General features: G+C 69.1%; 121 protein-coding genes and 2 riboswitches (2 of these 123 only partly in view). Of the genes, 82 read left to right on the forward strand and 39 right to left on the reverse strand.

Features of this window, described 5'->3' with window-relative positions; translation table 11 throughout:
• Positions 1-480, reverse strand: partial view of a carboxymuconolactone decarboxylase family protein gene (locus FHR72_RS04355; protein ID WP_183466714.1) — the 5' portion only. The gene continues 63 nt to the left of window position 1, outside the view; 480 of the gene's 543 nt are visible here — the first part of the coding sequence; the start codon lies at positions 478-480; its stop codon lies beyond the left edge, outside the window.
• Positions 477-1916 (reverse strand): acetate metabolism transcriptional regulator RamB, encoded by a 1440-nt coding sequence (gene ramB, locus FHR72_RS04360; protein WP_183466715.1) that lies wholly within the window; start codon positions 1914-1916, stop codon positions 477-479. The genes FHR72_RS04355 and ramB overlap by 4 nt, the downstream gene beginning before the upstream one ends.
• 131 nt (positions 1917-2047) lie before the next feature.
• Between ramB and FHR72_RS04365 the strand changes: the two genes are divergently transcribed.
• The 3 genes from FHR72_RS04365 to FHR72_RS04375 all read left to right on the forward strand — a co-directional run bounded on the left by FHR72_RS04365 (position 2048) and on the right by FHR72_RS04375 (position 5407).
• Positions 2048-2824, forward strand: coding sequence for an acyl-[acyl-carrier-protein] thioesterase (locus FHR72_RS04365; RefSeq protein ID WP_183467225.1), 777 nt, complete (start codon positions 2048-2050; stop codon positions 2822-2824).
• A 273-nt stretch (positions 2825-3097) separates the two neighbouring features.
• On the forward strand, positions 3098-4390 hold the full coding sequence (gene aceA / locus FHR72_RS04370; protein ID WP_183466716.1) for an isocitrate lyase: 1293 nt from the start codon (positions 3098-3100) through the stop codon (positions 4388-4390).
• 162 nt (positions 4391-4552) lie between these two features.
• Positions 4553-5407 (forward strand): 3-hydroxybutyryl-CoA dehydrogenase, encoded by an 855-nt coding sequence (locus FHR72_RS04375; RefSeq protein ID WP_183466717.1) that lies wholly within the window; start codon positions 4553-4555, stop codon positions 5405-5407.
• Positions 5408-5510: 103 nt separating this feature from the next.
• On the opposite strand, the gene FHR72_RS04380 is transcribed toward FHR72_RS04375, so the two are convergent.
• Together FHR72_RS04380 and FHR72_RS04385 are read right to left on the reverse strand one after the other, a co-directional pair.
• Entirely contained in the window at positions 5511-6377 is an 867-nt protein-coding gene (locus FHR72_RS04380) for a polyphosphate kinase 2 family protein (RefSeq protein ID WP_183466718.1), read from the reverse strand.
• Positions 6378-6381: 4 nt separating this feature from the next.
• Positions 6382-7086, reverse strand: a complete 705-nt coding sequence (locus tag FHR72_RS04385) for a TetR/AcrR family transcriptional regulator (RefSeq protein ID WP_183466719.1) — start codon at positions 7084-7086, stop codon at positions 6382-6384.
• Between the two features lie 112 nt (positions 7087-7198).
• Here FHR72_RS04385 and FHR72_RS04390 point away from each other — a divergent pair, with 112 nt between their 5' ends.
• From FHR72_RS04390 to deoC, 6 genes are all read left to right on the forward strand, one after another.
• Positions 7199-8518 (forward strand): DUF445 domain-containing protein, encoded by a 1320-nt coding sequence (locus FHR72_RS04390; protein ID WP_183466720.1) that lies wholly within the window; start codon positions 7199-7201, stop codon positions 8516-8518.
• Between the two features lie 91 nt (positions 8519-8609).
• On the forward strand, positions 8610-9149 hold the full coding sequence (locus FHR72_RS04395) for a helix-turn-helix domain-containing protein (protein ID WP_183466721.1): 540 nt from the start codon (positions 8610-8612) through the stop codon (positions 9147-9149).
• Positions 9142-9831: a heparin-binding hemagglutinin gene (locus FHR72_RS04400; protein ID WP_183466722.1), complete on the forward strand. Its 690-nt coding sequence runs from the start codon at positions 9142-9144 to the stop codon at positions 9829-9831. The genes FHR72_RS04395 and FHR72_RS04400 overlap by 8 nt, the downstream gene beginning before the upstream one ends.
• A 95-nt stretch (positions 9832-9926) precedes the next feature.
• Positions 9927-10208, forward strand: a complete 282-nt coding sequence (locus FHR72_RS04405) for a DUF2516 family protein (protein WP_183466723.1) — start codon at positions 9927-9929, stop codon at positions 10206-10208.
• Positions 10208-10609 (forward strand): DUF2599 domain-containing protein, encoded by a 402-nt coding sequence (locus tag FHR72_RS04410; RefSeq protein WP_183466724.1) that lies wholly within the window; start codon positions 10208-10210, stop codon positions 10607-10609. The genes FHR72_RS04405 and FHR72_RS04410 overlap by 1 nt, the downstream gene beginning before the upstream one ends.
• The gene (gene deoC / locus FHR72_RS04415) at positions 10609-11283 is read left to right on the forward strand and encodes a deoxyribose-phosphate aldolase (RefSeq protein ID WP_183466725.1); all 675 of its coding nucleotides are present in this window, start codon (positions 10609-10611) and stop codon (positions 11281-11283) included. The genes FHR72_RS04410 and deoC overlap by 1 nt, the downstream gene beginning before the upstream one ends.
• Before the next feature lie 3 nt (positions 11284-11286).
• Here deoC and FHR72_RS04420 read toward each other — a convergent pair whose 3' ends face one another.
• Both FHR72_RS04420 and FHR72_RS04425 read right to left on the reverse strand, forming a co-directional pair.
• Positions 11287-12159 (reverse strand): LmeA family phospholipid-binding protein, encoded by an 873-nt coding sequence (locus FHR72_RS04420; RefSeq protein WP_183466726.1) that lies wholly within the window; start codon positions 12157-12159, stop codon positions 11287-11289.
• A gap of 58 nt (positions 12160-12217) precedes the next feature.
• A complete protein-coding gene (locus FHR72_RS04425; RefSeq protein ID WP_183466727.1) occupies positions 12218-13384 on the reverse strand; it encodes an agmatinase family protein in 1167 nt (388 codons plus the stop codon).
• Between the two features lie 11 nt (positions 13385-13395).
• Positions 13396-13463, reverse strand: a riboswitch (guanidine-III (ykkC-III) riboswitch).
• 121 nt (positions 13464-13584) lie between these two features.
• A riboswitch (guanidine-I (ykkC/yxkD leader) is annotated at positions 13585-13691 on the forward strand.
• 23 nt (positions 13692-13714) lie between these two features.
• On the opposite strand from FHR72_RS04425, the gene FHR72_RS04430 reads away from it, so the two are divergent.
• Complete coding sequence (locus FHR72_RS04430) at positions 13715-15238, forward strand: high affinity choline transporter 1 (protein ID WP_183466728.1); 1524 nt, start codon at positions 13715-13717, stop codon at positions 15236-15238.
• 9 nt (positions 15239-15247) lie between these two features.
• On the opposite strand, the gene FHR72_RS04435 is transcribed toward FHR72_RS04430, so the two are convergent.
• Both FHR72_RS04435 and FHR72_RS04440 read right to left on the reverse strand, forming a co-directional pair.
• Entirely contained in the window at positions 15248-16033 is a 786-nt protein-coding gene (locus tag FHR72_RS04435) for a class I SAM-dependent methyltransferase (RefSeq protein WP_183466729.1), read from the reverse strand.
• 21 nt (positions 16034-16054) lie between these two features.
• On the reverse strand, positions 16055-16576 hold the full coding sequence (locus FHR72_RS04440; protein ID WP_183466730.1) for a DUF2505 domain-containing protein: 522 nt from the start codon (positions 16574-16576) through the stop codon (positions 16055-16057).
• A 26-nt stretch (positions 16577-16602) separates the two neighbouring features.
• Between FHR72_RS04440 and FHR72_RS04445 the strand changes: the two genes are divergently transcribed.
• On the forward strand, positions 16603-17652 hold the full coding sequence (locus FHR72_RS04445; protein ID WP_183466731.1) for a UDP-N-acetylmuramate dehydrogenase: 1050 nt from the start codon (positions 16603-16605) through the stop codon (positions 17650-17652).
• Positions 17653-17667: 15 nt separating this feature from the next.
• Positions 17668-18966: a L,D-transpeptidase gene (locus tag FHR72_RS04450; RefSeq protein ID WP_183466732.1), complete on the forward strand. Its 1299-nt coding sequence runs from the start codon at positions 17668-17670 to the stop codon at positions 18964-18966.
• Between the two features lie 260 nt (positions 18967-19226).
• Here FHR72_RS04450 and FHR72_RS04455 read toward each other — a convergent pair whose 3' ends face one another.
• Positions 19227-19982 (reverse strand): SDR family oxidoreductase, encoded by a 756-nt coding sequence (locus FHR72_RS04455; protein ID WP_183466733.1) that lies wholly within the window; start codon positions 19980-19982, stop codon positions 19227-19229.
• A 191-nt stretch (positions 19983-20173) separates the two neighbouring features.
• On the opposite strand from FHR72_RS04455, the gene FHR72_RS04460 reads away from it, so the two are divergent.
• From FHR72_RS04460 to FHR72_RS04510, 11 genes are all read left to right on the forward strand, one after another.
• Complete coding sequence (locus tag FHR72_RS04460) at positions 20174-21511, forward strand: ROK family protein (RefSeq protein WP_183466734.1); 1338 nt, start codon at positions 20174-20176, stop codon at positions 21509-21511.
• 36 nt (positions 21512-21547) lie between these two features.
• Positions 21548-22876 carry a D-inositol-3-phosphate glycosyltransferase gene (gene mshA, locus FHR72_RS04465; RefSeq protein WP_183466735.1) on the forward strand — a complete coding sequence of 443 codons (1329 nt, stop codon included), beginning with the start codon at positions 21548-21550 and terminating at the stop codon, positions 22874-22876.
• A complete protein-coding gene (locus FHR72_RS04470; RefSeq protein ID WP_183466736.1) occupies positions 22873-23382 on the forward strand; it encodes a type III secretion system chaperone family protein in 510 nt (169 codons plus the stop codon). Before mshA ends, FHR72_RS04470 begins: the two co-directional genes overlap by 4 nt.
• A gap of 37 nt (positions 23383-23419) precedes the next feature.
• Entirely contained in the window at positions 23420-24172 is a 753-nt protein-coding gene (locus tag FHR72_RS04475) for a phosphoglyceromutase (protein ID WP_183466737.1), read from the forward strand.
• A gap of 140 nt (positions 24173-24312) precedes the next feature.
• Positions 24313-25530 carry a sensor histidine kinase gene (locus FHR72_RS04480; protein ID WP_311736053.1) on the forward strand — a complete coding sequence of 406 codons (1218 nt, stop codon included), beginning with the start codon at positions 24313-24315 and terminating at the stop codon, positions 25528-25530.
• A 7-nt stretch (positions 25531-25537) separates the two neighbouring features.
• Positions 25538-26224, forward strand: coding sequence for a two-component sensory transduction protein RegX (regX, locus tag FHR72_RS04485; RefSeq protein WP_183466738.1), 687 nt, complete (start codon positions 25538-25540; stop codon positions 26222-26224).
• Positions 26225-26777: 553 nt separating this feature from the next.
• Positions 26778-27698: a glycosyltransferase gene (locus tag FHR72_RS04490; protein ID WP_311736054.1), complete on the forward strand. Its 921-nt coding sequence runs from the start codon at positions 26778-26780 to the stop codon at positions 27696-27698.
• Positions 27699-29055: 1357 nt separating this feature from the next.
• Entirely contained in the window at positions 29056-30315 is a 1260-nt protein-coding gene (locus FHR72_RS04495) for a class I SAM-dependent methyltransferase (RefSeq protein WP_183467228.1), read from the forward strand.
• Entirely contained in the window at positions 30312-31112 is an 801-nt protein-coding gene (locus tag FHR72_RS04500; protein ID WP_183466739.1) for a glycosyltransferase family protein, read from the forward strand. The genes FHR72_RS04495 and FHR72_RS04500 overlap by 4 nt, the downstream gene beginning before the upstream one ends.
• Positions 31112-31768 carry a PIG-L deacetylase family protein gene (locus tag FHR72_RS04505; protein WP_183466740.1) on the forward strand — a complete coding sequence of 219 codons (657 nt, stop codon included), beginning with the start codon at positions 31112-31114 and terminating at the stop codon, positions 31766-31768. The genes FHR72_RS04500 and FHR72_RS04505 overlap by 1 nt, the downstream gene beginning before the upstream one ends.
• Positions 31765-32799, forward strand: coding sequence for an NAD-dependent epimerase/dehydratase family protein (locus FHR72_RS04510; protein ID WP_183466741.1), 1035 nt, complete (start codon positions 31765-31767; stop codon positions 32797-32799). Before FHR72_RS04505 ends, FHR72_RS04510 begins: the two co-directional genes overlap by 4 nt.
• Here FHR72_RS04510 and FHR72_RS04515 read toward each other — a convergent pair.
• A complete protein-coding gene (locus FHR72_RS04515; protein WP_183466742.1) occupies positions 32783-33370 on the reverse strand; it encodes a dTDP-4-dehydrorhamnose 3,5-epimerase family protein in 588 nt (195 codons plus the stop codon). The genes FHR72_RS04510 and FHR72_RS04515 overlap by 17 nt on opposite strands.
• 14 nt (positions 33371-33384) lie before the next feature.
• Between FHR72_RS04515 and FHR72_RS04520 the strand changes: the two genes are divergently transcribed.
• Positions 33385-35802 carry a glutamate-1-semialdehyde 2,1-aminomutase gene (locus FHR72_RS04520; protein ID WP_183466743.1) on the forward strand — a complete coding sequence of 806 codons (2418 nt, stop codon included), beginning with the start codon at positions 33385-33387 and terminating at the stop codon, positions 35800-35802.
• Between the two features lie 39 nt (positions 35803-35841).
• On the opposite strand, the gene FHR72_RS04525 is transcribed toward FHR72_RS04520, so the two are convergent.
• Together FHR72_RS04525 and FHR72_RS04530 are read right to left on the reverse strand one after the other, a co-directional pair.
• Positions 35842-36138, reverse strand: a complete 297-nt coding sequence (locus FHR72_RS04525; RefSeq protein WP_183466744.1) for a YciI family protein — start codon at positions 36136-36138, stop codon at positions 35842-35844.
• A complete protein-coding gene (locus FHR72_RS04530; RefSeq protein WP_183466745.1) occupies positions 36135-36938 on the reverse strand; it encodes a DUF3109 family protein in 804 nt (267 codons plus the stop codon). Before FHR72_RS04530 ends, FHR72_RS04525 begins: the two co-directional genes overlap by 4 nt.
• Positions 36939-36950: 12 nt before the next feature.
• Between FHR72_RS04530 and FHR72_RS04535 the strand changes: the two genes are divergently transcribed.
• From FHR72_RS04535 to FHR72_RS04575, 9 genes are all read left to right on the forward strand, one after another.
• A complete protein-coding gene (locus tag FHR72_RS04535; protein ID WP_183466746.1) occupies positions 36951-38000 on the forward strand; it encodes a Ppx/GppA family phosphatase in 1050 nt (349 codons plus the stop codon).
• A 27-nt stretch (positions 38001-38027) separates the two neighbouring features.
• Entirely contained in the window at positions 38028-39347 is a 1320-nt protein-coding gene (locus FHR72_RS04540) for an Rv0497 family membrane protein (protein ID WP_183466747.1), read from the forward strand.
• A gap of 22 nt (positions 39348-39369) precedes the next feature.
• The gene (locus tag FHR72_RS04545; protein WP_183466748.1) at positions 39370-40215 is read left to right on the forward strand and encodes a sugar phosphate isomerase/epimerase family protein; all 846 of its coding nucleotides are present in this window, start codon (positions 39370-39372) and stop codon (positions 40213-40215) included.
• 14 nt (positions 40216-40229) lie between these two features.
• The gene (locus FHR72_RS04550) at positions 40230-41066 is read left to right on the forward strand and encodes a thioesterase family protein (RefSeq protein WP_183466749.1); all 837 of its coding nucleotides are present in this window, start codon (positions 40230-40232) and stop codon (positions 41064-41066) included.
• Positions 41067-41117: 51 nt separating this feature from the next.
• Positions 41118-41990: a pyrroline-5-carboxylate reductase gene (proC, locus tag FHR72_RS04555; RefSeq protein ID WP_183466750.1), complete on the forward strand. Its 873-nt coding sequence runs from the start codon at positions 41118-41120 to the stop codon at positions 41988-41990.
• A gap of 139 nt (positions 41991-42129) precedes the next feature.
• Positions 42130-42402, forward strand: coding sequence for a helix-turn-helix domain-containing protein (locus FHR72_RS04560; protein WP_183466751.1), 273 nt, complete (start codon positions 42130-42132; stop codon positions 42400-42402).
• Between the two features lie 148 nt (positions 42403-42550).
• Positions 42551-42652, forward strand: coding sequence for a 30S ribosomal protein bS22 (locus FHR72_RS04565; protein WP_003402602.1), 102 nt, complete (start codon positions 42551-42553; stop codon positions 42650-42652).
• A 28-nt stretch (positions 42653-42680) separates the two neighbouring features.
• Entirely contained in the window at positions 42681-43781 is a 1101-nt protein-coding gene (locus FHR72_RS04570; RefSeq protein WP_183466752.1) for an SDR family oxidoreductase, read from the forward strand.
• Between the two features lie 50 nt (positions 43782-43831).
• Positions 43832-44902: a lysophospholipid acyltransferase family protein gene (locus tag FHR72_RS04575; RefSeq protein ID WP_183467229.1), complete on the forward strand. Its 1071-nt coding sequence runs from the start codon at positions 43832-43834 to the stop codon at positions 44900-44902.
• 14 nt (positions 44903-44916) lie between these two features.
• Here FHR72_RS04575 and FHR72_RS04580 read toward each other — a convergent pair whose 3' ends face one another.
• Complete coding sequence (locus FHR72_RS04580) at positions 44917-45450, reverse strand: FAS1-like dehydratase domain-containing protein (RefSeq protein WP_183466753.1); 534 nt, start codon at positions 45448-45450, stop codon at positions 44917-44919.
• A 67-nt stretch (positions 45451-45517) separates the two neighbouring features.
• Complete coding sequence (locus FHR72_RS04585; protein ID WP_183466754.1) at positions 45518-46447, reverse strand: HAD family hydrolase; 930 nt, start codon at positions 46445-46447, stop codon at positions 45518-45520.
• A 39-nt stretch (positions 46448-46486) separates the two neighbouring features.
• On the opposite strand from FHR72_RS04585, the gene FHR72_RS04590 reads away from it, so the two are divergent.
• From FHR72_RS04590 to FHR72_RS04690, 21 genes are all read left to right on the forward strand, one after another.
• Complete coding sequence (locus FHR72_RS04590; protein ID WP_183466755.1) at positions 46487-46741, forward strand: glutaredoxin family protein; 255 nt, start codon at positions 46487-46489, stop codon at positions 46739-46741.
• A 143-nt stretch (positions 46742-46884) separates the two neighbouring features.
• Positions 46885-48255 carry a glutamyl-tRNA reductase gene (locus tag FHR72_RS04595; protein WP_183466756.1) on the forward strand — a complete coding sequence of 457 codons (1371 nt, stop codon included), beginning with the start codon at positions 46885-46887 and terminating at the stop codon, positions 48253-48255.
• A 25-nt stretch (positions 48256-48280) separates the two neighbouring features.
• The gene (hemC, locus tag FHR72_RS04600; protein ID WP_183466757.1) at positions 48281-49216 is read left to right on the forward strand and encodes a hydroxymethylbilane synthase; all 936 of its coding nucleotides are present in this window, start codon (positions 48281-48283) and stop codon (positions 49214-49216) included.
• Positions 49213-50940: a bifunctional uroporphyrinogen-III C-methyltransferase/uroporphyrinogen-III synthase gene (locus FHR72_RS04605; protein WP_183466758.1), complete on the forward strand. Its 1728-nt coding sequence runs from the start codon at positions 49213-49215 to the stop codon at positions 50938-50940. The genes hemC and FHR72_RS04605 overlap by 4 nt, the downstream gene beginning before the upstream one ends.
• A gap of 14 nt (positions 50941-50954) precedes the next feature.
• The gene (gene hemB / locus FHR72_RS04610) at positions 50955-51935 is read left to right on the forward strand and encodes a porphobilinogen synthase (RefSeq protein ID WP_183466759.1); all 981 of its coding nucleotides are present in this window, start codon (positions 50955-50957) and stop codon (positions 51933-51935) included.
• Positions 51932-52345 (forward strand): hypothetical protein, encoded by a 414-nt coding sequence (locus FHR72_RS04615; RefSeq protein WP_183466760.1) that lies wholly within the window; start codon positions 51932-51934, stop codon positions 52343-52345. The genes hemB and FHR72_RS04615 overlap by 4 nt, the downstream gene beginning before the upstream one ends.
• Before the next feature lie 20 nt (positions 52346-52365).
• Entirely contained in the window at positions 52366-52812 is a 447-nt protein-coding gene (locus FHR72_RS04620) for a hypothetical protein (protein ID WP_183466761.1), read from the forward strand.
• Complete coding sequence (locus FHR72_RS04625) at positions 52809-53300, forward strand: transport-regulating membrane protein Mce1N (RefSeq protein WP_183466762.1); 492 nt, start codon at positions 52809-52811, stop codon at positions 53298-53300. Before FHR72_RS04620 ends, FHR72_RS04625 begins: the two co-directional genes overlap by 4 nt.
• Positions 53297-53539: a hypothetical protein gene (locus FHR72_RS04630; RefSeq protein ID WP_183466763.1), complete on the forward strand. Its 243-nt coding sequence runs from the start codon at positions 53297-53299 to the stop codon at positions 53537-53539. The genes FHR72_RS04625 and FHR72_RS04630 overlap by 4 nt, the downstream gene beginning before the upstream one ends.
• 150 nt (positions 53540-53689) lie before the next feature.
• A complete protein-coding gene (locus FHR72_RS04635) occupies positions 53690-54586 on the forward strand; it encodes an oxygenase MpaB family protein (protein ID WP_183466764.1) in 897 nt (298 codons plus the stop codon).
• Positions 54573-55166, forward strand: a complete 594-nt coding sequence (locus FHR72_RS04640) for a TetR/AcrR family transcriptional regulator (RefSeq protein WP_183466765.1) — start codon at positions 54573-54575, stop codon at positions 55164-55166. Before FHR72_RS04635 ends, FHR72_RS04640 begins: the two co-directional genes overlap by 14 nt.
• Before the next feature lie 42 nt (positions 55167-55208).
• Positions 55209-55544: a hypothetical protein gene (locus tag FHR72_RS04645; protein WP_183466766.1), complete on the forward strand. Its 336-nt coding sequence runs from the start codon at positions 55209-55211 to the stop codon at positions 55542-55544.
• A 49-nt stretch (positions 55545-55593) separates the two neighbouring features.
• Positions 55594-56088, forward strand: coding sequence for a pyridoxamine 5'-phosphate oxidase family protein (locus FHR72_RS04650; protein ID WP_183466767.1), 495 nt, complete (start codon positions 55594-55596; stop codon positions 56086-56088).
• Entirely contained in the window at positions 56078-57439 is a 1362-nt protein-coding gene (locus tag FHR72_RS04655) for a cytochrome P450 (protein WP_183466768.1), read from the forward strand. The genes FHR72_RS04650 and FHR72_RS04655 overlap by 11 nt, the downstream gene beginning before the upstream one ends.
• 67 nt (positions 57440-57506) lie before the next feature.
• Complete coding sequence (gene hemL, locus FHR72_RS04660; protein WP_183466769.1) at positions 57507-58808, forward strand: glutamate-1-semialdehyde 2,1-aminomutase; 1302 nt, start codon at positions 57507-57509, stop codon at positions 58806-58808.
• Positions 58805-59422, forward strand: a complete 618-nt coding sequence (locus tag FHR72_RS04665) for a histidine phosphatase family protein (protein ID WP_183466770.1) — start codon at positions 58805-58807, stop codon at positions 59420-59422. The genes hemL and FHR72_RS04665 overlap by 4 nt, the downstream gene beginning before the upstream one ends.
• 14 nt (positions 59423-59436) lie before the next feature.
• Entirely contained in the window at positions 59437-60021 is a 585-nt protein-coding gene (locus tag FHR72_RS04670) for a TlpA disulfide reductase family protein (protein ID WP_221193056.1), read from the forward strand.
• The gene (locus FHR72_RS04675) at positions 60018-60800 is read left to right on the forward strand and encodes a cytochrome c biogenesis CcdA family protein (RefSeq protein ID WP_183466772.1); all 783 of its coding nucleotides are present in this window, start codon (positions 60018-60020) and stop codon (positions 60798-60800) included. Before FHR72_RS04670 ends, FHR72_RS04675 begins: the two co-directional genes overlap by 4 nt.
• On the forward strand, positions 60800-62473 hold the full coding sequence (resB, locus tag FHR72_RS04680) for a cytochrome c biogenesis protein ResB (protein ID WP_183466773.1): 1674 nt from the start codon (positions 60800-60802) through the stop codon (positions 62471-62473). The genes FHR72_RS04675 and resB overlap by 1 nt, the downstream gene beginning before the upstream one ends.
• A 28-nt stretch (positions 62474-62501) precedes the next feature.
• Entirely contained in the window at positions 62502-63482 is a 981-nt protein-coding gene (gene ccsB, locus FHR72_RS04685) for a c-type cytochrome biogenesis protein CcsB (RefSeq protein WP_183466774.1), read from the forward strand.
• A 119-nt stretch (positions 63483-63601) separates the two neighbouring features.
• Positions 63602-64645 (forward strand): MinD/ParA family ATP-binding protein, encoded by a 1044-nt coding sequence (locus tag FHR72_RS04690; protein ID WP_183466775.1) that lies wholly within the window; start codon positions 63602-63604, stop codon positions 64643-64645.
• A 29-nt stretch (positions 64646-64674) separates the two neighbouring features.
• Here the strand turns inward: FHR72_RS04690 and FHR72_RS04695 are convergent, their stop codons facing one another.
• On the reverse strand, positions 64675-64839 hold the full coding sequence (locus FHR72_RS04695; RefSeq protein ID WP_183466776.1) for a hypothetical protein: 165 nt from the start codon (positions 64837-64839) through the stop codon (positions 64675-64677).
• A 49-nt stretch (positions 64840-64888) separates the two neighbouring features.
• Between FHR72_RS04695 and FHR72_RS04700 the strand changes: the two genes are divergently transcribed.
• Positions 64889-65233 (forward strand): DUF4229 domain-containing protein, encoded by a 345-nt coding sequence (locus FHR72_RS04700; protein WP_183466777.1) that lies wholly within the window; start codon positions 64889-64891, stop codon positions 65231-65233.
• Positions 65234-65410: 177 nt separating this feature from the next.
• Positions 65411-65722 carry an ester cyclase gene (locus tag FHR72_RS04705; protein ID WP_311736055.1) on the forward strand — a complete coding sequence of 104 codons (312 nt, stop codon included), beginning with the start codon at positions 65411-65413 and terminating at the stop codon, positions 65720-65722.
• Here the strand turns inward: FHR72_RS04705 and FHR72_RS04710 are convergent.
• From FHR72_RS04710 to FHR72_RS04735, 6 genes are read right to left on the reverse strand one after another with little or no spacing between them, the layout of a single operon-like run.
• The gene (locus tag FHR72_RS04710; RefSeq protein ID WP_183466779.1) at positions 65719-66429 is read right to left on the reverse strand and encodes a hypothetical protein; all 711 of its coding nucleotides are present in this window, start codon (positions 66427-66429) and stop codon (positions 65719-65721) included. The two genes, FHR72_RS04705 and FHR72_RS04710, sit on opposite strands and share 4 nt — an antisense overlap.
• On the reverse strand, positions 66426-67331 hold the full coding sequence (locus FHR72_RS04715; protein ID WP_183466780.1) for a vWA domain-containing protein: 906 nt from the start codon (positions 67329-67331) through the stop codon (positions 66426-66428). The genes FHR72_RS04710 and FHR72_RS04715 overlap by 4 nt, the downstream gene beginning before the upstream one ends.
• Positions 67328-68287: a vWA domain-containing protein gene (locus tag FHR72_RS04720; RefSeq protein WP_183466781.1), complete on the reverse strand. Its 960-nt coding sequence runs from the start codon at positions 68285-68287 to the stop codon at positions 67328-67330. The genes FHR72_RS04715 and FHR72_RS04720 overlap by 4 nt, the downstream gene beginning before the upstream one ends.
• A complete protein-coding gene (locus FHR72_RS04725; RefSeq protein ID WP_183466782.1) occupies positions 68278-68751 on the reverse strand; it encodes a hypothetical protein in 474 nt (157 codons plus the stop codon). The genes FHR72_RS04720 and FHR72_RS04725 overlap by 10 nt, the downstream gene beginning before the upstream one ends.
• A complete protein-coding gene (locus FHR72_RS04730; RefSeq protein WP_183466783.1) occupies positions 68741-69601 on the reverse strand; it encodes a DUF58 domain-containing protein in 861 nt (286 codons plus the stop codon). Before FHR72_RS04730 ends, FHR72_RS04725 begins: the two co-directional genes overlap by 11 nt.
• A 12-nt stretch (positions 69602-69613) precedes the next feature.
• Entirely contained in the window at positions 69614-70615 is a 1002-nt protein-coding gene (locus FHR72_RS04735) for an AAA family ATPase (protein ID WP_183466784.1), read from the reverse strand.
• An 87-nt stretch (positions 70616-70702) separates the two neighbouring features.
• Between FHR72_RS04735 and FHR72_RS04740 the strand changes: the two genes are divergently transcribed.
• A complete protein-coding gene (locus FHR72_RS04740; RefSeq protein WP_183466785.1) occupies positions 70703-70849 on the forward strand; it encodes a hypothetical protein in 147 nt (48 codons plus the stop codon).
• 119 nt (positions 70850-70968) lie between these two features.
• The gene (locus tag FHR72_RS04745; RefSeq protein ID WP_183466786.1) at positions 70969-71136 is read left to right on the forward strand and encodes a hypothetical protein; all 168 of its coding nucleotides are present in this window, start codon (positions 70969-70971) and stop codon (positions 71134-71136) included.
• Here FHR72_RS04745 and FHR72_RS04750 read toward each other — a convergent pair.
• Complete coding sequence (locus FHR72_RS04750; RefSeq protein ID WP_183466787.1) at positions 71133-72002, reverse strand: 1,4-dihydroxy-2-naphthoate polyprenyltransferase; 870 nt, start codon at positions 72000-72002, stop codon at positions 71133-71135. The two genes, FHR72_RS04745 and FHR72_RS04750, sit on opposite strands and share 4 nt — an antisense overlap.
• A gap of 42 nt (positions 72003-72044) precedes the next feature.
• On the opposite strand from FHR72_RS04750, the gene FHR72_RS04755 reads away from it, so the two are divergent.
• Positions 72045-72266 (forward strand): hypothetical protein, encoded by a 222-nt coding sequence (locus FHR72_RS04755; RefSeq protein ID WP_183466788.1) that lies wholly within the window; start codon positions 72045-72047, stop codon positions 72264-72266.
• On the opposite strand, the gene FHR72_RS04760 is transcribed toward FHR72_RS04755, so the two are convergent.
• A complete protein-coding gene (locus FHR72_RS04760; RefSeq protein WP_183466789.1) occupies positions 72263-75301 on the reverse strand; it encodes an arabinosyltransferase domain-containing protein in 3039 nt (1012 codons plus the stop codon). The two genes, FHR72_RS04755 and FHR72_RS04760, sit on opposite strands and share 4 nt — an antisense overlap.
• A gap of 67 nt (positions 75302-75368) precedes the next feature.
• Between FHR72_RS04760 and FHR72_RS04765 the strand changes: the two genes are divergently transcribed.
• From FHR72_RS04765 to FHR72_RS04775, 3 genes are read left to right on the forward strand one after another with little or no spacing between them, the layout of a single operon-like run.
• Complete coding sequence (locus FHR72_RS04765) at positions 75369-76145, forward strand: S-methyl-5'-thioadenosine phosphorylase (protein ID WP_183466790.1); 777 nt, start codon at positions 75369-75371, stop codon at positions 76143-76145.
• Entirely contained in the window at positions 76142-77188 is a 1047-nt protein-coding gene (locus FHR72_RS04770) for an NAD-dependent epimerase/dehydratase family protein (protein WP_183466791.1), read from the forward strand. The genes FHR72_RS04765 and FHR72_RS04770 overlap by 4 nt, the downstream gene beginning before the upstream one ends.
• A 25-nt stretch (positions 77189-77213) precedes the next feature.
• Entirely contained in the window at positions 77214-78344 is a 1131-nt protein-coding gene (locus tag FHR72_RS04775) for an NAD(P)H-dependent flavin oxidoreductase (protein ID WP_183466792.1), read from the forward strand.
• A gap of 193 nt (positions 78345-78537) precedes the next feature.
• Here FHR72_RS04775 and FHR72_RS04780 read toward each other — a convergent pair whose 3' ends face one another.
• Positions 78538-79563 (reverse strand): sensor histidine kinase, encoded by a 1026-nt coding sequence (locus FHR72_RS04780; RefSeq protein ID WP_183466793.1) that lies wholly within the window; start codon positions 79561-79563, stop codon positions 78538-78540.
• Positions 79550-80251, reverse strand: coding sequence for a response regulator transcription factor (locus FHR72_RS04785; RefSeq protein WP_183466794.1), 702 nt, complete (start codon positions 80249-80251; stop codon positions 79550-79552). The genes FHR72_RS04780 and FHR72_RS04785 overlap by 14 nt, the downstream gene beginning before the upstream one ends.
• 102 nt (positions 80252-80353) lie before the next feature.
• Between FHR72_RS04785 and FHR72_RS04790 the strand changes: the two genes are divergently transcribed.
• Genes FHR72_RS04790 through FHR72_RS04810 form a run of 5 tightly spaced genes read left to right on the forward strand, consistent with a single transcriptional unit; the run spans position 80354 to position 83868 of the window.
• The gene (locus FHR72_RS04790) at positions 80354-81010 is read left to right on the forward strand and encodes a glycosyltransferase family 2 protein (protein ID WP_183466795.1); all 657 of its coding nucleotides are present in this window, start codon (positions 80354-80356) and stop codon (positions 81008-81010) included.
• A complete protein-coding gene (locus tag FHR72_RS04795) occupies positions 81007-81681 on the forward strand; it encodes a TIGR04282 family arsenosugar biosynthesis glycosyltransferase (protein ID WP_183467230.1) in 675 nt (224 codons plus the stop codon). Before FHR72_RS04790 ends, FHR72_RS04795 begins: the two co-directional genes overlap by 4 nt.
• Positions 81681-82307 (forward strand): methyltransferase domain-containing protein, encoded by a 627-nt coding sequence (locus FHR72_RS04800; RefSeq protein WP_183466796.1) that lies wholly within the window; start codon positions 81681-81683, stop codon positions 82305-82307. Before FHR72_RS04795 ends, FHR72_RS04800 begins: the two co-directional genes overlap by 1 nt.
• Positions 82304-83410 (forward strand): molybdopterin-dependent oxidoreductase, encoded by a 1107-nt coding sequence (locus FHR72_RS04805; protein ID WP_183466797.1) that lies wholly within the window; start codon positions 82304-82306, stop codon positions 83408-83410. Before FHR72_RS04800 ends, FHR72_RS04805 begins: the two co-directional genes overlap by 4 nt.
• Positions 83411-83415: 5 nt before the next feature.
• Positions 83416-83868 carry a hypothetical protein gene (locus tag FHR72_RS04810; protein ID WP_221193138.1) on the forward strand — a complete coding sequence of 151 codons (453 nt, stop codon included), beginning with the start codon at positions 83416-83418 and terminating at the stop codon, positions 83866-83868.
• Here FHR72_RS04810 and FHR72_RS04815 read toward each other — a convergent pair.
• The 4 genes from FHR72_RS04815 to FHR72_RS04830 form a co-directional block, all read right to left on the reverse strand.
• On the reverse strand, positions 83794-85140 hold the full coding sequence (locus FHR72_RS04815; protein WP_183466799.1) for a hypothetical protein: 1347 nt from the start codon (positions 85138-85140) through the stop codon (positions 83794-83796). The genes FHR72_RS04810 and FHR72_RS04815 overlap by 75 nt on opposite strands.
• Before the next feature lie 166 nt (positions 85141-85306).
• Positions 85307-85921 (reverse strand): pyridoxamine 5'-phosphate oxidase family protein, encoded by a 615-nt coding sequence (locus FHR72_RS04820; protein ID WP_183466800.1) that lies wholly within the window; start codon positions 85919-85921, stop codon positions 85307-85309.
• Between the two features lie 42 nt (positions 85922-85963).
• Complete coding sequence (menE, locus tag FHR72_RS04825; protein ID WP_183466801.1) at positions 85964-87058, reverse strand: o-succinylbenzoate--CoA ligase; 1095 nt, start codon at positions 87056-87058, stop codon at positions 85964-85966.
• A gap of 50 nt (positions 87059-87108) precedes the next feature.
• Positions 87109-87432, reverse strand: coding sequence for a DUF3349 domain-containing protein (locus FHR72_RS04830; protein WP_183466802.1), 324 nt, complete (start codon positions 87430-87432; stop codon positions 87109-87111).
• A gap of 223 nt (positions 87433-87655) precedes the next feature.
• On the opposite strand from FHR72_RS04830, the gene FHR72_RS04835 reads away from it, so the two are divergent.
• The 3 genes from FHR72_RS04835 to FHR72_RS04845 are packed head-to-tail and all read left to right on the forward strand — an operon-like array spanning position 87656 to position 89523.
• Complete coding sequence (locus FHR72_RS04835; protein ID WP_183466803.1) at positions 87656-88903, forward strand: inorganic phosphate transporter; 1248 nt, start codon at positions 87656-87658, stop codon at positions 88901-88903.
• A 24-nt stretch (positions 88904-88927) separates the two neighbouring features.
• Entirely contained in the window at positions 88928-89215 is a 288-nt protein-coding gene (locus FHR72_RS04840; RefSeq protein ID WP_183466804.1) for a hypothetical protein, read from the forward strand.
• An 8-nt stretch (positions 89216-89223) separates the two neighbouring features.
• Positions 89224-89523 (forward strand): DUF3349 domain-containing protein, encoded by a 300-nt coding sequence (locus FHR72_RS04845; protein ID WP_183466805.1) that lies wholly within the window; start codon positions 89224-89226, stop codon positions 89521-89523.
• A 4-nt stretch (positions 89524-89527) separates the two neighbouring features.
• Here FHR72_RS04845 and FHR72_RS04850 read toward each other — a convergent pair whose 3' ends face one another.
• The 6 genes from FHR72_RS04850 to FHR72_RS04875 form a co-directional block, all read right to left on the reverse strand.
• Positions 89528-89914, reverse strand: a complete 387-nt coding sequence (locus FHR72_RS04850; RefSeq protein WP_183466806.1) for a VOC family protein — start codon at positions 89912-89914, stop codon at positions 89528-89530.
• Between the two features lie 22 nt (positions 89915-89936).
• Positions 89937-91469 (reverse strand): long-chain-fatty-acid--CoA ligase, encoded by a 1533-nt coding sequence (locus tag FHR72_RS04855; protein WP_260155864.1) that lies wholly within the window; start codon positions 91467-91469, stop codon positions 89937-89939.
• 9 nt (positions 91470-91478) lie between these two features.
• Positions 91479-92363, reverse strand: a complete 885-nt coding sequence (locus FHR72_RS04860; protein WP_183466807.1) for an SDR family oxidoreductase — start codon at positions 92361-92363, stop codon at positions 91479-91481.
• A 66-nt stretch (positions 92364-92429) separates the two neighbouring features.
• Complete coding sequence (locus FHR72_RS04865) at positions 92430-93341, reverse strand: 1,4-dihydroxy-2-naphthoyl-CoA synthase (protein ID WP_183466808.1); 912 nt, start codon at positions 93339-93341, stop codon at positions 92430-92432.
• Positions 93342-93344: 3 nt separating this feature from the next.
• On the reverse strand, positions 93345-93788 hold the full coding sequence (locus FHR72_RS04870; protein WP_183466809.1) for a nitroreductase family deazaflavin-dependent oxidoreductase: 444 nt from the start codon (positions 93786-93788) through the stop codon (positions 93345-93347).
• 9 nt (positions 93789-93797) lie between these two features.
• The gene (locus FHR72_RS04875) at positions 93798-94493 is read right to left on the reverse strand and encodes an HAD family hydrolase (RefSeq protein WP_311736056.1); all 696 of its coding nucleotides are present in this window, start codon (positions 94491-94493) and stop codon (positions 93798-93800) included.
• A gap of 113 nt (positions 94494-94606) precedes the next feature.
• Here FHR72_RS04875 and FHR72_RS04880 point away from each other — a divergent pair, with 113 nt between their 5' ends.
• The gene (locus tag FHR72_RS04880; RefSeq protein ID WP_183466811.1) at positions 94607-95371 is read left to right on the forward strand and encodes a PIG-L deacetylase family protein; all 765 of its coding nucleotides are present in this window, start codon (positions 94607-94609) and stop codon (positions 95369-95371) included.
• A 14-nt stretch (positions 95372-95385) separates the two neighbouring features.
• Here the strand turns inward: FHR72_RS04880 and FHR72_RS04885 are convergent, their stop codons facing one another.
• Both FHR72_RS04885 and FHR72_RS04890 read right to left on the reverse strand, forming a co-directional pair.
• Positions 95386-96645 (reverse strand): hypothetical protein, encoded by a 1260-nt coding sequence (locus FHR72_RS04885; RefSeq protein ID WP_183466812.1) that lies wholly within the window; start codon positions 96643-96645, stop codon positions 95386-95388.
• Positions 96646-96669: 24 nt separating this feature from the next.
• A complete protein-coding gene (locus FHR72_RS04890; protein ID WP_183466813.1) occupies positions 96670-97887 on the reverse strand; it encodes a CynX/NimT family MFS transporter in 1218 nt (405 codons plus the stop codon).
• A gap of 47 nt (positions 97888-97934) precedes the next feature.
• On the opposite strand from FHR72_RS04890, the gene FHR72_RS04895 reads away from it, so the two are divergent.
• Positions 97935-98603 carry a FadR/GntR family transcriptional regulator gene (locus FHR72_RS04895; protein WP_183466814.1) on the forward strand — a complete coding sequence of 223 codons (669 nt, stop codon included), beginning with the start codon at positions 97935-97937 and terminating at the stop codon, positions 98601-98603.
• Positions 98604-98656: 53 nt separating this feature from the next.
• On the opposite strand, the gene fadD8 is transcribed toward FHR72_RS04895, so the two are convergent.
• Together fadD8 and FHR72_RS04905 are read right to left on the reverse strand one after the other, a co-directional pair.
• Positions 98657-100300 (reverse strand): fatty-acid--CoA ligase FadD8, encoded by a 1644-nt coding sequence (gene fadD8 / locus FHR72_RS04900; protein WP_183466815.1) that lies wholly within the window; start codon positions 100298-100300, stop codon positions 98657-98659.
• Positions 100301-100366: 66 nt separating this feature from the next.
• Positions 100367-100735 (reverse strand): hypothetical protein, encoded by a 369-nt coding sequence (locus FHR72_RS04905; RefSeq protein WP_183466816.1) that lies wholly within the window; start codon positions 100733-100735, stop codon positions 100367-100369.
• 337 nt (positions 100736-101072) lie between these two features.
• Between FHR72_RS04905 and FHR72_RS04910 the strand changes: the two genes are divergently transcribed.
• The 10 genes from FHR72_RS04910 to FHR72_RS04955 all read left to right on the forward strand — a co-directional run.
• On the forward strand, positions 101073-102326 hold the full coding sequence (locus FHR72_RS04910) for a TetR/AcrR family transcriptional regulator (RefSeq protein ID WP_183466817.1): 1254 nt from the start codon (positions 101073-101075) through the stop codon (positions 102324-102326).
• A gap of 355 nt (positions 102327-102681) precedes the next feature.
• A complete protein-coding gene (locus tag FHR72_RS04915; protein WP_183466818.1) occupies positions 102682-103533 on the forward strand; it encodes an MlaE family ABC transporter permease in 852 nt (283 codons plus the stop codon).
• 2 nt (positions 103534-103535) lie between these two features.
• Positions 103536-104393, forward strand: a complete 858-nt coding sequence (locus FHR72_RS04920) for an MlaE family ABC transporter permease (protein ID WP_183466819.1) — start codon at positions 103536-103538, stop codon at positions 104391-104393.
• Entirely contained in the window at positions 104393-106009 is a 1617-nt protein-coding gene (locus FHR72_RS04925; RefSeq protein WP_183466820.1) for an MCE family protein, read from the forward strand. The genes FHR72_RS04920 and FHR72_RS04925 overlap by 1 nt, the downstream gene beginning before the upstream one ends.
• On the forward strand, positions 106006-107061 hold the full coding sequence (locus FHR72_RS04930) for an MlaD family protein (RefSeq protein WP_183466821.1): 1056 nt from the start codon (positions 106006-106008) through the stop codon (positions 107059-107061). The genes FHR72_RS04925 and FHR72_RS04930 overlap by 4 nt, the downstream gene beginning before the upstream one ends.
• A complete protein-coding gene (locus FHR72_RS04935) occupies positions 107054-108091 on the forward strand; it encodes an MCE family protein (RefSeq protein WP_183466822.1) in 1038 nt (345 codons plus the stop codon). The genes FHR72_RS04930 and FHR72_RS04935 overlap by 8 nt, the downstream gene beginning before the upstream one ends.
• Entirely contained in the window at positions 108088-109203 is a 1116-nt protein-coding gene (locus FHR72_RS04940; RefSeq protein WP_183466823.1) for an MCE family protein, read from the forward strand. Before FHR72_RS04935 ends, FHR72_RS04940 begins: the two co-directional genes overlap by 4 nt.
• Positions 109200-110450, forward strand: a complete 1251-nt coding sequence (locus FHR72_RS04945; protein ID WP_183466824.1) for an MlaD family protein — start codon at positions 109200-109202, stop codon at positions 110448-110450. Before FHR72_RS04940 ends, FHR72_RS04945 begins: the two co-directional genes overlap by 4 nt.
• Positions 110447-111697 carry an MlaD family protein gene (locus FHR72_RS04950; protein WP_183466825.1) on the forward strand — a complete coding sequence of 417 codons (1251 nt, stop codon included), beginning with the start codon at positions 110447-110449 and terminating at the stop codon, positions 111695-111697. The genes FHR72_RS04945 and FHR72_RS04950 overlap by 4 nt, the downstream gene beginning before the upstream one ends.
• Before the next feature lie 30 nt (positions 111698-111727).
• Positions 111728-112217: the 5' portion of an Rv1363c family protein gene (locus FHR72_RS04955; RefSeq protein WP_183466826.1), read on the forward strand. The gene runs 191 nt beyond the window's last position; only the first 490 of its 681 coding nucleotides appear in the window; it begins with the start codon at positions 111728-111730; its stop codon lies off the right edge, out of view.

A 112217-nucleotide genomic window follows, 5' to 3' on the forward strand; every position in this document is an offset into this window, starting at 1 on the left:
TGCTGCGAGCATGCAGAATTCGATGAGCTGCGGTTTGGTGAGGTGTCCGGCCAGCATCTGCCACGTCTCGGAGGAGACGCCGCGCGTGACGACGAACTCGTCGGTCGCGGTGATCAGGATGCGCTCTCTGTCGGTCAGGCCATCGGCGTCGGGCCCGGCGAAGATCCTGGACTGCGTCTCCGCGTCCAGGCCCCGGGACCGCGCCAGCCGTCGGTGCTGCTGCAGTTCGTATTCACAGCCCCGCAGGTAGCCAACCCGCAGGATGACCACCTCGGCGTCGCGCCGCGACAGCTTCCCGGCGTAGAGCAGGTACCCCGACAGTGGCAGCCAGACCAGGAACAGCCCGCGGTGCCTGCCGAGCACGTTCATCAGGCTGAACCGCGGGCGCCGGATGCCGCGCGCACCCACCTTCGCGATCGCCCAGTTCAGCGGGCCGAGCTCTTTGAAACCGCCGGGCGGGATGCGGGCAGGGGTCGTCATTGTTGCCTCACCAGGTATGGCGACACCGTCGAGCGGTGTTCGTCGATGTCGAGCGCGCGGCCCAGGGCGGGGAAAGCACGCTGGGGACAGTTGTCGCGTTCGCAGACGCGGCAGCCGGCGCCGATGGGCGTCGCCGGGACGTTGGGGTCACCCGTCACCAAGCCTTCCGAGTAGACGAGCCGCTGCGCGTGGCGCAGTTCGCAGCCGAGGCCGATCGCGAACGTCTTACCGGGCTGACCATAGCGCGCGGCGCGGCGCTCGACGGTCCGCGCCACCCACATGTAGGCGCGCCCGTCCGGCATCTCGGCGATCTGGACGAGGATCTTGCCCGGGTTGGCGAACGTCTCGTAGACGTTCCACAGCGGGCACGTGCCCCCGCTGGAGGAGAAGTGAAAGCCGGTGGCGGACTGCCGTTTCGACATGTTGCCGGCCCGGTCGACGCGGACGAACGAGAACGGCACGCCCCGCATCGAGGGCCGCTGCAATGTCGAAAGCCGGTGGCAGATGGTCTCGTAGCTGACCGAGTAGTACGCCGAGAGCCGCTCGACGTCGTAGCGGAACTTCTCCGCGACGTCGTGGAACTGCCCGTACGGCAGCACCGTCGCCGCGGCGAAGTAGTTGGCCAGGCCCATGCGGGCGAGCGTGCGGGATTCGTCGCTGGTGAACTTGCCGTCGGCGACCAGCTTGTCGATCAGCTCGCCGCATTCGAGGTAGGCGAGTTCGGCGGCCATCCGGAACACCCGCTGCCCGGCCGACAGATGGGCCCCCATCTCCAGCCGCTTCGTCGCCGGGTCGTAGCGGTGCAGCACGCCCTCGCCGAGATCCAGACCCCGGATGATCGTCACCCCGTGCACGAACCGCAGCCGGTCGGCGAGGTCGCCCGCCAGTTCACCGCGGTGGACCCGCATGTCGGCGGTCAGGTGCTCGGCGGCGGTGTCGAGATCGTGGAGATAGTTCTGCCGCTCGTAGAAGTAGTCGCGGACTTCCTCGTGCGGCATCGAGATGGATCCGGTGCCGGAGCCCGAGACGGAGCCGCTGCCGACGTGAAACCTGTCCTCGGTGGCTGCGGCCAGCTGCGTGGTCGTCAGCTGGTAGCGGCGGTGCAGGTTCACCATCGCCCGCGCCAACGCGGGATGCGCACCCACCATGTCGGCGACCTCCGCCGGGTCGATGTCGACATCGAGGTCGCGGTCCAGGATCACCTCCCGCAGCTCGGCGATCAGGCGGGTGTCGTCCTGGGAGGCGAAGAACGTCGCGTCCACCCCGAACACCTCGGTGATGCGCAGCAGCACGGCGACGGTCAGGGGCCGGACGTCGTGTTCGATCTGATTGAGGTAGCTGGGGGAGATCTCCAGCATCTGAGCCAACGCGGCCTGGCTGAACCCACGCTCGCTACGTAGCTGTCGGACGCGGGCGCCGACGAATGTTTTCGCCACGCAATCCAGCGTAGACCGCTTTTGTTAGCCCTGTTAACGCTGTACTTCGCAGTATTCGCACGTGGGGTGCTGTGGCAGGATCACACCTCGTGAGCACTCAGCGCCTGTCCGGCACGGGGTTGTCGAAGGTGATGATGCCCGTGCCCGATCCCCATCCCGACGTCTTCGACACGCAGTGGCCGCTTCGGGTCGCGGACGTGGACCGCGAGGGCAGGCTGAAGTTCGACGCCGCGACGCGCCACATCCAGGACGTCGGGACCGACCAGCTCCGCGAGATGGGCTACGAGGAGACCCATCCGCTGTGGATCGTGCGACGGACCATGATCGACATGATCGAGCCCATCGTGTTCAAGGACATGCTGCGGCTGCGCCGCTGGTGCTCGGGCACCTCGAACCGGTGGTGCGAGATGCGGGTGCGGATCGACGGTCGCAAAGGCGGCCTCGTGGAGTCCGAGGCGTTCTGGATCAACATCAACCGCGAGACGCAGGGGCCGGCGCGTATCTCCGATGACTTCATCGAGGGGCTGCGGCGCACCACGAGTGAGAGTCGGCTCCGGTGGAAGCCCTACCTGAAGCCGGGTGACCGCGAGACCGCCGAGCACGTCCGTGACTACCCCGTCCGCGTCAGCGACATCGACATCTTCGACCACATGAACAACTCCGTGTACTGGAGCGTCGTCGAGGACTACCTGGCCACGCAGCCGGACCTCATGAAGGCGCCCCTGCGGGTGACGATCGAACACGATCTGCCGGTGGCTCTCGGGGACAAGCTGGAGATCATCCGGCACGTCCACCCGGCGGGATCGACGGACAAGTTCGGCGAGGAGCTCGCCGACCGGACTGTTACAACGCTCACATATGCGGTCGGCGAGGAGACGAAAGCCGTCGCCGCGATCTTCCCGCTCTAGGTCGCTGATTCAAACAGTACGGGCGTACTGACCTGCGAATATTCGCTACTCGCCAGTAGCTTCTGAACCGTTTCAGTGATCCGGTGGCTTTGCAATGTTTGCAACTTGGTCCCGTTCGTTGGCGAAAATTGGCAAGCGAAAGTGGTGGACCTGCGCTTATGCGGTGATGCATCCTCGGATTAGCAGGTCGGTGAATGAGCCGCCGCGTTAACAACCGCTGAAGCTTCCACGCTGACAGCGCTTTGCAACACAACGAAGGAGCAGGTCCCCCTGATGACCAAGTCGACCGTTGGCACACCGAAGAGCCCGGAGCAGATCCAGCACGATTGGGACCACAACCCCCGCTGGAAAGGCATCACCCGCACCTACACCCCCAAGGACGTCGTCGCCCTGCAGGGCACCGTCGTCGAAGAGGCGACGCTGGCCCGCCGCGGCGCCGAGGTGCTGTGGGAGCAGCTGCACGACATGGACTTCGTCAACTCGCTCGGCGCGCTGACCGGCAACATGGCCGTGCAGCAGGTGCGCGCCGGCCTCAAGGCCATCTACCTGTCCGGGTGGCAGGTCGCCGGTGACGCGAACCTCTCCGGCCACACCTACCCGGACCAGAGCCTGTACCCGGCCAACTCGGTGCCGCAGGTCATCCGTCGCATCAACAACGCGCTGCTGCGCGCCGACGAGATCGCCAAGGTCGAAGGCGACACCTCGGTCGAGAACTGGCTGGCCCCGATCGTCGCCGACGGCGAGGCCGGCTTCGGTGGCGCGCTGAACGTCTACGAGCTGCAGAAGGCGATGATCGCCGCCGGTGTCGCCGGGTCGCACTGGGAGGACCAGCTGGCCTCGGAGAAGAAGTGCGGCCACCTCGGTGGCAAGGTGCTCATCCCGACCCAGCAGCACATCCGCACCCTGACCTCGGCCCGTCTCGCCGCCGACGTCGCCGACGTCCCGACCGTCGTCATCGCCCGTACCGATGCCGAGGCCGCGACGCTGATCACCTCGGATGTCGACGAGCGCGACCAGCCGTTCATCACCGGTGACCGCACCGCCGAAGGCTTCTACCGCGTCAAGAACGGCCTGGAGCCCTGCATCGCCCGCGCCAAGGCCTACGCGCCGTACTCCGACCTGATCTGGATGGAGACCGGCACCCCGGACCTCGAGCTCGCCAAGAAGTTCGCCGAGGGCGTCAAGAGCGAGTTCCCGGACCAGATGCTGGCCTACAACTGCTCGCCGTCGTTCAACTGGAAGCAGCACCTCGACGACGACACGATCGCGAAGTTCCAGCGCGAGCTGGGCGCGATGGGCTTCAAGTTCCAGTTCATCACCCTCGCCGGCTTCCACGCCCTCAACTACTCGATGTTCGATCTGGCCTACGGCTACGCCCGCAACCAGATGAGCGCCTACGTCGAGCTGCAGGAGCGCGAGTTCGCCGCCGAGGAGCGTGGCTACACCGCAACCAAGCACCAGCGCGAGGTCGGCGCCGGCTACTTCGACCGGATCGCCACCACTGTGGATCCCACCTCGTCGACCACCGCGCTCGCGGGCTCGACCGAAGAGGGCCAGTTCCATTAAGTCGCGTGACATGTGAGCCGCGTGGCACCGCGAGCGCGCGTGTCTGCACAGGCACACGCCGCCAGCCGCGTACGTAAGCGCGCGCTCGCACCAGCTTGACAGCGCAGACCCCGCCCACAAATCTTGGGCGGGGTCTGACGCATGTAAGGGAGACGAGAAGACGTGAGCATTGAACGCGTAGGTGTGGTCGGGGCCGGGCAGATGGGCTCGGGCATCGCGGAGGTGGCGGCCAAGGCCGGCGCGAACGTGGTGGTCTACGAACCGTCCCAGGAGTTCGTCGACGCCGGACGCGACCGGATCACCGCGTCGCTGGAGCGCGCGAAGGCCAAGGGCAAGCTGGCCGCCGACGACTTCGAGATCACGCTGGGGCGCCTGACGTTCACCACCGACATCACCGCCCTCGCGGACCGCCAGCTCGTCATCGAGGCGATCGTCGAGGACGAGGCCGTCAAGGCGAAGGTCTTCGCTCAGCTCGACGAGGTCGTCACCGATCCCGAAGCGGTGCTCGCGTCAAACACCTCGAGCATCCCGATCATGAAAATCGCTGCGGCGACGAAGAATCCGAGCCGCGTCCTCGGCCTGCACTTCTTCAACCCCGTGCCGGTGCTGCCCCTGGTCGAGCTGATCAACACGCTCGTCACCTCCGAGGAGGCCATCGCGCGCGTGGAGCAGTTCGCGGGTGAGGTGCTGGGCAAGAAGGTCGTGCGCTGCGGCGACCGCTCGGGCTTCATCGTCAACGCGCTGCTGGTGCCCTATCTGCTGTCGGCGATCCGGATGGCCGAAGCCGGTGTGGCCACGGTGGAGGACATCGACACGGCCGTCGTGGCGGGGTTGTCGCACCCGATGGGCCCGCTGCGGTTGTCCGACTTGATCGGCCTGGACACCATGAAGCTGATCGCCGACTCGATGTACGACGAGTACAAGGACCCGAACTTCGCCCCGCCGCCCCTGCTGCAGCGCATGGTCGAAGCGGGTCAGCTGGGCAAGAAGTCGGGTAAGGGCTTCTACACCTACTAGCGGATGCGTCGAGTGTGAGCCGCGTGTACGCGATCAGCGCGATATGCGTACGCAGGACCCACACTCGGCACGCAACGACGCGCACGGAGGCGCAAAGAGGGCGCTAGGCCGAGGCCAGTCGCTTCTTCTCGGCCTCGACGTCGAAGTCCGCCGGCGGCCACGACATGTTGAGCCCCTTGAGGGCCTCGATCAGTAGCTCGGTGACGGCCAGCCGGCTGTACCACTTCCGGTTGCACGGCACGATGTGCCACGGCGCGAAGTCGGTCGACGTGCGGTCCAGCATCGCCTGGTACGCCTCCTGATAGGCAGGCCATCTGAGGCGTTCGTCGATGTCTGCGGGGTTGTACTTCCAGTACTTGTCGGGGCGTTCGAGCCGCTCGGCCAGGCGCTTCTTCTGCTCGTCGAGCGAGACGAACATCGCCACTTTCACCAGAGTCGTTCCCGCGTCGACGAGTTCGCGTTCGAACGCGTTGATCTCGTCGTAGCGCGGTTCCCACACCTCGGGCGGCACCAGGTTGTGCACGCGGACGATCAGGACGTCCTCGTAGTGCGAGCGGTCGAAGACACCGATGTGACCGGCCGACGGCAACGCATTGCGCACCCGCCACAGGTAGTGGTGCTGGAGTTCCTCGGGGGTCGGCTTGCCGAAGCTGCGGTACTGCACGCCCTGCGGATTACAGCCTCCGACAACGTGTTTGACGATCCCGCCCTTGCCCGCGGTGTCCATGCCCTGCAGCACCAGCAGCAGTGAACGCGTGTCGCCGGAACGGCTGTTGGCGTAGAGCTTCTCCTGCAGTTCGGCGAACCGCACGTTGCGCTCTGCCTGCAGCGTGGGGGCGTCGGACTTGTCGCCGCGGAAACCGGGGGTGGCCTCGGCGTCGATGTCGGCGACCCTGTCGCCCGGCCTGAACCTCAGTTCGACATGCGGCTCGTGGCTCCACAGCGAGGGAAGGTCGTCCGGTTCGGTCATGGACCTAGTCAAGCAGTGGTTTGGGCAGGATCGGGGAAGGATGCGGACTCTCGCGGAACTTCTCCAGCGAACCGTTGACCTCCACGATTCCGCAGAGCGCACTCCACGACAGCATCGTCAGGTAGTCGATCAGCTCGTCGGAGGTCATCCGCGGGTTCGACATCCAGGAGTGCGTGGCCAGCTGAACCCCGCCGACGGTGTGGAACGCCCACGGCTCGGCGCCCGAGGCGTCCATGCCCACCGACAGCATCCGGCGGCGCAGCATGACCGCGAGCATGCGCGCGATGATGGCCTCGGAGTCCGCGACGGCCTTGCTCTTGCTCGCCGAGTTGCTCGCCATCACGAACCGGTAGGGCTCGGGTTCGTTGGCGACGGTCTCGACGTAGACGCGGATGACCTCGCGCGTCAGGTCGTAGCCGTCGAGGTTCGACGACAGCGCCGAGGCCATGTTCGGGATCAGGGTGGTCTGCGCGAACCGCATCATCACTGCGGTGGTGAGGTCGTTCTTGTCGACGAAGTAGCGGTAGAGCACCGTCTTGGACACACCGATCTCCGCGGCGATCTCGTCCATGCTGACGTTGCTTCCGAGCCGGCGGATGGCATCGAGGGTGCCGTCCACCAGCTCATTGCGGCGCTCGACCTTGTGCTGGTGCCAGCGCCGCTTGCGTCCATCAGTCTTCACCGCCACCGGCGGGGATTGTTGTGCCACAGTCGCGGAGATCCGTTCTTCAGTCCGTGTCGATAATACGGTGGCCTGCGCTGCAGCGGCGGTGCGGACGCCGCGACCGGGCGCATCCCCGTCGGTAGCGGATGATGGACGTGTGGCACACCGATCTGATGTCGTGACGCCCCGCGAGCGGCTCAGCTTTGCCGAGAAGCTCGCGGGCGTCGACTCCGCGGCCGACGCCGAACGGCGGCGCGCTCTCCGGCGGATGAAAACCGTCGCGCTGAGCTTCCTGCTCGGCGCGACGGTGATCTTCCTGCTCTGCACCTGGGCGCAGTCCCAGGGCGCCGCCCCGTGGGTCGGTTACCTCCGCGCCGCCGCTGAGGCCGGCATGGTCGGTGCGCTCGCCGACTGGTTCGCGGTCACGGCGCTGTTCAAGCACCCCCTGGGCATCCCGATCCCGCACACCGCCATCATCAAACGTAAGAAAGACCAGCTCGGTGAGGGTCTCGGCAGCTTCGTCCGGGAGAACTTCCTCTCCCCGGAGAACGTCGAGACGAAGTTGCGCGACGCCGACGTCGCCAGCCGCACCGGCAAGTGGCTCGCCGAGCCGGTCAACGCCGAGCGGGTGGCGGCCGAGGTGTCGACGGTGTTGCGCGTGCTGGTCGAGATGTTGCGCGACGACGACGTCCAGCAGGTCCTCGACCGGATGATCGTCAAGCGGGTCGCCGAACCGCAGTGGGGCCCGCCGATCGGGAGGGTTCTGACCTCCCTGTTGGACGAGGGACGCCAGGAGGCGCTCCTGCAGCTGCTGGCCGATCGTGCGTTCCAGTGGTCGCTGGACGCCAGCGAGATCATCGAACGGGTCATCGAGCGGGATTCGCCGCAGTGGTCGCCGCGCTGGGTCGATCACCTCGTGGGCGATCGCATCCACCGGGAGCTGATGGACTTCACCGACAAGGTGCGGCGCAACCCGGACCACGAATTGCGCCGGTCGGCGACCCGGTTCCTGTTCGAGTTCGCCGACGATCTGCAGAACGACGACGCGACCATCCAGAAGGCCGAGAACGTCAAGGAACAGATCATGGCCCGCGACGAGGTGACCCGCGCCGCCGAGACCGCGTGGGCCGCCGCCAAGCGGATCATCCTGGAGTCGGTGGACGACCCGTCCTCGACCCTGCGGGCCCGCATCGCCGACACCGTGGTGCGCATCGGTGAGTCGCTGCGCGACGACGCCGATCTGCGGCTCAAGGTGGACAACTGGATCGTGCGCGGTGCCCAGCACCTGGTCGCCGAGTATGGGGCGGAGATCACAACGATCATCACCGACACCATCGAGCGCTGGGACGCCGACGAGGCGAGCCGGCGCATCGAGTTGCATGTGGGCCGTGACCTGCAGTTCATCCGGATCAACGGCACGGTCGTCGGCTCGCTGGCGGGCCTGGTGATCTACACCGTGGCACAGCTACTGTTCTGACCTGCGCTAGCGGGGTGCTTGCAATAGTTAGCACTCCGTCGTACGGTGGTTTTGTCGGTACACGAACAACCACCGCAACGAGGGAGCAGTCATGCCACCGCCGCCGCAGGATGAGAATCTTGCCGCTGTCGTGTCCAGCGCTGCACAGGACATCGGTTCGTTCATCCGCTCTCAGCGCGAAGCCGCGCAGGTGTCGGTTCGACAACTGGCCGAGAAGGCGGGCGTCTCCAACCCGTACCTCAGCCAGATCGAGAGGGGTCTGCGGAAGCCATCCGCGGACGTGCTCAATCAGATCGCCAAAGCACTGCGGGTGTCCGCCGAGGTGCTCTACATCCAGGCAGGCATCCTCGAGCCCACCGAGGCCAGTGAGGTTCGCGACGCCATCGTCACCGACACGGCGATCACCGAGCGGCAGAAGCAGGTGCTGCTCGACATCTACACCTCGTTCTGTGCGCAAAACGAGGCCGCCTTGGCCGAGGCGAACCTCGCGCAGGACGTACCCGGTGCCAGTGTCAGCGACGCAGACGAGGAGCCCGCGACTGAAAACCACAAGAGTCCCCTCCAGATTTCCCGAACACCCCAATCCATCGCAGAACTGAATCCTGAAAAGGAAGGAAACAACCATGGCTGACAACAAGAACCAGCTCGACGTCGACGACCTGAAGGCCCCGCTGCTCGCCGCTGTGGGTGCTGCCGACCTGGCCCTCGAGCGCGTCAACGAGATCGTCGCGACGCTGCGTGAGCGTGCCGGCGATGCCCGCAGCGACGCCGAGACCCGCGTCGAAGAGAGCCGCGCCCGCGTCGCCCGGCTGCAGGAAGACCTGCCGAACCAGTTCGGTGACCTGCGCGACCGCCTGAGCTCCGAGGAACTGCGCAAGTTCGCCGAGGGCTACGCCGAGGCCGCCCAGACCACCTACACCAAGCTCATCGAGCGTGGCGAGGCCGCTCTGGAGCGTCTGCGCAGCCAGCCCGCTCTCGAAGAGGCCGCCAGCCGTGTCGAGGTGTACACCGACCAGGCCGTCGAGCTGACCCAGGAGGCGCTGGGCAACGTCGCCTCGCAGACCCGCGCGGTCGGCGAGCGTGCCGCCAAGCTGGTGGGTGTCGAGCTGCCCAAGCGGACCGAGCAGGCTGCCGCCCCGGTCAAGAAGGCCGCCGAGAAGGCTCCCGCCGAGAAGGCCCCGGCCAAGAAGGCCCCGGCCAAGAAGGCGCCCGCCAAGGCCACCGCCGCCACCCCGGCCAAGGCTGCGGCCAGCGCGCCGGCCAAGAAGGCCCCCGCCAAGAAGGCGCCGGCCAAGAAGGTCACCCAGAAGTAAGCAACGCGACATCACCTGCGACGCGGGTGAAAGTCGTCGCCACCGCGAGCGGTGAAGTTAGACCCTGGGGACGTAACCCGCATAGGCTGTCGAGCGTGGAGCTTGAAGGCCTGGTGGGTTACGTCCTCTTTGCGTTGCAGGTCGCCGTTCTGGTGGCGGCCGTGTACGCGTTCGTCCACGCCGCCATGCAGCGGCCCGATGCCTACACCGCTGCCGACAAGCTCACCAAGCCGGTCTGGCTGGTGATTCTCGGGGTCGGCGTGCTGCTGGCGCTCGTGCTGGGCATCACCGGTGTCGCCATCGCCGCCGTCGCGGCAGGCGTTTATCTCGTGGACGTCCGGCCCAAGATCCTTGAGATCCAAGGGAAGTCGCGCTAGTGCGCACCGTCGTCGCCGTCCTCGCCCTGGCCGGTGCGGTCGCGCTGGCGCCGCCTGCCGCGGCGAGCCCGTCCGGCCCGCCGTACGTCGACCACGTCGAATGGGCGAAGTGGGGCGATCTTTCGAGCCTGCGCGTCTACCCGACGGCATCGGCGCGTGCGTCCTCGGGCCACGCCGGCACCGAACCCCTCGCCGACGAAGCCTGGTCGGAGGTGCTTGCGTTGTCGCCGGACGCCGCGATCCCGGGCATGCGCGAGCAGTTCCTGTGCCACTGGAACTTCGCCGAATTCGTCGAGCCGGGCAAGGTCAGCTGGAACCTCGAGCCCTGGCGTCCCGAGGTCAGCTACGACGAAATGATCGCCGACGGCTGCAATCCGGGCGGAACCGAAGAGCCCTTCTGATGAGTTCCTACACACGAGCGCAGGTCGCCGCGCTCGTCGATCACACGCTGCTCAAACCCGAGGCCACCGAAGCCGACGTCGCCGCGTTGCTGAAGGAAGCCGCCGAGCTCGACGTCTTCGCGGTGTGTGTGTCGCCGACGATGGTCGCCGCGGCGGCCGCGCTGGACGAGACCCGGCGCACCATCGCCTCGGTCGTCGGATTCCCGTCGGGCAAGCATGTTTCGGCGATCAAGGCCCAGGAGGCCCGGCTTGCCGTGCACGCGGGTGCGACCGAGATCGACATGGTGATCGACGTCGGCGCGGCGCTGGCCGGTGCCCTGCACGTGGTTCGCGCGGACGTCGACGCGGTGCGTCAGGCTGCGCCGCAAGCGATCCTGAAGGTGATCGTCGAATCGGCGGCGCTGCTGCAGTGCGGCGGCGAGCCGATCCTGGTCGACGTCTGCCGGACCGCCGAGGAGGCGGGCGCGGACTTCGTCAAGACGTCCACCGGGTTCCACCCCAGCGGGGGAGCCTCGGTGCGGGCCGTCGAGGTGATGGCCGGCGCGGTCGGCGGCCGCCTCGGGGTGAAGGCCAGCGGCGGGATCCGTTCCGCCGCGGATGCCGCCGCGATGCTCGACGCGGGCGCCACCCGGTTGGGGCTGTCGGGCACCCGCGCCGTTCTCGACGGGTTCTGAGCTCTACAGTCCGCTGAAGCAGGGGTCCTGCTGCTGCTTCGGGATCGACGCGTTGCTGGTCGAGAACTGGCTCTTCACGCCGTCGTCGGTGACCTGGATGGAATCGGCGTGGATGTCCATCGGGTAGTTCTGGGTCAACTCCGCGGTGAACGCGTCCAGCGCGGGCTGCACCGCCTCGCGTGGGAGCGTGAAGCCCAGCCCCGTGACCTGTTCGACCTGCAGGGAGATGCCGCCGTCGACGACCTCGGGCCGGGCGGTGATGCTGCCCAGCGCGCCCTCCAGTTCGATCGTGCCGTCGGACGGGTTGGTGGTCACGCCCGTGACGAAGCTACCGACCAGCGGGATCGCGCCCTGGATCGTCTCCTTGATGCCGTCGGCGCTCCAGTCGATGTTGGCGACCAGCGAACCGATGGACCCGCTCGAGTCGGCGGAGTCCTCGAGGCGCACATCGCTGATGTCCAGGGTGACCTTCATGCCCTTGGCATCGCGGATCTGATTGCCCGCGGTCTCGATCGTGATGTTCGTGTAGTGGCCGGACACGTGCTGCAGAAGGAAGGGCGGCATCACGCCGAACGAGGCGGTGGCGTCGTCCTGCACCACGCACTCGACGGTGCCGGCGACCACGGTGTCGGCCCGGTTGCGCGCGTACAGCTCGCCTCCGAGCAGGCCCGCGAACACCAGGGCCAGCACGATGACCACGACCAGCACGATCGAGATCGGGTCGCTGAAGATCCGCTTCAGTTTCGCCGGCAACGACGAGCCCTCCTCAGGGTGCGCATCGGTCGCCTGGGGTGCAGACGAGTAGGCGGGGTCCTGCGGAAACTGTGGCGGCGGTGGCCCGGGCTGCTGCGGCGGACGGGACCAGGGATCAGTCACCCCAGCGATTCTGCCTTACCGGGGTGAGCCGACCCTGAGCGGTTGCGCCCGCGCACGGCTACGGACCCCACGCCGGCCGGTCGGCTTTGGCCGCCTTCTTGCCGAGCTTGCCGGAGCGCACCTGGGCGGCCAGGCTGTCGAGGATCACCCGCGAGCTCATCAATGCGGTCTGTTCGGCCCAGTCGTAGGGCGGTGAACATTCGACGACCTCGATGCCGGCCAGGCCGGGCTCGGACACCATCTTCACCAGGTTCAGCGCCTCGCGCGGGAGCAGTCCACCGGGCTCGGGCCAGCCGGTGCCCGGGACGAAGCCGGCGTCGATGACGTCGATGTCGAACGACAGATAGACCGCCTTGGCGCCCTTCCAGGCGACTTCGAGCGCGATCTCGGCGATCTTTTCGACGCCCACCCGCTCGACGTCGCCGACCGTGATGACCGTCGACTTTCGATCGCGGCCCACCTTCACGCCCTCCCGCGGGCTCTGCCAGCCCCCGATCCCGATCTGCACGAGGTTCGTGGCGGGTGCGTTCTTGATGTTGGTGGCGTGGAACCACGGCGTGGTGTGCATCCGCTCGTCGAGGTCGGTCTCCTGGGTGTCGACGTGACGGTCGAAATGGATGATGCCGATGTCGCCGTCCAGGTACGGCGCCAGCCCGCGGATCGTCGGGAACCCGATCGAATGGTCGCCACCGAGGACGATCGGCATGACGCCTTTCTGGGCGACGTGGCCCATCGCGGTGCTGATCTGGTCGAACGACTTCTCCAGGTTGCCCGGGATCGTGAACACGTCGCCGATGTCGACCATGTTGAGCTGCTCACGCAGATCCACGCCGGACTCGTAGTTGTAGGTGCCGAACAGGTTGGTCGACCGGCGGATGCCCTGCGGCCCGAACCGCGTGCCGGGCCGGTAGGTGGCGCCGGCGTCGAGGGGGACGCCGAAGATGGCGACCTCGGCGTCGTCGACCTCGTTCACGTCCTCGATGAACGGACACTTCAGGAACGTGCCACGCTCGCCGGCGAAGTGGGGCTTCTCGCCGCGCACGAATGTCGAGATGGTTCTGTCGTTGATCGTCGGGGCCGCTTCGAGCCCGTAGCTCAGGCCGCGGTCGATCTCCTCGCGCAGTCTGCGATCCCCGAGGCGCGCCTCGACCTGCTGGGCCCACGCGCCTTCGGCGTTGGGCAGCAACGGATCCGGGCGGTCGGGGAGATCAGATGGTTCGGACACGGGTTCTCCTCAACGCGCCGTCTTGTCGCTGACCGGGTACGGCACACCTCGTCCGGGGCGCCGGGTTGCCCGGCGCCTGTGGTCATTGTCAGCACGTTCGCGAATTCCTGTCCAACGCTGGAGGAAACGCAGCGTTTACCTGCGGCACGACACCACGAAACACTGTGGGCGTTTTCTGATCTGGACTCACGCAGACGAGTGTGGGGCGCGTCTAGGGTTCCGCCGGGTGACCGGGTCTGGTCCGAGAGACGCAGGCGGCAGGCGTAGACGCATGACCGTTCCACGGCGGGACAAAAACCCGGGAGACTCCACGTTCTAGGGAGACTCCTGATGATTCTTCTCGGTGTGGCGATCAGCATCGCCGTGGTCGTGGCGGTCGGTTTCGCGGTGTCCCGGCGGATCGAGGGCGACAGCTCGAACTTCCTTGTCGGCGGCCGGATGTTGCCGTTCTGGTTGGTCGGCGGGGCACTGATGGGCGCAGCGGTCGACACCAACGCCACGCTCGGGAACACCGACCTGGCCTTCGAATTCGGCTTCTGGGCGGGCGCGGCGCTACCCCTGGGCCTGGCACTGTGTCTGACGATCACCGGCATCTTCTTCGCCAAGCCGATGAACCGGATGGGGTTGACGTCGTTTCCCGACTACTACCGCCTGCGCTTCGGACGGTCCGTCGAAATCGGGGCCTCGGTGCTGCTCGCGGTGGCGTTCTGCATGCTGGTCGCGGGCAATCTCGTCGCCGGGGGCCTCCTGTTCAACTACTTCCTCGGCATGCCCTACTGGCTGGGTGTGTTGTTGATCGCCGGAATCGCCGTCGCCTACACCGGAACCGGTGGCCTCATCGCCGACGCGTACACCGCGATCATCCAGATGGCCCTCATCTTCGGCGGCGCGGTCGGCCTGTTCCTCTGGATGACGGCCACCCACGGTCTCGACATCGCCGAGGGCACAGGGCCACTCGCCCTGGGTCAGCTGTCCGATCCCGCGCAGGGGGCGGTCATCAACTGGGCCACACTGATCGCGCTGGGCATCGGCGACGTCGTCGCGATCGACTTCATGGCGCGTGTGTTCTCGGCGAAGTCGCCCGAGGCGGCGCGCAGGGCGTGCTTCACCGCGGCCGCGGGCACGGTCGCCATCTGTGTGCCGTTCGGCCTGGTCGTGCTGGCTGCGCATTCCTTCATGCCCGAAGAGCTCGACGGCCCGGTGCTTTTCGTGTTGCTCGACCAGTACGCCCCCGCGGGCCTGACCGTGCTGGTGCTCTGCGGCCTGGTGGGTGCGTCGATGTCGACCGCCAACGGCGCGATCCTGGCCATCTCGAATGTGTGTGTGCGCAACCTCGGTGGCGTCCGGCGCGTGCGGGCGCCGGGCCGGCGCGACCCGCTGCTGCGGGCCACCCGCATCGCGATGGTGCCGATGACGGTGTTCTCGATCCTGCTCGCGGTCTACGTGCAGCAGACGGGCATCCTGCTGACGCTGGCATTCGACCTGATGCTCGCGTGCCTGGCCGTCCCGTTCATCCTCGGGCTGATCTGGCGACGCGGCACGACGACGGCGGCGGTGGCGGCGATCTCGGTCGGATTCGTCGTGCGGATCGGCCTGTTCGTGATGACCCCCACGATGTTCGGCGTCGAGAACACGATCCTCTACATTCCCAACACCCTGATCGACGCGTCCTTCGACGGGTGGCCCACCTTCATCGCCTTCGCCGCGGGCCTGCTCACCTACGTGACCGTCGCGTTGACGACCAGGCCGGCGCACCTACGCGGTCTCGACATCCGGGTCGCCCAGGACGTCGACGACGCCCTCGACGGTCCCGACGCCTCCGAGAAGGAACCGGAATTGGCGAAGGCGACGTAGCGGGGGCCGTCACCCCACGGGCGCGACAGCCTCCCAGGGCACCGTCAGGATGCCGTCACGCAGACTGCGGCGTGGCGCGGTCACCGGGAATCCCTCGGCGACAAGCAGTTCCATCATGGCCCGCCAACGGATGCGGGGGCCGAACACCCCGTGGCCCGCCACGCTGGCCCAGGCGCGGTCGGCTGCGCGCAGCAAAGCGTGGATCGGCTGGCCCTCCACGTTGTGGTGGATCAACACCTTCGGCAGTCGTTCGGCGAGGTCGGACGGGCGCTCGATCGCGAACGGGTCGCAGGCCAGCGTCAGGCTCACCGGCGCCGTCGCATCGAGCAGCACCCAGCAGCACAACCGGCCCAACTCGTCACAGGTGCCGTCGACGACCAACCCGCCCGCCGACACCCCCCGCTGCATCGCGGTCCACGCATCCTGCACGGCTTCGACCGGGTACTGCCGCAGAACGTTGAACGCGCGCACCAGGACTGGCCGGTGGCCGGCGAGTTCGAAGCCGCCCAGCGCGAATTCGACGCCGGGCAGCGCCGCGGCCTGCCCGGCGCGCACGCGTTCCGGTTCGATCTCCAGGCCGACCACCCGCACGTCGCGGCGCACCTCGCGCAACCGCATCGCCAGCTCCAGGGTCGTGACCGGTTTCGCGCCGTAGCCCAGATCGACCACGAGGGGATCGTCGGAGGCCTGCAGCGCGGTCCGCACGCGCGAGGAGTGCACCAGCCATCGGTCGCTGCGCCGCAGACGGTTGTGGCCCGTGGTGCCCCGTGTCACCTGTCCGAGGGGGGCGCCCATGCGTCGATGGTAGAGACTGGATCAGCCGTTCTCAGTGATCCACACCGTGGTGAACTTCTGCTCGGCGATCATCAGATTCACCAGCTGGCTGCCGATGAAGTTCTCGATCTTGCCGCCCACCAGGGGTACCCGCACCTCCACGGTCGCGGTGAACGTCATCCGGGCGCCCATCGCACCCTGAGCGTCGGCCACCGACGACAGCACGGCCTCGCCGGTCAGCTGCGCGGGCGCCCCGGGGATCGACCCGCGCACCGTCGCGGTGGCGCGCCGGTTGGCCACCGGCGACCAGCTCTCCTCGCGGACGAAGTTCAGGTCGCCCCGGTGGAACTGCGTCACGACGGCGGGCAGGCGGTCGGCGCGCATCGTCTGCGTGGTCCTGACCCGGATGGCGCCGTCGTCGCCGACGTCCATCTCGTCGAGCGTCGCGTGGTCTGCTCCGGAGTCACCGAGGCGGACCAGCCAGTACTGCTCGTCGGCGAAGGCCCGGTGCACCTGCTCGACCGTGCCCCCGTACTCGGCGGCCATGTCGAATGAACGAGGCATAGCTGGCCACGCTACCGTTAGCCGCCGTGGGCACTTCGTTGTTGGGCGGCGTGCCGTTTGCCGAGAATGTGCCGCTGGCCCCGCTGACCACCCTGCGGGTCGGTCCGGTCGCGCGCCGCCTCGTCACCTGCGTCAGCACCGAACAGGTCATCGACGCTGTGCGCGCCGCCGGTGAGGACGCGCTCATCCTGGCAGGCGGCTCCAACGTGGTGCTCGCCGACGACCTGACCGGGCTGACCGTCGTGCGGCTGGCCAACACCGGGATCTCCGTCCAGGGCGACGTGCTGCGCGCCGAGGCCGGCGCGGTGTGGGACGACGTGGTGGCCGCGTCGCTCGACCACGGTCTCGGTGGCCTCGAATGTCTCTCCGGCATCCCGGGTTCGACCGGGGCCACGCCGGTGCAGAACGTCGGCGCCTACGGGGCCGAGGTCGCCGACACCCTCCGCCGTGTCCGCCTGCTGGATCGTCGCACCGGCGAGGACTCCTGGGTCACCCCGGATTTTCTCCGATTCGGCTACCGCACAAGCATTCTCAAGCACTCATCGGCCTGGGTGGTGCTCGAGGTCGAGTTCGGGCTGGACCCCGACGGGCGCAGCGCCCCGCTGCGCTACGGCGAGCTGACCGCGGCACTGGGGGCTGAGGCGGGGCAGCGCACCGACCCGGCCGCGGTGCGCGCGGCGGTGTTGGGGCTGCGGGCGCGCAAGGGCATGGTGCTCGACGAACCCGACCACGACACCTGGAGTGTGGGCTCGTTCTTCACCAACCCGGTGGTGTCGCAGGCCGAATTCGACCGGCTGGCGGCATCGGTGGACGGGACGGTCCCGAGCTACCCGGCCGAGGACGGGGTCAAGCTCGCCGCCGGCTGGCTGGTGGAACGGGCCGGATTCGGCAAGGGCTATCCGGATGACGAAGCGCCCGCGCGGCTGTCGACCAAACATGCGCTGGCCCTGACCAACCGCGGCAACGCCACGACGGCCGACCTGATCGCCCTGGCCAGGACGGTGCGCGACGGGGTCAGGGCCGCTTTCGGGATAGAGCTCACACCTGAGCCGGTTCTGATCGGCTGCAAACTCTAGGTACCGTGGGTTCACGTGAGCCCTGCTGATCCCCTGCCGTCGATCACGAGACGGCGTGCCCTCGCCGCGTTCGCCGTCGGCGTCGTCGCACCGGGGGCTCTGGCGGCCTGCATGTCGACCGACGGCAAGCCCGCAGGCGACGATGCCGCCGAGGACGCGCCCAAGGCGCCGACGGTCACCTACGAGCCCTCGGACGCGTCCACCGACGTCGTCCCCACCGGCGGTATCGCGGTCACGGTGCAGGACGGCTGGTTGCAGAAGGTCGCGCTGACCAACTCCGCAGGCAAGCCGGTGGCAGGCTCGCTGAACCGCGATCGCACGGAGTTCCGGATCACCGAGCCGCTGGGCTACGGCGCCACCTACACGTGGGCGGGGTCGGCCGTGGGGCAGGACGGCAAGTCCGTGCCCCTGTCCGGCTCGTTCTCCACCGTCACCCCCGCCACCGAGGTCAGCGGCACGTTCCAGCTGGCCGACGGCCAGACGGTCGGCGTCGCGGCCCCGATCATCCTGCAGTTCGACGCCGCGATCGCCGACGCCGACCGCGCCGAGGTGGAGAAGGCCGTCGCGGTCACCACGACACCCGAGGTCGAGGGCAGCTGGGCCTGGCTGCCCGACGAGGCGGGCGGCTCGCGCATGCACTGGCGGACCAAGGAGTACTACCCCACGGGCACCACGGTGCACGTCGACGCGAAGCTCTACGGCGTCCCCTTCGGCGGCGGAGCCTACGGGGCCGCCGATTCGACGCTCGACTTCTCCATCGGCCGCTTCCAGGTGGTCAAGGCCGAGGCGTCGAGCCACCGCATCCAGGTCGTCACCGACGCCGGGGTGATCATGGACTTCCCGTGCAGCTACGGCGAAGGTGACCTCGACCGCAACGTCACCCGCAGCGGCATCCACGTGGTCACCGAGAAGTACGAGGACTTCTACATGACCAACCCGGCCGCCGGCTACGCGAACGTCCGCGAGCGGTTCGCCGTCCGGATCTCCAACAACGGCGAGTTCATCCACGCCAACCCGGCCAGCTCGGGCGCCCAGGGCAACAGCAACGTCACCAACGGGTGCATCAACCTGTCGATCACCGACGCCGAGCAGTACTTCCGGACGGCGATGTACGGCGACCCGGTCGAGGTCACCGGCACCCGCATCGACCTGTCCTACGCCGACGGCGACATCTGGGACTGGGCGGTGCCGTGGGACGAATGGACGTCGATGTCGGCGTTGTCGGGGGAGTCCGGCCCCGGCGGGATCCCGAGCACCGCGCCGGCGACGCCGTCGGGCGCCCCGCAGCCCGTCGGCGACCGCCCGGGCGGCTGAGCCCGTCCGGGGCCGCGCCCCGGCCTACTCGTCGCCGGTCCAGAAGGCGTCCAGGACCATCGCCTCCAGGGTCAGGTCGGGGTCGATCGCCAGAACGGGCAGGGTGAGAGACATCATCGCAGTCCTCGCCTTCTGAAGTGCGCTCGTGTCGCGCGTGAGTGGACGCCTCCAGCCTCACGGGCGCACCGAAGAATTCCCTGGGGCTGATGCCAAGAAATTGACGGTGGATTCGCTGAAAGTTCGCTGAGAACCGCGGCGATCTAGGTGCGGTGGAAGCGCGATCCGCTGGCGCCGCTGACCTGATCCCGCGGACGCACCACGATCAGATCCAGGTCGACGTGGGCGGGACGGCTCGCCACGAACCCGATCACCTCGGCGATGTCCTCGGCGACCAGTGGGGTGACCCCCTGGTAGACCTTGTCGGCGCGTTCCTCGTCGCCGCCGAACCGGTTCAGCGAGAACTCGGTCTTGACCATGCCGGGCGCAACCTCGGTGAGCCGCACCGGTTTTCCGAGCAGCTCGCTGCGCAGGGTCCGGTGCAGCACCCCCTGGGCGTGCTTGGCGGCGGTGTAGCCGCCGCCGTTGTCGTAGATCTCCACCGCGGCGATCGAGGTCACCGTGACGATCAGCCCGTCGCCGGAGTCGATCAACTTGGGCAGCAGGGCGCGCGTGGCGTGCAGCGTGCCCAGCACATTCGCCTCCCACATCCACCGCCAGTGCTCGACGTCGGCCTCGGCGATCGACTCCAGCCCGCGGGCCCCGCCGGCGTTGTTGACGAGCACGTCCACCCGGTCGAGCCGGCCCGCCAGGGCCGCCACAGCGGTCGAGTCGGTGACGTCCGCCACAATCGCGGTGCCGTCGATCTCGGCGGCCAGCGCTGTGATGGGACCCTCGCGACGAGCCACGCAGATGACATGGAAACCCTGTGCGGCAAGGGTTCTCGCGGTCGCCTCGCCGATTCCGGCGCTGGCTCCGGTGACCACCGCGACCCGGCGGGCGTCTTGGGGCGTCGTCATGTACGCAACCTTAACCGCCGTGCTACGTTGTCGGCGTGTCCCGGAACGGTCTGGCAGCTCTGTCTGCCGCGCGGCGTGCGTGTTGTTGTTGCGCACCCCGCCGCGCCTGACTGCGCCCGGGACTGATCCAGTCCTGCTGAGTCGCCTGGTGTGGCCCCGACCCACCTGCCGACTCGACGAAGGACACTCCCGTGAGCAATTCCACCGCCACCCTCGCCCAGCGCCCCCGCACCGCGTCCGTCACGCGTGCCACCGCCGCCACGAAATCCGCGGGCGGCGGACGCTATCCGCAGGCCCTGCTGCACCAGATCGTGGCGCCCGCCCTGCACCTGCCTGAGGCCGCGGCGGCGCTCGTCTTCGCCGCGGCGCGCCAGCGCGGGCCGATCGCCCGCGACGTCATCGCGCAGGTCACCGGCCTGAGCATCGCGACGGTGAACCGCCAGGTCACCGCCCTGCTCGACGTCGGCCTGCTGCGCGAGCGCGCCGACCTCGCGGTGTCCGGGGCGATCGGCAGGCCGCGGGTGCCCGTCGAGGTCAACCACGAGCCGTTCCTGACGCTGGGTGTGCACATCGGCGCGCGCACCACCAGCATCGTGGCCGCCGACCTGTTCGGCCGCACGCTCGATGTCGTCGAGACCCCGACTCCCCGGGGCGGGCAGGCCGCGGCGCTGTCGGCCATCGCCGGGAGCGCCCGTCGCTACCTGAGCCGCTGGCATCGGCGCAGCCCGCTGTGGCTCGGCGTGGCCACCGGCGGCGTCGTCGACAGCGCCACCGGATACCTCGACCACCCGCGGCTCGGCTGGTCGGACGCGCCGGTCGGACCGGTCCTCGCCGAATCGCTGGGCCTGCCGGTCTCGGTCGCCTCGCACGTCGATGCCATGGCCGGCGCCGAACTTCTGCTCGGCGTGCGCCGCCAGCCGGTGAAGTCCGCCACCAGCCTGTACGTCTACGCCCGCGAGACCGTCGGCTACGCGCTGTCGATCGGCGGCCGGGTCCATTCCCCGACCAGCGGGCCCGGCACCATCGCCGCGCTGCCCGTCCGTTCCGAATTGCTCGGTAGCACAGGCCAACTGGAGTCGACCGTGAGCGACGAAGCAGTGCTCGCCGCCGCCCGCCGGGCGCGGATCGTGCCGGCCGACGGGCCGAGCTCGACCGTCACGGCCGTCCTGCGTGCCGCGCGGCAGGGCGACGAGCAGGCGGCCGCGCTGGTGGCCGAACGGGCACGCGTCCTCGGTGAGGCCGTCGCGCTGCTGCGCGACATGCTCAATCCGGACGACCTCATCGTCGGCGGGCAGGCGTTCACCGAGTATCCGGAGGGCATGCCGCTGGTGGAGTCCGCCTTCGCCGAGCGTTCGGTGCTCGGCCACCGCGACATCCGGGTGACGGCGTTCGGTAACCGCGTCCAGGAGGCCGGGGCCGGAGTCGTGTCCCTCGGCGGGTTGTACGCCGACCCCCTCGGCGCGATGCGCCGCACGCCGCACGCGCGGGGCGCCCACCTGACGCCGCGCAGGCCCGAAGTCAGCGCCTGAGTTCGGCCCACCGCGCAGCGGTGTAGACATGACGGTGTGCGTCTAGCAAGCGATGCGGCGGGTACGCCCTCCGGACTGCCCGTGCCGCGCCGGGTCGCGGTGCTGTCCGTGCACACCTCACCGCTGGCGCAGCCCGGCACCGGCGATGCCGGTGGCATGAACGTCTATGTGCTGCAGACGTCCTTGGAGCTGGCCCGTCGCGGTGTCGAGGTGGAGATTTTCACCCGGGCCACGTCGTCGTCGGATCAGCCCGTGGTCCCGGTGGCGCCCGGGGTCGTGGTGCGCAACGTGGTGGCCGGGCCGTTCGAGGGACTCGACAAGAACGACCTGCCCACACAGCTGTGCGCGTTCACGGCCGGGGTGTTGCGCGCCGAGGCGACCCACGAGCCGGGCTACTACGACATCGTCCACTCCCACTACTGGCTCTCCGGTCAGGTCGGCTGGCTGGCCGCCGACCGGTGGGCGGTGCCGCTGGTGCACACCGCGCACACGCTGGCCGCGGTGAAGAACGCCTCGCTGGCCGACGGAGACGCACCCGAGCCGCCTATGCGCTCGATCGGCGAGCAGCAGGTGGTCGACGCGGCCGACCGACTGATCGTCAACACCGATCATGAAGCGCAGCAACTGGTCTCGCTGCACCAGGCCGACCCGGCGCGCATCGACGTCGTGCACCCGGGTGTCGACCTCGCCACGTTCACCCCGGGAAGTCGCGATGCGGCCCGCGCCGCGCTGGGCCTGGACACCGACGCCCGGATCGTCGCCTTCGTCGGACGGATCCAGCCTCTCAAGGCTCCCGACGTGCTGCTGCGCGCGGCGGCCCTGCTGCCCGACGTGCGGGTCGTAGTGGCCGGCGGTCCGTCCGGGTCGGGTCTGGCCGCGCCGGACAACCTGGTGCGTCTGGCCGCAGATCTCGGCATCACCGACCGGGTGACGTTCCTGCCGCCCCAGTCCCGCGAGGACCTCGTGCGTGTCTACCGGGCTGCCGACATCGTGGCCGTGCCGAGCTACAACGAGTCCTTCGGCCTCGTGGCCGTCGAAGCGCAGGCCTGCGGAACGCCGGTCGTCGCCGCCGCGGTCGGCGGCTTGCCCGTCGCGGTCCGCGACGGGGTCACCGGGGCGCTGGTCGACGGACACGACCCCGGCACCTGGGCCGCAACGCTGAGCGAGGTCTTCACCGAGGGGCCCGCCTCCCTCCGCGAGGCCGCCGCCGCCCACGCGTCGACGTTCTCCTGGGCGCACACGGTCGACGCCCTGCTGGCCGGTTACGGCCGCGCCATCGCCGACCACCGCGCCGACCACCAGCGTCAGCTCTCCGCACGGCGGAGCAGCAGGCGGTTCTCCATGCGCAGAGGGGTCAGAGCATGAGCACGACCGGCGACGTCACAGCCGTCATCGAGAAGACGCTGCAGGAACAAGACCTGGAGTACACCCACCACGGGGGCGCCGCCGGCGGGCTGCCCGGGCTGGTCGTCGCACTGCCGGGGGAGCGGCGCCTCAAGACGAACACCATCCTGACCGTCGGGGAGCACTCCGTCCGGGTGGAGGCGTTCGTCTGCCGCAAGCCCGACGAGAACTTCGAGGGCGTCTACAAGTTCCTGCTGAAGCGCAACCGCCGGCTCTACGGGGTGGCCTACACACTCGACAACGTCGGCGACATCTACCTGGTCGGCCGGATGGCGCTGGCGTCGGTCTCCCCCGAGGAGGTGGACCGGATACTCGGACAGGTCCTCGAGGCCGTCGACGCTGACTTCAACACCCTGCTGGAGTTGGGTTTCCTGACCTCGATCCAGAAGGAATGGGAGTGGCGGGTGTCCCGGGGCGAATCGCTGCAGAACCTGCGCGCCTTCGAGCATCTGATCGACGACGACTGATCTTCGGCGAAAAGCCGGTCGTGAGAGGATTCCGGTCATGGCTGATACCGCGACGCTGATCCTTCTCCGCCACGGCGAGAGCGAGTGGAACGCGCTGAACCTGTTCACCGGGTGGGTGGACGTCGACCTGACCGACAAGGGCCGGGCCGAGGCCGCGCGCGCGGGTGAACTCATCGCCGAGCAGGACAAGCTCCCCGACGTGCTGTACACCTCGCTGCTGCGACGCGCCATCACCACCGCCAACGTCGCGCTCGACAAAGCCGACCGGCACTGGATCCCGGTGCACCGCGACTGGCGCCTCAACGAACGCCACTACGGTGCACTGCAGGGGCTGAACAAGGCCGAGACGAAGGCCAAGTACGGCGAAGAGCAGTTCATGGCGTGGCGCCGCAGCTACGACACCCCGCCGCCGCCGATCGAGCGCGGCACCGAGTTCAGCCAGGACGGCGATCCCCGCTACGCCGACGTCGACGGGGGAGCGCCCCTGACCGAATGCCTCAAGGACGTCGTCGAGAGATTCGTCCCGTACTTCACTGAGGTGATCGTCCCCGACCTGAAGGCGGGTAAGACCGTGCTCATCGCCGCGCACGGCAATTCGCTGCGCGCGCTCGTGAAGCATCTCGACGGGATGTCCGACGACGACGTCGTCGGGTTGAACATCCCGACCGGAATACCGCTGCGCTACGACCTGGACTCCGATCTACGGCCGACGGTGGCCGGTGGCAGCTACCTCGACCCCGACGCCGCGGCGGCCGGTGCGGCCGCGGTGGCCGCACAGGGAGCCAAGTAGCGCCGTCCGCGCCGCCCTCGGCAAACGGTGGGTGAACAGCGGGGGGCGGTGGCCCGAACATCCGTCTGTGGCGTTGTGACTTGTCCCGATTTGGCCGCTCGCTGCTGGGATGACGTTCACCCAATGCGTACGATTTGCGCGTGAGCGTCGGTTCGGCGCTGCTTCTCGCAGCGGTCGTGGCACTGCTCGCATTGTCGATCGGTGTCGCGTTCGGAGTGCGGGTATGGCCCCGTCTCAAGGCACGCCAGCAGCGGCGTCTGGCCGAGCAATCCGGCATCACCATCTCGCAGATGCTCGAGCGCATCGTCTCCCAGTCGCCCGTCGGCATCGTGGTCGTCGACAACTTCCGTGACGTCGTCTACACCAACGACCGCGCCGAGGAACTCGGTCTGGTGCGCGAGCGTCTGCTCGACGATCGCGCCTGGTCGGCGGCGGAACGCACGCTCGCCACCGGTGAGGCGCGGGGTTTCGATCTGTCCCCCCGCAAACGCACCCGGCCCGGCCGCTCCGGGCTGTCGGTGCGCGGCCACGTCCGGCTGCTCGCCGAGGAGGACCGCCGTTTCGCCGTCGTCTACGCCGACGATCAATCCGAACACGCCCGCATGGAGGCGACCCGGCGCGACTTCGTGGCCAACGTCAGCCATGAGTTGAAGACCCCGGTGGGCGCGCTCGGCGTCCTGGCCGAAGCGGTCCTGGCCTCGGGTGACGAACCGGAGACCGTGAAGCATTTCGCCGAGAAGATGGTCACCGAGTCCAATCGGCTGGCCGACATGGTGGGCGAGCTCATCGAGCTGTCCCGGTTGCAGGGCGGCGAGAGGCTGCCCGACCTCGACGACGTCGACGTCGACACCGTGGTCGCCGAAGCGCTGTCGCGCCACAAGGTGGCCGCCGACAACGCCGACATCGCGATCACCACCGATGCACCGACGGGCTACCGCGTCCACGGGGACCAGACGCTGCTGGTCACCGCGATCGCCAACCTGGTGTCGAACGCCATCGCGTACTCGCCGAACGGCTCGTCGGTCTCCATCAGCCGACGCCGGCGCGGCGAGAACATCGAGATCGCCGTAACCGACCGCGGCATCGGCATCGAGCCCGTCGACCAGGAGCGGGTGTTCGAGAGATTCTTCCGTGTCGACAAGGCACGGTCCCGGGCCACCGGCGGCACCGGACTGGGGCTGGCGATCGTCAAGCACGTCGCGGCCAACCACAACGGCTCGATCCGGTTGTGGAGTCAACCGGGGACGGGATCGACGTTCACCCTGTCCATCCCCGAGGCCATCCCTGCATCCCCACCCCTTCACCCCGACGGCGACGACGCCGACGGGACCGAGTTGCTCACCGACCGAGAGGACTGATTCATCGATGACCAGCGTGCTGATCGTGGAGGACGAGGAGTCCTTGGCCGATCCCCTGGCCTTCCTCCTCCGTAAAGAGGGCTTCGAAACCACTGTCGTGGCCGATGGGCCGTCCGCCCTGGCCGAGTTCGAACGGGCCGGCGCCGACATCGTGTTGCTGGACCTGATGCTGCCGGGAATGAGCGGTACCGACGTGTGCAAACAGTTGCGATCGCGGTCGAGCGTGCCCGTCATCATGGTGACCGCGCGCGACAGCGAGATCGACAAGGTGGTCGGGCTGGAACTCGGGGCCGACGACTACGTCACCAAGCCCTATTCGGCGCGCGAGCTGATCGCGCGGATCCGTGCCGTGCTGCGCCGCGGGGCCGACGCCGAGGATGCCGGCCTCGCTGACGGTGTCCTGGAGGCAGGTCCGGTGCGCATGGACGTCGAGCGCCATGTGGTGAGCGTGAACGGCCAGCCGGTCACGCTGCCGCTCAAGGAGTTCGACCTGCTCGAGTACTTGATGCGCAACAGTGGAAGGGTGCTCACCCGCGGACAGCTCATCGACCGGGTGTGGGGCGCCGACTATGTGGGCGACACGAAGACACTCGACGTCCACGTGAAGCGGCTCCGCAGCAAGATCGAATCCGATCCGGCCAACCCGGTGCACCTGGTGACCGTCCGGGGCCTGGGCTACAAGCTGGAGGGCTGAGGTCCGTCCAGGTCCGTCCAGGTCGGTCCAGGTTCGTCTGACCGCCCGATCCCCCGACATCCCGGCACGCGCGTCGTGCCGGGATGTTTTTGCCACATGCGTGCGCAACAAATGACCCGAAATGGTAATTAACTTTGCTGTCAGGGCACGAGCGATGGCAGATGCACACAAGGCCCATATCGCGCCACATGTGATATTGGTCACTTTGCGAGATCTGCAAATCGATGCGGATTCTTTGCTCACAGATTTGGAGCAGGCGGTTCACAGACAGTCGGTCGGCAGCTGTCTTCACCCGCAATAAAGCAGTTGAACAGGGATGAAGTCAATGCTGGCCCACGCAGGGGTCCCGAGGCCCAATTGACGGATGCTTCGATTAGCTGACCCAATAAATTCTCTGCGTGCAGGGGGTGTGGACCGGTGATAGCGTCCCGATCTGTAGCCCTCGGCGACTGGTCCGTGCAGTTTCAGCGAACTCATCGACGTTTGCGAATAACCCCCGGATCGAACCGACGCCACGGGCGCCGAAAACACCGTGCGGGGATGGGAGTCAGGCGTGACCGATTTGGCGACGTACGCGTCACCGGTGTCCCCGGCCACCGCACGCGACACCACCCGTACGACGGTGTCGGTGTGCATCCCCGCATATCAGGCCGAAGAGCATCTCCGGGCGACCATCAACAGCGTGCTGGCGCAGCAGTGCGCCGACGTCGAGGTGGTGGTCGTCGACAACCACAGCACCGACGGCACCGCGACGGTGCTGTCGCAGATCGACGATCCGAGGGTGCGGGTGGTGCGTAATCCGATCACCGTGTCCATGGTCGACAACTTCAACATCGCCGTCCGCGAGAGCCGGGGGGACTACGTCAAGCTGGTGTGCGCGGATGATCTGCTGACCCCGCAGTGCGTTCGCATCCAGTCCTCGGTACTCGACAAGTACCCGTCGGTGTCGCTGGTGTCGGCGCGCACCGACTTCGTCGACGACCGCGGCCGCATCATGCGGCCGGCCCGTGGCATCCGCGGAATCGTGGGCAAGAAGCCGTCGCAGGAGGTCGCGCGCCGGATCGTCCGCAGCGGGACCAACCCCATCGGGCCTCCGGTCGCCGCGATGTTCCGGCGTGCGGACTTCGAGCGCTGCGGCGGCTTCCGGGACGACAGCCTGTTCCTGATGGACCTCGACCTGTGGGTCCGGCTGCTGCAACGCGGCGAGTTCTACGGTCTGGCAACGGCATTGGCGAGTTTCCGCATCCGCAGCGATTCCAGTACCGCACTGACCTCGGCGCGGTCGCAACTGGCCCAGCAGCTGGCCTTCGCCCACGGGATCGCCTCGGACGCGCAGTGGTCGGTGAGCGCCGGCGACCAGCTGTGGGGCCGGGCCCGCACCTACGACATGCAGTTGCGTCGCACCGGTCTGTACCTGCTGGGCGCGCGGCGGGCCCACCGGCGCCGCGGCGGGGGCGGTTCCGATGCCGGCTGACCTTCTCGCGCCCGCGACGGCCGCTCCGGCCACCGCCGAACGCAACATGAACGTCAACGCGCTGGCCCTGGTCGCCTCGACCTTGACCACGGGAATCCTCGGCCTGGCCTTCTGGTCGGTCGCGGCCCGACTCTTCCCGGCAGCCGAAGTCGGTGTCGCCTCGGCGCTCATCACCTCCGCGGTGATGCTCTCGACGCTGTCGATCATCGGCATCGACGTGTTGTACGAACGCTTCCTGCCGCTGGCCGGCGTGCGGGCGACCCAACTGCTACGGCGGGGCTTTCTGCTCGTCGCCGGCGTCGCGCTGGCCGCGGGTGCACTGCTGGTGGCCTTCGGGCCGCGCGACGCGCTGTTCGACAGCGGCTGGGAGATGGTCGGTTACCCGATCCTGGTCGCGGTATTGGCGCTGTTCGCGTTGCAGGACAAGGCTGCCGCGGGCCTGGGTGTGGCGCGTTGGGCGGCACTGAAGAATCTGGTGCACGCGGCAGCGAAGCTCGCGGCCATCGTCGCGCTGGCGATGTGGAGCACCGCGCTGACCATCGTCGCAGCCTGGGCGCTCACGGCTCTCGTCGCCGGTGCGTGGGCCTTCGCGGCGCTGTACCGGCGCGCGGGAAGCCATCCCCGTTACCGGCGCGCCCCCGACCTGCCCGGCACCCGCGACCTGTGGTCCTACTTCGGCTCGTCGTTCGGTATCACGGCGCTGTGGTCCATCGGCCCGCTGGTGGCCCCGCTCATCGTGATCACGCAGGTCGATGCCGAGGCCAACGCGCACTTCGCGGTCGCATGGGCCATCGTCAGCGCGCTGCTGCTGGCCACCCACCTGATCACCAGTCCCTACGTCGCCGAGGTCGCCGCACACCCCGACCAGGTCCGCGCACTGTCGCGCCGGATGGCGGCCACCGTGGCGGTGTTCACCGTGGCGGCGTCTGCCGGGCTCGTGGTGTTCGGCCCGATGCTGCTGAGCATCGCGGGACCCGAGTACCGCGAGGAAGGACTGGGACTGCTGCATCTGGCGGCGGCCTTCCTTCCGCTCGCGGCGGTCTCCACGGTGTACGAGGCGTTCGCCCGGGTGCGTCGCCGGTTGCGGCTCTACCTTGTGCTGCAGGCGTTTTCGGCTGTCGTGGTCGTCACGGTGGCCTGGGCGACCACCGCCGACCTCGGACTGACCGGAATCGGCTGGGCCTATCTGTCGGCGCAGGCGGTGGAGGCCGCCGTCCTGATCGGCCCCGTCATGTCCTGGCTACGGCGTGGCGGACCGACGGCGCCCGAGGACGCCGCCCGGTTGCCGCTCGGTGAGACCGAGGCCCCTACCGAGCCGGACGCCGCGTCCCACGACCACCCGGCGGTTTCGACGGAGCTGCAGTGCCGGCTATGCGGGTCGTCGCGTCTTCGTAGCGTGGTCGACCTCGGAGCCACCCCGCCGTGCGAATCCTTCCTCACCGCAGCCGATCTCGACGCCCCGGAGCCGACCTATCCGCTGCATCTGCGCGTCTGCCAGGATTGCCTGCTGCTCCAGCTGCCGGCGCTGATCACCCCCGAGAACACGTTCACCGAGTACGCGTACTTCTCGTCCTACTCCGACAGCTGGGTGCAGCACTCCCGTCGGTTCGTCGAGGAGGCCGCCGAACGCCTCGACCTCGGCAGCGAGTCGATGGTCGTCGAGGTCGCGAGCAACGACGGATATCTGTTGCAGCACGTGGTCGCCCGGGGCATCCCCTGCCTGGGAATCGAACCGTCGGTGAACGTCGGGGCGGCGGCCCGCGCGAAGGACGTGCCGACGATGACCGCGTTCCTCGATGAGAAGGTCGCCGCGGACGTGCGCTCCCTGGCCGGCCCGGCCGACCTGGTGATCGCCAACAACGTCTACGCACACATCCCCGACCTCCTCGGTTTCACCCGGGCATTGCGGATCCTGCTCGACGACGACGGCTGGCTCAGCATCGAGGTGCATCACGCGCTGAACCTGGTGCGCGAGGGCCAGTTCGACACGATCTACCACGAACACTTCCAGTACTACACCGTGCTGACGGCCATCCGGGCGCTGGCCACCGCGGACCTCACCGTGGTCGACGTCGAGATGATCCCGACACACGGGGGATCGATCCGGCTGTGGGCGCGCCCGGCGGTGTCGGCCGGGGTGCCGAGCCCGCGCGTCGCCGAGGTCCTCCAGGTGGAGGCGGACGCCGGGCTGCACGACATCGCCGGTTACGAGCAGGTGCAGCGGCGCGCCGAGACCATCCGCCACGACCTCCTGCAGTTCCTGCTCGACTGCCGCTCCGACGGCAAGCGCGTCGTGGGTTACGGGGCGCCGGGCAAGGCCACCACGCTGCTCAACTACTGCGGGATCCGTCCCGATCTGCTCGAGTACACCGTCGACCGGAATCCGTACAAGCACGGCCGATTCATCGCCGGCGCCCGGATCCCGATCCTCGACCCGGCCCAGATCGCCAAGGACCAGCCGGATTTCGTGCTGATGCTGCCGTGGAACCTGAAGGACGAGCTGACCTCGCAGCTGGCCTACATCGGCGAGTGGGGCGGCCGCCTGTTGGTTCCGATGCCGAACATGCACTTCGCGGACAGCGAGAATTTCACCTCAGATTGGGAGCAGGGCCGATGAAAGTTGTGCTGTTTTGCGGAGGTTACGGCATGCGCATGCGCAACGGCACCGACGACACCGTCCCCAAGCCGATGCAGATGCTGGGCCCGCGACCACTGATCTGGCACGTGATGCGGTACTACGCGCACTTCGGTCACACCGACTTCGTACTGTGCCTGGGCTATGGCGCCGAGCACATCAAGAACTACTTCCTCACCTATGAGGAATCGGTGTCCAACGACTTCGTGATCCGCGGGGGCAAGGTCGAGCTGCTGCAGTCCGACATCCGGGACTGGTCGATCACGTTCGTCGACACCGGCGCGGAATCGCCCATCGGGGAACGACTCCGCCGCGTGCGCAAGTACGTCGAGGACGACGAATACTTTTTGGCCAACTACGCCGACGTGCTCACCGACGCGCCGCTGAACACCATCGTGGACGAGGTGAAGGAGTCCGGAGCCCTGGCCTCGATGCTCATCGTCCCGCCGCAGTCGTCGTTCCACTGTGTCGACATCGACCCCGGCGACGGCGTCGCCCGGGTCACCGGGATCACTCCGGTGTCCCGCCTTCCGATCTGGGAGAACGGCGGCTACTTCGTCCTGTCGTCCAAGGCGCTGGACCTGCTCACCGAGAACTGCGATCTGGTCGAGGACGTGTGCGGCCGCCTCGCGGCGGAGGGTTCGCTGTACGGCTACAAGCACCTCGGTTTCTGGAAGCCCGCCGACACGTTCAAGGAACGGGCCGAGCTCGAAGCGGCCTATCGCAGCGGCGATCGCCCGTGGGCGTTGTGGGAGCACGAGAAGGTGCCCGTCTCGTGATGGCGCTGCGGACCCAGCCCGTCGACGAGGTCGCCGTCCTGGGGGCGCACTGCGACGACATCGCGATCGGCATGGGCGCAACACTTCTCACCCTGTCCCGGTCGAATCCGGGGCTGACCGTGCACGCGCTGGTCCTCTGCGGCGCGGGCACCGAGCGCGAAGCCGAGGAGCGGGCGGCGCTGGCCGCGTTCTGTCCGGAAGCCCAGGTGCATCTGACGCTGCTGGAGGTGCCCGACGGTCGCGCCCCGTCGCACTGGGACGCGGTGAAAGACGGCTTGCACACCTTCCGTCGCACCTGCGACCCGCAGGTGGTGTTCAGCACGCAGCGCCACGATGCGCACCAGGATCACCGGCTGCTCGCCGAGCTGACGCCGACCGAGTTCCGTGATCATCTGGTGCTGGGCTACGAGATCCTGAAGTGGGAATCGGACACCCCGACCCCCAACGTGTTCCACCCGCTCGATGCGGAGACAGCTGAGGAGAAGGCCAGGTTGCTGCACAAGCATTACCCGTCCCAGGTCGGCCGGGACTGGTTCGACGAGCAGTCGTTCCTGGGCCTGTCGCGGCTGCGAGGTGTGCAGTGCCGCAGCCCGCACGCCGAGGCGTTCCTCGCCGAGAAGGCACTGCTGACCTTCTCCGGCCGAGGTGCGGCATGACCCGTCGGGTGCTGGTCACCGGGCATCTCGGATACCTCGGCGCCGTCATGGTGCCGATGCTGCAGGCGCAGGGCTATGAGGTGTCGGGACTCGACGTCGGCTATTTCGCCGACTGCGTGCTGGGCCCGCAGCCCGTCGACCCGCCTGCGCTGGCACTCGATCTGCGCGACGTCCGGCCGGAGGACCTGCACGGCTATGACGCCGTCCTCCATCTGGCCGCCCTGTCCAACGATCCCCTGGGTGCTCTGGTCCCCGGGGTCACCCACGACATCAACCACCATGCCTCGGTCCGGTTGGCTCGCGCGGCGAAAGAGGCCGGGGTCGCGAGGTTCCTGTACGCGTCGACGTGCTCGGTGTACGGCGCCGCCGGTGACGGTCTGGTCGACGAGGACGCGCCGCTGCATCCGCTGACGCCGTACGCCGTCAGCAAAGTACGGGTCGAGGACGACCTCGTCGCGCTCGCCGACGCCGGCTTCTGCCCCGTGTTCCTGCGCAACGCCACGGCTTTCGGGTTCTCCCCGCGGCTGCGGGCCGACATCGTGCTGAACAACCTGGTGGGTTCGGCCGTGCTCACCGGTGTGGTGCGTGTGCTCTCCGACGGCACACCGTGGCGCCCGCTGGTGCACGCCCGCGACATCGCCGCCGCGTTCCTCCGGTGCCTGGAAGTTCCCGCGTCGACGGTGTCCTGCCGCGCGTTCAACATCGGCAGCGAGGAAAACAACGTCACCGTCGCGCAGATCGCACAGTACGCGGCCGACGCGGTCCCGGGTTCCGAGGTGCTGATCACCGGCGAGACGGGGGCGGACCCGCGTTCGTACCAGGTCGATTTCCGCAGGGCCCGAGAGGAACTCGGCTACACCGCCACGGTGTCGGTGACCGAGGGCGCAGCCGAGCTGGCGTCGGCGTACCGAGAGTACGGGTTGACCGCCGCCGACTTCGGCGCGACGTTCACCCGGTTGGCCCGCTTGGCGCACCTGCGCGAGACCGGCCTGCTGGACGACGAATTGCGTCGTGTCACAGCAGATGCGTGACGAGGTGGGCCCAGCTGCCCGCCGCCCTGTCGCGCGGCGACAGCAACGCGCCGTCCAGGGGCCACTCGATTCCCAGGCTCGGGTCGTCGTGCGCCACCGCGAGGTCTTCGGTGGGGTCGTGCGGGCGGTCGATGCGGTAGCACACGTCGGCGGTGTCGCTGAGCGCCTGAAAGCCGTGGAGCATTCCGGGGGGCACGTAGAGGTGCCGGAATGTGTTGTCGTCGAGCAGGAATGCCTCGTGATGGCCGAACGTCGGCGACTGCGGACGCGCGTCGACGAGGACGTCGTGCACCGCGCCGTGCGCGCACCGCACCAGCTTGGCCTCACCGGCTCCGCCACGGCCGTGCAGGCCGCGGATCACCCCGCGCGCAGAACGCGACTGCGAATCCTGGACGAACGACGCCGCCGTGCGCGGGTGACCCTGCACCTCGGTCGACGGGGTGCCCGCCGTGCGCGCCCACGCGTCGAAGATCTCGGTGTCGAAGGTGCGGGTGAAGAATCCGCGGTCGTCGTGGTGCGGTTCGGGCACGAGGCTGATCACGCCGGCGAGCCGGGAGGGTTCGATACGCACCAGGACATGGTGGCATGAAACCCGGCCATTGCCGCGGGTGCGGCCAGCCCGGGATGCACCGGGTGCTCGACCTCGGGATGGTCCCGGCCGCCGACGACTTCCCGCTCGCCGATCGCCCTGTCGATCCGTCGGAGGCTTCGCATCCCCTCGCGATGGACCAGTGCTCCTCGTGTGGGCTGGCCCAGCTCGCCGATGACGACACCGAGACGGCCGAACCCCGCGGCGTCGAGCCCCAGGCGCTCAAAGATCAGGCCGCAGAGGCTGTTCGGCGCGTCTCCACGGCGGGGTGGCTCGACAGCGGGGGCACCGTCCGCGAGTTCGGCAGCCCGCACGGCGGCAGCTGGGTGCCGCTGCTCACCGACCGTGGGTACCGGACCACCGGCGGGACGGCCGACGTCGTCCTCGACTGTTTCGGGATCATGCACGACGCCGATCAGGCGGGGGCCTTCGAAGTACGTGCCGCAGCCACCGCCGCCGACGGGGTGCTGCTGCTCCAATTCCACACCCTTGCGGCGATCGTCGCGCACGGGCAGTGGAACGCGTTGCGCCACGGCCATTTCGCGTACTACTCGACGCCGGTGGTCGTGTCACTCCTGCAGCGTGTCGGCATGCGGGCGGCGCAGGCGTGGACGTTCGATCTCTACGGCGGCACGGTGCTCGTCGCGGCGGTGCACGGAACGGGTGAACCGGGCCCCAGCGTCACCGCCCTGACGGCGGCAGAAGCCGCGATGACCGATGCTGCGACGGTCGGCGCGCTGCAGGACGCCGCCGATGCGCAGGCCGTGGCCTTGCGCTGCTGGCTCGAAGGGGAGCGCAGGGCGGGTCGCAGTGTGTATGCCTACGGTGCGGCATCGCGAGCCGTTGCCCTGTTCGCCCGTGCAGGCGTGGACCGGTCGCTGATCGCCGCGGTGGGCGACGCGTCACCCACCAAGCAGGGACGCCGGATGCCGGGCACCGACGTGCCCATCGTCGCACCGGAGGACCTCGTCCGGGCCGACCCGGACCGGGTGTTGCTGACCCTGGCCGACCTGCTGCCCGAGGTATCGGCCCGATGGCCTGCGCTCGACGGCCGCTGGGTCACCGACGACCGATTCGTCTCGCACACACCCGGTTTCGCCCGCTCCCGACAGCTCCAGCAGCGTCTGCACGACCTTGTTCCCGGCGGTGCTCACACCTATGCGCGGGGTGCCGATCAATACCCGGAGTTCATGCCCGCGGTGCTCACCCGCGGCGAAGGATGCCGTGTCTGGGACGCCGACGACAACGAGTATGTCGAGTTCGGCATGGGGTTGCGGGCGGTGACCCTGGGCCACGGCTATGCACCCGTCGTGGCGGCCGCAGCCGACGCGATGGCCCGCGGCCTCGGCTTCAGCAGGCCGACGACGGCCGAACTCGAGGCCGCAGAGGACTTCCTCGATCTGGTGCCCGGCGCCGACATGGTCAAGTTCGCCAAGAACGGCTCCGATGCCAGCACGGCGGCCGTCCGTCTGGCCCGCGCGGTGACGGGTCGCCACAAGATCGCGATCTGCGATCAGCCGTTCTTCTCGACCGACGATTGGTTCATCGGGACCACGGCGATGGCCGGCGGGATCCCCGCCGACCACGCGGCGATGACCGTGAAGTTCACCTACAACGATCTGGCCTCCTTGGCCGCGGTGCTCGAACGCGAGGACGTCGCCTGCGTCGTGATGGAAGCCGCGACTGCGACGGCCGAACCCGACGACGGCTTCCTGCAGGGCGTCCGCGACCTGTGCCACAGGACCGGGACACTGCTCGTCTTCGACGAGATGATCACCGGATTCCGCTGGGCGGCAGGCGGTGCGCAGACGCACTACGGGGTGACCCCCGATCTGTCGTGCTGGGGCAAGGCCATGGCCAACGGCTTCCCCTTGTCGGCACTGGCGGGCTCGCGCCGCTACATGGAACTGGGCGGGCTGCGCGCCACGTCCGACCGGGTGTTCCTGCTGTCGACTACCCACGGCCCGGAAGCCGCGTCGCTGGCTGCTTTTCGTGCGGTGGCGGCCGCCTACCGCACGGGGGACCCGATCGCCCGCATGGAGCACGCGGGCCGTCGGCTGGTGCGCGGGGTGACGGAGGCCGTGTCCGCGGCGGGTCTGGCCGGCCACATCCAGGTGATCGGCAGACCGTCCTGTCTGGTCTTCGTGACGCGCGACGCCGACGGGGTGCCCTCGCAGGCGTACCGGACGGTGTTCCTGCAGGAGTTGATGCGCCGCGGCGTGCTCGGTCAGTCGTTCGTCACCTCGGCCGCACACACCGACGCCGACATCGACCACACCGTCGAGGCGGTCCGCGGTGCGCTGACGGTCTACGGATACGCCGTGGAGTCGGGCAGTGTCCGGGGTCTGCTCCAGGGCAGGCCGGTCGCGCCGGCGATCCGCCGTACCACAGCGCCGAGGGCGCTCAGATCCTGAAGCGCCGAGGGCGCTCAGGATCTGAAGCGCCGAGGGCGCTCAGCCCGTGGTGCCGCCCATGATCTCGAGCACCTCGAACGTGTTGAGCCCGGCGGTGATCGACGGATCGGCCTCGGCGGTGGCGAGTACCTCGGCGCGATCGGCGGCGCGCAGGACACCCAGCCCCCACACGCCTTCGGGATCGGCGACCGGGCCGTAGACCACGACGCGGCCGGCGGCCAGGAGCTCCTGCCAGTAGGTCGTGTGCAGGTGCATGGTGTGCTGCTCGATGTCGGTCATCGTCTGGGCGAAGTCCGGCCGGGGCGGGATCAGCCGGAACAGGAACAGCTCGCTCATTGCGCGGCCCGCGTCGCGGGATGCACGGCGATCAGCCCTAACATGCTGCGGCGCCTGCACATATCGGCCAGCTCGGCATACGCCTTCTCGCCGAGCAGTTCGGTGAGCTCCGGCGCGTAGGACTGCCACACCTGCTTCTCGCCCACGTGTGTGCCCGGGTCCCCGGTGCAGTACCAATGCAGATCGGCCCCGCCCTCACCCCAGCCGCGGCGGTCGTACTCGGTGATCGTGGTCTTGAGGATCTCGGTGTCGTCCGGGCGGGTCACCCACTCCTGGGTGCGGCGGATCGGGAGCTGCCAGCACACCTCGGGCTTGAGGGTGAGCGGTTCGACACCGATCTTGAGCGCCTTGCTGTGCAGCGCACACCCGATGCCGGCGGGCCATCCCGGTCGGTTCAGGAAGATGCACGCGCCCTTGTACTTTCGGGTCCGCCAGTTCGGCTTGCCGTCGTACTCGTCCATCTCGAGGTAGCCCTTCTTGCCCAGGCCCTTGTCCCGGTACTGCCAGTCCTCGGCGGTCAGCAGCTTCACCGCGTCGTCGAGCTGCGCGCGGTCGTCGTCGTCGGACAGAAACGCGCCGTGCGAACAACATCCGTCGTCGGGGCGTCCCTCGACGGTGCCCTTGCACGCGGGGGTGCCGAACACGCATGTCCACCGCGACAGCAGCCACGTCATGTCCGCGGCGATCAGATGCTCGGGGTTCTCGGGGTCGTAGAACTCCACCCATTCCCGGGCGAAATCCAGTTCGACCTCGCCAGGATGCGATGGCGATGCGCTCACGGTTTCCCACGGTAGACCCATTAGGTTGGACGAGTGCGATTAGGCGTGCTCGACGTGGGCAGCAATACCGTCCATCTTCTGGTGGTGGACGCCCGTCGCGGTGGCCACCCCACACCGATGAGTTCCACGAAGGCCTCGCTGCGCCTCGCCGAGGCGATCGACAACTCCGGAAAGCTCACCCGCCGCGGCGCCGACAGGCTGGTGGGCACCGTCGACGAGTTCGCCCGCATCGCGACCAGCTCGGGCTGCTCGGAGCTGATGGCGTTCGCCACCTCGGCGGTGCGCGACGCCACGAACTCCGAGGACGTGCTGGCCCGGGTCAAGTCGGAGACCGGTGTCGAGCTGCGGGTGCTCAGCGGTGTCGACGAGTCGCGGCTGACATTCCTCGCGGTGCGCCGGTGGTACGGCTGGAGCGCCGGACGCATCATCAACATCGACATCGGCGGCGGCTCGCTGGAGCTCTCCAGCGGAGTCGACGAGGAACCGGATGTCGCGCTGTCGCTGCCGCTGGGCGCCGGCCGGATGACACGCGAATGGTTGCCCGACGATCCGCCGGGGCGGCGCCGCGTGGGGATGCTGCGCGACTGGCTGTCCACCGAGCTGTCCGAGGCCGCGGCGACTATCACCGACGCCGGTAGTCCGGACCTCGCCGTCGCCACCTCGAAGACGTTCCGATCGCTGGCCCGGCTGACGGGTGCGGCGCCGTCCGGCGCAGGTCCCAGGGTCAAGCGCACGCTGACGGCGACCGGTCTTCGGCAACTCATAAATTTCATCTCTAGGATGACCGCGGCTGACCGAGCGGAATTGGAAGGGGTGAGCGTCGACCGGGCTCCGCAGATCGTCGCAGGCGCACTCGTGGCGGAGGCGAGCATGAAGGCACTGGGTATCGATCAGGTCGACATCTGCCCCTGGGCGTTGCGTGAGGGTCTGATCCTGCGGAAACTCGACAGCGAGGCCGACGGCAGCGCGTTCGTCGGGGGCTTCGGCAAACCAGGCAAGACCAACGGCGCCGCGAAGACCGCCAAGGCCGGCACGGGAGATTCGGACTCACGGCCGATGTCGGTACGCAATGCTGGACGGTGAAGCAGCGAGGCTCAAAGGCAACAGGCGATGACTGGATCTGATGACAGCAACAGCAGCACGCGGCCGATCTCGGTCGCCGAACTGCTGGCCAAGAACGGCACGATCGGTGCACCACCGGTCGGCGGCCGGCGCCGTCGTCGGCGCGGAAACGCCGATGCCGTCACCGTCGCCGAGCTCACCGGCGAGATTCCGATCATCCGCCCGGATGACCCGCCGCCGGTCGCGGCGCCGCCACCGCAGGTAGAACCCCCGGCCGAGGATGCGACGGTCTCCGACGTCGAGAGCCCGGCCGGCGCCGCAGAGGCCGAGAGCCCGGCCGAGCCCTCAGAGGCCGACGTCGCGGAGGCCGACGTCGCGGAGGTCGAGGCCGTCCCCCCCGAGGCCGTCCCCTCCGAGGTCGACACCGATGACGCCCCTGAGGGCACCGTCGGGGACACCGACGACGACACCGACGACGATTACGCCGACGCGGTCGCCGAGCACACCGCCCGCGTCGAGGAGCGCGACACCGACCCCGCCCCCGAGCCCGCCCCCGAACCGGCCCGGCGATTCGGCTTCGGCCGGTTCGGCCGCAAGGAGCCGGCTGCGGGCGCGGAGACGTGGACACCCGATCCGGTCGACGGGCCCGGCGCCGACATCGCCGAGGCCGCCGAAGTCACCGACGAGCTCGACGAGCCGGTGGAAATCGAAGCGCCCGACGCGCAGGCCCCGGTAGCCGACACCGCGAAGGCCGACACCGCGAAGGCCGACACCGACGACACCGTGACGGCCGACGACCTCGACGCCGACGACCTCGATGCCGACGACCTCGATGCCGACGACCTCGATGCAGACGACCTCGACGACGAGCACCTCGATGCCGACGACGACGCCGACGACGACCGGGACGAGCTGCCGTCCTACCTGCGTTCCACCGAGGATGCCCTCTTCGGCGGCCAGTCCGTCGCCGATGACCTGGCGCGGCGGCGCGGCCGCACGTTGCTCGCCGGGGTGGACGGCGACCTGGCCGGCAGCGACCTCGACGATGACCTCGACGACGACGAGGACGCTGCCCTGGAGACCGGGCACGACGAACCCCGCCAGATGTCCTCGGTGGTCCACGCCCTGTGGATCATCGGGCAGAGCGTCGTGGCCGTCATCTTCGGCGCCGGGCTCTTCGTCGCGTTCGACCAGCTGTGGAAGTGGAACAACATCGTCGCGCTGGTGCTGTCGGTCCTGGTCATCCTCGGCCTGGTCGTGGGTGTGCGGGTGGTGCGTAAGACCGAGGACATCGGCAGCACCCTGATCGCGGTGGCGGTCGGCGCGCTGGTCACGCTCGGTCCGCTGGCGTTGTTGCAGTCCGGCTAGGACCGAACGGCCGAAACGACACGTGCGCCCCGCAATCAAGGTCGGTCTCTCGACGGCCTCGGTCTACCCGCTGAGGACCGAGGCCGCGTTCGAGTACGCCGCGAAACTGGGTTATGACGGCGTCGAGCTGATGGTCTGGGCCGAAGCGGTCAGCCAGGACATCGACGCGATCGAGGCGATGTCCAAGCATTACGGCGTCCCCGTGCTGTCCGTCCACGCGCCGTGTCTGCTCATCTCGCAGCGGGTGTGGGGCGCCAACCCCATCTCGAAGCTGGAGCGCAGCGTGCGCGCCGCCGAGCAGCTCGGCGCCCAGACCGTCGTCGTCCACCCGCCGTTCCGGTGGCAGCGCCGCTATGCCGAGGGCTTCAGCGATCAGGTCGCCGAACTGGAGGCCGGCAGCGACATCCTGGTGGCCGTCGAGAACATGTTCCCGTTCCGCGCCGACCGCTTCTTCGGCGCGGGACCCACCTCGATCGAGCGGATGCGCAAGCGCGGCGGCAGGCCCGGTCCCGGGATCTCCGCGTTCGCGCCGTCCTACGACCCTCTCGACGGTGGCCACGCGCACTACACGCTGGATCTGTCGCACACCGCGACGGCGGGCACCGACGCCGTGGACATGGCCCGGCGTATGGGCGAGGGCCTGGTGCATCTGCATCTGTGCGACGGCAGCGGCGCGTCCCACGACGAACATCTGGTGCCCGGCCACGGCACGCAGCCGACTGTCGAGATCTGCGAGATGCTGGCTGCAAGCGACTTCGCGGGCCATGTCATCCTCGAAGTCACGACCTCCGGAGCGCGCAACGCCGCCGAACGCGAGGCGCTGTTGACCGAGTCGCTGCAGTTCGCCAGGGAGCATCTGCTGCGCTGACCCCGAGGACGCCGATGACGAGCTCCACCCTGTTCACCGACGCGATGGCGCTGACTCCCGTGGGGGACGGGAGATATCACGGGGTGCTCAACGAGCACTGGACGATCGGCCCCAAGGTGCACGGCGGGGCGATGCTGGCCCTGTGCGCCAACGCCGCGCGCACCGAGTTCGGCGAACCCGGGGTGGAGCCGATCGCGGTGTCCGGCAGCTTCCTGTGGGCGCCGGACCCGGGGGCGATGGAGGTCGTCACCACCGTGCGCAAGCGCGGCAGGCGGGTCAGCCTGATCGACGTCGAGCTCAACCAGGGGGACCGGACCGCCCTGCGCGCGGCGATCACTCTGGGAGCACCCGAACATCATGTGCCGCCGTTGTTGTCGGTGAACCCGGTGGTGCCGCTGATGACTCCGGAGCCGCCGCCGGGTCTCGAGCCGATCGGGCCAGGGCATTCCATGGCCGACATCGTGCACCTCGCCCACGGCTGCGACATCCGGCCCTCGCTGACGAGTTTCAGCCCGCGCGGCGACGGCGGGATGCCGGTCATCGAATACTGGGTGCGCCCCAAGGGCGTCGCCCCCGATCTGCTGTTCGCCCTGCTGTGCGGCGACGTGTCGGCCCCGGTCACGTTCGGCGTCAACAGGTTTGGTTGGGCGCCCACCGTGCAGCTGACGGCCTACCTGCGCGCCCTGCCCGCCGACGGATGGCTGCGGGTGATGTGCACCGCGACCCAGATCGGCCAGGACTGGTTCGACGAGGACCACATCGTCGTCGACTGCGAAGGCCGGATCATCGTGCAGACGCGCCAGCTGGCGATGGTGCCCGCCCCGGCGGAGCTGTCGGACACACCCGGCTGAGCCGACGATCCGGCCCGACCCCGGCCGTGGGTCCGTGCCATGCTTTCGGGCATGGCCAGAATCGCGATCGTTGGCGGCGGAAACATCGGTGAGGCGTTGCTGGCGGGGCTGCTGCGCGCCGGCAGGCAGGTCAAGGACCTCGTCGTCGCCGAGAAGAACCCCGCCCGGGCGAAGTTCCTCTCCGAGAAGTACGCCGTGCTGGTGACGTCGGTGTCCGACGCCGTCGACGCCGCGACCTACGTCGTCGTCGCGGTCAAGCCCGGCGATGTGCAGAACGTCATCGGCGAGATCGCCGACACCGCGGCCCGCGCCGAAACCGACACTGCCGAACAGGTTTTCGTCACCGTCGCGGCCGGCGTCAGCACCGCCTACTTCGAGAACAAGCTGCCCGCCGGAAGCCCGGTCATCCGGGTGATGCCGAACGCCCCGATGCTCGTCGGGGGCGGTGTCAGCGCGCTCGCCCCGGGGCGCTTCGCGACATCAGAACAGCTCAAGGAGGTCTCGCAGCTGTTCGATGCGGTCGGCGGTGTGCTCACGGTGTCGGAGACCCAGATCGACGCGGTCACCGCGGTCTCGGGTTCGGGTCCGGCGTACTTCTTCCTGATGGTCGAAGCGCTCGTCGACGCCGCGGTCGACGCAGGTCTGGCCCGGTCGGTGGCCACCGATCTGGTGGTGCAGACGATGGCCGGTTCGGCGGCGATGCTGCTGGAGCGTCTCGACGACGCCACCCCGGACGGTGGCCCGGCCATCGGCGCCGCGATGGACACCTCGGCGGCCCAGCTGCGGGCCACGGTCACGTCCCCGGGCGGGACGACCGCCGCTGGTCTGCGCGAACTCGAGCGCGGGGGACTCAGGGCGGCTGTGGCCAACGCCGTCGAAGCGGCAAAAAAGCGCTCTGAGCAGCTCGGAATTACATCGGAGTAGTTCATCAATTTGGAACGGATTACCCCACACCCGTCGCAGTAACCCCACCTGCCACGCTATTCTCCCAGTGGTAAGCACGGGTTGGTGCCAGCGGTGGGGAAGCCGCTGGAACTGCCCGTGCCTGATGGATTGGGTTGCGATGACGTCTATGAACGGGCCTTCTTCGCGGGATTCGGCCGGCGGGAAGGCGGCGCGCGACGCCGGGCAGAGCAGCGGCGGAGATGCGCAAGCGCCGCGGGCTCAATTCCTCACGGTCGCCGAGGTGGCCAGCCTGATGCGGGTCAGCAAGATGACCGTGTACCGGCTGGTGCACAACGGCGAATTGCCCGCCGTTCGTGTGGGGCGCTCGTTCCGTGTGCACGCCAAAGCAGTCCACGACATGTTGGAGAGCTCGTACTTCGACGCAGGCTGATCGCCTCGCCGGCGTGCGGCGGGCTCCGAGGTGATTTCGGTGCCGGCTCGGTCGCCAGGTAAGGTGACCGGTCGAGGCTGACACCGGTACGGAACGGTGTGCGAAGGCGCCTTCGAGTCAATCGAGATCAACGTAGGTAGCGGAGTTCATGGGTTCTGTCATCAAGAAGCGGCGTAAGCGCATGTCGAAGAAGAAGCACCGCAAGCTGCTTCGTCGCACCCGGGTGCAGCGCAGAAAACTCGGCAAGTAGTCCGCCGCCCCGCCGCTAGGCTGTCGGGATGGAGACGCAGGGTCGGTCTGGCGGAGGCGCCGACGGACCCGACTCCCGGGACACCCTGAACTATCCGAAGGTCGTTCTGGTCACGGGGGCCTGCAGGTTCCTCGGCGGGTATCTCACTGCGCGCCTGGCGCAGAACCCTCTGATAAACCACGTCATCGCCGTCGACGCGGTCGCGCCGAGCAAGGATCTGCTGCGGCGGATGGGTCGCGCGGAGTTCGTCCGCGCCGACATCCGTAATCCGTTCATCGCGAAGGTGATCCGCAACGGGGACGTCGACACCGTCGTCCACGCCGCGGCCGCGTCCTACGCGCCGCGCTCCGGTGGCCGCGCGATGCTCAAAGAGCTCAACGTGATGGGTGCGATCCAGCTGTTCGCCGCGTGCCAGAAGGCACCGTCGGTGCGCCGGGTCATCCTGAAGTCGACCTCTGAGGTCTACGGATCGAGCTCGCGGGATCCGGTGCTGTTCTCCGAGAGCAGCAGCCGCCGCAGGCCGCCGGGGGAGGGCTTCGCGCGCGACAGCATCGACATCGAGGGTTATGCGCGCGGTCTCGGCCGGCGCCGGCCGGACATCGCCGTGTCGATCCTGCGGCTGGCCAACATGATCGGCCCGGCCATGGATACCGCGCTGTCGCGCTACCTGGCGGGGCCGGTGGTGCCCACTGTCATCGGCCACGATGCGCGGATGCAGCTGCTGCACGAGCAGGACGCGCTCGGTGCGCTCGAGCGCGCGACGATGGCGGGCAGGTCCGGAACGTTCAACATCGGCGCCGCGGGCGTCATCATGATGAGCCAGGCGATCCGGAGGGCGGGTCGGCTGGCACTGCCCGTTCCGCGGTCGGCGTTGGTGGCGGTGGATTCGCTGTGGCGGGCGACCCGGAACACCGAACTCGACCGGGAGCAGCTCGACTACCTGAGCTACGGCCGCGTCATGGACACCACCAGGATGCGTACCGAGCTCGGCTACACGACGAAGTGGACGACCGCCGAGGCGTTCGACGACTACGTGCGGGGCCGCGATCTGACGCCGATCGTGGATCCGCGCTGGATACGTGCTGTGGAGAATCGCGCGGTGGGGGCGGCGCAGCGCTGGGGACGGTAGACTCAGCGCTCAGCGTGACGACCGGGGACCGTGGGGAGGGAAAGAAGACGTTGGCTTCCGAGCCTAGAGCGAAAGTTATTCCGCTGCATGCGAATTCAGGTCGCAGTGCAGCGCATCGGCGTGCGACCGCGCAGCGGTCCGACGGCGCCGGCCGTCATCCGTCGCTTCTGAACGATCCCGGCAGCCGCGCCTCGGCCGAACAGATCGCCGCCGTCGTCCGCGAGATCGACCAGCGCCGCGGAGGAGGCGCCGGCGTCGGCGCCGAGGACTCGGCGCCCAACGAACTCGCCCAGCGCATCGCCTCCGTCGCCGAGTTCATCCGGAAACGGATGACGGGCGAGTACACCGTCGACGAGTTCGGCTTCGATCCCCAACTCAACGACGCAATCTTCCTGCCTTTGCTGCGAGTGCTCTTCAACTCCTGGTTCCGCGTCGAGGTGAGCGGCATCGAGAACCTCCCCGAGACGGGCGCGGCACTCGTCGTCGCCAACCACGCGGGGGTCCTCCCGTTCGACGGGTTGATGACCCAGGTCGCCGTGCGCGACGAGCACCCCGCACACCGGGATCTGCGTCTGCTGGCCGCCGACATCGTCTTCGACATGCCCATGGTCGGGCAGGCCGCGCGCAAGGCCGGGCACACGATGGCCTGCGCCGACGACGCCCACCGCCTGCTGGCCGCCGGCGAGCTGACGGCGGTCTTCCCCGAGGGGTACAAGGGCCTCGGCAAGCACTTCAAGGACCGCTACAAGCTGCAGCGCTTCGGACGTGGCGGCTTCGTCTCGGCCGCGCTGCGCACCAAGGCGCCCATCGTGCCGTGTTCGATCGTCGGGTCCGAGGAGATCTACCCGATGATGGCCGACGTCAAGTTGGTCGCCCGTCTGCTGGGGCTGCCGTATTTCCCGGTCACGCCGCTGTTCCCGCTGGCGGGACCGCTGGGCGTGGTGCCGCTGCCGTCGAAGTGGTATATCCAGTTCGGCGAGCCGATCGACACGTCCGACTACGACGAGAGCGCGGCCGAGGATCCGATGGTCACGTTCGACCTGACCGACCAGGTCCGCGAGACAATCCAGCAGACGCTCTACCAGCTGCTCGCCAACCGGAGGAACACCTTCTTCGGTTGAGCCGGTTCGTTCGGCTAAGAGTTTTGCCCAGCAACGAATTTCGACAGCGCCTCGGCGTTGCGCTTCGAGGCGATCTTCCCGGTCAGTTCGTCGGCCTCGGCGTCGCTGGCCGCCTCACCCATCACCGTGACGATGCTGGTGATCACCCGTTCGCCGGCGTCATCGGTGACCTCGCCGCGGATGGTCGTCAGCACCGCGCCGTGCGACTCGGTGACCGAGTCCAGGTAGGAGTCGAACCAGAGTTTGTCGCCGGCCAGGATGGGCCGGTGGAAGACCAGTTTCTGGTCGCGGTGCAGGACGCGTTCCATGTTGATCGGCAGGTCGAACTGGTTGAAGATCTCCTGCTGCACCCGGCGCCCGGCCACCGCCAGGAAGGTCAGTGACGCGATCAGCGCCCCGTGCCCGCACTCGCGGGCGGCGTCCTCGTCGAAGTGGGCGGGATGGTCGTCCTTGACCGCGCGGGCGAACTCACGGATCTTCTCCCGGTCGACCTCGAAGTAGTCGGGGTACCGGTAGTGGGTTCCGATGATCTCTTCTGCGATGGCCATGCGGCGTCTCTCGTCTTTCACGTCGTCGGTAGCGGCCGCGAGCCTATCAACGCCGGATCGGTGGGCCCTACTTCTCTCGGCGGGACACCGCCGCGGCCAACGCCCCGCCGAGCGCACCCAGGGCCAACGCCGACGGCACCCCGATCCGGGCGGCCTTGCGCGCGGTACGGAAGTCGCGGATCTCCCATCCGCGTTCCCGCGCCACGTCACGTAGGTCGGCGTCGGGGTTGATGGCCACGGCCGTTCCGACCAGCGACAGCATCGGCACGTCGTTGAAGCTGTCCGAATAGGCGGTGCACCGGCGCAGGTTGAGCCCCTCGCGGATAGCCAGGGACCGTACGGCGTGCGCCTTGCCGGTGCCGTGCAGGATGTCGCCGACCAGGCGACCGGTGAAGATGCCGTCGACCGACTCGGCGACCGTGCCCAGCGCGCCGGTCAGGCCCAGCCGTCGCGCGATCGTGTCGGCCAGCTCATACGGCGTCGCCGTGACCAGCCACACCTGCTGGCCGGCGTCGAGGTGCATCTGGGCCAGCGCCCGAGTGCCGGGCCAGATCTTCTCGGCGATGATCTCGTCGTAGATGTCCTCACCGAGCGCGACCAGCTCGGCGGTGGAGCGGCCCTCGATGAACGACAGCGCCTTGCGCCGCCCGGCCGCGACGTCGTCGCTGTTCTCGCGGCCGGTGAGCTGGAACTTCGCCTGGGCGAACGCGAACCGGGCCAGGTCCTGATAGGTGAAGTACTCCCGTGCGGCCAGGCCGCGCGCGAAGTGGACCAGCGATGACCCGTGCACCAGCGTGTTGTCGACGTCGAAGAACGCGGCCGCGGTCAGATCGGGCGGCGGTGGCGGCGGGCTGTCGGCCGGCGCCAGCGGCTCGCCGAGCGCGTACCGCTCGGCGGGGTCCGCGACGTTCTCCGCGGCGACCTCGGCGCTGGCCTCTCCGGCGAGCTTCTGCGCCCGGTTCTCGGAATCGATCTCAGATCCCCCGGTGTCGGACACGGCTACAACATTAGGTCACCTCGCCGGGATACTGGCGGGGTGGACCGACAGGTGGAGCTGCTGACGCGGCAGGGTTGCCCGATGTGCGCGGCCGCGGCGACGCAGCTCGCGGGGCTGGCCGGCGAACTGGGTTTCGTGCTTGCCGTGACCGATGTCGACGACGCGGCCCGGGAGGGGCGCACGGCGCTGCGCGCCGAGTACGGCGACCGCCTGCCGGTGGTGCTGCTCGACGGAGCCGAGCACAGCTACTGGGAGGTCGACGAGCCGCGGCTGCGCGCCGATCTCGCCGGCTGACCGCACGGAGGCCGGCCCCTGGGGGCCTGGTCCCCACCGTGCCGTGTGACCTCGGATGCAGTTTCGGCGAAAGCCAGAGCAAATTTGGTAGCCCAGCTGGTAAACGATTACCTTGGACCTGTGCTGATCGTGGTGAGGAAGCCATGAGCGTTTTGCTTTTCGGGGTTTCGCACCGCAGTGCGCCGGTGTCGGTGCTGGAACAGCTGAGCACCGACGAATCCGACCAGGCGAAGATCATCGCCGAGGTCCTGCAATCGTCGCTGGTCACCGAAGCGATGGTGCTTTCCACCTGCAACCGCGTCGAGATCTACGCGGTCGTCGAGGCCTTCCACGGCGGCCTGTCGGTGATCGGGCAGGTGCTCTCCGACCACTCCGGGATGTCGCTGCAGGATCTGACCAAGTACGCCTACGTGCGGTACGCCGAGGCGGCCGTCGAGCACCTCTTCGCGGTCGCCAGCGGCCTCGACTCCGCCGTCGTCGGTGAGCAGCAGGTCCTCGGCCAGGTCAGGCGTGCCTACGCCTCCGCAGAGGCCAACCACACCGTCGGTCGCACCCTCCACGAGCTCTCCCAGCGCGCCCTGGCCGTCGGCAAACGCGTGCACTCCGAAACCGGGATCGACACCGCCGGCGCCTCGGTGGTGTCGGTGGCCCTCGACACGGCCGAGAAGAAGGTCGGGTCGCTGGCGGGACGCAGCGCGGTCGTCGTCGGCGCCGGCTCGATGGGCGCACTCGCGGCCAAGCAGCTGATGCGTGCCGGGGTGGAACGGATCCACGTCGTCAACCGCAGCCTGCCGCGCGGCAAGAGGCTGGCCGAGAACATCCGCGGCTACGGCGTCGCGGCCGAGGCGTTCCCGTTCGACCACCTGCCGCCCCTGCTCACCGATGCCGACATCGTCGTCACCTGCACCGGCGCGGTCCGCCCCGTCGTCTCGCTGGCCGACGTGCACCGCGGGCTGGCGCATGTGCGCGAGCCCAAGGAACTGGTCATCTGCGACCTCGGCATGCCCCGCGACGTCGACCCGGCGGTGGCCGGCCTTCCCGGCGTGTTCGTCGTCGACATGGACCGCATCCTGCGGGAGCCGTCGGCCAAGGCCGCGACTTCCGACGCCGAGGCCGCGCGCACCATCGTCGCCGCGGAGGTCGCCAACTACCTTGCCGGCCAGCGCATGGCCGAGGTCACCCCGACGGTCACAGCGCTGCGGCAGCGCGCCGCAGACGTCGTCGAGGCCGAACTGCTGCGCCTCGACAACCGTTTGCCGGGCCTGGACGCCTCGCACCGCGACGAGGTCGCCAACACCGTGCGCCGGGTCGTCGACAAACTGCTGCACGCGCCGACGGTGCGGGTGAAGCAGCTCGCGAGTGCGCCCGGCGGCGACAGCTACGCCGAAGCGCTGCGTGAGCTGTTCGAACTCGACCAGCACGCCGTCGACGCGGTGGCGGGCAGCGAGCTCGGGGCCGCTGCCGAGAACATCGACTTGAGTTCTCTCGCACTAGATCTCGACAAGACCGAGTGAGTCTCGCTCTACTGAAAGTCACCACGTGATTCGAATCGGCACCAGGGGAAGCCTGCTTGCCACCACTCAGGCCGGCGTCGTCCGCGACGCACTGATCGCCTCCGGGCACGACGCCGAACTGGTCATCGTGTCCACCGAAGGGGACCGGTCCGACGCGCCGATCGCCGACATCGGTGTCGGGGTCTTCACCGCGGCGCTGCGTGAGGCCATCGCAGAAGGCACCGTCGACATGGCGGTGCACTCGTACAAGGATTTGCCGACGGCGACCGACCCGCGGTTCGTCATCGCGGCGATACCCGTGCGCGCGGATGCCCGTGACGCACTGGTCGCACGCGACGGACTGGTGCTCGGAGAGTTGCCGACCGGATCGGTCATCGGCACCTCGTCGCCGCGGCGGGCGGCGCAGCTTAGAGCACTGGGTCTCGGTTTGGAAATCCGCCCCCTACGAGGCAACCTAGATACCAGGTTGAACAGGGTAAGCAGCGGTGATCTCGACGCCGTCGTGGTCGCCCGGGCGGGATTGGCCCGCATCGGTCGCCTCGACGCCGTCACCGAGACGCTGGAACCGGTACAGATGTTGCCGGCACCGGCGCAGGGGGCGTTGGCAGTCGAGTGCCGTGCCGGTGATACGGCGCTTGCGGAGCTGTTGGCGGAGCTGGATGACGCCGACACCCGTGCGGCGGTCACCGCAGAGCGAACCTTGCTGGCCGAACTGGAGGCGGGTTGCTCCGCACCGGTGGGCGCGATCGCAGAAGTGGTCGAGTCGATCGATGAGGACGGCCGAGTCTTCGAAGAGCTGTCGCTGCGCGGCTGCGTGGCGACGCTGGACGGATCCGACGTGATCCGTGCGTCCGGCATCGGGACCCCCGATCGGGCACGAGAGCTCGGGCTTTCGGTGGCCGAGGAGCTTTTCGAGTTGGGCGCGCGTGATCTGTTGGACGAACGCGGGAGAGACACATGAGCTTGCGAGGACGCAAGGGCAAGCCCGGCCGCATCACGTTCGTCGGCTCAGGGCCCGGGGATCCGGGCCTTCTGACGGCGCGTGCCCGCGCGGTGCTGGCGAATGCCGCCCTGGTCTTCACCGACCCTGACGTGCCCGAAGCGGTGCTGGCCCTGGTGGGCTGCGAGCTGCCGCCGCCGTCGGGCCCCCTGCCCCCTGCCGCCGACGCGGCGAAGGGTGCGGCGGGTGCTGCCACCACGGCCGTCGCCGACGCCGGGGCGGACGCCGACGGGGCCGCCAAGCCCGCCGAGGACGCCACGCCGGCCGACGACGCCGTCATCCCCGGCGGCCCGGACATCCGGCCCGCACTCGGTGACCCGTCCGAGGTCGCCAAGACGCTGGCCACCGAGGCCCGCACCGGTGTCGACGTCGTGCGTCTGGTCGCCGGTGACCCGTTGTCGATCGACTCGGTGATCACCGAGGTCAACGCCCTGGCCAAGACGCAGCTGAACTTCGAGATCGTGCCGGGCCTGCCGGACACCTCGGCCGTGCCCACCTATGCGGGTCTGCCGCTGGGGTCTGCGCACACCGTCGCCGACGTGCGCGGTGACGTCGACTGGGCTGCCCTGGCCGCGGCCCCCGGCCCGCTGATCCTGCACGCGACCGCCTCGCATCTACCCGAGGCTGCCCGCACCCTGATCGAGTACGGCCTGGCGGAGACCACGCCCGCCGTGGTCACCGCGAACGGCACGACGTGCCAGCAGCGTTCGGTGGAGACCACACTGGCCGGCCTGCTGGACAAGGGTGTGCTGGACAAGCCCGCCGTCAACGAGCCCGCGGGCCCGCTGACCGGGACGCTGGTCGTCACGATCGGGCGCACCGTCGCCAACCGCGCGAAGCTGAACTGGTGGGAGAGCCGGGCCCTGTACGGCTGGACCGTGCTCGTGCCCCGCACCAAGGACCAGGCGGGCGAGATGAGCGATCGTCTGGTCGGCCACGGCGCACTGCCCATCGAGGTGCCGACCATCGCGGTCGAGCCGCCGCGCAGCCCCGCCCAGATGGAAAGGGCGGTCAAGGGTTTGGTCGACGGCCGGTTCCAGTGGGTCGTGTTCACCTCGACCAACGCCGTGCGTGCGGTGTGGGAGAAGTTCAACGAGTTCGGTCTGGACGCCCGCGCGTTCTCCGGGGTGAAGATTGCCTGCGTCGGTCAGGCCACCGCCGAGAAGGTGCGCGCCTTCGGGATCAACCCCGAGCTGGTGCCCACGGGTGAGCAGAGCTCGCTGGGCCTGCTCGACGAGTTCCCGCCCTACGACGACATTTTCGATCCGGTGAACCGGGTGCTGCTGCCCCGCGCCGACATCGCCACCGAGACGCTGGCCGAAGGCCTGCGCGAACTCGGCTGGGAGATCGAGGATGTCACGGCCTACCGCACCGTGCGTGCGGCTCCGCCGCCGGCGCACACCCGCGAGATGATCAAGACCGGTGGCTTCGACGCGGTGTGCTTCACGTCGAGCTCGACGGTGCGCAACCTGGTGGGTATCGCCGGAAAGCCGCATGCGCGCACCATCGTCGCCTGCATCGGACCCAAGACTGCCGAGACCGCAGCGGAATTCGGCCTGCGCGTGGATGTGCAGCCCGAGGTGGCCGCAGTGGGTCCGCTGGTCGAGGCGCTCGCCGAGCACGCCGCCCGGCTGCGTGCCGAAGGTGCGTTGCCGCCGCCGCGGAAGAAGAGCCGCCGCCGCTAGCCGAGGAGCTATCTGTGGGTTTCCCACGACACCGGCCCAGAAGGCAGCGCACCACCCCGGCCATGCGCCGGCTGGTCGCCCAGACATCCCTGGAGCCACGGCATCTCGTGCTGCCGATGTTCGTCGCCGACGGGATCGACGAACCCCGCGACATCGCGTCGATGCCGGGCGTGGTCCAGCACACGCGGGACTCGCTACGCCGCGCCGCCGCCGACGCCGTGACCGCCGGGGTGGGCGGGCTGATGCTGTTCGGCGTGCCGAAGGACGACGACAAGGACGCCACCGGCAGCGCCGGCGTGGATCCCGACGGCATCCTCAACGTGGCACTGCGTGACCTCGCTGCAGACCTCGGCGACGACACGGTGCTGATGGCCGACACCTGCCTCGACGAGTTCACCGACCACGGCCACTGCGGCGTGCTGGACGGGGCGGGTCGCGTCGACAACGACCAGACCAATCGTCGGTATGTGGAACTTGCTGTGGCGCAGGCGAATTCCGGGGCCCACGTGGTGGGTCCCAGTGGCATGATGGACGGTCAGGTGGCGGCGATCCGTGACGGGCTGGACGCCGCGGGATACCGCGACACCGCGATCCTGGCCTACGCCGCGAAGTTCGCCTCCGGCTTCTACGGCCCGTTCCGCGACGCGGTGGCCTCGAGCCTGCAGGGCGACCGCCGCACCTACCAGCAGGATCCGGGCAACGCCCGCGAAGCGCTGCACGAGGTGGAGCTCGACATCGAGGAGGGCGCAGACCTGGTGATGGTCAAGCCCGCGATGTCCTATCTCGACGTGGTGCGCGCCGCCGCGGACATCTCGCCCGTCCCCGTCGCCGCGTATCAGGTGTCGGGGGAGTACTCGATGATCACCGCCGCGGCCGACCACGGCTGGATCGACCTGGACACCGTCGTGCTCGAGTCGCTGACCGGTATCCGCCGCGCGGGCGCCGACATCGTGCTGACCTACTGGGCCGCCGATGTGGCCCGTCGGCTGTCGTGACGGAACCGCACGAACCCCCGGCCCGGCCGCCCGACGTCGACACCGGTTTCTGGCTGTGGGTGGTGGCCCTACCGCTTATGGTGGCCGCCTACACCGTGGACGTGGTGACCGTGCAGGAGATCCCGAACACGCTGGTGCTGGCCATCTCGCTGGCCATGGTCGTCGTGGTGGCCGCCGTGGTGCTGACGTTCATGATCCTGATGCGGCTGGGTTACCGCTGGGCCCGCACGCTGTTGACGGGCGGCGCGATCGCCGCCGTCGTCTACTCGGTGTCCAACCTGCTCGGTGTGGAGCGCCCCGACGCGCTGGCGGTCACCTACGCCGCGCTGGTCATCGTCGGCACCGTGCTGATCGGCGGTGGGGCGTACCTGCTGCACCGCAAGGACTCCCACGACTTCTTCAGCCGGTGATTGGTTAGGCTGGCCCGACCATGACCGCCCCCACGCCTTCGAGCCGGCCCCGCGTCGTCGACCTCGGGTTCTGGTGCTTCATCGGCGGCGCGGTCGTCATGATCGTGGGCGGTCTGATGGCGTCGACCGCGACATTCGACGCCGCCCGGTCGGCGATCCCGCAGACGGTCGCCGACGAGCAGGTGCGCAGCTATCTGACGATCTACCGGTTCACCGGCATCGGCGCGGTGCTGGCCGCCGGCGCGCTGGCGTTCCTGGCCGGCAGGGCCCGACGTGGCGACGCCCGCTTTCGCCTGGCCACGCTGGCGCTGGGGTTCGCGATGGTGATCGTGATCGGCCTGCTCGCGATCGGTGTCGGTGTCGCCCAGCCGCTGATCCTGCTCGGGCTGCTCCCGGTGATGATCGGTGCGTTGCTGTTCGTCCAGCCGTCGGCACGGCTGTGGTTCGAGAAAGAGGGCGCGACGTGACACAGCCGGCCGCCGAGCCCGAGGTCTTGTTCTACGAGCAGGGCGCCAGCTGGCTCTGGGTGCTGGCCGGGCCCGGCGCAGGCCTGGCGATGGCGTTGATTCAGCTCTCGGCCGGCTACGGCATCCAGTGGGTGGTGCCGGTGCTGTTCCTGATCCTCGTCTCGGGCTTCCTGGCCATTCAGGTCAAGGCGGCGCGCATCCACACCTCGGTCGAGCTGACCACCGAACGGCTGCGCCAGGGCACCGAGATCACGCTGGCCTCCGAGATCGTGCGCGTGTACCCCGAGGCGGCCGGCTCCGAGACCCCGAAGTGGCAGTACGCGCGGGCGCTCGGTGAGCTCACGGGCGTCCCGCGCGGCCGCACGGGCATCGGCCTGCGCCTGACCAACGACCGCACCGCGCAGGCCTGGGCGCGCAAACACCGGCAGCTGCGGGAGGCGCTGACCAACCTGGTCGAGGAGCGGATCCCGCCGGAACCGGCGTCATGACGCGCCGCCGGGCCGTCATCGAGCTCGTGTGCGCCGCCCTGGCAGCGGTCGGCAGTGTGCTGGCCTGGTTGAACGCCCGCTCCGAGGTGCTCGTCGCGCCGGTGCTCGACGGCGAACCCACCACGGTCTCGCAGGTGTACCAGGCCCCGATGCTGACGCTGTCGCTGCTGCTGGCGACCGTGGCCGGTGTGCTGACCGTCCTCGGCATCGCCCAGCTGCGCCGCCCACCCGCGAACTGAGATTCCCGGTCGCTCTCGGCGCCGGTTTTGCAGCCCTCAGCCGAGGCTCGGCGGCGCACCCGTCGCGATGGAGGCACCTCTACCGACCTAGCTGTGGCCCTCGCCACACTGCTGTTGGTACAAAGTGCAAAATCTGTAACACTGTTGCGCATGACCGAGTTGGCGAACACCTCCGGACCCCTCGAGAGCGCCGCGCCGGACGCCCTGCCGCTGGGGCCGCAGTCCCTGGTGTGGCGTTACTTCGGGGACAACCGCATGTACCTGATCGGCCCGCGGCCCGCGGTGCTGCAGAACATGCTGGCCGAGCTGGGGCAGGGCGTGTACGACCACTCGACGTTCTTCGCCGACACCGCCGAACGCCTGAAGCGGACCATCCCACCGATCTTCAACACCGTCTACGGCTCCGACGAGGACAACGCAGGGCTGCAGGTCCGCGACTTCCACCACCACGTCAAGGGCGTGATGCCGGGCCCCGACGGCGAGGAGGTCGGCCGCTACCACGCACTGGATCCCGAGACGTACTTCTGGGCGCACGCCACGTTCGTCGAGCAGGTCTACTACTTCGCCGACACCTTCGTGAAACGCCTGACCGACGCCGAGCGTGAGCAGATCTGGCTGGAGTCCAAGACCTGGTACCGCCGCTACGGGGTCAGCGACCGCGTGATGCCCGCCACCTACGCCGACTTCGTGCAGTACTGGGACCGGATGATGGACCAGGTCGTCGTCGCGCACCCGACCGCGAAATACGGCGTCGGCTACGTCACGAAGGGCTTCCCGCGGCCGAAGGCCGTGCACCCGCTGGTGTGGCGGCTCGTCGCGCCCGTGTTCAACCCGCTCGCGGCGTTCCTGACCACCGGCGGTCTGCCGCCGCGGGCACGCACCCTGCTGGGCCTGCCGTGGAGCGACAAACAGGAGCGGCGCTACCAGCGGTTCGCCGCCCTGTGGCGGTCGCGTCCGGTCAACTGGGTCTGGGACCGCCTGCCGATGACCGTTCGCTACAGCGGGTACGCCGTGAAGGGCTATGCCAGGACCCATGCCCAGCCCTGATTCCGCCTCGCAGCAGATCCTCGACGCCGCCGTCGTCGAGTTCGAGCGGCACGGCTTCCGCCGGGTCGCGCTCGAGGACGTCGCCCGCCGCGCCGGGGTCAGCCGGACCACCATCTACCGGCGGTTCGCCAACAAGGACGAACTCGTCGGCGCCGTCATCGAACGTGAGAACGTCGCACTGTTCGCCGACATCGCGATCGAGCTCAAAAGCTCAGCGCTGCAATCGAACTACTACGTCGAGGCCTTCACGCTGTCGATCCTGAAGTTCCGCAGGCACCGGGTGCTGCACCAGATGATCACCGAGGAGCCGGGCCTCGTGCTCGAGCTGGCGGGGCGCTACCACCTCGCCGCGATCCAGCGGATGGCCGAGGCGCTGCGGGTGATCTTCCCGCTCGGTTTCGCCGAGCGCATCGGTGCGGCGGCGATCGACGAGCTCGCCGACTGCATCCTGCGGTACGCGGCGATGGTGTTGCTGCTGCCCAGTGCGCAGCCCTTGGAAACGGCCGACGACATCCGCGCGTTCGCGCGACAGCATTTCCTGCCCAGCCTGCCCGCGGCGCTGCGGACCGTCCCGGCATGATCGCGTGTTTCGTACGTCACACTTTCGGGCAGCCCGTGAGCCATGACCGCCGATGATCAAACCCAGCAACGCCAGGCCGGCGACAAGCCGGACGTCCAGCTCGAGCACGTCACCGAGACCCCGGACCCGGAGACCGAGAACCGCACCGAAAAGCCGGACGTCACCGACGAGCACAAGGAGAAGGCCAAGGAGATGGCCAAGGCCTACTCCGACGACCTGCAGACCACCACGCTGCCCGGCAGCAGCGGCACCGTCTCCGGCACCTCCGTCACCGACTGGGTGGACGACGAGGACAAGGGCAAGATCGAGACCTCGGCCGACGAGGGCAACGTCGAGTACCGCAACACCGAGGAGTTCAAGAAGAAACTCGACGAGTGATCCGGGGAGGGCCCGCGGCGCCGACAGGCGTGTGCCTAATCTGATCTTCGTGACAGCGCTCGAGGAGATCGCCCCGGCCTTCGTCGACATGGCCCATTCGATCGTCTGGGCCTCGGTGGCCACCGTCGACGGCGACGGCAGACCGCGCACCCGCATCCTGCACCCGATCTGGGAGTGGGACGGCACCGACCTCTTCGGTTGGATCGCGACGGTGCCGACCCCGATCAAGCGGGCCCACCTGGCCGCCCACCCCGAGGTGTCGGTCAGCTACTGGACCACCACGCACGACACCTGCTCGGCCGAGTGCCTCGTCGAGTGGTACACCGACGACGAGACCCGCGCCGCGGTGTGGGAGAAGTTCGCGACCGGACCCGCGCCCGTCCGCTACGACCCGTCCATCATCCCGATGTGGAAGGACGGCCCGACCTCGGACGATTTCGCCGTTCTCCGGCTGCAGCCGTACCGCCTGCGCGTGATGCCGGGCACCACGATGACCGCGGCGACGGGCGAGGTCCTGACGTGGAGCGATCCCGGTGGTCGCTGAGGCTGACAGCGCCGTCGCCGGCCTGGATCTGGCGCCCCGCAACCCGTTGCCGTACCGGGAGCTGCTCAGACTGGTCCGCGCCCTCGACACCGGGCAGCTGCAGGTCCGCGCCGCCGGCGGCCCGATCACCCGCGTGCAGGTCGCGCCCAAATGGCTGTTCCCGCCCTTCGTGGCCGTCTTCTCGCCCGAGGGCATCCGCGACGTGCTGGGCCGCAACGACTCGTTCTCCGAGCGCTGCATCGTCCACGAAGAGGTCCAGGACATGGCCGGCGACAGCCTCTTCGTGCTGCCGAACGAGAAGTGGCGGCCCCGCAAGCGCGCACTGGCGCCGGTGTTCACCCGGCAGAAGGTGCGGCTCTTCGGCGGGCACATGTCCCGGGCGGCCGAGCGGTTCGTCGAGGCGTGGCGCGACGGGGGCGAGGTCGACCTGGACCTGGAGTGCCGCCGCCTGACCATGCAGTCCCTGGGCCGCTCGGTGCTCGGCGTGGACCTCAACGAGAGCGCCGACGTCATCGCCGAGCACATGCACGTCGCGTCGTCCTACACCGCCGATCGTGCGCTGCGCCCGATCCGTGCGCCCCGCTGGTTGCCGACCCCGGCGCGCAGACGGGCCCGGCACGCCGTCGCCGAGATGCGCCGCGTCACCGCCGAGATGCTGCAGGCCTGCCGCGACGACCCCGACCGCGACGCTCCGCTCGTGCGTGCGCTGATGGAGGCCGAGGACCCCGAGACCGGGCTGGCGCTCTCCGACGACGACATCTGCAACGACCTGCTGATCTTCATGCTGGCCGGACACGACACCACCGCCACGGCCCTGACGTATGCCCTGTGGATCCTCGGGCACCATCCCGAGATCCAGCGCCGCGTCGCCGCCGAGGCGGCCGCACTGGGCGAGCGGGAACTGGAACCCGCCGACGTGCCGCAGCTCGGCTACACCATCCAGGTGCTGCACGAAGCCCTGCGATTGTGCCCGCCCGCGGCCGGGGTCGGCCGGATGGCGGTCCGCGACATCGACGTCGCCGGCCATCGTGTCGAGGCGGGGACGCTGGTCGCGGTCGGTATCTACGCGCTGCACCGCGACCCCGACATCTGGCCGGACCCCGAGCGGTTCGACCCCGACCGCTTCAGCCCGGAGAACACCGCCGCCCGGGACCGCTGGCACTTCCTGCCGTTCGCCGGCGGGGCCAGGTCCTGCATCGGGGAGCATTTCGCCCGGCTGGAGACGACGCTGGCGCTGGCGACGATCGTCCGCAGCATGCAGATCCGCTCGCTGGACGACGAGTTCGCGGTGGACGTGCCGTTCACGACGGTGGCGCACGGCCCGATCCGGGCCCATCTCACGCCGCGCTGACCGCCGCCGCCCAGCGACCACTACACCCTGTAGTTGACGCTTTTGACCCTGCTGGGAGACTGGTCGCATGAGCAGTACCGACTTGTCCGCGAAGCTGTTCGCCGACGCGTCCTCGGTCATCCCCGGCGGGGTGAACTCGCCGGTGCGTGCGTTCAACTCCGTGGGCGGCACCCCGAGATTCATCACCTCGGCCCAGGGCTACTGGCTCACCGACGCCGACGGCAACCGGTACGTCGACCTGGTGTCCTCCTGGGGTCCGATGATCCTCGGACACGCACATCCGGCTGTCGTCGAGGCGGTGCAGCGGGTCGCCGCCGACGGTCTGTCGTTCGGGGCGCCGACACCGTCGGAGTCGGAGCTGGCCCGCGAGATCATCGACCGCGTCGCGCCCGTCGAGCTGCTGCGGCTGGTGAATTCCGGCACCGAGGCCACCATGAGCGCGATCCGGCTTGCCCGCGGTTACACGGGACGCGCCAAGATCATCAAGTTCTCCGGCTGCTACCACGGTCACAGCGATGCCCTCCTGGCCGACGCGGGCTCCGGTGTCGCCACGCTGGGACTGCCGTCCTCCCCGGGGGTGACGGGAGCCGCCGCGGCCGACACGATCGTGCTCCCGTACAACGACGTCGCTGCGTTGGAGGACGTGTTCGGGCAGTTCGGCGACGACATCGCCTGCGTGATCACCGAAGCGAGCCCCGGCAACATGGGAACGGTGCCGCCGCTGCCCGGTTTCAACGCCGAACTGCGCCGGATCACCGCGGCACACGGCGCGCTGCTGATCTCCGACGAGGTCATGACGGGCTTCCGGGTCAGCCGCGCGGGGTGGTACGGCGTGGATCCGGTGGACGCCGACCTGTTCACCTTCGGCAAGGTGATGAGCGGCGGGCTGCCCGCCGCGGCGTTCGGCGGACGCGCCGAGGTGATGGGCCGGCTGGCGCCGCTGGGGCCGGTGTACCAGGCGGGCACGCTGTCGGGGAACCCGGTGGCGATGGCCGCGGGGCTGGCCACCCTGCGCGCCGCCGACGACACGGTCTACGCCAAGCTGGATGCGAACGCCGACCGTCTGGCCGGGCTCATCGGCGACGCGCTGACCGAAGCCGGTGTCGCACATCAGATTCCGCGGGCGGGCAACATGTTCAGCGTGTTCTTCGGCGCCGGGGATCCGGTCATCGACTTCGCGTCGGCCAAGGCCACCGAGACGTGGCGTTTCCCGGCGTTCTTCCACGCGCTGCTCGACGCGGGGGTCTACCCGCCGCCCAGCGCGTACGAAACCTGGTTCGTGTCCAGCGTTCTCGACGATGACGCGTTCGACCGGATCGCCGACGCCCTGCCGGGCGCGGCCCGTGCCGCAGCACAGGCGAGCGCATGACGCCGGGTGCCGAGCAGACGATCGTGCACGTCATGCGTCACGGCGAGGTGCACAACCCCGAGAAGATCCTGTACGGGCGGCTTCCGGACTACCACCTCTCGGAGCGGGGCCAGGCCCAGGCCGAAGCCGTGGCCGCGTGGCTGGCGTGGCGCGACATCACCCATGTCGTCGCCTCGCCGCTGGAGCGCGCGCAGGAGACCGCTGCCCCCATCGCGGCGGCCCGCCACCTGTCGGTGAACACCGACGACGAGCTGATCGAGTCTGAGAACATCTTTCAGGGACAACGGGTTTCGCCCGGTGACGGTGCGCTGCGGGATCCGCGCAACTGGTGGCACCTACGCAACCCCCGCATCCCTTCGTGGGGTGAGCCCTACACCGAGATCGCCGCGCGGATGAAGCGTGCGGTGTTCCGGGCCCGCGCCGCCGCGGCCGGTCACGAAGCGGTGTGCGTGAGCCACCAGCTGCCCGTCGAGACGCTGCGGCGTGCGATGACAGACCTGCCGCTGCACCACTTCCCGACGAAGCGGATGTGCAATCTCGCCTCGGTCACGTCGTTCTACTTTCACGGCGAGAGCTATGTCGGCTGGGGGTATGCGGAGTTGGCCGGGCAGTGAATCGGGTGCTGGCCATGGCGCGCACGCTGTTCGCAGCGTGTGCGGCCGCGGCCGTGCTCGCCGGATGTGCCACGGGCAGTGACGCCGTCGCGCAGGGCGGCACATTCGAGTTCGTGGCCCCTGGTGGTCAGACCGACATCTTCTACGATCCGCCGCAGGACCGCGGCACGCCCGGGCCGCTCTCGGGACCCGACCTGATGGACACCGACAAGACGCTGTCGCTGTCCGACTTCGACGGCAAGGTCGTCGTGATCAACGTGTGGGGCCAGTGGTGCGGGCCGTGCCGCACCGAGATCACCCAGCTGCAGCAGGTGTACGACGCGACCCGCGACAAAGGGGTGGCGTTCCTCGGAATCGATGTGCGCGACAACAACATCGATGCCCCGCGCGATTTCGTCACCGACCGCGGGATCACGTTTCCGTCCATCTACGACCCGCCGATGCGCACCATGATCGCGTTCGGCGGCCGGTACCCGACGACGGTGATCCCGTCGACGGTGGTGCTCGACCGTCAGCACCGGGTCGCCGCGGTGTTCCTGCGCGAACTGCTGGCCGGGGATCTGCAACCGGTCGTGAAGCGATTGGCGGCCGAGCAGTGAACGTCGACCAGATCGACCAGTTGACCGCCACGGGCCCGCTGCTGCTGGCGATGGGGCTGGCGGCCCTGGCCGGGCTCGTGTCGTTCGCGTCGCCGTGCGTCGTTCCGCTGGTGCCCGGTTATCTGTCGTATCTGGCCGCGGTCGTCGGCGTCGACGACCGGCCCGGGCAGACACAGGTGGCCGTCAAGGGGGCCCGGTTGCGGGTGGCGGGTGCCGCGGGCCTGTTCGTCGCGGGATTCACTGTGGTGTTCCTGCTGGGCACCGTCGCGGTGCTCGGCATGACGACGACGCTGATCAGCAATCAGCTCCTGCTGCAACGCATCGGTGGCGTGGTGACCATCCTGATGGGCCTGGTGTTCATCGGGTTGGTGCCGGTGCTGCAGCGCGACACCCGGTTCACGCCGCGTCGCCTCTCGACACTGGGCGGTGCGCCGCTGCTGGGCGCGGTGTTCGCCCTGGGGTGGACACCGTGTTTGGGACCCACGCTGACGGGCGTGATCGCCGTGGCGTCGGCGACCGAGGGCAGCAACGTCGCCCGCGGTGCGGTTCTGGTGATCGCCTACTGCCTGGGGCTCGGGATTCCGTTCGTGCTGCTCGCCTTCGGCTCGGCGCGTGCGGTCGCGGGGCTGGGTTGGCTGCGCCGCAACACCCGCACCATCCAGATCTTCGGCGGCGTGCTGATGATCCTGGTCGGCGCCGCGCTGGTCACCGGGCTGTGGAACGACTTCGTGTCCTGGGTGCGCGACGCGTTCGTCAGCGACGTCAGGCTGCCGATCTGATGGTCACCACCCCACCGCGGGCCGACACGAACTCGCCCGACACGCGCCCGGCACGCCCGATGTCGCGTCTGCTCGCGCTCGTCCGGAACACCTGGCGCACGCTGACGTCGATGGGCACCGCGCTGGTGCTGCTCTTTCTGCTCGCCCTCGCCGCCATTCCGGGCGCGCTGTTGCCGCAGCGCAGCCTGAACGAGACCAAGGTCGCCGAGTACCTCGCCGAGCACCCGACGCTGGGCCCGTGGCTGGACCGGGTGCAGGCCTTCGACGTGTTCTCCAGCTACTGGTTCACCGCGATCTACGTGCTGCTGTTCATCTCGCTGGTGGGCTGCCTGACCCCTCGGCTGTTCGAGCATTTCCGGAGCCTGCGCGCCACCCCCGTGGCCGCACCGCGCAATCTGAGCCGGCTGCCCAAACACCACGCCGCCGAGGTGCCCGGAGACGTCGACACTCTGGCCGCGGCCGTCGACGACCGCCTGCGGGGCTGGCGCCGCTTCACCCGCCGCGACGGCGAGACCGCCGAGATCTCTGCCGAGAAGGGCTATCTGCGCGAGTTCGGCAACATCGTCTTCCACTTCTCGCTGCTCGGGCTGCTCGTCGCGATCGCCGCGGGCAAGCTGTTCAGCTACGAGGGCAACGTCATCGTCATCGCCGACGGGGGCCCAGGCTTCTGCACGGCCTCGCCCGCGGCGTTCGACTCGTTCCGCGCGGGCAACACCGTGGACGGGACGTCGTTGTACCCGATGTGTCTGCGCGTCAACGACTTCGACGCCACCTATTTGGAGAACGGCCAGGCGGTCGGTTTCCAGGCCAACATCGACTACCAGGCCGGCGACGACCTCAGCACCGACACATGGCGCCCGTACCTGCTGAAGGTCAACGAACCGCTGCGCGTCGCCGGCGACCGCGTCTACCTGCAGGGCCACGGATATGCGCCGACGTTCACCGTGACGTTCCCGGACGGCCAGACGCGCACGCAGACCCTGCAGTGGCGCCCCGACGACCAGATCACGTTCCTGTCGTCGGGCGCGATGCGCTTCGATCCTCCCGGCGGCACCTACAGCGACGAGCGGGAGCGTCGCCGCAACCAGATCGCGATCCAGGGTCTGTTCGCCCCGACGGCCCAGCTCGACGGAGTGCTGCTGTCCTCCCGGTTCCCGGAGATGCAGGACCCGGCGGTGGCCGTCGACATCTACAGGGGCGACACCGGCCTCGACACCGGACGACCCCAGTCGGTGTTCTCACTCGACGAGCGGATGATCGGCCAGGGCCGCCTGACGAAGATGGCGCGGGTGAACCTCAAGGCCGGCGAGGACACCAGGCTCGAGGACGGCACCGTGGTGCGTTTCGACGGCGCGACCCCGTTCGTCAACCTGCAGGTGTCGCACGACCCCGCCCAGATCTGGGTGCTGGTGTTCTCGATGACGATGATGGCCGGACTGCTGGTGTCCCTGATCGTGCGCCGGCGCCGAGTCTGGGTGCGACTTGCGCCGGGACCTGCGGGTACCGTGAACGTCGAGCTGGGCGGCCTGGCCCGCACCGACAACTCTGGGTGGGGTGACGAGTTCGAGCGCCTCACGGGGCGGCTGCTCGCTACGGTCGAGACGGCCCCGACGCGCACCGACCCGACGCACGCAGCGCCGACGGAAGCAGAGAAGAAAGCGGATCACGCATGAGCGAAGCTTGCGAGCGAATGAGGTACCGATGAGCACGACCATCGACATCGGTTTGGCCCGCTACTCCGACTGGGCGTTCACGTCGTCGGTCTTGGTGCTGGTCGCCGCGCTGTTGCTGTTCGCCGTGGAGCTGGCCTACAGCCGCAGCCGCAAGGTCGAGAGCCGGGAACTCGTCGGCGCCGCGTCGGCGGGTGTGACTCGCGACAGCGCCGCCCCGGGAATCGTCGCCGACGCCCCGCGCCGCCCGTTCGACGAGCGGCTCGGTTCGGCGGGCATGGCGCTCACCTATGTCGGGATCGCCCTGCTGCTGGCCTGCATCGTGCTGCGCGGGCTGTCCACCTCGCGCGTGCCGTGGGGCAACATGTACGAGTTCATCAACCTGACCTCGCTGTGCGGTCTGGTGGCCGCGGCGTGGGTTCTGCGCAAGCCGCAGTACCGCTCCCTGTGGGTGTTCGTCCTCGTGCCCGTGCTGATCCTGCTGACGGTGTCGGGCAAGTGGCTGTACTCGCACGCCGCGCCGGTGATGCCCGCGCTGCAGTCGTACTGGCTGCCCATCCATGTGTCGGTCGTCAGCCTGGGCTCCGGGGTGTTCCTGGTCGCCGGGGTGGCCAGCATCCTGTTCCTGGTGAAGATGTCGCGGCTGGGGGACCCCGAGCGCACCGATGCGGTCGGACGCGTCGTGGCGAAGCTTCCCGACGCTCAGACCCTCGACCGGATTGCCTACCGCACAACGATCTTCGCGTTCCCCATCTTCGGTTTCGGCGTCATCTTCGGTGCGATCTGGGCCGAGGAGGCGTGGGGCCGCTACTGGGGCTGGGATCCCAAGGAGACGGTGTCGTTCATCGCGTGGGTCGTCTACGCCGCCTATCTGCACGCGCGTTCGACGGCCGGGTGGCGGGACAGGAAGGCGGCGTGGATCAACATCGCGGGCTTCGTCGCCATGGTGTTCAATCTGTTCTTCATCAACCTGGTGACGGTGGGCCTGCACTCGTATGCAGGCGTCGGCTGAGCCGACCCATGAGCCAGAGTCGGCTGAGCCAACAGGACCAGACGAGTCGGCTGAGAGGACTGTGACTGTTGTCTGACGTGCCGGGCGGATTTCGGGCACAGCAACGGTTTTCCGACCCCATGGCGCCGGTGCCCGCCGAATGGACGGCCCCGACGCCACCGGAGGGCACGCCTCCCGTCGCGTCCGTCGCATCGACCGCCGAACCCGCCCCGTACCTGGACCTGTCGACGGTCGCGCTACTGAAGTCGGCGTCCAAGGCTCCGTCGGCGGGCTGGCGCAAGGCGGTCTATCTCGCGTCGGGGCGGCTGATCAACCCCGGGGAGAGCCCGAAGGTCGTCCGGCACGAGGCGCTGGTCGCGAGGGTGCAGCGCCCGCTACGGGGTTGCTACCGGATCGCGATGCTGTCGCAGAAGGGTGGGGTCGGCAAGACGACGATCACCGCGACGCTGGGAGCGACGTTCGCCACGACACGAAGCGACCGGGTGATCGCGGTGGACGCCAACCCCGATCGGGGGACGCTGAGTCAGAAGGTACCTCTGGAGACGCCGGCGACGGTGCGTCATCTGCTGCGCGATGCCGAGGGCATCTCGGCCTACAGCGCTGTCCGCCAGTACACGTCGCAGGGTCCGAGCCGCCTGGAAGTACTCGCGTCGGAGAGCGATCCGGCGGTGTCGGAGGCCTTCTCCGCGGCCGACTACACCCGGGCGGTCGAGGTCCTCGAACGTTTCTACAGCGTGGTCCTGACCGACTGCGGTACGGGCATGCTGCACTCGGCGATGTCGGGGGTGCTCGATAAGGCTGATGTGCTCGTGGTGATCAGCTCCGGGTCGGTCGACGGCGCGCGCAGCGCGTCCGCGACGCTCGACTGGCTCGACGCGCATGGCCGCGACGATCTCGTGCGCAACTCGATCGCGGTGATCAACGGGGTCCGCCCCCGCTCCGGACGAGGCGGGACGAAGGTCGATCTCACCAAGGTCGTCGACCACTTCACGCGCCGGTGCCGCGCCGTCTGCCAGGTGCCGTTCGATCCGCATCTGGAGGAGGGCGCCGAGATCAGCCTCGATCGGCTGCGTCCTGAGACCCGAGAGTCGTTGCTGGAGTTGGCCGCAACGGTGGCCGACGGTTTCCCCGGCGGCCCGCGGGCAGTGGACCCGATCGACTGACGGTCGGGCCTTACGCGCTCACCTCGGGGTCAGGACCGCGGGTGGTCGTCGCGCGGGTTGATCCGTCGCAGGAAGTCTGGATCGTCGTCGGGCCCGATCGTCCGGGGACGCGGCTTGTTCGCGTTCATCCGGATCATCCGCCAGCCGACGTAGACCAGTGCTGCTACGACAAGAATCAGGAGCAAATACGCCACTCAAAACCTCCTTCCTGTCAATATACGCGTCATCGGTAGGCTCGGATTCGTGTCTGACGACCCCCGGCCCGGAACTCGGCCGTACCTCGACGTGCTCGCCTATGTCGGGGCCCGGCTGGCGCTCGTTGCGGTGATGACAGCACTGATTCTCGGCGTCGGCCACGTGATCGGGATTCGCGAATTCCCTGTCGTCGTGGCTTTGCTGTTCGCCATCGTGATCGCCCTGCCGTTGGGCATCTGGTTGTTCAGCCCGCTGCGTCGTCGCGCGACGGCGAGCATGGCCGCGATGGACGCCCGTCGTCGCCGCGACCGCGAACAGCTGCAGGCGCGGCTGCGCGGAGACGACGGCGGTACGGCTTCCCGTAGCGCCGACGGGGACGACGCCGCACGCTGACCCATCGCGGTCCGGCCCGCCTCTTTTCGCATTCTGTCGGCTTAGCTGAGGTGTGTGCTGGGTAACAGTTAAGGCATGAACAACTCCCAGGTCATAGCTCGTTCGCGGGGGCTGCCGAACCACAGGGGTATCAGTAGCCCCAGGAATGCGGTCGGCCAGCGGCTCTACCGGCGCTGGATGAACGAACTGTGGGCCGGCCGGCGCATCGCCGACGAACTCGTATCGCCCGATTTCGTCGGACATTGGCCCACCCGCGACGTGCGAGGTCCCGCCGAATTGCAGAGCGAGATCGACCGGACCCGCATGGCGTTCAAGGAACTGGTCTTCGTGTTGGAGGTCGGTCCGATGTTCGACGGGGACCTGATGGCCGCGCGGTGGATTGCTACCGGCTCAGGCAAGGACGGGCCCGCCCGATTCACCGGAAACGATCTCTTACGGATCTCTGACGGCAAGATCGTCGAGTTCTGGACGGGCGCTTCGCGGGCCTAACCCGCGGCGTCGCGCAGTACTTGCCGCAACGCCTCGAGCGGGTCTCCGCCGACGTCGAGCTGTCGGAGATCGGGCGTCTGATCGGCGTCGGGCACGGAGGCCGGGGGCGCGGACGGTGTGGCGGCGGCAGGCGGCGGCGGGGACGGTGGTGCGAGGGGTGCCACCGTCCCCAGGCTCTGAAGCTTCGCCAGAACGCGAGCCTGGGCGTCCTGGCGCACGGCCTTGCGCTGCGGGTCGGGGTCGGCATTGCCGGCAAAGCACGATTCCGGCGCGTCGGCGATCACGGTCAGCGCGCTCTCATAGCGCTCGCGCGCTTGATCGAGGCGCGCCTCCCAGGCGTCGATGTCACCCTGACGCTCTCTGACCAATTGGAGGTTGACCCGGACGGGGCACGACTGTGCTGCGTCGGTGTGCGAGAGGGCGCTGGTGAACTCGGCGTCGGCGTCGTCGAGTCGGTCCTCCAGGACGGCCAGCCCGCCGGCGGCGATGTGGGCGTTGGCGGGCTGGACCACGTTGAGCACCTTGAGCATCGACACGTCGTCGCGGAGCGCACCGATGTCCCCGGCGGCGAAGTGTTCCTGTGCCGAATTCCCCAGGACGACGACCGAGATCAGCTTCACCGCCAGGGCGACGGCGAGAGCGACGGGTAGGGCCGAGAGCAGGAGCAGGCGTCGGCGCAGTCGCGTGCGGGCCGGTGCGCGCCTCATGAGAGCACCTCGCGACGGGTCGCGTTCGCGCGGCGCAGATCCCGTGCGGTGAGGAAGATCTCGCCGAGAAGCAGCAGCGAGGCCAGCACGGCGAATATCCAGTACAGCTCCACGCGCCGGGCGGGCTCGGCGCCCAGGGAGGCGTCAGGCTGCCCGGACGCGGCGTCCGCATTGACCGGCAGCTCCCCGGCGGGACGGCTGACATAGGGCAGGCCGAGCTGGCCGGCGATGCCGCGCAGGGTCGCCTCCCCGGGGCCGTAACCGAGGACTGCTCCACCGTCGACTGCAGGGGTGTCGAAGACGCCCTGGGTCAGGGTGGATTCGGGAGCTCCCGAGCCGAGGTAGTACACGATGTTCGGCGCCTGGGGAAACTGCTGACCGGCCGAGATCAACTGATAGCGGAGCACGTTGGCTGCTGCCGCGGCGTTGACCTCCCTGCTGTCCGCCCCCGGGTAGGGATTGAGGGCGTCGACGACGGGCTGCAGGCTCCACGCGTCCGCCGACAGCGGCCAGTCGATGGCCGGGCGGGAGGCGAAAGCGATGACGGCGAACCGTGCGCCGGGGTTGGCGTCGATGAGCGTCTGCATGTCGTCGCGCATGGCCGCCATCCGCGGTGCCCCGTTGACGTCGGGGATCGCCGAGTCGGCGGAGCGGTCGACGACGAAGTAGACGTTGGCCCCCGACAGCGACTGCTGCGCCTGCGGGGTTTCGGCTGCCGAACCGGTGACCGGGCGGACCGCAGCCAGCAGCACGAGAAGCATCGCGCCGGTGGTGAGACACCAGCGCAGGACGGCGCGGCGCCCGGTGGTCGCGGCGAGCCGGAGCGCCACCGCGCGCAGCACGAGCAACGCCGCGGCGGCGACGGCGAGAACGGCGATCGGCAGCACCGGGTCGAAGGTCATCGCCGCACCGCCAGCAGAGAGACGCCCAGCAGCGCCGACAGTGCCAGCGCGGCAAGCACATACACGGTGGGTGCGTCCTCTCGAGTGTCGACCCGGTCGCCGGGGGCCGTGGGCGCTTCGGCCCGGATCGTGTCGAGCTGACGGTCCGTCTGGGCCGGATCGAACCGGAAGAACCGTCCGCCGGTCGCGTTCGTGGCCGCGCTCAGCGAGTCGGTGTCGCGGCCCGCGGTGGCGATCGCGTTGATCTGCACACCGGCGCGCTGCGCCATTTCGGTGGCCTGCGCGTCGGTGTACAGGGACGGCCGGGTGTCGCCGGGCGGTCGCAGCGCGCCCGGGCCCACGTAGATCAGGGATCGCCGGGTGTCCCCGGTGGTCTCGAATCCGGGAAAACCGGTGAGACACAACGCCAACGCGTCGGCGACGGTGGGGGAGTAGCCGTCGTACTCCACCGCAGCGGTGAAGACGGGGGCGGCGGGTGCGTTGCGGGCGTAGTCGGCGAGACGTCCGGCGGCGAACTGGTAGTCCCGGGTCATCGGCACCAGCCGCCGATTCAGCGACGTCAGCCCGATCCGTTCGGAGCCGTAGGTCGTCGCCTGGCGCGCGAAGTAGCCGAGGAACTTGGTGGTCGCCGCGTCGTCGACAGGGGCCCCGACACACAGCATGATGTCGTCGCGCGGGGCGGATTCGTCGGCGTCGGCGAACGTTCCGCTGGGCCGGGCGCCGACGAGGGCCGTCGCGATGCACAGGAGGACCAGCAGGCCCAGTGCCACCGCGGCGGCCCGCGTCTGCCTGCGCACCACGGCCCGGTATTCAGGCAGGCGGGTTAGCCTCGCCGTGTTGGCCAAGGGCACTTGCCGATCCTGTCGACCCTTGACCGGCAGCAGCACCGCGACCGCGATCACCAGGATCACAGCACCGACACCCGCCGCGGCGACCGGCCACCATGTCAGCTCCACGAGCGGATCAACTCTTCGGTGTCGTCGCCCAGCCGGCCGACGTCGGCGTCGGAGGTCCTGTCGAACTGCGCGCTGCCCAGTGCCTCCAGAAGCGGTGCGGCGGGCGCGAGTTCACTGGCAGCGATCGCGCGCACCTGCATGTACTGCGCCCGGGTACCCGTGGCCTGGTGCAGGAAGCTGCGCAGCGTGCAACTCAGCGCGGCGCCGGCCTGCTCGGCCGACAGTTCGCCGTCGCGATGCCGCCGCGTGATGTCCTTGACCGTCCTGGCGAAGCGGTGTCGCAGGAGCCTGCCGTGCAGGTCGTCGACACCCGGCAGCCGACGCAGGCGCTCCGACGGCATGGTCGCGACGATCACGGTGGCGAACCAGACGATGACCAGCAGCAGGATCGCCAATCCGAGCCACAGCCAGGCCGAGGAGTATCCCGGTGGGCCGCCGACGAATTCGAGGAGATCATCCGGCACGTGACCACACCCGCGTCATGTCGGTCAGTGCCCGCCGGATCTGGCCCGATCCGGACACCGACGTGTGGGGGACGGCCCGGTCCGCCATCAGTTCCTCGAGGCGGCGCATCCGTCGCTCCTCGGCACGCTGATATGCGGCGACCACACGCGGATCGACCGACGCCGGTCCCAGCACGGGCCGCCCGGTGGCCACGTCATAGCCGCCGTCGGCCACTCCGGCTGCGGGCATGTCGGCGATCATCGCCCACAGAACGTCGTGACGGGATGTCAGCCTCGCCAGTGCCTCCTCGACCCGGTTGTCGGGTTCGGGTTCGTCGGACACCACCACGATGAGCATCGAATGGCGGTAATGGCTTGCCACATAGGTCAATTGGCAGACGATGTCGCTCGGACCGTGGCGACCGGCATGGCTCTGGTAGCTCTGCAGCATGCTTTCGATGTGGTTCTCGCCCCGGCTCTGCCGTACCCGTAGGCTGCCGCGGGCGTCCCCGTACACCATGCCGATCTCGTCGGCGCGACCCAGCGTGATAAGCCCGACCGCACCCAGGATGTGCATGGCGATCTCGCATTTGGTCTGTCCGCCGGGGGAGATGCCGACCATGTTCCGGCCCGCGTCGGCGACGAGCAGGATCTTGTGGTGCTTCTCGGAGACGAACCGCTTGATCAGCACACTGCCGGAACGCGCGGAGGCCTTCCAGTCGATGTCGCGCACGTCGTCGCCCGGTACGTAGGGGCGGAGCTCATCGAATTCCAGTGTGCGCGTATGCAACAGCGAGTGCCGTCCGCCGTCGAGTAGCCCCCGGGTGTCGGTGCCGAAATGTGCTCTGGCTCGATTGAGGTGTTTTCCCACTGTGGCCGCCGCTCAGGGGACCCGGACCGCCTGCAGCACGGCGTCGATCACCCTGCCCGGGGTGACGCCCGCGCTGGCGGCCTCGAAGCCGAGGATGAGGCGGTGCTGCAGGACGCGGTGTGCCAGATCGGCGATGTCGCTGGGGATCACGTGGTTGCGGCCGGACAGCAGAGCCAGCGCGCGGGCGGCCGTGCACAGCGCGATCGTCGCGCGCGGGCTGGCGCCGTACTCGATCATCCTGGCCAGCTGGCTGGGCAGGTGGCTGCCCGGCTCCCGCGTGACGCCGACGAGACGGCTGGCGTACAGCATCAGATCGCGGCTCATGTAGATCTCGCGGGCGGCCCGTTGGAGGCGCCGGATGTCGTCGAGGGTGGCCACCGGCCGGCTGGGGTGGCTCTTGTCGAACAGGCCCGCGTCGAGGCGTGCGAGCACCTCGACCTCCTGTTCGGGGGTCGGATAGCGGACGATCTCCTTGAGCAGGAACCGGTCGGTCTGCGCCTCCGACAGCGCGTAGGTGCCTTCCTGGTCGACGGGGTTCTGCGTCGCGATCACCAGGAACGGTTCCGGGATGGGATAGATGGTGCCGGCGATGGTGGTCTGACGTTCCTCCATCGCTTCGAGCATCGCGCTCTGGGTCTTCGCGCTGGAGCGGTTGATCTCGTCGAGCAGCACCACGTTGGCATGCACGGGACCTAGCTGGGTGACGAAGGAGGTGGTCGCCGCGTCGTAGACCTGGGTGCCGATGATGTCGCTGGGAAGCAGGTCCGGCGTGCACTGGATGCGCCGGAACTGCCCGTCGATGGATTCGGCGACGACGCGCGCGGCGGTGGTCTTGGCCAGCCCCGGCACGCTCTCCAGCAGGATGTGCCCGCCGGTCAGCAGGCCGATGAGCAGCGTTTCCCGCAGGTGTTCCTGCCCGACCACCTTGGCCGAGAACGCGGCGGACAGCGCCGCGACCACGCGCTGCGCCTCGCGGGCGTCGTCGGACTCTCGGGGCATCGGGGCAGCAGTCATCCCGCTGCATGTACCACGCCGATCCCGGGCGCAAACCGGATCGAATCGGCGCCGGACGGCGGCCCCCGCCGGATTAGCCTGGTAGACGTGGCCGAGGGGGTCTCCGAACATTTCAGCGACGACGGTCGGGCGGCGATCGCCGCGGCGGGCGAGGTGGCGCGGGAGACGCGGTCCACTGAAATAACCTCGGAGCACTTCTCGCCGGCCTGCTCCGTCACGCCGGGGACGACCTGACCGACCTGCTCGTTCCGTACGCCCTGACGGCCGAAACCGCGCGGCGACGCGTTGTTCCCGGCAGGCCCGGCGACCACGCGGTCAGCACGCCCTCCTTCTCGGCGCGGGTGAAGGAGGTCTTGAGCATCGCCAACTCCCAGGCACAGCATCATGACGGCCGGATCGGCAGCGCGACGCTGTTCCTCGCGCTGATGATGCGCCGCGACAGCTCGGTCCTGGCTTACCTGCGCACCCCGGAGGAAATTGAAGACCTCACCACGGCGGCGTGGCAGCTGGCGGAGCGTTAGCCGAAGCTCAGCGCGGCGGCGACCGCGACCGCCCACACCAGCATCGTCAGCCCGGTGTCCTTGAGCACCGGGATCAGCTCCCGGCCGCCGAGTCCGCCTCGCACCGGTGTGGCGGCCCGCACCGCCAGGGGCAGAGCCACCAGCCCGACCGCGCACCACGGCGTCGCGAGCATCAGCACCAGGGTCAGCGCGAACGCCACCACGAGCAGCGCCTGGAACATCACCCTCGTCTTGGCGTCGCCGAGCCGCACCGCCAGCGTGATCTTGTTCGACTGGGCGTCGGTGGGGATGTCGCGCAGGTTGTTGGCCACCAGCACCGCCGACGACAGGCACCCGGTCGCGACCGCGAGTGTGACGCCGACCCAGTCCACCCGCAGCGCCTGCGTGAACTGTGTGCCGAGCACCGCGACCAGTCCGAAGAACACGAACACCGCGACCTCGCCGAGACCGAGATAGCCATATGGCTTCGAGCCGCCGGTGTACAGCCACGCCCCGGCGATGCAGGCCGCGCCGACGGCAATCAGCCACGGCGCGGAGAACCACGCGAGCACGAGGCCCGCGGCGGCACCGACGGCAAGACTGACGATGGCCGCGGCCAACACCGACTTCGGCGCCGCGAGCTTCGACCCGACCAGGCGCAGGGGCCCGGACCGGACGTCGTCGGTGCCGCGGATGCCGTCGGAGTAGTCGTTGGCGTAGTTGACGCCGACGATCATCCCGACGGCGACGAGCAGGGCGAGCAGTGCCCGCCACCACGACGCGGCGTCCAGCCAGGCCGCGGCGCCGGTCCCGGCGATCACGGGGGCGACCGCGTTGGGCAGCGTGCGGGGACGCGCCCCCTCTACCCACTGCGCGAAACTGGCCACGATGGCCAGTCTTGCAGGTCCCGGCCGTGGCAGACTGGGCGCATGGACGACCGGCTGAGCAAGGGCGAGATCGGCAAGGACGCGGTTCAGGAGATCGTCGCGGCCGGAGCATCCGCCGTCGGCGAGGTGGCCACGATCATCACGGGCGCGGTCAAGGACGTCGCGAACGCAGTCGGTGGATTCGCCACCGACGTGTTCGAGATCCGCGACGGCGCCCGGAAGGCGTCCCAGCAGCATCTGGACGAGGACGACATCGCCGACTAGGCACCCGGGCGCGGGCCTCTGGACGCACCGATTCCCCACACCTTCTCGCGAGTTGTGCTGCGTGCGTAGGCATCCGGTGCGGCGGTGTCGCCGCGGACCTTGACGGAGCCCCAGTCCACCTCGGGGTGGCCGGCCAACCTGCTCGGTATCTCGTTGAGCGGGACGAAGGCGTCGAGTCCCGCGAAGACCCCGCCGACGTCCTCGTCGCGGTCCTCGGTCAGCCACGGCCGCGGGGAGTCGATCACGGTCTGCGGGGTTTGTGCCACGCCGGCCGAGACGGTGGGGATGTCGTGCACGCAGGGGAACAGGAAGGCCTGCGGCCAGCTGACCAGTACCGGACCGTTGCCGGCCAGGAAGCTGTTGAGCGGCACGATGGTGCGCAGTCGCGGGCCGGTGAACGCCAGCCAGCCTGCGTCGTCGGTGCGGCCGTCGACCGCGCGGACCCTCACCCGGTCGGCGCCCGCGGGTGCGTCGACGGCATCGACGCCCACCGACCTCCACAGCGGGTGCGCGGGGTCCTCGTCGACGGCGGGGCGGTCCACCGGCGCCACTGCGCCGAGCACCTCGACCCCGGCGCCGTCGAACCTGCCGAACTCCAGCTCCAATACGTTCGCTCCTGACGTGCGGCCCGAAACCGAGAGCGCCACACCGCTTTCCGTTGACAATGGCGGGAGGGTGAACCACTGCGTGGTGATCTCGCCGGTCGTCTGCGCGTCGGGGGTGCGGCTGCCCCACACGAAGGTGGAGGCGCCGGTGCCCGGCGGGTCTGGCGGCGGCGCGATGGGGAGGTAGCCGCCCTGGCCGGTGAAGCCGGAGGACCCGCCGCCGGGTTCTGCCGCCGCAAGGATCGGTCCGTCGGGGAGCAGCTCGATGTCGTCGGCGAGTCCGCACACCCTGGTCCCGGTGAGCCGCTCGGCGTTGATCAACGCCAGCGACCCGGCGCTGCGGCGCAGCGGCGCCGCTGCGAACGTGCCCGCGAGCACGCACAGCGAGATGCCGACCGCGACCACGGTGACCACGGCGGGCGACAGCGCGCACACCTGCGCACGTCGGAAGCGCCGGGCGGGGAGCACCGTGAGCCCGCCCGCGGCGAGGACGCCGGCCCACAGGAGCGGGCTGTCCAGCGGCACCCCGGCCGGGCGGATCGGTCCGGTTGCCCACGGCAGGTCGTAGACCGCGGGCAGCCACCACGCGTTCGGGCCGGCGAAAGCCAGCGCGGCCGTGGCGGCGAGCAGCGCCGAGCCGGCCACACCCACCATCGCGACGCGGCGGTCGGGGGCCCGCGCGCGCCGCACCAGCAGCACGACGGACAGGGTCGAGAACGACGTGAAGACCCCGGCCAGGGCTCCGAGGTGATACGACCATTTCGACGGGCCCGCGGCGAGCAGAAGCAGAGCGACGACCACGACGGCGCCCATCCGCAGGGCGGCCAGGCCGATCCGGTCCCGGTCGGCCCGGCGCAACGTCAACGCGCCGACGATCGGCAGCAGCGCGACGCCGATCAGCACCGGCAGGCGCTTGGCGAAGCTGCCCTGCTGGTCGGGCTGCAGCAGGTGCTCGTAGCGCGTGGGTTCCTCGTACCACGGCAACGCCGGCCCGAAGGTGGTGTGCCAGTCGGTCGCGGTGACGAGAGAATCCCAGGTCTGGTCTCCGAAGATGACGGTAAGCCCAACGGCGCCAACACAACTCACCAGGGCGGCGGTCACCGCGCCGCTGCCCGTCCGGCGCGCCGCGCGGATCAGCCGCGGCGCCAGGACGATCATCGGGGCGACGACGAGCACGCCGTTGGGACTGACAGGGACGGTCAGGGCGGCAACGAGTGCCAGCAACCCGAGGTCGGCACCGTCGCGGGCACGCCACGCCAGCGCCAGGCTCGCGGCCACGCCGAGCGCGACGTAGGACTCCGGTCGCGTGCCGAGATTGAACGGCAGCCACGCGGCGAGGAAGAACGCCGCGGCGACGGTGCGCACCCGCGCGGTCGTCGCCACGCCGGGAAGGGCGCCCCCCAGCACGCCGCGGCTCACGACGAACCAGGTCGCCAGTGCAGCCAGGGTGCCGGGCAGCCGCAGCCACAGCGGGGCGATGCTGAGCTGCGTCAGCGGTGCGAGCAACTGCTGGCTGAAAGCGAACGGCACCTCGGCGGCATCCCACCACCGGTAGTAGTTGCCCGGGTTCCCCGTCGCGGCGACGTTGCGCGCGATCATCGTGGCCCAGCCGTCGTCGACCGCCAGGGGTCCGATCACGGCCCAGCCGGCGAGCGTCGCCGCGACCGCGACGTCGATCCACCACGCCCGCCGCCAACGCCAACGCCAACGCCAGGGCCGGGCTCGGCGGACCGGCGGTGCGCGGCCGCGGAACAGGAGCAGGAGCGCTACGCCGGCCGCGAACAGTTGGATCACCACGAGGGCGCCCTTGAGCACCGTCGGGGTCGTCGCGAACGGACCCGAGACGACGACCGTGGCCGAAAGTCCCGACGTCTGGCCTGCGCCGAGGTCGGTGTGGAAGCCGGCGACCCGGGGTGCGGGCGCGCCGGCCCACAGCGTGACCCGCCCGTCGGCTTCGAGGATCGTCACCCCGTCGGTCGCCGAGTCGACACGCACCTGGCAGTCTCGCGGCGCGGCCGGGATGTCCAGCTGTTCCTCGCGGTCACCGAGGCGCAGTCGCACCTGCCCTCGCGACGCGGTGATCGTGAGGCCGGTGTCCTGCGGCGCGGTGGCGAACAGCGTCGTCGGTGCGGGCCGGGTGGCGCCGGCCCTCAGGACCGAACAGGGGATCGACACCGTCAGCGCGGCCGGGATGTCCGGGGCCAGGAGGGTGGTGCTCGACGTCGCGGGACGCCCCGGTGCGGGCCACGTCAGCGTCGTGGTCTCGGTGAGCACCGGCGCGAACGGCAGCGCCAACGCCGTCAACACACCCGTGAGACCGACGAGGAGGGCGATCCAGGTGTGGCGTCGTGACGTGGCGGTACGCATAGGGTCGCCCGCCAGCGTGCCCACAGCACACGCCGCGTGGGGCTTGGCCTCGCAGGACGTCACCGCACCGTCACCGGCGGCCGAGGGCCGGGATGCACCACAATGGGGGGATGCGCACGGAAGCGATCGAGTGTTAGGCGTCATCGGCGGCAGCGGCTTCTATTCGTTCTTCGGCCCGGACGCCCGGTCGGTCGAGATCGACACGCCGTACGGAAGGCCCAGTGCGCCGATCACCGTCGGCACGGTCGGTGAGCACGAGGTCGCGTTCCTTCCTCGGCATGGTATCGACCACGAATTCTCTCCGCATACGGTGCCCTACCGCGCCAACATGTGGGCGCTGCGGGTGCTCGGGGTCCGGCGCATCTTCGGTCCGTGCGCGGTCGGCAGCCTCGACCCGGAACTGGGGCCCGGCTCCACAGTGGTGCCCGACCAGCTCGTCGACCGCACGACCGGACGTGCCGACACGTATTTCGATTCGGGCGGCATCCACGTCGGGTTCGCCGACCCGTACTGCCCGTCGCTGCGTGCCGCCGCGACGGCGCGTCCCGGCGTGATCGACGGCGGCGCGATGGTGGTGATCCAGGGCCCACGGTTCTCGACGCGGGCCGAGAGCAAGTGGTTCGCCGCGCAGGGCTTCCGGCTGGTGAACATGACCGGCTACCCCGAGTCCGTTCTGGCTCGGGAACTGGAGATGTGTTACGCCGCAATCGCTCTGGTGACCGATGTGGACGCTGGCGTCGAGTCGGGTCAGGGCGTCAAAGCGGTGGACGTGTTCGCCGAGTTCCAGCGGAACCTGGTGCCGTTCAAGCAGTTGGTGCACGACGCGATCGAGAACACCGACACCGAACGCACCTGCACGCACTGCCTGCCCCATGAGGGCGTCCAACTGCCGTTCGATCTGCCGTGAGGGTATTGCTCACCGGCGCAGCCGGTTTCATCGGTTCCCGGATCAACGCGCAGCTGACCGACGCAGGGCACGACGTCGTCGCCGTCGACGCGATGCTGTCGGACGCACACGGCGAGAACGCCGAGTTGCCCGACGGTGTGCGCCGGCTCGACGTCCGCGACGCCGCGCAGGTGGCCGACGCACTCGAGGGTGTCGACGTCGTCTGTCATCAGGCGGCCGTGGTCGGCGCCGGCGTGAACGCCGCCGACGCGCCGAAATACGGCTCGCACAACGACTTCGGCACCGCGGTGCTGCTGGCCGAGATGTTCGCCGCGGGCTGCCGGCGCGTGGTGCTGGCCTCCTCGATGGTGGTCTACGGGCAGGGGCGTTACGTGTGCCCTCAGCACGGAGACGTCGATCCGGTGCCGCGCACCCGGGAGGACCTCGACAGCGGCGTGTTCGACCACCGCTGCCCACGCGGGGACGAGTCGGTCGACTGGGCGCTCGTCGGGGAGGATGCGCCTCTGCGACCGCGCAGCCTGTACGCCGCCAGCAAGGTCGCCCAGGAGCATTACGCGCTGGCGTGGGCGGAGTCGACCGGTGGTTCGGTCGTCGCGCTGCGCTATCACAACGTCTACGGCCCCGGAATGCCGCGCGACACACCGTATTCCGGCGTGGCCGCGATCTTCCGCTCTTCTCTGGAGAAGGGGCAGGCGCCGAAGGTGTACGAGGACGGGGGCCAGATGCGCGACTTCGTCCACGTCGACGACATCGCCGCGGCCAACGTCGCGTCCGTCGAGGCGGGGCTCGCGGGCTTCGACGCGTTCAACGTGTGCTCGGGGAGGCCGGTGTCGATCCGCGACGTCGCGGGCGTGCTGTGTGAGACCCGCGGCGACGTCACCCCGGAGGTCACCGGGCAGTACCGCAGCGGCGATGTCCGCCACATCGTCGCCGACCCCGCCCGTGCGGCCGAGGTGCTGGGGTTCCGTGCCGCCGTCGATCCCGCCGACGGGTTGCGCGAATTCGCGACGGCACCGCTGCGCGGGGTTGCCCCCACTTCTTGACACCCGTCAAGTCATACTGTGGGGCATGACGTCCACAGCGCTGTGTGAACAGTTCGGCATCGATTTTCCGCTTTTCGCGTTCAGCCACTGCCGCGATGTGGTCGCCGCGGTGACCAACGCCGGTGGTTTCGGCGTGCTCGGCGCGACGGCGTACAGCCCGTCGCAGCTCGACCAGGAACTGGCCTGGATCGACGAGGCCGTCGGTGGCAAGCCCTACGGCGTCGACCTGATCGTGCCCGCCAAGTTCGAGGGCAAGGGCGAGAAGCTCACCAGCTCCGATCTGGCCGAACGCATTCCGCAGGCGTACCGCGAGCTGGTCGACGACCTGCTGCGCGCTCACGACATCGAACCCGAGCCCAACCGTCGGCTCGGCGGTTCCTCGCTGTCGGGCAACACCGGCCGCGAGCTGCTCGACGTCGCGCTGACGCACCCGGTCAAGCTGATCGCCAATGCCCTCGGCGTGCCGCCGGACTACATGATCGAAGCCGGCAAGGAGCGCGGCATTCCGGTCGCGGCGCTGGTCGGCGCGAAGGAACACGCGGTCAAGCAGGCCGCCGCGGGCGTGGACCTGATCGTCGCGCAGGGCACCGAGGCCGGTGGGCACTGCGGCGAGGTGAGCACGCTGGTCGTGGTGCCGGAGGTGCTCGAAGCCTTGGCCGATGTCGGGAGCTCCATCCCCGTCTTGGCCGCAGGCGGCATCGTCACGGGACGCCAGATGGCCGGCATGGTCGCGATGGGCGCGGCGGGGGCGTGGACGGGCTCGGTGTGGCTGACCACCGAGGAGGCCGAGACGGCACCGCACACGGTCGCCAAGATGCTGGCCGCGTCCTCGCGGGACACCGTGCGCTCGGCGGGCCGTACCGGCAAGCCGTCGCGACAGCTGGTGTCGGACTGGACGAAGGCGTGGGCGCCGGCCAAAGACGGCCACCAGCCGCTGGGCCTGCCGCTGCAGTCGATGCTGTGCGAGCCGGTGATCCGACGCATCGACGTGCTCGCCTCGCAGGGCCACGAGGGCGCCCAGGCGCTCGCCACCTATTTCGTCGGGCAGGGCGTCGGCCTGATGAACAAGGTGAAGCCGGCCCGCGAGGTCGTCCGCGACTTCATCGAGGACTACCTCGCCGCAGCAGACCGCCTCAGCAGCTCACTCCCCGGCTGACACCCCACCGCCCCTCTGCGCCGCCCCGCCCCTCTGCGCCCCGCGCCTATGCGCCGAACTGAGGTTCCCGGCTGTGAAATCGCGCCGATCAACGACCGGGAACCTCAGTTCGGCGAACTCGGTGAGGTGTCGGCGGCGTGCCAGACGGCCTAGGCGTGCTGGGGCCTAGGCCAGAGGGTCTAGCCGAGATGGCCTAGTCGAGAGCCAGGGGCAGGCGCACCTCGAAGCGTGCGCCCGTCGGCAGGTTGTGCGCCGAGAGCGTGCCGCGATGGGCCTGCACCAGCCCGGCGGCGATCGCCAGCCCCAGACCCGAGCCGCTCGGCAGCGAGGAGTCCGACCGCGGAACCCTGCTGTTGGACCCTCGGTAGGCCACGTCGAACACCCGTGGCAGATCCGCTTCGTCGATGCCCACCCCGGTGTCGTCGACACGGGCCCACGCGCTGTTCTCGTCGGCCCCGAGCGCCAGCTCCACGCTGCCGCCCGACGGCGTGTGCGCGATCGCATTAGCCACGAGATTGGACAGCACCCGCACCAGCGCGCGGTCGCTGCCGACGACGCGTACCGGCTCGGCGGGCAGGTTCGCCTCCAGCCGCACCCCGGCCCGCTCGGCCGCGATCCGGTGCGCGGCCAGCACGTCGTCGACGACCTCGTCGAGCGCGACCTTGTCGAAGGACGGCGTCAGCGCGCCCGCATTGATCTTCGACATCTCGAACAGGTCGTCGACCATCTCCGAGAGCCGGATCGATTCGTTCTCGATGTGCTTGGCATGCACCCGGACTTCTTCTTCGGGCACCACGCCGTCGGCGATCGCCTCGGAGACCGCGCGGATGCCGGCCAGCGGCGTGCGCAGGTCGTGGCTGACGAACGCGACCAGCCGGCGCCGCGACTGCTCCGCGGCGCGTTCGGAGTCGCGGATCTCGGCCTCCCAGACCGTCCGCCTCGCCTGGTAGCGGCCTAGCATCACGGCCGCCGGGATCGTCACGACCGACACGATCACCAGCACCACGGTGGTCTTCTCGAAGGTTTGAGTGATCATGAACCCGCTCGCGCCGAGCACCCCGGCCAGCGTCGCCAGCACCGGGATCAGCACCAGCGCCACCATGCTCACCGCCAGCGACCACGTCCTCGCCAGACGGACCACGGCGGCGCCGGCCAGCACCACCGGCATCGAACATGCCAGGGCCCAGCCGACGATCTCCCAGAAGTCAGTGGTCGGCATCCGGCCGTCCGGACCCCTCCGCGGACCACATGTAGCCGCGCCCCCATACGGTCTGCACCCGGTGCCGGTCACCCAGCTTCGAGCGCAGCCGCTTGACGTGCACGGTGACCGTCGACAGGTCACCGAAGTCCCAGTGCCACACCTGCTTGAGCAGGTCCTCGCGCGTGAAGACGGTGTCGGCGTGGGTGAGGAAGAACAGCAGCAAGTCGAACTCGCGGTTGGTGAGGCTCACGGGCCGGCCGCCGACGGTCACCGACCGCGAGGCCGTGGTCACCGTGAGGTCGCCGCACTTGAGGTCCATGGGCAGCACGCCGGTCGCGGCGGGGGAGCGGCGCAGCACCGAACGCACCCGCAGGGCCAGCTCGCGCGGGCTGAACGGCTTGGTCAGGTAGTCGTCGGCGCCCGCCTCGAGCCCGGCGATGCGGTCGTCCTCTTCGCCGAGCGCCGTCAGCAGGATCACGGGCACCGAGTAGTCACCGCCCTGACGCAGGCTGCGGCACAACGCCATTCCGTCGGGGCCGGGCATCATCACGTCGAGGACCGCGACGTCGATGCGCTGCGATCCGAGCAGGCGCAGGGCTTCGGTGCCGTCGTGCGCGGTGGACACGTCGAGCCCGTCACGCTCCAGGTAGCGGCGCACGACGTCGCGTACGACGTCGTCGTCATCGGCGATGAGGACTCGGGTCATCACACCGAGGTTAGCGCGGCAAACCCACTACCAGCGCCGATGTCACGCTTTCGTCAGGCTTGCCGCTCGCGTGACCTGCGGTTCCCGCCTAGCGTCGTGGGCATGCCCGACTGTCCCGTCACGGTGGTTCTGCCGTGTCTCAACGAGGCCGAGCCACTGCCGGGGGTGCTCGGACGCCTGCCCGCCGGGTACACCGCACTGGTGGTGGACAACAACAGCACCGACGGCACCGCCGACGTGGCGCGCCGTCACGGTGCCGTGGTGGTCCCCGAGAAGACGCCTGGGTACGGCGCCGCGGTACACGCCGGAGTGGTCGCCGCGACGACCGAGATCGTGGCGGTCCTCGACGGCGACGGATCGCTCGACCCCCAGGAGCTGCCCGCCCTGGTCGAGGACGTCGAGGCGGGCGCCGACATGGCGATCGGGCGGCGCCGTCCGACCCCGGGGCTGACGTGGCCGTGGCATGCCCGGCTCGGCACGGCGGCGGTGTGTTGGCGGCTGCGTCAGCGGCACGGCCTGCAGGTGCACGACATCGCCCCGATGCGGGTCGCACGCCGCGACGCGCTGATCGGTCTGGGGGTGACGGACCGCCGCTCCGGCTACCCGCTCGAACTCCTCGTCCGCGCCGCGGACGCGGGGTGGAAGGTCACCGAGCGCGACGTCGCCTACGGACCCCGCACCGGGGGGACGTCGAAGGTCAGCGGCTCGGTCCGCGGCAGTGCGACCGCGGCGTGGGACTTCTGGCGGGCGATCACGTGACCGGCGTCTGTCTCCTCGTCGTCGCGAAGGCCCCGGTGGCCGGCCTGGCCAAGACCCGGCTCGCGGCCACCCTCGGGGACGACCGTGCGGCCGCGATCGCGGCCGCGGCCCTGCTCGACACCCTGGACGCGGTCGAGCGGACGCCGGCTGCCTGCCGCGTGGTGGCGATGACGGGCAACCTCGATGACGCGCACTCCGCCGACGAGATCCGGTCGCGCCTCGAGGCTTTCGTCGTGCTGCCGCAGCGGGGCGACGACTTCGCCGACCGGCTGGCCAACGCGCACGTCGACGCTGCCGCGGCGTGCGGCGGTCTGCCGGTCGTGCAGATCGGCATGGACACCCCGCAGGTCAGTCCCGCGCTGCTGAGCCGCTGCGCCGACGCGCTCGACGTCCACGACGCCGCCCTCGGGATGGCCCACGACGGCGGGTGGTGGGTGCTCGGCGTCCGGGACGCCACCTGGGCCGACTGCCTGCGCGACGTGCCGATGTCGGTTCCCGACACAGGCTCGCTGACGCTGGATGCTCTGCGCACCAACGGGTTACGGGTCGGACTGGTCGACGAACTCACCGATGTCGACACCGTCGACGACATCGACGAGGTCCGGCGGGCCTGCGCGCCGGAGTCCCGGTTCCGTGACGTCACCGCGAGCGTCCGAGTGCAGGAGGCCTGATGTTCGGCAAGTTGTACGACCGTGCCCTCGACGGCGAGCGCTGCTGGGTCCGTCGCGAGGACGGGAGGCTCAGCCGTTTGCCCGTGAGCAGCTGGCTGGGCGGCAGCGGGGCCGACACCGAGTTCGACGAGGCGCTCATCGACCTGTGCGACGGTCCCACGATCGATCTGGGCTGCGGTCCCGGGCGCCTGGTGGCGCATCTGGTGAACCGGGGCGTGCCCGCGCTGGGGGTCGACCTCTCCGAGACCGCTGTCCAGTTGGCCCGCAACAGTGGCGCCCCGGCGCTGCGGCGGGACGTGTTCGCACCGCTGCCCGGGGTCGGCCGCTGGCAGACGGTGCTGCTGGCCGACGGCAACGTCGGGCTCGGCGGCGACCCGTTGCGGACCCTGCAGCGCGCCGCCGAGCTGCTGCGGCGCGGGGGCCGATGTCTGGCCGAATTCGACACCGCGACAGCGGGTATCGACATCGGCTGGGTGCGTCTGGAATCGGCCAGCACCATCGGCCCGTGGTTCCCGTGGGCCGTGGTGGGCGTCGATTCGGTGCCCGCGCTCGCCGATCAGGCCGGAATGTCCGTGGCAGACATGCACCGCATCGGTGACCGGGTCGTGGCGAGCCTGGTCGCGTGACCTCGACCTCGCCCCGCGGGACGGCGTTGACCGCCCGGGTCGGCGTGGCGCTCGGTGTCGCGGTGGCGGTGTGCTTCGCCACCGGGCTGCTGAGCCATCTCATCCAGCATCCGCAGCCGTGGTTCGGCTGGCCGACCCGACCGGTCTGGCTCTACCGGTTCACCCAGGGCCTGCATGTCGCGTCGGGGATCGCGGCCGTCCCGCTGCTGGTGGTCAAGCTCTGGTCGGTGTGGCCGAAGTTGTTCGCGCGCCCCGTGATCGGCAGCCCGGTGCGGGTGCTGGAGCGCGGCTCCATCCTCGTTCTGGTCGCCGCGATGCTGTTCGAGCTCAGCACCGGTCTGTTGAACATCGCGCAGTGGTACGCGTTCGACTTCTACTTCCCCACGGCGCATTACGCCATGGCCTTCGTGGCCGCCGGCGCAGTCGTCGTCCACATCGCGGTGAAGCTACCGGTGATCCGCCGCGCCCTGGGTGAGCCGATCGACGACGTCGCGGACGGTCAACGGTCGCTGCCGTCGCGGCGCACGGTGCTGCGCGGGACCTGGCTGGCGGCCGCGCTCGCGACGGTGGTGACCCTAGGCCAGGCTGTGCCCGCACTGCGCAAGGTCTCGGTGCTGGCGCCGCGTTCCGGCGAGGGGCCGCAGGGACTTCCGGTGAACCGGTCGGCGGCGGCCGCCGGGGTGCTGAGGTCTGCCCGTGCGCCCGACTATCGGCTCACCGTCGCCAACGGTGACCGGGTCGCGGCGTTCACCGTCGAGGACCTGAGGGCGATGCCGCAGACGTCGCGCCGGCTGCCGATCGCGTGTGTGGAGGGTTGGAGCGCCGACGCGGACTGGCGGGGCGTGGTGCTCGCCGAACTCCTGGGCCGCGTCGGAGCGGCACCTGATTCCGACGTCCGGATGATCTCGCTGGAGCCGCCCGGGCCCTATTCGCGCACGGTGCTGCCCGCCCGGCATGCCGGTGACGACGCCACCCTGATCGCGTTGGAGGTCAACGGGCAGGTCCTCGACCTGGACCACGGCTACCCGTGTCGATTGATCGCCCCGTCGAGACCCGGCGTGCTGCAGACGAAATGGCTGACCCGGATCGAGGTGATCCCGTGACCGCGATGCGGTCGGTCCTGATGCTCGCCGGGCTGGGTCTGGGTACCTACGGCGTGATGCTGTTGTGGGACAGCCCGTCACGGGTGCCGATCGTGGTGTGGGCGCTGGTCGCGGTCGTTCTCCACGACTTCGAGTTCGCGCCGTTGTGTGCGGCGGTCGGTCTGGCGGGACGCGCACTCATCCCGGTTCGCTGGCGGTCCCCGGTCGCGGTGGCGGCGTTATGCAGTGTGGTGCTGGTGCTCCTGGCCATCCCCGTCTACACGAAACCTGGCCTGCGTCCGGACAATCCGTCGGTGCTCGATCGCGACTACGCCGTCGGGCTGTGGGTGGCCGTCGCGGCGGTGTGGATCTGTGTGCCGCTCTACCGCCTGGCTGCGCGATGGCTACCAGTTGGTCAGAATGACGTGGTTGATCACCAGCGCGCCGGTGACGTTGAGCGCCAGCCACCACCGCAGTGACTTCCAGGGCAGCAGTGCGCCCGCGGCGACCAGCCACACCGTGAACGGCAGCCAGATGCGTTCGGTCTCGGCCTTGCTCAGCTGCGACAGATCGGCGCACACGATCGACAGCAGCGCACCGAACACCAGAAGGTGCAGCCCGGAACGTCGTCTCACCGCCGCGATGTCGAAGGCTCTGCCGATCCCCGCCACGCTCCCCAGCCCGATCGCGCACACCGTCGCGGCGAAGTTGGCCCAGCCCCAGTACTGGAACGGGCGCTCGACGGCGATGCCCTGCCAGTAGCGTTCCTGGACCAGGTGGTACCCGTCGAGCCACCAGAACCCGGCGACGAAGAAGACCGCCGCCACCGCGAGGGCGGCGACGACCGCGGGGATCAGGGCGCGCAGGGCCACCCGCCAGGACCGCGCGCTCACCAGCACCGCGACCGCAGGCAGCGCCATCAGCCCCATGCCGTAGTTCAGGAAGATGCCCCAACCCAGGAGCAGCCCGGCGCCCGCGGCGGCCAGAGCCGGCACGCGACCGCTTCCGGTGACGGCCAGCGCGAGAAGCGTGATGCCCCAGGCCGCGACGCCGGCGAAGTAGCCGTCGGCGGACACCGCGATCCAGATCGCCGTCGGCGCCACGGCGGCGACGACGGCCGCCTTGCGCGCGGTGTCCTCATCGGCCAACGCGCGCACCGTCACGACGATCGCCGCCGCGATCGACGATCCGGCCAGCAGACACAGCAGTCCGGCCCAGGCCCCGCCGCCCAGCCCGAGGCGGTCGAGCCAGACGAACGTCAGCAGCGCACCGGGTGGATGGCCGGACACGTGGGTGACCCACGAATCGGGCTGGAAGTCCAGGATCCTGCCCGAGAACGTGCGGAGCATCTCCGGGATGTCGGTGACGGTGGGAACCTCGAGCAGGTATTCGTGCGTGGCGGTCAGCCGTCCGGCGAAGCCGAGCTGCCAGCCGTCGATCATGGCCAGGCTGAACGCCCAGGCGCACGACACCGCCCACGCCGTCCACGGCAGCCACCGCCAGGGCAGCCTGCGGGCCAGCGCCGGGCCCCACAGCACCGCGGCGGCCGCGAGGGCGATCGCGGGCACGGTGCCCGGACCCACGTGGGCGTTCCACCAGCCGAAGATCGGGGAGGTCGCGGCGAACGTCCGGAACCGTTCGGCGTCGGCGTTCAGCAGCGGGGTGACGGTGTCGAGGTGCAGGTGGGGCACGATGAACGCCGCCGCGACGAGCACGACGGCGACGCTGACCGCACCCGCCTCTTTACGCATGCCCCGATTCTCCCGTTCCTGCCGCCCGACGCCCCGCGAGCGCGCGTGTCTGCCCGGCGACACTCCGTGTCGGGCCGTGCAGAACGTCGCGCTCGCGGCCCGTGACCTGCCCAAAACTGTTCACGTTCGGTGCCGCATCGTCAGACTGTCGTAATACGCCGGGCGGTCAGTACAGGATCTTGCGCATGTTCTCCTCGTCGAGCGCGCGGCGCAGCTCGTCGAGGTCGGCGTCGGAATCCATCATCTTCACCAGCTGCGCCACACTGGGCACCGCCGCCGGGTTCCACGCGTCGGGCTTCCACGCGTCCGAACGCAGAAATGCCTTGGCGCAGTGGAAGAACACCTCCTCGACGGCGATCTCGAGCGCCAGGATCGGCCGCTTGCCCTGCACCACCATCGCTTCGAAGTAGTCGGCGTCGGCCATGATGCGGGCGCTGCCGTTCACACGCAGGGTGTCGCCGCGCCCGGGGATGCAGAACAGGGTGCCGACGCGCGGACGTTCGAGGACGTTGAGGTAGCCGTCGACCCGCTTGTTGCCGGGCCGCTCGGGAATCGCGATGGTCCGCTCGTCGATGATGTGCACGAACCCCGGCGGATCGCCCTTCGGGGAGACATCGACACGGCCCTCGGCGTCCATGGTGGCCACGAACCCCAGCGGCGAGTGCGACAGCCAGAGCTGCTCGACCGGCGACAGGTGATCGTGCACCTTGTTCGCCACGAACGCGTTCGGATGTCCGACGATCTCCCGGAGTTCGTCGACGGAGGTGACAACACGGCTCATGGGTCCATCATGGCCCGTCGTCGGCCGCTGGTGGGGAGCCCCTCAGACAGGGGAGCCGAACCGCTGCACCAGCGCACGACGGTCCACTTTGCCGATCCCGCGCCGCGGCAGCTCGTCGATCAGGTGCAGTTCCCGCGGGGCCGCCGTCGCGGGCAGGGTCGCACCGACATGAGAACGCAACTCGGGCAACGTCACCGTGGCACCGGGCCGGACGACGACGGCGGCCACGACGCGCTGGCCCAGCCGGTCGTCGGCCACGCCGAACACCGCACATTCGGCCACCGCGGCGTGGGTGGCCAGCGCCGCTTCCACCATGCCCGGCAACACGGTCAGACCGCCGGTGCTGATCGCGTCGTCGGCGCGGCCGAGCACTCGCAGCGTCCCCGAGTCATCAAGGGCGCCAATGTCATCGGTGCGGAACCAGCCGGGCTCGTCGAACGGGTCCGATGTCACGGGGTTGCGGTAGCCCGACGCGACGGTCGGGCCGCCGAGTGCGATCCTGCCGGTGTCGTCGACCCTGACCTGCACGCCGGCCAGCGGCACCCCGTCGTACACGCACCCGCCGGCCGTCTCGCTCATCCCGTAGGTACGCACCACCGAAACTCCCGCAAGAGCGGCCTTTTCGGCGACGACGGCAGGCATCGGACCCCCGCCGATCAGCACGGCGTCCAGCGACGCGAGGGCCGCCGCAGCCCGGTCGTCGCGAAGCGTTTTGTCCAGCTGGTTCGCTACCAGCGACGCGTACCGCGGACCGGGGCCCAGCGCGGCGATCGCCGACGCCAGTTCGCCGGGTTCGAACGACGCCGGGATCACCACCGGCCGGGTGCCCGAGACCACGCTGCGGACCAGCACCTGGAACCCCGCGACGTGGTAGGCGGGAAGAGCGAGCAGCCAGCGCCCGGGCCCACCGAGCCGGTCGTGTGTCGCGTCGGCGCTGGCCATCAGCGCCGCGGGCGTCAGCTGGGCTCCCTTGGGCGTGCCTGTCGTCCCCGACGTCGACAGCACCGCGCCCACGGCGTCGTCGATCTCCTCCCCGGCCCGGAGTGCGGCGGCCAGCGCGGCCGCCGCACCGGGATCGTCGGCGGGGACGGGCAGCACGCTGACGCGACCCTCGAGGACCTCGGCGATCACGGGCATCGAGGACAGCGCGGTGTCGCCCGATCCGAACCCGACCGGCTTTAAGACGGCTATGGGTCCTCCTCCGTCTCGTCGCGGGGGTCGTCGAGCGGCCAGCCCTGACCGGCCAATCGCGCCCGCACCCGCTCGACGTCGTCGGGGGAGGGCAGTTCGTCGGTGATCTCCGTGATCAGCACCCCGATGTCGACGACGTCGATGCCCGAGGGGTCGGTCAGCTCGGCGCGCTCCCGCAGTTCGGCGACCACGGTCCTGACCTCGTCGTCGGTCAACCGACGGCGCAGCAGGGCCAGCAGCGGTACCCGGTCGGCACCCGGAACGCCCTCGGGGTAGCCGGCCGAGATCCACGCGACGATCCTGGCGAGGAATCGGGTCATCACGTCACCTCCCTCCGGGCCGAATACGCGTGCTGAACGCTTCGATCGTAGTCGGAAAGCGATTCTGGGAAGTTGCTGGGAACGCACTGCACCAACGCTGACGGGCGTCGAGATGAACATCAGGTGAACAGACCTGAGGCACCAGGAAAAACACCATGTGCGCAGGTGTTTTACGCGCGTCGCAAATTGGAGAAAGCGCCTTCCGCCCCGCACAATCATGGCCATGAGCACAGAGCTGATCATCTTGGTGCTGTTGATTGCCACAGCGTTGGCTTTCGACTTCACCAACGGCTTCCACGACACCGGGAACGCGATGGCGACGTCGATCGCGACCGGTGCCCTGAAGCCCAAGACCGCCGTCATCCTGGCCGGCGTTCTGAACCTCGTCGGCGCCTTCCTGTCGGTCGAGGTCGCCGTCACGGTCACCACCTCCGTGCTCAAGATCCAGGACAGCAAGACCGGGCAGCTAATCCCGTCGATCGACGCCTCGACCGGGCTGACGATCATCTTCGCAGGCCTCATCGGCGGCATCCTGTGGAACCTGCTCACCTGGCTGTTCGGGATCCCGTCGAGCTCGTCGCACGCGCTGTTCGGCGGGCTCATCGGCGCCGGCCTCGCCGCGATCGGGCTGGGCGGGGTCAACTGGTCGGGTGTCAGCCAGAAGGTGCTCATCCCCGCCGTCGCCGCGCCCGTGATCGCCTGCCTGGTGGCCGGCTGCGGCACCTGGCTGGTCTACAAGATCACCCAGAACGTGAACAAGAAGCGCCGCGAGACCGGTTTCCGGTGGGGCCAGATCGCGACCGCGTCGCTCGTCGCGCTCTCGCACGGCACCAACGACGCGCAGAAGACCATGGGCGTCATCGCCCTTGCGCTGATCACCACCGGCCACCTCACCGGGGACGTCAAGGAGCAGGGTCTGCCGTTCTGGATCATCGCGTCCTGCGCCCTGGCCATCGGTCTGGGCACCTACCTCGGCGGGTGGCGCGTGATCCGCACTCTCGGCAAGGGCCTGGTGGAGATCGAGTCGCCGCAGGGTCTGGCCGCCGAGGCGTCCTCGGCCGCGATCATCCTGAGCTCCAGCGCGGCGGGCATGGCCCTGTCGACCACGCACGTCGCGACCGGCTCGATCCTGGGTAGCGGCGTCGGCAAGCCCGGCGCCGAGGTGCGGTGGGCGGTCGCGGGCCGCATGGCCGTCGCGTGGCTCATCACTCTGCCCGCCGCGGGCCTCGTCGGCGCGCTGTCCTTCTGGCTGTCCCACGGGGTGGAGTCGCTGACCGGGTCCGACCTCGCCGGCGACGGGCTGATCTTCCTGCTGCTGTGCGGTCTGTCCTTCTACATGTGGTGGCGCGCCCAGCAGCAGAAGGTCGACCACAACAACGTCAACGCCGACTGGGACGCGTCGACCAACTCCGTGGTGCCCGCCGACGTACGCCAGGCCACGGTTGAGACCAAGCCCGCCGCGACGGTCTGACCGGACCACGGGAGAGGAAATCAGATGACGTATTTCGAGAGCATTCTCAAGGTGCTCGGTATCGGACTGCTGCTGGGCGCCGGGCTGCCGGCGGTGTTCGCGCTCGGCCTGGTCGCGTTCTCCCGCGGCTCCGGGTCCGATGGATCGGACGGCTCGGCCGCGGTTGCGCCGAACCCTGCGGTGAAGTCGCTCGGCGTGCTGCTGTTCGTGTTCGTCGGGTGGGTGATCCTGACCGCGGTCCTGTGGATCACCCGGGCGACGATCATCCACCACACCGGTGTCGACCTGTTCCCGTTCCTTCCCAAGAAGTGAGCTGACCCATGTCTGCAAGCGCATTCGACAACGTCCTGTCCTGGCTGCACGAGGGTTATCCGCAGGGCGTTCCGCAGAAGGACTACTTCCCGCTACTGGCCCTGCTGCGCCGGACGCTGACCGAGGACGAGGTCGTCAAGGTCGCCCAGGTCGTGCTGAAGGGCAACAATTCCGACTCGGTGACCGCCGAGGAGATCCACGCCGCGATCCACCTCGTCACCGACAAGGAGCCCAACCCCGAGGAGATGAACCAGGTCGCCGCGCGCCTGGCCTCGGTCGGCTGGCCGCTGGCCGCACCCAGCCGGTAGCTGCTCAGCCGCGGGTGTCGCGGCGCAGCGGATGGTCCTCGGGCACCTCGACGAAGATCAGCGTGACGCCGTCGGGATCCGCGACGTGCATCTCGTGCAGTCCCCACGGTTCGCGACGGGCCTCCCGGGCGATCGCGATGTCGCGTTCGCGCAATGCGTCCTGTGCTGCGACGAGGTCGCGGACCTGGAGCCACAGCGCCCCCGGGAACGGCGGGGCGCCCTCGGCCGGTGTGCCGTGCGCGGCGAGCTCGATCAGCGACTGACCGGCGTGGAACACGGTGCCGCCGGCGTACTCACGCGCGATGGCCAGCCCGATGCCGTCGCGATAGAACTCCACCGAGCGCGCATAGTCCTTCGGGCGGAACAGCACCCGGCTCGCCAGAATGTCCATGCCAGTGTGTCTACCACGGCCGTCACCCGATGTGGCGGTCCCTGCCCGCCCAGTACGGTTCGCGCAGTGCGCGTTTGAGGATCTTGCCGCTGGGGTTTCGGGGCAGGGCGTCGACGAGGTCGACGGTCTTGGGCAGTTTGAACCCGGCGAGCTGTGTCCTGGCGAACGCGATGAGCTCCGCTTCGGTCGGCGACGCGCCGGCTGCCGGGACGACGACGGCCTTGACCGCTTCGCCCCACCGCTCGTCGGGCACCCCGATGACCGCGACGTCGGCGACGGCGGGGTGGGTCATCAGCACGTTCTCGACCTCGGCGGGGTACACGTTCTCCCCGCCCGAGACGATCATGTCCTTGATGCGGTCGTGCAGGTACAGGTAGCCGTCGGCGTCGACGTATCCGGCGTCGCCCGTCCGGAGCCAGCCGTCCGCGGTCAGCGCGGCCGCAGTCGCCTGCGGATTGTTCCAATAGCCCAGCATGTTCTGCTCGGAGTGGGTCCACACCTCCCCGACGGTGCCGGGTGTCACGTCGGCGCCGTCTGGCCCGGCGATGCGGATCCGCACCCACGGGTAGGGCTTTCCGCAGGAGCGCAGCAGCGGCGGCATGTGGTCGTCGCCGTCGAGCTGGGTGATGGAGCCGGTCGTCTCGGTCATTCCGTACACCTGGGCGAAGACGCCGCCGAAGCGTGCCATTCCGCGGATCAGCACGTCGTCGCTGATCGGCGACGCCCCGTAGACCACTATCCGCAGCGCCGAGAGGTCGACATCGTCGAGTCCCGTTGTGCTGAGCAGTGTTTGGATGACTGCGGGCACCAGCAGCATGTTGGTGATCGCGTGGCCGGCGATCGCGTCGAGGATCGCGGCGGGGTCGACGTCGCGCAGCACGACGGTGGTCGCGCCCTGCCACAGTCCGGCCAGCGCCCATCCCGACCCCGCCATGTGGAACAGCGGCATGACGGCCAGGCTGACCGCGTCGGCGTCGAACTTCCAGGGCCCGGCGACGCCCCCGGTCTTGCACACGTAGTTGGTATTGCTGAGCATGACGCCCTTGGGGAGGCCGGTGGTGCCCGAGGTGTACATCAGCAGGACGAGGTCGTCGGGGCCGGTCACGACGCCGGGGTCGACGGCGGGATGCTGAGCGGTCCAGCGTTCGAAAGACGCCCAGCGGTCGTGGGTTCCGACGACGACGATCTCGGCGTCCAGGTCGTCTTCGATCGCTTCGAGGTGCCCGACGAACTCCTGGCCGACGATCACCACGGCGGCGCCGGAATCGCTGAGAACGTGGCGGATTTCGGGAGCGGCGAGCCGCCAGTTCACCGGCACGGCGACGGCGCCGATCTTCGCCGATCCGAAGACCACGTCGAAGAATTCGGCCCCGTTCTTGTCGACGAACGCCACCCGGTCGCCGGCGCCGACACCCGCCGCGGCCAACGCCTGAGCGGTGCGGCTGGACCGCTCGTCGAGCTCTGCGTAGGTGATGGTGCGATCGCCGACGACCAGCGCCGGGGCGTGCGGCCGCTCGCGGCCGTGCCGACGGATGATGTCGGCGACGGTGTGCATCAACACCTTTCAGTCCCTGGGCTGCATTCGCTGCCGCCTCATGATCATGTCCACGGCCCCGGGGGCGATGCTGTTGACGGCGTGGGCGGTGACGGCGATGCGCGGCGCGATGCTGACGGGACGGTGCCGCGCCGCCGTCACGATCCAGTTCGCCGCCTCCTGCGCCGAGAGCCCGGGAAGCCCGTCGTAGGCCCGCGTCGGGGCGATCATCGGGGTTTTCACCAACGGGTAGTACAGCGTCGTGGAATTCACGCCGCGGTCCGCCCATTCGGTCTCGATGATGCGGCTGATCGACGACAGGGCGGCCTTGGAGGCGTTGTAAACACCGAACAGCGGCGGGCTTTCGGTCTTCACACCCCACGTCGACACGTTGATGATGTGGCCGTCTCCGCGTTCGAGCATGCCCGGCGCGAGGCCGCGGATCAGCCGTACCGGGCCGTAGTAGTTCAGCGTCATCGTGCGTTCCACGTCGTGCCAGCGCTCCAGCGACTCCTCCAGTGGGCGGCGGATCGAGCGCCCGGCGTTGTTCACGAGGATGTCGATTCCGCCGAGTTCCTTCTGCACCGTCGCGACCAGTTCGTCGACGGCGTCCAGGTCGGACAGGTCGCAGGCGTGTGCCCGCGCGTCGGCACCGTCGGCGGTGATACGGGTGACGAGCTGGTCGAGCAGGTCCTGCCGCCGGGCCACCGCGACCACCACGGCCCCGCGGCGGGCGAGCTTCTCGGCGGCGGCCTCGCCGATCCCCGACGACGCCCCTGTCAGCAGCACCCGCTTACCCGTCAGGGAGAAGGTCTCTCGGTTGGGGCGGTTCAGCAGGGTCGGGAGGATCGGCGGTCGCATGCTGGTCAGCACGACCTGATCGGCCAACCGGCGCAGCGGGTTCCTGCTCGTCACACTGTCGTCCTCTCGTGATTTCGGTGTAGTCAGTCAACGCCACCGTGACCGACTACACCGAAATCCCTAGAAATAGCGGGGGAACGGCGACCAGTCCGGGTCGCGTTTCTCCAGGAACGCGTCGCGGCCCTCGACGGCCTCGTCGGTCATGTACGCCAGTCGCGTCGCCTCGCCGGCGAACAGCTGCTGGCCCACCAGCCCGTCGTCGAGCAGGTTGAAGGCGTACTTGAGCATCCGGATGGCCTGCGGCGACTTCCCGTTGATCTCCGAAGCCCACTGCAGGGCAACGTTTTCCAATTCTGCATGGTCGACGACCTCGTTGACCGCGCCCATCGCGTACATCTGCTCGGCGGTATACGCCCGTCCGAGGAAGAAGATCTCGCGGGCGAATTTCTGCCCGGCCTGCCGCGCCAGGTAGGCCGACCCGTAGCCGCCGTCGAAGGACCCCACGTCGGCGTCGGTCTGCTTGAACCGGGCGTGCTCCCGCGACGCCAGCGTCAGGTCGCACACCACGTGCAGCGAGTGCCCGCCGCCGGCCGCCCACCCGTTCACCACGCAGATCACCGGTTTGGGCATGAAGCGGATCAGCCGCTGGACCTCGAGGATGTGCAGCCGGCCCGCCCGCGCGGGGTCCACGCTCTCGGCGGTCTCGCCCGAGGCGTACTGGTAGCCGCTACGGCCCCGGATGCGCTGGTCGCCGCCCGAACAGAACGCCCACCCGCCGTCCTTCGGCGACGGGCCGTTACCGGTCAGCAGCACCACCCCGACGTCGGACGACATCCGGGCGTGGTCGATCACCCGGTACAGCTCGTCGACGGTGTGCGGCCGGAATGCGTTGCGCACCTCGGGCCGGTCGAAGGCCACCCGGACCGTGGGCTGGTCCTTCGCCCGGTGGTAGGTGATGTCGGTCAGGTCCTCGAAGCCGGCGACCGGCTCCCAGAGGCTCGCGTCGAACGGAGTGCTTTCAGCGGCAGACACGCCTCAGACAGTATCGAAGCGGAACACCGGGCATCGCCCGGCCAGTGCCTCGAACTGGTCGGGATCGGGTCCGGTCACCAGGCCCGCGTTCTTCATGAACCCGACACCGGTCGGCACCAGCACCGGGAACTGCCGCAGCAGCGGACGCGCCTGCTCTGCGGGCAGCTCGACCATCCGCACCGGTTCCCGCGTCCTGCCGCGGACCAGGATCGCCTCCGGGTTGGCCTGTGCGTTGCGCACCCAGTCCGAACCGGGAAGGCCGCCGACGACATAGCGTGCGCCGTCGACCTCGAACGGGGTGATCGGCGTCGAACGCGGCTGACCGGACTTGCGGCCCGTCACGGTCAGGACCACGGGACCGTCCTTGAGCAGGCCGGTCCTGTTCACCGCGATCATCGCCTTGTTCACGTACTTCAGCCACCACGGCGGGCGGATGCGCTCTCCCATGCCCCGAAGCTACAGCCGGATTCCGTGGGTCCGCAGCGCCGTGAGCAGTCCCTCCGCGCGCTCGTGGGTGGGCATCGGGTCGACGAGCGCGAAGGCGCACCCCAGCTCCCTCGCCCCGCCGTCCGCCTCGTCGCTGTCGCCGACCATCAGCGTGCGCTCCGCATCCACCCCGAGCCGGTCGAGTGCGGTCCGGAAGATCGCGGCGTCGGGCTTGACGGCCCCGACTTCGAAGGACAGCACGAACTCGTCGACGTCGTCGGCCACATCGAGCGCGGTGAACGCCGGCCGCACGTCGAACGCGATGTTGGACACGACGGCGGTACGGACGCCCCGCCGGTGCAGGCCGGTGAGCACGGCCGCGGTGTCCGGGTACGGGGTCCAGCTCTGCGGATCGATGACCCTGCCGTACAGCGCTTCGGCGTGGTGACGGGCCAGACCCGACTCGCGGAGCACATGCAGATATGCCTCACGGTGCAGATGGGGCGCCAGGTCACGGTGGGTCCATGCCTCGAGGGCCTGGGGCGTCATGGACACCGATCGCCCGGTCGGCGCGGTGAGCCTGCGCATCAGCTCGGCCTGCACGTGGCCGTCGATCTCGCGGCTCTCCTCGGCGTCGAGTTCCATGCCGTCGAACCAACTCGGGTCTTCTTCGAGCCGGAACAGCGTGCCGGAGAAATCGAACAGGACCGTATCGAGGTCAGCCACAGCTTCATCCTGCCAGGTGTGAAAACTTCGCTCAGTGGCTAAACAACGCCCGTGAACGAGCCCGGGCAGGCAGTGATGAGCGCACCTGCACATGACGAACTGCCGGCGGCGGCGTGACGACGGCGCACACGGGGCGCAGGCACCGGCTCGCGACGCAGCCGACGAACACCGACGCCGCTGGGTACGGGTGGTCCGACGCCCGGCTGGATCTGCCCGAACTGGACCTGCGCGGCTGCTCTGAGATGGTCGTCGTCGGAGCGCACCCCGACGATGTCACTGTCGGTTTCGGTGCGACCGCGGCGCAACTGGCTGCGTCCGGGGTGCGGGTACAAGTCGTCGTTGCCAGCGACGGCGGCATCGGGTTCCCGGATATCCCTCTGCTGCAACGCTTTCAGTTGGAGAAGGCGCGCAGGAGCGAACTGCAGCGGGCGACCGGCCTGCTGGGGCTGCCGGCGCCCATCTGCCTGGGACTGCCCGGCGGCGACGTGGCGCAGCACGAGCAGCGCCTCGCCGATCTACTGGTCGAAATCCTGGCCACCAAACCCGTAGGCACGTGGTGCGCCGCGACGTGGCGTGGCGACGGGCACTCCGACCACGAGGCCGTCGGCAACGCCGCGGCATCGGCTGCGCTCAGCACCGGCGCGGTGTCGATGGAGTACCCGGTGTGGATGTGGCAGTGGGTGAGCCCCGGTGACGGCGCGGTGCCGTGGGACAGGGCGTTCACCAGCCCGGTGACCCCGGCGGCGCTGGAACGAAAGCTGCTGGCGGCGCAGAGCTTTCGCGGTCGTGTCCCGTGCCGGGCGCTGGGCGGGGATCCCGCGCTGTCCGGCGGTCTCGTACCGCCGATGCCTGCCGCCGGGGAGCTCGTCTTCCGCTGACCCCGGGCGGGGCCCTACGGCGCGACGCCGCCCAGCACGTCGGTGACATCCCAGCGCTGCCACAGATTCAGGAAGTTCGTCATCATCAGCAGTCGGCTGCGGGCCTGCTCACTGCCGGCGATTCGCGGGTCGAAACGGTCGGGCACCGGCTCGGGCAGCAGCTTCAGCAGATACCCCGGCACGTCCAGCAACCAGGCGGTCCCCATGAGAGCGACATAGGTGAGGAGATGCCGGCGCAGTGCGGCTGGATCCACGACCGGGCCCCCGGCCGCGGTGTACTCGGCGAGGAAATGGTCGAGCAGTCCGTCGAAGTGGTTGTTCCACATCGCGGTCTCCGCGCTGCACATCGCCCCCCAGAGCGCCATCGCGAGGTTCATCTGACCCACGCATCCCCAGTCGAGCAACCCGCATCGCAGGCCGGCGTCCTGACGCCAGAACCACGCGTTGTCGACGTTGGCGTTCCAGTGGCACAGCGCGATGTGGTCCGGCTCGGCGGCAAGGCCCTCCCACAGGATGTCGGTCCGGCCGGAGATCACCCCGACCTCGTCGCGCAGCCGCGAAAGGAATTCCGGCGCAGCGACATCGGTGGGTAGCAGCGCGGGTTGGCGGACTGCCAGCTCGGCGAGATGGTCCACGCGGCGTTGCAGCTGTTCGACGCTGTAGGGCGCCCGCTGGCCGACCGACAGACTGCGGATGTCGACCGCGAAATCGGAGCCCATACCGAGCCGTCCGGCCTTCTGGCTGCCGGCCAGAGCGCCCAGCGCGCTGAACAGCGCCCGGTAGTGTTCCACCGGCTCGGGCATCGAATGGTCGGCACATTTCTCGTATTGGCGCTCTATCCCTTTGCGGCCGAACGGTATCCGCGCAGTCAGCAGTATTCCGCTGCCGGACCCGGCATGAAAGTCGGCGTAGAGGCAGCGCGGCACCGCGATCGGGAACTCTGGGGTGCGGGTCAGTAGGGCGAACTGCACCTCGTGAGCCATCTGGGCACGTCCGAGATCCCGTGCCGGATCATCGAAGTCGCGGGAGAACTTCACGAAGAGCTCGCGCGGAAGATCACAGGGCCGGCGGTAGGAGACCGTGAGCGCGGCCTTGCGTCCGGTGCTACCCCCTCGGAACTCCTGCAGGTCGTCCACGGCGACGATCTCGTTGTCGGTCGCCAGCGAACCGGCGCGACGGAAGGCGTCGGTCAGGAAGGACGGTCCTGCGTGCGACAGCGATGCGGGGTCGGCCGGGAAGTCGAGACCGAGATGGTCACCGGCGTAGTTGCGCATGCCGTGATTGTGCCCGGGGTCCGGTCAGACGTAGCGGGCGCGCCCCGCCAGTGCTCCGGCGACGATCTGCACGACGTAGACCACGAGGAACATCACCCACGGCACGGTCCACCCGTGCGTGACGTCGTGCAGCAGCCCGAACAGGAACGGGCCCGTCCCGGCGATCAGATAGCCGAATCCCTGCGCCATACCCGAGAGCTGCGATGTGTCCTCGGCGGTGCGTGCCCGCAGCCCGAGAACCGCCAGCGCCAAGGAGAACGCGCTCATGCCGACGCCGATCAGCACGCTCCACAGCAGGGGCTGCGCGGCCGGCGCCACCATCAGCCCGACGGTGCCCACGAGACCGACCAGCCCCACCGCGACGATCCATGCGCTCTGGCTGGGCCGGCGCGCGGCCAGCGGCGCGATCATCAGCGACAGCGGTACCCCGACCAGCGAGGTCAAACCGACCAGAAGTCCCGCGTCGAGCTTGTCGACGCCGTTGTCGATGAAGACCGCGGGCAGCCAGCCCATCACGATGTAGGCCATGAACGCCTGGCTGCCGAAGAACAGCGTCACGGTCCACGCCAGTGGGTTCCGCAGCAGCGACCGGCGCTCGCCCGTGCGGCTGGTGTGCTGAGCCCACGCGCTGCGGTGCCTGCGGGTGGCCGGAATCCATACGGCGAGAGCCAGAAACGAGATCACCGCCCAGGACGCCAGCGCCTCGCGCCAGCCGCCCAGCGGATTCTCCAGGCCGGGTGTCACCGCAGAGCCCAGGGCCCCACCGCCCTGCAGCGCCGCGGTGTAGATGCCGGTCATCAGCCCCACGCGCGCCGGGAACGATCCCTTGATGACGACGGGGATCAGCACGTTGGCCAGCGCGATGCCGGCGCAGGCGATCAGGGTGGCGCCGATGACCAGATGCGGTCCGCCGACGACGCGCAGGGCCAGACCCGCGGTGAGGGCGATCATCGCGGCCGAGATGGTGCGGCCGAGTCCGATCCGGCTCGCCAGCCAGGGGGCGGCGAACCCGGCGGCGGCGAAGCACAGCGCGGGCAGCGTGGTGAGCAGACCCGCCCAGGTGGCCGACACCGACAGCTCGGCGCGCATGTCGCCGAGGACGGTCGCGACACTTGTGACCGCCGGTCGCAGGTTGAGCGCGGTGAGGACGACAGCCACCGCCAGCAGGGCGCCGCCGGCCACGGTCGGGAGGCGGGTCCCGTCGGACGGAGACATGAAGACGTCCTTCGTGCCGGTGCGCATGTTGCTACAGTGCCATACATCCCATCATTGGACGAAAGGGTATGCGGGTGCCGTTGACCACTGCCCGCCGCACCGGTCTCGTCGACCAGGTCATCGAGCAGCTGAGGCGTGCCATCAGCGGGGGTGAGTGGCCCGTGGGGCAGCGCATCCCGAACGAGACGCTGCTCGTGGAATCACTCGGTGTCGGCCGCAACACCGTCCGTGAGGCGGTGCGCGCCCTCTCGCATGCGGGCCTGCTCGAAGTCCGTCAGGGCGACGGCACCTACGTCCGGGCCACCAGCGAGGTGTCGGGCGCGCTGCGCAGACTCTGCGGCGCCGAGCTGCGCGACGTCCTCCAGGTGCGCCGCGCGCTCGAGGTGGAGGGTGCCCGGCTGGCTGCGGCCAACCACACCCCCGGCGACATCGCCGAACTGCGCACGCTGCTCGCCCGCACCGACGACGCCGACGGCACCGACGACTTCGCCCGCGCCGACGCCGAGTTCCACCTCACGGTGGTCCGCGCGTCCGGCAACCCCATCCTGACCGAGCTCTACCGCGGGCTCATCGAGACCATCACCGCGAGTGTGGCCACCACCCGGAACGTGCCGGTGCAGATGGTCGACCACGGCGCGCTGCTGGACCGGATCGCCGACGGCGACGCGGACGAGGCCGCCAGGATGGCCGGCGAACTCATCGACCGGATCCTCGCCGGCATCGACTCGACCGATCCCTGCTAGCGCACCGACTGCACGCTTGCGGTCGGCTCAGCCGACCCGGCCTGATCGTCGGCTCAGCCGACTGAACGCCCGGCGCCTTCCCAGAACTGCGCCCGCACCGCCTTCTTGTCCGGCTTGCCCAGCGCCGTGATCGGCACGGAGTCGGCGACGACGACCTGCTTGGGCACGTGCACCGACCCCTTGCGTTCCTTCACCGACGCCTGGATCTCGGCGATCATCGTCGACACCGCACCCTCGGAACCGTCGGCATCGGGCCGCAGCACCACCACGGCCGTCACGGCCTCGCCCCACTTCTCGTCGGGGGTGCCGATCACACATACCTGGGCGATCGACGGGTGTTCTGCCACAACGTCTTCCACCTCGCGGGGGAACACGTTGAAGCCGCCGGTGACGATCATGTCCTTGGTGCGGTCGACGATGAAGTAGAACCCGTCCTCGTCCTCGCGGGCCAGGTCGCCGGTGTGCATCCAGCCGTCGCGGAACGTGTCGGCGGTGGCCTCCGGAAGGTTCCAGTACCCACCCGACAGCAGCGGGCCCGCGACGCAGATCTCACCGACCTCGCCCTGGGGCACCGGCGTGCCGTCCTCGCCGAGCAGGGCCACCCGCGCGAACAGCGTGGGCCGCCCGCACGACGTCAGCCGCTTGTCGTCGTGCTCTTTCTTCGACAGGTAGGTGATGACCATGGGCGCCTCGGACTGGCCGTAGTACTGCGCGAAGATCGGACCGAACCGGCGGATCGCCTCCTTCAGCCGCACCGGGTTCATCGCCGAGGCGCCGTAGTAGACGGTCTCCAGTGACGACAGGTCGCGTGTGTGGGAATCGGGGTGGTCCATCAGCGCGTAGATCATCGACGGCACGAGCATCGTCGCGGTGATCTTCTGCTCTTCGATGACACGCAGCACCTCGGCCGGGTCGAACTTCGTCAGCACGATGAGCTCGCCGCCCTTGACGATCACCGGCGTGAAGAACGCCGCACCCGCGTGCGAGAGCGGGGTGCACATCAGGAAGCGCGGGTTCTCCGGCCACTCCCATTCGGCGAGCTGCACGGTGGTCATGGTGGTGATGGACTGCGTGGTGCCCATGACGCCCTTGGGCTTGCCGGTCGTGCCGCCGGTGTAGGTGAGCCCGCCGATGTGGTCGGGAGGGAGATCGGCGGCGACCAGCGGCTGGGGGGAGTACTTCGCGGCTTCGGCGCTGAGGTCGACGGCGGTCACGCCGGCCTTGGCCAACTCCTCGGGCACCGGACCGATCGTCAGCACCTGCTTGAGCGAGGGCACCTTCTCCATCAGCCCCAGCGCACGCTCGACGAACATCGGGTTGGGGTCGATGATCAGCGACGTGACCTCGGCGTCGGAGAGCACGTACGCGTGATCGTCCAGCGAGCCGAGAGGGTGCAGTGCGGTGCGGCGATAGCCCTGCGTCTGGCCCGCGCCGATGATCATCAGGACTTCGGGCCGGTTCAGCGACAGCAGGCCGACGGCCGCGCCGGTGCCCGCGCCGAGCGCCTCGAAGGCCTGGATGTACTGGCTGATGCGGTCGGCGAGTTCGCCGCCGGTCATCGTGGTGTCGCCGAGGAACAGGACGGGCCGGTCCTTGTGACGCTTCAGCGCGCCGACGGTCAGGTGGCCGGAGTGCAGGAAATGGCGGAGCTGGGCGTCTGACGAGCGCTCATGCGAGGGAGCAACAGCCGAAGTCATGACCAACAGACTAGAACGTGTTCCAGTTTTAGTCAGCAGGGTCTACCGGATTGGCCCGATCAGCCGTCACGCGTCCACGCGGAGGGGTCCGGGGCCGAACTCCGGATCGAGCCTGCGGGGCCGGTCCCGGGCGACATGCTCCAGGGGGCGCAGGGCCGCGACGGCGCCGCCCAGGTGCTCGATGGCGAGGCTCTCTCCGGCGACGACCCTGCTCACCAACGTCGCCGCGCGGGTGCGGAGGACGTTCAGCGCGACGGGGGCGGCGCAGTGGTCGTGCGCCGCGTCGAACGCGCTCAGCCGGGCGACGGCACGTCGGCGCCACACGAGGTCGAAGCTCTCGCCGGCGGCCGCGCGCTCGACGTAATGGCAAGTGTCACTGCGCAGCTGGCCGATGCCGATCACTGCGATACCGACCGCGAGTGGTCGGTTCGCCACCGGACAAAGTTCCATGCTCACCCCGAGATTCAGCGCCGGCCATCTGTGACGGCAACGTCACAATGCCATGCGCGATCCCCACGCGCCAGCACGAAGTTAATCACCATCTAACAGATTCTCGCGAGGCTCTTCAGGACCCGGATTCAAGGACCGCGCGCAATAACCTATTTGGCGTGGACGAGCCTGCACTTCGGCACTATGTGTACCACCGTGCGGCGGGAATGTCGGCCGATTCGCCCCCGGCGCGACCGAAGGAGAGATCACGGCCGACGCCTTCCGGCAACTTCTGCCGCCGACGCGCCTTCACGGGGACCGCGGCGCCGCTAGGGTGAGCCCTGTGTCAGGTACTGCGGCAGTCCGCTCGGAGGACCGCAGGCGGCCCAAGGACCGCAAACAGCAGATCGCGCGCGCCTCGGCGGAGGCCTTCAGCGAACTCGGCTATCACGCGGTCAGCATGGAGGACATCGCTGCGCGCGTCGGTGTGACCGCCGCATCCCTGTACCGCCACTACACGCGCAAGTACGACCTGTTCCGCGCAGCGGTGCTGGGCCTGGGGGAACAACTCGTGGCCTGCACGGCATTCGCCGACGACGCCGCCCTGTCAGACCCCGCAGGCCTGTGGGACCAGATCGTCGGGGCGCTGATCGACGTGACGCTGAAGAACCGGACCAGCGGCAGTCTGTACCGCTGGGAGGGCCGGTACCTGGAAGCCGAGGACCAGGCCGTCCTCAACGCCCAGATCAAACTTGTTAATCGCCGTATGCAACGGCCCCTGCTGCAGATGCGCCCGGAACTCGACAGCAAGCAGCGCTGGACGATCTCCGCGGCGGTGCTCAGTGCCATCGGCAGCATCACCGATCACCACGCCAAGCTGGCGGCGCCCGACCTGCGCAGGCTGCTGGCCACCATGGCTTCGGAGATCCGGGACGCCGAACTGCCGCCCATCTCGACGGCGAGCGAGGCGGTGGGCGCCCGGAATACGGCGATCAGCGCGGCCGGCGACTACGAGATGATCCTCAACACCGCCATGCTGCTGTTCAACAAGCACGGTTACCGCGAGACCGGGATGGACGACATCGCCTCGGCGATCGGGGCGCCCACCTCCAGTCTCTACCGGTTCTTCAACGGAAAAGGCGCCATCCTGGCCGCCGTGTACCGCCGTGCGGCGGACCGGGTGTCCGGCGACGTGACGACGATCCTGAGCGACACCACCGATGCCCGCGAGGCGGTGTCGCGGCTGATCGACGCCTATGTCTGGCGCTCGTTCGTCAATCCGGAACTGGCATATGTGTATTACGCCGAGCGGGTCAACGTGCCGGCCGAGGATCGTGGGGTCCTGCACAACATCCAGCGGGCCACGGTCGAGGCGTGGGTTCGGCAAGTCGCCGAGGCGCGGCCGGGAATGTCGCCCGACGAAGCGAGATTCGCCGTTCATGCCGCGTTCGCGCTCGTGATCGACGTCGGCAGGCTCGTCCGCTATGAGAACACCGAATCCTCGCGGCTGGTCGTGGCGAAGCTGCTGCGCATACTGCTGCTCGGCGGGGCCGTACCCGCACCTCCCCGACGACGGGTCAGGAAGAAGACCCGCTGATCTCCCGGCCGTGTGAACGGCCACCGTTCCGAACGCCGAATTGTCGCGCGCGCATATTCCGCGCGTCGACGCCCGCCGAAAGTCGCTGTGCCGAAAGCGCGAAATCGCGGTCGTGGCCCGTCCGGCAGCCGTATGTTAATGAATGTTCGGCGAAAGCTTGACGCGAACAACGTCACCGCCCTACCGTGTCGAACGGCTAGCGACCTAGTTAAACAAGTGGACCTGACGCAGTGACGGGTCGCCCGAGCGGGAAGGTGGCGCGCGTGGCCCAGCGACGACACACGACCGCCCCCCGCCCGGATACGCCGCGAATGCTGTTGCCAGTCACGAGGTTTCACCTGTTACGGCGGCCGGTATGACAGCGAAAGAGGCCGGCGACATCCCGGGCACCCAGGTCGTGCAGGACTGGGCCGGAGGCTACGTCAGACGACATCCGCTGGCGTCCCTCACCACTGTCGGGGATCAATTCATCCTCGCCGTGCACACCGTGCAGTTCTTCCTCATCGACCTGTTCACCGGCCGGTTCCAATGGCAGGAGTTCATCCGGCAGGGCGCGTTCATGGCCGGCACCGCGGTGCTCCCGACCGTGCTCGTCGCGCTGCCCATCGGCGTGACGTTGTCCATCCAGTTCGCGCTGCTGGCGGGACAGGTCGGCGCGACGTCGCTGGCCGGGGCGGCCAGCGGCCTCGCCGTGATCCGGCAGGCCGCGTCGCTGACCGCGGCGATCCTGATGGCCGCCGCCGTCGGTTCGGCCATCACCGCCGACCTCGGCTCCCGCACCATGCGGGAGGAGACCGATGCGATGGAGGTCATGGGCGTTTCGGTGGTGCGTCGCCTGGTGGTGCCGCGCTTCGCCGCCGCCATCATGGTCGGCGTCGCGCTCACCGGCGTCGTCTGCTTCGTCGGCTTCCTGGCCAGCTACCTGTTCAACGTGTACTTCCAGAACGGGGCGCCCGGCAGCTTCGTCGCGACGTTCGCCTCGTTCGCCACCACCGGAGACATGGTGGTGGCCCTGGTGAAGGCCGTCATCTTCGGCGCCATCGTGGCCGTGGTGTCCTGCCAGAAGGGACTGTCCACCGAGGGCGGCCCCACCGGTGTCGCCAACTCGGTGAACGCCGCGGTCGTCGAATCGATCCTGGTGCTGATGGTCGTCAACGTCGCCATCAGCCAGCTCTACATCATGCTGTTCCCGCGGGTGGGGCTGTAGACATGTCGGCGTCGTCGTTCACCCCGGCCGTTCTCGCGCCGGCGCTCCGCGTCTACCGTAGGACCACAGCCCCGGTCATGCAGCTCGGGCACATGCTCGTCTTCTTCGGCCGCGCCATCGTGGGTGTGCCTGTCGCGATCAAGCAGTATCGCAAGGAGTTCGTCCGGCTGCTCTCCGACATCGCCTGGGGCAACGGATCATTGGTCGTCGGAGGCGGAACCGCCGGCGTGGCCGTCGTACTCGGTATCACCGTCGGGGCCCTGGTCGGCATCGAGGGCTACAACTTCCTCGATCTGCTCGGCCTGGGACCGGCGACCGGCATCATCTCCTCGCTGGTCAACACCCGCGAGCTGGCGCCGATCGCGGCCTCGCTGGCGTTCGCGACCCAGGCCGGCTGCCGGTTCACCGCACAACTGGGCTCGATGCGCATCGCCGAGGAGATCGACGCCCTCGAATCATTAGGGATCCGGCCGATTCCGTACCTGGTCACCACCAGGCTCATGGCTTCGGTGATTGCGGTGATCCCGCTGTACGTGGCCTGCCTGGCCGTCAGCTATCTGACCACCCAGTTCGTCGTACAGATCATCAGCGGCGGATCCGCGGGCTCGTACCTGCATTACTTCACGTTGATGCTGGCCGGTCAGGACATCCTGTACTCGGTCCTGAAGACGGTCATCTTCGTATGGATCGCCTCGACCGTCCAGTGCTACTACGGCTATTACGCCAGCGGTGGACCGGTCGGGGTCGGTGTGGCCGCGGGACACGCGATGCGCGCCAGTATCACCGTCGTGATCATGGTCAACATGCTGCTGACCATGGCGCTGTGGTCGGTCGATTCCGGGGCGAGGTTCGGCGGCTGATGGCGAATCCCTATGAGCTGGACGGGCGCGGGCCCTCGGACCGCCAGCTGCTGGGCTGCGGGGTCGCGCTGCTGCTCGTCGCCGCGGTGGTGTCCGGCGCGCTGCTGGTCAAATCCACCGGACGGATGGACGCGCACGTACGCGTGGTCGCCGCACTGGTCAACGTCGGCGACGGGCTACCGCAGCGATCCGACGTCAAGTACCACGGCGTTCTGGTGGGCGCGGTGACGGACGTGACGCCCGCCCAGGACGGCGACCCCAACTTCGTGCACATCGACCTCGACCCCGACTACGCCGCGGCGATCCCGGCGGGGGTCACGGCGCGTGTGGTGCCCAGCAACGTGTTCGCCGTCTCGTCGGTCCAGCTGGTGCACCACGGGTCACAGAGCGGCGGTGGCCCGGCGATCCGGTCGGGTGCCGAGATCCCCGAGGATACCGAACTTCCGACGGTGCTGTTCCAGACCACCATCAGCAAGTTGCGCGACATCCTGGCCGCCACCGGGCGCGGTCGCGAGGACGACACGGTCGGCATCCTGGCCGCCGTCAACGCCGCGACGGAGGACCGTCGCACCGAATTGCTCACCAGCGGGGCGCAATTGAACCGCCTCGTCGACGAGCTCGATCGCATCGTCGCGACCGAGCCCGGTCCGACGACGGTCTCGGCCCTCGTCGATGCGACGCGCGGCCTCGCGCAGACCGCGCCGGACCTCGTCGACGCACTGCACCAGGCCGTGCAACCCATGCAGACGCTCGTCGAGCAGGACGCGCAGCTCACGTCGCTCGTCAACGGGGGCATCAACACGCTGGGCACGACCCATACGGCGCTGAACAACCACACCGAGCGGCTGGTGCGGATCACCTCCGAGCTGACCCCGGTCATCGGTAGCCTCGCCGATACCTCCCACCACTGGGTGCCTGCCTTCGTCAAGCTGAACCAGTTGTCGCAGAAGTTCTTCGACGAGGTCTGGATCCACGAGCAGGACATCGGCAACATGCGGGTGAATCTGTCGTTCACGCCCACCTACTCCTACACCCGGGCGGACTGCCCCCAGTACGCGGGCCTGAAGGGGCCGAGCTGTTTCACCGCACCCCTGGTCCCCACCCGTCCGGAACTTCCCGATGTCCTACTGCCACAGAACTTCCAGCCGCCACCGGACCTGGCGCCGCCTGCAGGCACCGAGGTCGGCCCCAGCGGGAACCTCATCGCCGTGGGGCCGCCGCTGGTGAACCCGAACCCGAGCCTGGTGGACCCGAACCCACCGCTGCCGCCGTGGATGAACCCGTCGCCGCCGGTGCCGGGAACGGCCAACCCCGCACTTGTCCCGGTGCCGCCTCCGCCGGTTCCGCTGTCACCGGTGGCGCCGGTGGCGCCCAAGCCGGGCGACCCGCCACCGCCGGTCCCCGCGCCTTCCGCTCCGGGCCCGCTGCCCGCCGAGGCTGCTGCACCGGCGAGCTACGGCGGCAACGTCGGACCCGTAGGCAGTCGTGGGGAACGGAACCAGCTCGGTGTCCTCACGGGACAGCCCGCGTCGGTGGCCACGCAGCTGCTGCTCGGGCCCGTCGCGCGGGGCACCACGGTGTCGGCCGACGGGCAGACACATGGGGGTTCACGATGAAATACCGTGGTGCGCTGGTGGGTCTGTCGCTGTTCATGGTGGTGGCGGTGACGCTGACCTGGCTGGTGTACGTGACGCTGCGCCGCGACGTCGCCGGTTCCACGGTCCCGTACGGCGCGATGTTCACCGACGTGTTCGGCCTGCGTGAGGGCGACGACGTACGGATGGCGGGCGTTCGCGTCGGGCGTGTCGAGAAGATCGAGCTGCAGGGCGATCTCGCCAAGGTGTCGTTCGTCGTGCAGAGCGATCAGCAGCTGCTCGGCACGACCGTTGCGTCGGTGACCTACCAGAACATCGTCGGGCAGCGGTACCTCGGTCTGTCGCTGGGCAAGACCGGCGACCCCGGCCCGCTGCCGGCGAATTCCGTCATCCCACTGGAACGTTCGGAGGGCTCGTTCGACGTGACGACCCTCCTGAACGGTTACGAGCCTTTGTTCAGCCTGCTGGATCCGCAGGATGCCGACAACCTCACCAAGGGCGTGATCCAGTCGTTGCAGGGCGACGAGGGATCGATCACCGCGCTCGTCGCCCAGACGTCGCAACTGACCGAATCATTCGCCGGCCGTGACGAAGAACTTGGGACGGTGATCACGGATCTGAACACCGTGATGGCCAACTTGGCCGAGCACAACAACAGTCTCGACCAGGTGCTGACCCAGGTGCAGTCGGCGGTCGCGACCTTCAACGGCCGGCGGCAGGAGCTGGTGGATTCCACGGGCTCGATGGCGCGCGTCGTCCGGCAGCTGGCGACCATCACCGACGAGGTGTATCCGTCTCTGAACGAACTAGTCGAACGGGAACCCGGTTTCGCCGGCCACATGGTGACGATCGAACCCCAGCTGGCCTTCACCGGTGCCAATCTCCCGCTGCTGCTCAAAGGGTTTGCGCGCATCACCGGTGAGGGTGCGTATGCCAATGCCTACGCGTGCGACCTGAACGCGACCGGGTTCTTCCCGGGGCTCAACGACGTCGTACCGATCGTCGTGGATGCCGCCACCCCGGGTAACGACGCCAGGTACTCCCCGAAGTGCAGGAACATGGCCAATGGCTGACCGCAGAATGTCGATCCGGGAGCGGCTCGCCACCTACAACCGGGCCTGGGTGGGGTTCGTCGCGATCGCCGTCATCGCCGTGCTGATCGGCGCCATGCTGCTGATCAAGGCTGCCGACATCGGCTACCGGAAATACACCGCGCAGTTCCTGCAGGCCGCAGCGCTGCAACCGGGAAACCCGGTGACGGTGGCGGGCATCCCAGTCGGCGAGGTCACCAGCATGGAACTCGCCGGTGACCACGTCGAGGCGGAGTTCACCGTCCGCAACGACGTCGCCCTCGGTGAGGACTCCCGGGCGATCATCAAGGTCACGACGATCCTCGGCTCCCGGTACCTGGCCCTGGAACCGGACGGCGCCGGCTCGCTGCGCGACGACCGGTTCGCGTTGTCGCACACCGAGGTTCCCTACGACCTGCAGGAAGCGCTGACCGACGTCACGACCACCTACGAACAGGTCGATTCCGACAAGTTCGCCCAGACACTCTCGATCCTCGGCCGTCAACTGCAGGGTCTGCCACCGGTGGTGCCGCAGGCGCTCGAGAACACGCACACGCTCTCGACGATCCTGGCCGAACGTCGTGACCAACTAGGGTCGCTGCTGCAGACCACCGAGCTGGTCAGCAACACGCTGCGCCGTCAGCAGTCCACCATCGCGAGCATGGTGCGTCAGGGCAACGACCTGGTCGGTGAATTCGTGATGCGCAGAGCATCGTTCCACGCCATGCTCGCCGCGATCACCGACCTGGTCCAGACCCTCAGCGACCTGGTGATCGAGGACCGCCCCGAGTTGGAGACCCTGCTGACCAACGTGCGCGACCTGTCCGACATGCTCGGCAAGCACGACGACCTTCTCCGCAGCACCTTGCAGGCCGGGCCCGTGGCGCTGCGAAACCTGGCCAATGCCACAGGATCCGGGAACGCCGTGGACTTCAACGCCGCCAACGGGTTGCTGGTGGATTCGTGGATGTGCGCGATCAGCGGACGCGCCAAACAGTTCGGCATGATCGAGTACCTGAAGGACTGCAAATGAGCGGCAGATCAAGGCTCGTCGCACTGGTGGTCACCGGCGTGGTCGTCGCTGTGGTGACGGCGTCGCTGGCATGGTCCTATGTCGGGGAACAGCTCGACACGATCTCGGTGACCGCTCAGTTCGACAGCGCCGCAGGCCTGTACGAGGGGAACAATGTCGCCGTCCTCGGCATGCCGGTGGGCAAGGTGGAGAAGATCGTCACCAAGGGTGGCTACGTCGAGGTCGAATTCTCGGTCGACGCCGACGTCCAGGTGCCGGCCGACGCGATGGCCGTGACGATCTCGAACTCGATCCTGACGGACCGTCAGATCGAGCTGACCCCGCCCTACCGGGGCGGACCGACCCTGCAGAACCACGACACCATCGGGCTCAATCGCACCCGCACGCCGGTCGAATTCGCCCGCGTGCTGGATGTTCTCGACAAACTGTCCACGTCGCTGCGAGGTGACGGCGCAGGCAACGGCCCCGTCGCCGACGTCGTGAACGCCAGCGCCGCGATCGCCGACGGCAACGGTCAGGCCATGAAGGACGCGCTCGGCGAGCTGTCGGAGGCCTTACGGCTCAGCTCGGATCGCGGTCAGGTCACCCGGGATCAGCTGACCACCATCATCCGCAACGTCAGCACGCTGTTCCGGGCCGCCGCCGACAACGACGCCACGCTGCGCGACTTCGGTTCCACCATCCGGCAACTCAGCCAGATGCTGGCCGACGAGAACTTCGGCTCCGGCACCACCGGTCGGAAGCTCAACGACGTCATCACCCAGCTCGGCGAGGTGCTCGACACCCACCGCGACACCATCAAACAGATCGTCGCCAACGGCGACACCGCCCTGACCACCACGGTGGATCACCAGCGCGATCTGGCCGAGTTCCTCGATCTGACACCGATGACGCTGGACAACATCTACAACGCGATCGACCGCACGAACGGCTCGGTCCGGGTCCACGTCCTGACCGACAAGGTGCTGTTCGACACCCAGACGGTCAAGGAGATGTGCAACATGATGGGGCTGAGGCAGCTGGGCTGCAGCACCGGCACGCTGCAGGACTTCGGACCCGATTTCGGCCTGAGCTACGTCCTGGACGGGCTCGCGGCGATGGGCCAGAAGTGAAGGCGCCCCGCTCGGGCGGGCATCGCCCGAAGACCGTTCTGGCACTGGCCGTCACCGTGTGCCTGTCGGTGTCCGCCTGTGCCGGCGAGGGACTGGCCGGCCTCACGCTGCCCGCCCCCGGCGGGGGTGCCGGCGGTTACACACTCACCGCGGTGTTCTCCAACGCGCTCAACCTTCCCGCGATGGCCAAGGTCAAGCTCGCCGGCGCCGACGTCGGGGAACTCGAATCGATGGTGGCGCGCAACTACACGGCCGTGACGACCCTGCGTATCCGCGACGGCGTGCAGCTGCCCCGGGGCAGTACCGCCGAGCTGCGGTCGGCGACACCGCTCGGCGACGTGTTCGTCGCGGTCAAACCCCCTGCAACGGCGGCCCCCGGCGCACCTGCGCTGCGTGACGGCGACACCATCGGTATCGAATCGACCACAGCCGCAGCCACAGTCGAATCCGTCCTGAGTTCTGCGGCGATCCTCGTCAACGGCGGCGCCGTGCGGAACTTCACCAACATCATCAACGGCCTCGGCAAGGCGACCGGCGATCAGGGACAGGCGTTCGGCGAGCTGATCCGCAAGACCAACCGCACCCTGGGCACACTGAACAACCGCTCCGAGGAGATCTCGACTGCGCTCACGGAGACCTCGCGTCTGGTCGAGCAGCTGGAATCTAAGAACCAGGCGCTTGGCGCTGTGATGGACGCCGCGGGTCCGGCGACCCACACGCTGAGCGCGCATACCGAGGAGATCGCCGATCTGGTGCTGCAGGCCGGCGCCACCACCGAGCAGCTGCGCAAGTTCCCCTCGATCGCCGGCACCGACACCAGCGGACGCAGCGTGATCGCCGACGCCAACAGGATCGCCGGCGCCTGGAACGACGTGGTGCTCACCCCGGACGCCAGCCTGTATGCGCTCAATCGGCTGATGCCCCCGTTCGTCAAGGCCACCACCAGCAACGCGATCGCGGTGCGCGCCAGCATCGATCGCCTGGTGCTCGGATCCATCCCCGACATCGGATTCGCCGGCGACACCGGGCTGCACGGGCCGAAACGGTACAACTGGCACCAGCTGGTGGGCTCGCTGCAGTACACGTTGTACCGGCTGCAGGAGCGGATCGTCGGAAAGGGGCCGGGGGTCCCGCAGGTTCCGGTGATGCCGAGCCCCACCGAGCCGGGCGTCATCGTGCCGGTGCCCCCGCCGGCACCCCCTGCCGCCGTACTGCCCGCCCCCGCACCGCCGGCGGAAAACCCGTGATCGGCTCTGTCGCGAACATCGCCGTCGGTGTGGCCCGCGCAGGCCACCGCCGCCGGGCATGGCTGTCGGCCGGTGCCCTCGTCATGACCTTCGTTGTGGCCTCGCTGTACCTCTTTCTGGGTGCGCTGCAGGTGAATCCGTTCGCGTCGAGCTACCGGGTGACCGTCGAGCTGCCCGAGTCGGCCGGGCTGCTGCCGAATCAGAACGTCACGATGCGGGGAGTCCCGATAGGAAGGGTGGAGCGCCTCGACATCACCCCCCAGGGCGTGAACGCCGTGGTGACCGTGGATTCCACGGTGGCGGTGCCGACGTCGAGCGCAGTCCGGGTCTCGGGCCTGTCCCCGGCAGGCGAGCAGTACATCGACTTCGTCGCCGATTCCGATGACGGCCCCTACCTGAGCGACGGCAGCGTCGTCGCGCAGGCCGATACCCAGGTGCCGGTGAGCCTCGCAGAATTGCTGGCGAACGCCGACGGCGCCCTGGCCCAGGTGGACCCTGCGAAGCTGGAACTCATCAAGCGGGAGCTCAGCATGACCGAGGCGGGCCCGGGCAAGCTCGCCGATGTGATCGACGGCGGCACCTACCTTCTGACGACGCTGGATTCGGTGCTGCCCGAAACCTCCAGCATGCTGCGTACGAGCCGCGTCGTCCTGCAGCTCGCAGCCGACAAGAACGAAGGCATCGGCGTCGCCTCGGTCAACCTCGACGCGACGTTCGACGGAGTGAACAAGATGCGGGAGGGGTTCCGCCGGCTGACCGAACGAACCCCCGGAACGCTGACCTCGGTGGACAACCTGTTCGTCGACAACTCCGAAACGATGGTGCAGCTGCTGGGTAGCGCGGCGTCGACCTCGCAGCTGCTCTATCTGCGAGTGCCGGCCCTGCACGCGCTGTTCCCCGACTACCGGACCTCGGTGCTGGACGCGATCGGCAGCATCATGCACGACAACGGGCTCTGGGCCACCGGTGACATCTACCCGAGGTACTCGTGCGACTACGGAACTCCCCGGCTGCCACCGTCTTCGGCGGACTACCCCGAGCCCTCCATGTACACCTACTGCCGCGACGACCATCCGGGCGTGTTGGTGCGCGGGGCGAAGAACGCGCCGCGCCCGGCCGGTGACGACACCGCAGGTCCGCCGCCGGGTGCCGACCTCGGACGCACCATGGACCCGACCCCCAAGGGGCGCTACACGATTCCGACCCCGTACGGCGGTCCCACCCTGCCGATCGAACCGCCCCGATGACCCACCCCCGATCACACCCGAGGAGCTGAGATGTCCGTGACGACCGAGAACGACATCGACGACGACACCAACGACGCCAACACCAAAGACGACGACACCAAAGACGACGACACCAAAGACGACGCCGACGACGCCGAGAAGGACGGTGCCGACTCCGACGACGTTCTGGCAAAGCCTGGCGCCGGCGAGAACGACATCCACACCGACACTGACACGGTGGCTCCGGGCAGGTCCTGGCGGCGTCGGGTGGCGGTCGGTGCCCTGGCCGTGCTGTTCGTCGGCGCGCTGGCCGCGTCGGGGTTTCTCGGTTGGCAGCTCTGGCAGGAACGGCAGGTCGCCCGCGCAGGCGAAGAGGCCCAGGCCGCAGCGGTGGCCTACGCGCAGATTCTGACCAGTATCGACTCGGCGAAGGTCGACGAAAACTTCAATCAGGTGCTCGACGGGGCGACCGGGGAGTTCAAAGACATGTACTCCCAGTCGAGCATGCAGCTGCGCCAGTTGCTCGTCGACAACAAGGCCA

Origin of the sequence: Mycolicibacterium iranicum (genome assembly GCF_014190915.1) — a bacterium.
Classification (GTDB): domain Bacteria; phylum Actinomycetota; class Actinomycetes; order Mycobacteriales; family Mycobacteriaceae; genus Mycobacterium; species Mycobacterium iranicum_B.

Excerpts from the sequence above, each read along its gene's own strand:
- FHR72_RS04665 (WP_183466770.1), top strand. The coding sequence starts at position 58,805 with ATGACGCCGGGTGCCGAGCAGACGATCGTGCACGTCATGCGTCACGGC.
- FHR72_RS04380 (WP_183466718.1), bottom strand. The coding sequence starts at position 6,377 with ATGACCGAACCGGACGACCTTCCCTCGCTGTGGAGCCACGAGCCGCAT.
- FHR72_RS04440 (WP_183466730.1), bottom strand. The coding sequence starts at position 16,576 with ATGCCTCGTTCATTCGACATGGCCGCCGAGTACGGGGGCACGGTCGAG.
- FHR72_RS04595 (WP_183466756.1), top strand. The coding sequence starts at position 46,885 with ATGAGCGTTTTGCTTTTCGGGGTTTCGCACCGCAGTGCGCCGGTGTCG.
- FHR72_RS04705 (WP_311736055.1), top strand. The coding sequence starts at position 65,411 with ATGAACGAACTGTGGGCCGGCCGGCGCATCGCCGACGAACTCGTATCG.
- menE (WP_183466801.1), bottom strand. The coding sequence starts at position 87,058 with ATGCCCGTGATCGCCGAGGTCCTCGAGGGTCGCGTCAGCGTGCTGCCC.
- FHR72_RS04940 (WP_183466823.1), top strand. The coding sequence starts at position 108,088 with ATGAGCGGCAGATCAAGGCTCGTCGCACTGGTGGTCACCGGCGTGGTC.
- FHR72_RS04870 (WP_183466809.1), bottom strand. The coding sequence starts at position 93,788 with ATGGGAGAGCGCATCCGCCCGCCGTGGTGGCTGAAGTACGTGAACAAG.
- FHR72_RS04605 (WP_183466758.1), top strand. The coding sequence starts at position 49,213 with ATGAGCTTGCGAGGACGCAAGGGCAAGCCCGGCCGCATCACGTTCGTC.
- ccsB (WP_183466774.1), top strand. The coding sequence starts at position 62,502 with ATGAGCACGACCATCGACATCGGTTTGGCCCGCTACTCCGACTGGGCG.
- FHR72_RS04475 (WP_183466737.1), top strand. The coding sequence starts at position 23,420 with ATGGCTGATACCGCGACGCTGATCCTTCTCCGCCACGGCGAGAGCGAG.
- FHR72_RS04395 (WP_183466721.1), top strand. The coding sequence starts at position 8,610 with ATGCCACCGCCGCCGCAGGATGAGAATCTTGCCGCTGTCGTGTCCAGC.
- FHR72_RS04755 (WP_183466788.1), top strand. The coding sequence starts at position 72,045 with ATGGACGACCGGCTGAGCAAGGGCGAGATCGGCAAGGACGCGGTTCAG.
- FHR72_RS04430 (WP_183466728.1), top strand. The coding sequence starts at position 13,715 with ATGATTCTTCTCGGTGTGGCGATCAGCATCGCCGTGGTCGTGGCGGTC.
- FHR72_RS04935 (WP_183466822.1), top strand. The coding sequence starts at position 107,054 with ATGGCTGACCGCAGAATGTCGATCCGGGAGCGGCTCGCCACCTACAAC.
- aceA (WP_183466716.1), top strand. The coding sequence starts at position 3,098 with ATGACCAAGTCGACCGTTGGCACACCGAAGAGCCCGGAGCAGATCCAG.
- FHR72_RS04500 (WP_183466739.1), top strand. The coding sequence starts at position 30,312 with ATGAAAGTTGTGCTGTTTTGCGGAGGTTACGGCATGCGCATGCGCAAC.
- FHR72_RS04640 (WP_183466765.1), top strand. The coding sequence starts at position 54,573 with ATGCCCAGCCCTGATTCCGCCTCGCAGCAGATCCTCGACGCCGCCGTC.
- FHR72_RS04775 (WP_183466792.1), top strand. The coding sequence starts at position 77,214 with ATGACGTCCACAGCGCTGTGTGAACAGTTCGGCATCGATTTTCCGCTT.
- FHR72_RS04560 (WP_183466751.1), top strand. The coding sequence starts at position 42,130 with ATGACGTCTATGAACGGGCCTTCTTCGCGGGATTCGGCCGGCGGGAAG.
- FHR72_RS04520 (WP_183466743.1), top strand. The coding sequence starts at position 33,385 with ATGAAACCCGGCCATTGCCGCGGGTGCGGCCAGCCCGGGATGCACCGG.
- FHR72_RS04855 (WP_260155864.1), bottom strand. The coding sequence starts at position 91,469 with ATGCACACCGTCGCCGACATCATCCGTCGGCACGGCCGCGAGCGGCCG.
- FHR72_RS04710 (WP_183466779.1), bottom strand. The coding sequence starts at position 66,429 with ATGAGGCGCGCACCGGCCCGCACGCGACTGCGCCGACGCCTGCTCCTG.
- FHR72_RS04920 (WP_183466819.1), top strand. The coding sequence starts at position 103,536 with ATGTCGGCGTCGTCGTTCACCCCGGCCGTTCTCGCGCCGGCGCTCCGC.
- FHR72_RS04540 (WP_183466747.1), top strand. The coding sequence starts at position 38,028 with ATGACTGGATCTGATGACAGCAACAGCAGCACGCGGCCGATCTCGGTC.
- FHR72_RS04550 (WP_183466749.1), top strand. The coding sequence starts at position 40,230 with ATGACGAGCTCCACCCTGTTCACCGACGCGATGGCGCTGACTCCCGTG.
- FHR72_RS04565 (WP_003402602.1), top strand. The coding sequence starts at position 42,551 with ATGGGTTCTGTCATCAAGAAGCGGCGTAAGCGCATGTCGAAGAAGAAG.
- FHR72_RS04525 (WP_183466744.1), bottom strand. The coding sequence starts at position 36,138 with ATGAGCGAGCTGTTCCTGTTCCGGCTGATCCCGCCCCGGCCGGACTTC.
- FHR72_RS04510 (WP_183466741.1), top strand. The coding sequence starts at position 31,765 with ATGACCCGTCGGGTGCTGGTCACCGGGCATCTCGGATACCTCGGCGCC.
- FHR72_RS04925 (WP_183466820.1), top strand. The coding sequence starts at position 104,393 with ATGGCGAATCCCTATGAGCTGGACGGGCGCGGGCCCTCGGACCGCCAG.
- FHR72_RS04470 (WP_183466736.1), top strand. The coding sequence starts at position 22,873 with ATGAGCACGACCGGCGACGTCACAGCCGTCATCGAGAAGACGCTGCAG.
- FHR72_RS04915 (WP_183466818.1), top strand. The coding sequence starts at position 102,682 with ATGACAGCGAAAGAGGCCGGCGACATCCCGGGCACCCAGGTCGTGCAG.
- resB (WP_183466773.1), top strand. The coding sequence starts at position 60,800 with ATGGTCACCACCCCACCGCGGGCCGACACGAACTCGCCCGACACGCGC.
- FHR72_RS04505 (WP_183466740.1), top strand. The coding sequence starts at position 31,112 with ATGGCGCTGCGGACCCAGCCCGTCGACGAGGTCGCCGTCCTGGGGGCG.
- FHR72_RS04435 (WP_183466729.1), bottom strand. The coding sequence starts at position 16,033 with ATGGGCGCCCCCCTCGGACAGGTGACACGGGGCACCACGGGCCACAAC.
- regX (WP_183466738.1), top strand. The coding sequence starts at position 25,538 with ATGACCAGCGTGCTGATCGTGGAGGACGAGGAGTCCTTGGCCGATCCC.
- FHR72_RS04620 (WP_183466761.1), top strand. The coding sequence starts at position 52,366 with ATGACCGCCCCCACGCCTTCGAGCCGGCCCCGCGTCGTCGACCTCGGG.
- FHR72_RS04890 (WP_183466813.1), bottom strand. The coding sequence starts at position 97,887 with ATGCGCACCGGCACGAAGGACGTCTTCATGTCTCCGTCCGACGGGACC.
- FHR72_RS04785 (WP_183466794.1), bottom strand. The coding sequence starts at position 80,251 with ATGACCCGAGTCCTCATCGCCGATGACGACGACGTCGTACGCGACGTC.
- FHR72_RS04570 (WP_183466752.1), top strand. The coding sequence starts at position 42,681 with ATGGAGACGCAGGGTCGGTCTGGCGGAGGCGCCGACGGACCCGACTCC.
- FHR72_RS04835 (WP_183466803.1), top strand. The coding sequence starts at position 87,656 with ATGAGCACAGAGCTGATCATCTTGGTGCTGTTGATTGCCACAGCGTTG.
- FHR72_RS04815 (WP_183466799.1), bottom strand. The coding sequence starts at position 85,140 with ATGCGTAAAGAGGCGGGTGCGGTCAGCGTCGCCGTCGTGCTCGTCGCG.
- FHR72_RS04735 (WP_183466784.1), bottom strand. The coding sequence starts at position 70,615 with ATGACTGCTGCCCCGATGCCCCGAGAGTCCGACGACGCCCGCGAGGCG.
- FHR72_RS04670 (WP_221193056.1), top strand. The coding sequence starts at position 59,437 with ATGGCGCGCACGCTGTTCGCAGCGTGTGCGGCCGCGGCCGTGCTCGCC.
- FHR72_RS04820 (WP_183466800.1), bottom strand. The coding sequence starts at position 85,921 with ATGAGCCGTGTTGTCACCTCCGTCGACGAACTCCGGGAGATCGTCGGA.
- FHR72_RS04455 (WP_183466733.1), bottom strand. The coding sequence starts at position 19,982 with ATGACGACGCCCCAAGACGCCCGCCGGGTCGCGGTGGTCACCGGAGCC.
- FHR72_RS04630 (WP_183466763.1), top strand. The coding sequence starts at position 53,297 with ATGACGCGCCGCCGGGCCGTCATCGAGCTCGTGTGCGCCGCCCTGGCA.
- proC (WP_183466750.1), top strand. The coding sequence starts at position 41,118 with ATGGCCAGAATCGCGATCGTTGGCGGCGGAAACATCGGTGAGGCGTTG.
- hemL (WP_183466769.1), top strand. The coding sequence starts at position 57,507 with ATGAGCAGTACCGACTTGTCCGCGAAGCTGTTCGCCGACGCGTCCTCG.
- FHR72_RS04845 (WP_183466805.1), top strand. The coding sequence starts at position 89,224 with ATGTCTGCAAGCGCATTCGACAACGTCCTGTCCTGGCTGCACGAGGGT.
- FHR72_RS04840 (WP_183466804.1), top strand. The coding sequence starts at position 88,928 with ATGACGTATTTCGAGAGCATTCTCAAGGTGCTCGGTATCGGACTGCTG.
- FHR72_RS04885 (WP_183466812.1), bottom strand. The coding sequence starts at position 96,645 with ATGCGCAACTACGCCGGTGACCATCTCGGTCTCGACTTCCCGGCCGAC.
- FHR72_RS04530 (WP_183466745.1), bottom strand. The coding sequence starts at position 36,938 with ATGGGTCTACCGTGGGAAACCGTGAGCGCATCGCCATCGCATCCTGGC.
- FHR72_RS04780 (WP_183466793.1), bottom strand. The coding sequence starts at position 79,563 with ATGCCGACCACTGACTTCTGGGAGATCGTCGGCTGGGCCCTGGCATGT.
- FHR72_RS04790 (WP_183466795.1), top strand. The coding sequence starts at position 80,354 with ATGCCCGACTGTCCCGTCACGGTGGTTCTGCCGTGTCTCAACGAGGCC.
- FHR72_RS04930 (WP_183466821.1), top strand. The coding sequence starts at position 106,006 with ATGAAATACCGTGGTGCGCTGGTGGGTCTGTCGCTGTTCATGGTGGTG.
- deoC (WP_183466725.1), top strand. The coding sequence starts at position 10,609 with ATGAGTTCCTACACACGAGCGCAGGTCGCCGCGCTCGTCGATCACACG.
- FHR72_RS04830 (WP_183466802.1), bottom strand. The coding sequence starts at position 87,432 with ATGACCCGATTCCTCGCCAGGATCGTCGCGTGGATCTCGGCCGGCTAC.
- FHR72_RS04635 (WP_183466764.1), top strand. The coding sequence starts at position 53,690 with ATGACCGAGTTGGCGAACACCTCCGGACCCCTCGAGAGCGCCGCGCCG.
- FHR72_RS04400 (WP_183466722.1), top strand. The coding sequence starts at position 9,142 with ATGGCTGACAACAAGAACCAGCTCGACGTCGACGACCTGAAGGCCCCG.
- FHR72_RS04850 (WP_183466806.1), bottom strand. The coding sequence starts at position 89,914 with ATGGACATTCTGGCGAGCCGGGTGCTGTTCCGCCCGAAGGACTATGCG.
- fadD8 (WP_183466815.1), bottom strand. The coding sequence starts at position 100,300 with ATGACTTCGGCTGTTGCTCCCTCGCATGAGCGCTCGTCAGACGCCCAG.
- FHR72_RS04645 (WP_183466766.1), top strand. The coding sequence starts at position 55,209 with ATGACCGCCGATGATCAAACCCAGCAACGCCAGGCCGGCGACAAGCCG.
- FHR72_RS04365 (WP_183467225.1), top strand. The coding sequence starts at position 2,048 with ATGATGCCCGTGCCCGATCCCCATCCCGACGTCTTCGACACGCAGTGG.
- FHR72_RS04715 (WP_183466780.1), bottom strand. The coding sequence starts at position 67,331 with ATGACCTTCGACCCGGTGCTGCCGATCGCCGTTCTCGCCGTCGCCGCC.
- FHR72_RS04580 (WP_183466753.1), bottom strand. The coding sequence starts at position 45,450 with ATGGCCATCGCAGAAGAGATCATCGGAACCCACTACCGGTACCCCGAC.
- FHR72_RS04810 (WP_221193138.1), top strand. The coding sequence starts at position 83,416 with ATGCGGTCGGTCCTGATGCTCGCCGGGCTGGGTCTGGGTACCTACGGC.
- FHR72_RS04800 (WP_183466796.1), top strand. The coding sequence starts at position 81,681 with ATGTTCGGCAAGTTGTACGACCGTGCCCTCGACGGCGAGCGCTGCTGG.
- FHR72_RS04690 (WP_183466775.1), top strand. The coding sequence starts at position 63,602 with ATGGCGCCGGTGCCCGCCGAATGGACGGCCCCGACGCCACCGGAGGGC.